This window comes from Streptomyces sp. NPDC057694, from assembly GCF_042799415.1.
Taxonomy (GTDB): domain Bacteria; phylum Actinomycetota; class Actinomycetes; order Streptomycetales; family Streptomycetaceae; genus Streptomyces.
This window is the reverse complement of record NZ_JBHVIX010000005.1, coordinates 153,384-268,726: the sequence shown is the minus strand read 5'-3', so window position 1 is coordinate 268,726 and position 115,343 is coordinate 153,384. Positions and strand designations below refer to the sequence as shown.

Genomic DNA, 115,343 nt, shown 5'->3' with positions numbered 1-115,343 from the left:
GGACCCGCTTGAGGTCCTTGGAGGCGGACTCGGCGACGGCCATGCCGGCGCGCACGGAGCCGGTGATGGACGCCATCGCCGGGGTCGGGTGCTCGACCATGAGGCGGCCCGTGTCGCGGTCGCCGCACACGACGTTGAAGACGCCCTTGGGCACGATGGAGCCGATGATCTCGGCGAACAGGACGGTCGAGGCCGGGGTGGTGTCCGACGGCTTCAGCACGACCGTGTTGCCCGCGGCGAGGGCCGGGGCGAACTTCCACACGGCCATCATCATCGGGTAGTTCCACGGCGCGACCTGGGCGCAGACGCCGATCGGCTCGCGGCGGATGATGGAGGTGAGCCCCTCCATGTACTCGCCCGCGGAGCGGCCCTCCAGCATGCGCGCCGCGCCCGCGAAGAAGCGGATCTGGTCGACCATGGGCGGGATCTCTTCGGAGCGGGTGAGCCCGATCGGCTTGCCCGTGTTCTCCACCTCGGCGGCGATGAGGTCCTCGGCCCGCTCCTCGAACGCGTCGGCGATCTTGAGGAGATAGCGCTGGCGCTCGCCCGGGGTCAGGTCGCGCCAGGCCGGGAAGGCGGCCTCGGCGGCGGCCATGGCGGCGTCGATGTCGTCCTGCCCGGACAGCGGCGCGGTCGCGTACGCCTCGCCCGTCGCGGGGTTGACCACCTCGGTGGTCCGTCCGTCGGCGGCGTCCCGGAACTCACCGTCGATGTAGTTCCGCAGACGACGCAGCTCACTGGTGCTCACTGCCGGCCCTCCTGAGTAGCTGTCCAAGGATTGAGACACCCACCCTAATCCGTCCACGGACGTTTTCGACACCCCCCGGCACCCCCGACCTACGAAATCCGTGAGTATCGAAGACGTAAACAACGAATTTCATTGATCCAGGGTTGCGAAACCGACGACTCCTCATGCACAGTGAGGTCGTGGCCAGTCGCAGTGCAGACCCCAAGGGATCCAGTTCGAAGAACGGCAGCGGCGCCCCGTCGCTGGACACCGTCTCCCTCGCGATCATCGAACAGCTCCAGGAGGACGGCAGGCGTCCCTACGCGGCCATCGGCAAGGCCGTGGGCCTGTCCGAGGCGGCCGTGCGCCAGCGCGTGCAGAAGCTGCTCGACCAGGGCGTGATGCAGATCGTCGCCGTCACCGACCCGCTCACCGTGGGATTCCGGCGGCAGGCGATGGTCGGGATCAACGTCGAGGGCGACCTGGACCCCGTGGCGGACGCCCTGACGGCCATGCCGGAATGCGAGTACGTCGTGATGACGGCAGGCTCGTTCGACCTGATGGTGGAGGTCGTCTGCGAGGACGACGACCACCTTCTGGGAGTGATCAACAAACGCATCCGGGCCCTGCCCGGCGTGCGCTCCACCGAGAGCTTCGTCTACCTCAAGCTCAAGAAGCAGACCTATATGTGGGGAACCCGATAGCCGTGAGCAAGGACCTCAGCCAGAGCGCGTACGACCACCTGTGGATGCACTTCACCCGCATGTCGTCGTACGAGAACGCACCCGTTCCCACCATCGTGCGTGGCGAGGGAACCTACATCTACGACGACAAGGGCAAGAAGTACCTCGACGGCCTCGCCGGCCTGTTCGTGGTCCAGGCCGGCCACGGCCGCCGCGAGCTCGCCGAGGTCGCCGCCAAGCAGGCGGCCGAGCTGGCCTTCTTCCCGATCTGGTCGTACGCCCACCCCAAGGCCGTGGAGCTGGCCGAGCGCCTGGCCCACTACGCTCCGGGCGACCTCAACAAGGTCTTCTTCACCACCGGTGGCGGCGAGGCCGTCGAGACCGCGTGGAAGCTGGCGAAGCAGTACCACAAGCTCACCGGCAACCACCAGAAGTACAAGGTCATCTCGCGCGCGGTCGCCTACCACGGCACCCCGCAGGGCGCCCTGTCCATCACCGGTCTGCCGGCCCTCAAGGCCCCCTTCGAGCCGCTCGTCCCGGGCGCGCACAAGGTGCCGAACACGAACATCTACCGCGCGCCGATCCACGGCGACGACCCCGAGGCCTTCGGCCGCTGGGCCGCCGACCAGATCGAGCAGGAGATCCTCTTCGAGGGCCCGGAGACGGTCGCGGCCGTCTTCCTGGAGCCGGTGCAGAACGCGGGCGGCTGCTTCCCGCCGCCGCCCGGCTACTTCCAGCGCGTGCGCGAGATCTGCGACCAGTACGGCGTGCTGCTCGTCTCGGACGAGGTCATCTGCGCCTTCGGCCGTCTCGGCACGATGTTCGCCTGTGACAAGTTCGGCTACGTCCCGGACATCATCACCTGCGCCAAGGGCATGACGTCCGGCTACTCGCCGATCGGCGCGGCCATCGTGTCGGACCGGATCGCGGAGCCGTTCTACAAGGGCGACAACACGTTCCTGCACGGCTACACGTTCGGCGGCCACCCGGTCTCCGCGGCCGTGGGTCTCGCCAACCTCGACATCTTCGAGCGCGAGGGCCTCAACCAGCACGTGCTGGACAACGAGGCGAACTTCCTCAACACGCTCCAGAAGCTCAACGACCTGCCGATCGTCGGCGACGTCCGCGGCAACGGCTTCTTCTACGGCATCGAGCTGGTGAAGGACAAGGCCACCAAGGAGTCCTTCACCGACGAGGAGTCGGAGCGGATCCTCTACGGCTACGTGTCGAAGAAGCTCTTCGAGTACGGCCTGTACTGCCGCGCCGACGACCGTGGCGACCCGGTCATCCAGCTCTCGCCGCCGCTGATCTCGGACCAGTCCACGTTCGACGAGATCGAGGGGATCATCCGCCAGGTCCTCACGGAGGCCTGGACGAAGATCTGATCCGGCTTCGGGCGACGGCCCGGCTGCCCCATCCGAGTGAGATGGGAGCGGCCGGGCCGCGTCCTTTTCCCGGCTTCTCCACGGACATATCTAGCGTGCCCAGTGACCGATCGGCCCCGCCTTCGTTCCCCCGTACGGGGGAAGGCAACTGATCTGAACCGAGGTGTACGCCATGGTGGCCCCACCGGACAACGACGTGCTCTGGGCGCGTGCCCTGCACTTCTCCCACAGCGGCTCGCCCGCGCTCACCGGGGTCTCCCTCGGTGTCCGCGGGGGCGAGATCCTCGCCGTCACCGGCCCGCGCGGCGCCGGCAAGACGACGCTCCTGCAGTGCCTGTCGGGCCAGTTGCTGCCCGACAAGGGCGGGGAGGTGTGGTTCAACAGCACCCCCGTGCACACCATGGGGGCGCTCGTACGCGAACGCCTGCGGCGGGACCGGTTCGGCTGGATCGACCCGGAGCCGGTCCTCGTCCCGGAGCTGAACGTCTGGGAGAACACCGCGCTGCCGCTGATGCTGCGCGGCACCGGACGCCGGCCCGCCAAGACCGCCGCCCACGAGTGGCTGGACCGGCTCGACGTCGGCCAGCTCGCCCGCAAGCGCCCGCACACCCTGGCCATGGCCGAGCGCCAGCGCGTCGCCATCGCCCGCGCCCTGGTGCACCAGCCCGACGTGGTCTTCGCCGACGAGCCGACGGCGACCCTGCACCGCGCCGAGCGCGCGCACGTCCTGCGCACCCTGACGGCGGCGGCCCGCTCGCACGCCATCACCGTCGTCCTGGCCACGCACGACAGTGAGGTCAGCGCGCTCGCCGACCGCACGGTGTCGCTGCTCGACGGACGCCGGGTCACCACCGTGCACCTGCCGGCCGGGCCCGCGGACCCCAAGAACCCCGAAGACACGGAGGGCCGGGCCGCGTGCTCAGTCTCCGTCTAGCCCGCGGCGCCCATCCCCTGGTCCAGCTGCGCAGACTGCTGGTGGCCGCCGCGTCGGGCGGCACCGGCTTCCTGCTGCTGTGCACGCTCGGCTACGCGATGGGCCACCCCGACGCCTCCGGCGGCTCCCTGCTGCGGCTCGCCTGGTGCGCGATCCCGCTGGCCGCCACCGTGTACTTCGCGGTCGCCGTGGCCCGCTCCGACCCGGGTACGAAGCCGCGCACGGGCCTGTCGGCGGTCGGCCTCGGCCCGGCCCGGCTCACCCTGCTCTCGGCGATCTCCACGGCGATCGCCTGCACGCTGGGCTCGATGCTGGCCCTGCTGTTCTTCCTGCACCTGCGGGGCGATCTGTCGGGGCTGCCGTTCGACGGCGCGGCCCGCGACCTGCTCGCCGCGGGCAAGCCGCTGCCGCTGGCCGCCGCGCTCACCCTGCTCACCTTCGTGCCGGTCGCGGCGTCGGCCGCCTCCGCCGTCGTGCTGCGCCCGCGGGCCAGGAAGGCGGGCGAGGCCGAGGAGGAGCCGCGCGAGCCGTCCCCGGCGCCCACCGGGCTGCCCTGGGGCATCGCGCTGCTCGCCGCGGGGCTCGCCGTGGAGACGTACGCCTCGCACGCGCGGGGCGACCGCGGCTTTCCCATGCCGGGCGGCCTCGGCGGCTCCTCCTCCGGGGTGCTGGCCGGCTGGGCGCTGACCGCCCTCGGGCTCGCCCTCGCCGGACCCGCCCTCACGTACCACTGCGGGCGTGCGCTCCAGGCGGTGCGGCCCGGCGCGGTGCGGCTGCTCGCCGGGCGCGTGCTCCAGGAGGAGGCGCGGCGCGTCGGGACCCCGATCGGCGTCGTGTGCGCCGTCGCCTCGGGGACGTACGCGGCGATCGCCCTGTACGCGGGCGCGGGCCCCGACCTCGGTCCGCTGTCCACGCTGGGCTCGGTGCTGGTCGTCGGCTGCGCCGTCGCCACGCTGGCCACGGCGGCCGTCGAGGCCCGTCAGGCCCGCAGCGACACGAACGCGGCGCTGCTGCGGCTCGGCGCTCCCGCGACGATGCTGCGCGGCGCCGTGGCCCTGCGGGCGGGCGCGCTGTTCGCCGTGTTCGCACCTCTGACCTGGGCCGTCGCGGAACTTTCGGCGATTCCGCTGATTCCGCGATGAGTTTTGCCCCGGGGACACGTCTAACCCTGCGAACGGCATGAAACCGACCGACACAGAAGGCGACGGACACCCCATGTACCAGCAGATGATCTTCGTGAACCTGGCCGTGAGCGACCTGGACGCCGCCAAGAAGTTCTTCACGGAGCTGGGCTTCACCATCAACCCGCAGTTCACCGACGAGACGGCCTCCGCCGTGGTCGTCAGCGACACCATCATCCTCATGCCGATGACCAAGGAGAAGTACGCGGGCTTCACCAAGAAGTCCATCATCGACTCGACCACCAGCAGCGAGGTGCTGCTGTGTCTGAGCGCCGAGAGCCGCGCGAAGGTCGACGAGATGGTCGAGAAGGCGATCGCCGCGGGCGGCACCGAGACCGGCGAACCGCAGGACCACGGGTTCATGTACGGCCGGGCCTTCGACGACCTCGACGGCCACACCTTCGAGATCGCGTGGATGGACCCGTCGGTCGTCGAGGGCTGACCAACTCGCCCGTGGGCAGGGGTGCTTAAGCTGAGCGGATGCCGACACCCAGCGACGCCGCCCCGCCCAGCACCACCGCCGACCGCGAGATCGAGACGCTCGCCGAGTTCGACCGGACCGTCGGGGACGGCGGCAGCCTCACCGGACACCGCGTACAGGCCGTCGACCTGACGGCCCGTACACAGGCCCTGCTCACCACCGATGTCCAGGGCGCCATATTCCTCGGCTGCCCCATGGAGCCGGAGGCCGCCGCGCGCGTCAGAGCGCGCGGCGCCCTCGTCTTCCCGCCCGTCCCCGGGCTCCCCTTCGATCCGTACCGCGGTCATGTCTACGCGCCCGACGAACTCTTCGCGGGCCTGGCCACGGACGACGGGTACGAGGCGACGCCGGACGCCCGCGCCTACGACTGGTTCCAGCGGACCAAGGCCGACGGCGACGTCTTCGCCTCGATGCTGCGCGCCGTGCACGACGACTCGGTCTCCGACGCACTCGACGAACTGCTCACCGGTGCCCGGGTGGTGGGCGTCATGGGCGGTCACGCCATGGCGCGCGGCACGGACGCCTACGCGGGCGCGGCCCACCTCGGCCGTACGCTCGCCCGCTCCGGGTTCACCGTGGCGACCGGTGGCGGTCCGGGCGCGATGGAGGCGGCGAACCTGGGCGCGTACGCGGCGCCGTTCGACGACACGATGCTCGCCGAGGCCCTCCGACTCCTCGCGAAATCGCCGTCGTTCACCCCGTCGGTGACCCAGTGGGCGCGGGCGGCCTTCGAGGTCCGTACCCGCTGGCCGGACGGCGGCTCCTCGGTCGGCATCCCCACCTGGTTCTACGGCCACGAGCCGCCCAACCCGTTCGCCTCGCACCTCGCCAAGTACTTCGCGAACGCCACCCGCGAGGACGGGCTGCTCGCCCGCTCCAACGCCGGCGTGATCTTCCTGCCGGGCGCGGCCGGAACCGTGCAGGAGATCTTCGACAACGCCACCCCGAACTACTACGAGTCGCGCGGGGAACCCACGCCGATGGTCCTCGTCGGCCGTACGCACTGGACGGAGGAGCTGCCGGCGTGGCCGCTGCTCCGGTCGCTCGCGCGGGGCCGCTCCATGGAGTCGCGGATCGCGCTCGTGGACTCCGTGGAGGAGGCCGGCGAGGCGTTGAAACGGATCGCAGGGTCAAGCGCAGGTCAAGACTGACTGCTGTGCCCTGTTTGTGCATTGACGTTGCGTCACGTGCACTTGTAAACGTGAGGTGACCGTGGGGGTTCCGTGGTGATAGCCGCGTGCGGTCCCACAGCGCCCCCGTCATCTCGACAAGATCCCGTGAAGGACAACAGTGTCCGTACCCCCCTCCCTTTCCTCCCGTATATCCGGCCGTGCCGGGCGCCTCACCGGTGTCGCGTGCGCCGCGACCGTGCTGGCCCTCGGCGCCGCGGGCACCGCGTCGGCGTGCAACATCTCCGAGTTCTCCGCTGCGGCGAGCTGCAACGGCGACAAGGGCGTCATCACCGTCACCGACAAGGACAGCTCGGGCACCCCGGCGACCGTCACCGTCTACCTCCAGTCGAACGGCTCGGAGAAGGAGGTCGGTTCGCAGGTCGTGAAGGGCACCCGTGAGGGCGCCACCGTCACGTTCGAAGAGAACTGGGCGCCGAACGCGACGTACCGCATCCACGTCAAGACGGACAAGTACAACGTCGACGAGGACGTCAAGGGCGGCGTCACCACGCCGGCCACCGCGTGCGCCACGGAGAAGCCGACCGAGAAGCCGACCCCGAGCGCGACGCCGTCGTCCTCGGCGCCGAGCACCCCGGCCGAGTCGGCCACGCCGAGCGCTTCGGCGTCCACCTCGGAGGCCGCCCCGGCCCCCGCCAACTCGGCCTCCCCGGCGGGTGACTCGAACCTGGCGGAGACCGGAGCCAGCTCCAACACCGGTCTGTTCGCCAGCATCGCGGCGGCGCTGGTCCTCGCGGGCGGCGGCGTGGTGTTCGCCCTGCGCAAGCGTGGCGCGAAGGCCTGACCCACTTGAGCGGTCGTACGACGCACCGGTGAAGCATCACCGCCGGCGCCTCGTACGGCCGCTTTTGCGTGCCCGGGCCGGTCGGCTCTTGTACGTCCGGACCGCTCAGCCGTCCAGGACCACGATGTCGTCCGCGTCGAAGGCGACGCCCACCTCGTCCCCCACCTCGGGGGCCTCCCGCAGCGCGCACGCCGCCTCCAGCCGGGGCGCGGGCGTGTCCATGGGGTGCAGGTGCAGCGCGACGTGCGTGCCCCGGAAGGTGCGGGCGGCGACGGTGCACGTCACCTGTGCCTCGTCGGCGGGCACCAGACGCACTCCGGCCGGCCGTACGAGGATGTGCGCGGCCCCCTGCGCCGTCCCGGCGGGCACAGGCACCTTGCCCCAGGGGGTGACGGCGACCTCGCCGGAGACGGCCGCCTCCACGACGTTGTCGAAGCCCAGGAAGCGCGCCACGAACTCGTCGGCCGGCCGCTGCCACACCTCAAGGGGCGTACCGGACTGGGCGATCCGCCCGTCCCGCATCACCACGACCCGGTCGGCCAGCGCGAAGGCCTCCCCCTGGTCGTGGGTGACGGCGAGGACGGTGGTCCCCAACTCGCCGAACAGCTCGCGGAGTTCGACGACGAGCCGCTCCCGCAGGGACCGGTCGAGCTGCCCGAGCGGCTCGTCCAGCATCAGCAGCCGGGGCCGCGGCGCCAGCGCCCTGGCCAGGGCGACGCGCTGCTGCTCACCGCCGGAGAGCGCGGCGACGGCCCGCCGCTCGGCGCCGGGCAGTCCGACGAGGGCGAGCAATTCACTTACGCGGTCGGCCTGTTCGCTCTTCGAGGCGCCGTGCATGCGCAGTCCGAAGGCGACGTTGCCGCCGACGTCGCGCTGCGGGAACAGCTGGTGGTCCTGGAACATCAGGCCCACGCCCCGCTTGTGCGCGGGCACTCCGCGCTGGTCGCGCCCGCCGAGCAGCACCCGCCCCGAGTCGAGGTCCTGGAGCCCCGCGACGGCCCGCAGCAGCGTCGACTTCCCGCTGCCGCTGGGCCCGAGGACGCACACGATCTCGTGCTCGGCGACCTCCAGGCCGACCGTGTCGAGCACGGCCCGCCCGCCGAACCGCACGGTGGCGTCGCCCAGTTCCAGCAGGGGCGGCGGTTCCAGTGGAGACGGCATCAGAACTCCCCGGTCGTGGCCTTCGCAGGCCGGATGCGTTCGAGCAGCAGCAGGCAGACGGCGCAGACGAGCATCAGGATCGTCGAGAGGGCCATCGCCTGACCGTAGTTGAGGTCGCCTGCGCGGCCGAGGAGACGGGCCACGGCGACGGGCAGGGTCGGGCTGTCGGGCCGCGCGATGAACACGGTCGCCCCGAACTCGCCCAGCGAGACGGCGAAGGCGAAGCCCGCGGCGACCAGCAGCGCCCGCCGCACCATCGGCAGATCGACCTCCCGCCAGGCCCGCAGCGGTGAGGCGCCGAGCACGGCGGCGGCCTCCCGCAGCCGTCCGTCGACGGCGCGCAGCACCGGCAGCATGGTCCGTACGACGAAGGGCACGCCCACGAGCGCCTGCGCGAGCGGCACCAGGATCCAGGAGGCCCGCAGATCGAGCGGGGGCTTGTCGAGGGTGATGAGGAACCCGAATCCGACGGTCACCGCGGACACGCCCAGCGGCAGCATCAGCAGCGCGTCGAAGCCGCGCACGAGCCGCCCGGCCCGGCGGGTCAGCGCCGCCGCCGCGAGGCCGCCGATCAGCAGCGCGATGGCGGTGGCGGCGACCGCGTACTCCAGCGAGTTCGCGATGGCGTTGATGGGCGGTACGAGGAAGGTCCCGCCGTCGGACGACAGCAGCGCCCGGTAGTAGCCGAGCCCGAACCCGTCCGCCGTGTCGAACGAGCGCAGCACCAGCACGCCGAGCGGCAGCAGGATCAGTACGACGACGCTTGCGAGCACCCCGCCCAGCAGGGCCCACTGCCCGGCGCCGCGCGGCCTGCGGGCGGTCTGCGAGGCGTCGACGAGCCGCAGGGCGCTCTCCCGGCGGCGCACGGTCCAGGCGTGCAGAGCGAGGATCAGGCCGACGGCGGCGAACTGCACCAGGGTGAGCACGGCGGCGGTCGGCAGGTCGAAGATCTGCGCGGTCTGCCGGTAGATCTCGACCTCCAGCGTCGAGAACCCGGGCCCGCCGAGGATCTGCACGACGCCGAACGAGGTGAAGGTGAACAGGAAGACCATCAGCGCGGCGGCGGCCACGGCGGGCCCGAGCGCGGGCAGCGTGACCCTCCGCCAGGCGGCGAGGCGCGAGGCGCCGAGCATCCGCGCGGCCTCCTCCTGACGCGGGTCGAGCTGCGCCCACAGGCCGCCCACGGTGCGTACGACGACCGCGTAGTTGAAGAAGACGTGCGCGAGCAGGATCGCCCACACCGTGGTGTCGAGCCGCACCCCCCACAGCTCGTCGAGCAGGCCGCCCTGCCCGAGGAGGGCGAGGAAGGCGGTGCCGACGACCACGGTCGGCAGCACGAACGGCACGGTCACCACCGCCCGCAGCAGCTGCTTGCCGGGGAAGTCGAGGCGCGCGAAGACATAGGCTCCCGGCAGCGCGATCAGCAGCGTGAGCGCGGTCGACGCGAGCGCCTGCCACACGGTGAACCACAGCACGTGCCGGATGTCGGACTGCCCGAGCACCTCGGTGATCCGCCCGAACTGCCAGCCGCCGTCGACGTGCAGCCCGCGCTGGACGATCGCGACGACGGGCCAGGCGAAGAAGACCGCGAAGAACACGACGGGCAGGACCATCAGGCCCAGCCGCGCCGCGTTCCCGTGGGACGCCTTCCGGCCGCCTCCTACTTCAGTACGAGCGAGGTCCACGCCTTGACCCAGTCGTCACGGTTTTCGGCGATCTTGCGCGGCGCCATCGTCTCGGCGTCGTCGACCGGGACCGCGTACTTGGTGTACGCGGCGGGCGCGGTGGCGTTCTTCGTCACCGGGTCGACGAACATGTTGAGCGGCATGTCCTCCTGGAACTTCTTGGAGATCAGGAAGTCGATGAGCGCCTGCCCGCCTTTCTCGTTCTTCGCGCCGTCGAGCAGCCCGGCGAACTCGATCTGCTGGAAGCAGGTCCCCTTCGCCACCCCGACCGGCGAGGTCTTCGGCTGCGGGTCGGAGTAGATGGCCTCGACCGGCGGCGACGACGCGTAACTCACGACGAGCGGCCGCTCACCGCCCGCCTTCTTGCCGCCGGCGCTCCCGCTGAACTCCTCGTTGTAGGCCTGCTCCCAGCCGTCGACGACCTTCACGCCGTTGGCCTTGAGCTTCTTCCAGTAGCCCTGCCAGCCGTCGTCGCCGTAACTCGCGGCGGAGCCGAGCAGGAAGCCGAGGCCGGGCGACGAGGTGGACGCGTTCTCGGTGACGAGCAGGTCCTTGTACTCGGGCTTCGTCAGGTCGGCGAAGGACGACGGCGGCGTCAGGTGGTGCTGCTCGAAGTACTTCTTGTCGTAGTTGACGCAGATGTCGCCGGTGTCGATCGGCGTGACCCGGTTCTTCTGGGCGTCGAGCTGGTACTGCTCCTTCACCTCGCTCAGGCCCTTGGCCTTGTAGGAGGCGAAGACGCCGTTGTCGAGGGCGCGCGAGAGCAGGGTGTTGTCGACGCCGAAGAAGACGTCGCCCTGCGGATTGCCCTTGGACAGGATGGCCTTGTTGACGGCCTCTCCGGCGTCGCCGTCCTTGAGGACCTTCACCTGGTACCCGGACGACTTCTCGAAGTCGGCGAGCACGCTCTTGGAGACGGCCCACGAGTCGTGGCTGACGAGCGTGACGGTCTTGGAGTCGCCGCCCGAGCCCGCGGTGTCCGAGGACGACCCGCACGCGGACAGCGTGACCAGGCCGAGCCCCACGGCCACGGCGACGGCCGCGAGCGGATAGGTCTTCTTGCTCACTAGATTTCCTCCTGGGGGTGTCCAGGAAGAGACGCGGCCCTGCCCCGGGACCTCGACGGTCCCAGGGCAGGGCGCAACAGCTTGAGTGGTGACCGAACTTCCTACCCAGAATGACCTGGGCAAGGTTCAGAGGGTCTGCGGTCATTACCGCACTCTCAGCGCTGTGGCGCTCCCCTGTCGGAATATGAAGATGTTTCGACGAGTGTACGTACGACGTACGGCTGCCAGGCTACCGCTCGGTCGCCGCGAGCTGACCACACGCCCCGTCGATCTCCTGGCCACGGGTGTCGCGCACGGTCACGGGCACGCCGTGGGCGGCGATCGCCTCGACGAACGCCTTCTCGTCCTCGGGCCGCGACGCCGTCCACTTCGACCCGGGTGTCGGGTTCAGCGGAATGAGGTTGACGTGCACCGGCTTGCCACGGAGCAGCCGGCCGAGCCGGTCACCGCGCCACGCCTGGTCGTTGATGTCCCGGATGAGCGCGTACTCGATGGACAGCCGGCGCCCGGACTTGGCGGCGTACTCCCACCCGGCGTCGAGCACCTCGCGGACCTTCCACCGGGTGTTGACCGGTACGAGGGTGTCGCGCAGCTCGTCGTCAGGCGCGTGCAGCGAGATGGCGAGGCGGCACTTGAAGCCCTCGTCGGAGAAGCGGTGGATGGCGGGCACGAGTCCCACGGTCGACACGGTGATGCCGCGCTGGCTCAGCCCGAGCCCGTCCGGCTCGGGATCGGTGAGCGCGCGAATGGACTGGACGACCCGCTTGTAATTGGCGAGCGGCTCCCCCATCCCCATGAACACGATGTTGCTGAGCCGGGCCGGCCCACCGGGGATCTCCCCGTCCCTGAGCGCCCGCATCCCGTCCACGATCTGGTGCACGATCTCACCGGTCGACAGGTTCCGGTCGAGACCGGCCTGCCCGGTGGCACAGAACGGACAGTTCATCCCGCACCCGGCCTGCGACGAGATACACATCGTCACCCGGTCCGGATACCGCATGAGGACCGACTCGACGAGCGTCCCGTCGAACAGCCGCCACAGCGTCTTGCGCGTGGTGTCCTGGTCGGTCGACAGATGCCGCACGACGGACATCAGCTCGGGCAGCAGCGCTTCCCGCAGCTTCTCCCGCGACGCGGCGGGAATGTCGGTCCACTGCTCGGGGTCGTGCGCGTACCGCGCGAAGTAGTGCGCCGACAGCTGCTTGGCACGGAACGGCTTCTCGCCAACAGCAGCGACAGCCTCCTTCCGCTCCGCAGGAGTCATATCGGCGAGGTGCCGCGGCGGCTTCTTGGCTCCGCGGGGGGCGACAAAGGTGAGTTCTCCGGGCTTAGGCATGGCTGTACCAGTGTCGCAGATGGATGGGCGTGACCTGGGGTCGTCGCGCTGGGCGCCTGTCACTGTCGGTAGCGTCTGATCACTGCTGAGCGGCCACGGGCGGCCCGGTGGCGGCCCGAAACCCTCGGCTTCCCCATGTCTGACCAGCTAGCTTCGCGGCCCGAGCACAGCCACGCCTCGTCGCCTCGACTCGCCAGGTGATCGGCCGACCATCTGATCAAGAAGCCTAGATCAGTGGAGTGAAGCGGCCATTGCTGGAGGCGGAGAGCTGTCCCTCCGATCGACACCCAGCATCCGAAAGCCCTTGACCTCAAGCGCAGTTGAGATTCCAGCATGATTCACATGGATACCAAGAGCGCCGACACCAAGGCCATCGAACAGATCATTGCCACCGTCGAGCAGACGCAGCGCGCCAAAGATGCCACGGGCTTCCTCGCGCTCTTCCACTCTGATGCCGTCTGGACGACCGCTCACGGCAAAGTCCTCATCGGCCTCGACGCCATCGCCGAGTTCACCCGCGCCGTGCTGCCCAACGCCACCTGGGACGGTGATGTCACGTACGAGGCAGTGCACATCCAGTTCCTGCGACCCGACGTGGCGGCTGTCAAGATTCGGCAGGTCTACCACTCGGCAGACGGCGACACGGAAGGCTCCCCGCTCTACATCATGACCAAGCAGAGTGACGGCGACTGGCTGCTGCATGTCGGCCAGAACACCGAGGTCCGGGCTGGTTAGAAACTGGGCGAGTGAACTACGCCCCGACCCACCACTCACGCCAGCTCCCATCCCGTCCGCCTTACGAGCTCGGGCTCGATGACGCCTCAAAGGCAGCGAGGATCTCCTGGGCATACCGGTCCCGTGGGGCGAGCTCGTCGATCGTTTCGGTTCAGCCGCCGGGCATGGACGTCCGTGTGCGCCAGGTCCATGCCTGGCGCTGCGGATGTACGCACACTTGATGCCGTCGAGCCAGGTGCACACGAGAATGCCAGGGACCGGGGCGCCGGCCGCGCTCCTTCGACGGCGGTCTGTCGCAGAGGCGTCGCAAGCGGGCCTGGCGTCCGCGGGGTCACGAGCCGCACGATGTCCGGGCAGCCTCCGACCGAAGGGAACGCGGTGAGTGACATGCGCCGAGGCGCGACGGCGTCAGCCGGTGTTCTTCCACCCCGAGCGGCATGGACCGTGCGGTGGTCCCCATGGCTGTTCTGGCCACTGCTCGTCGTGTCCGGCGCTCTCCTGGTCCGGAGGATCGCGGACGGCGCCCCAGTGGGACAGATCCTGGCCTCCGCAGCCCAAGTACTGGTCTGGGCTGTGTTGCTGGTCAATCGACGGATCGTATGGCGCCGCCACCTGAAGGCGAGCGAATAGCGCCCGACACCGGCTGCCGCAACGCAGAAGGGGCGGGCACCCAATAGGTGCCCGCCCCTTCTCCGTCAGCTCGCGTCAGGTCAGGCGGACCCGACGAACAGCACCAGCAGCAGCCACACCACAGGCGCCGTCGGCAGCAGGGAGTCCAGGCGGTCCATGATGCCGCCGTGGCCCGGGAGCAGGGTTCCCATGTCCTTGATGCCGAGGTCCCGCTTGATCATGGATTCGCCGAGGTCACCCAGGGTCGCGCTGGCCGCGACGCAGGCGCCGACGACCAGGCCCTGCCACCAGGTCCCGTCGTCGATCAGGAACTGCATGCACAGGACGCCCGCCACCATCGCGAAGAGCACCGCACCGAAGAGGCCCTCGCGGGTCTTTCCGGGGCTGATGCGCGGCGCGAGCTTGTGCTTGCCGAAGCGCCAGCCGATCGCGTACGCGCCGGTGTCGCTGACCACGGTCAGGATCAGGAAGGTCAGAACCCGCCAGGCCCCGTCGTCCGCGGTGAGCATCATCGCCACGAACGTCGCGAGGAAGGGAACGTAGAAGGCGGCGAAGACCCCGGCCGTCACGTCCTTCAGATAGCCCTCGGGCGGCTCGGTCATCCGCCACACCAGGACCGCGAGCGCGGTCAGCGCCATCGCCACCCACGCGCCCTCGGGCCCACGGACGTAACCGGCGACGACCATCGCCGCGCCACCGACGGCGAGCGGCACGAGCGGCGCCTTGATGCCCTTGCGCTCCTCGAGCCGCGAGGTGAGCTCCCACAGGCCCACCACGACGGCGACCGCTATCACGCCGATGAACACCGCCTTGACGATGAACAGCGACGCGATGATCACGGCACCGAGCCCGACGCCGACCCCTATGGCCGCACCGAGATCCCGCCCCGCGCTCTTCTTCTGCTGAGGCTGCGGCTGGGGCTCGGGCTGCTGGGGCTGAGGCGCTGCGCCGGTCATGGGCTCCTGTGGGCCGGTCTGCGGCTCGGGCGGAGCCAGCGGAGCGGCCGCCTCGTCGCGGAACAGGGGACCGCTCAGCCGAGCAGCCCCCCGGTCGTCCTGGTCGTCACCGCCACCGGCGGGCACGTCGGGCATATCGGGCACGATGGGCATGGGCCGAGTCTCCTCAACCGCGTGCCGTTCGTACGCGGGACCCGCCGGAGCGCGTCCCTGGTCGTACGAGGGGCCCTGACCGTAGGCGGGACCTGCCGGGGCCCGGTCCTGATCAGCGGGCCCCCAGTACCCGGGCCCGGTCTGCGGCGCCCCCCAGGAAGAGTCGTTCACAGATTCCTCGAACCTCGATGTTCCGCGCTGCCTCAGACTTCGAGCAGCTCGGCTTCCTTGTGCTTGAGCAGCTCGTCGACCTGGGCCACGTACTTGGCGGTGGTGTCGTCGAGTTCCTTCTCGCCGCGACGGCCCTCGTCCTCGCCGATGTCGCCGTCCTTGATCGCCTTGTCGATGGCTTCCTTGGCCTTGCGACGGACGGAACGGATGGACACCTTGCTGTCCTCCGCCTTGCTCTTGGCGACCTTGATGTAGTCGCGGCGGCGCTCCTCGGTGAGCTCGGGGAACGTCACACGAATGATGTTGCCGTCGTTGCTCGGGTTGACGCCCAGGTCCGAGTCACGGATCGCCTGCTCGATGTTGCGCAGCGCGCTCTTGTCGAACGGGGTCACCACGGCCATCCGCGGCTCGGGCACCGAGAACGAGGCCAGCTGGTTGATCGGCGTCAGCGCACCGTAGTAGTCAGCCACGATCTTGTTGAACATCGCCGGGTGCGCACGGCCGGTGCGGATCGCGGCGAAGTCCTCCTTGGCGACCACGACGGCCTTCTCCATCTTCTCCTCGGCCTCGAGGAGGGTCTCTTCGATCACCACTTGCTCCTGCGTGTCTTGAGTGGGGCCCGGCATGCACGGGGCGGCCGGCTGCGTCGCGTCTGTTGCTTCCCGCGCGGTGTACTCGCGCGGCTTCCTGCGGTGTCCTGCGGTGTCCTTGCACGGTGTCCGACCGGCAGGACATTGTCCATCCCTCGCGGGGTGTCACGGACCTGAGGGTCAGGCGCGGGTGCCCTGCTCGCCCACCAGCGTCCCGATCTTCTCACCCTTGACGGCGCGCGCGATATTGCCCGACGTGAGGAGCTCGAAGACGAGGATCGGCAGCTTGTTGTCACGGCACAGGGTGATCGCGGTCATGTCGGCGACCTTCAGGTCGCGCGTGATGACCTCGCCGTAGCCGAGCGCGTCGAACTTCACGGCTTCGGGGTTGGTCTTCGGGTCCGAGTCGTAGACACCGTCGACACCGTTCTTACCCATGAGCAGCGCCTCGGCGTCGATCTCCAGGGCGCGCTGCGCGGCGGTGGTGTCGGTGGAGAAGTACGGCATGCCCATGCCGGCGCCGAAGATGACGACGCGGCCCTTCTCCAGGTGGCGCACGGCGCGCAGCGGGATGTACGGCTCGGCGACCTGGCCCATCGTGATGGCGGTCTGGACGCGGCTGTCGATGCCCTCCTTCTCCAGGAAGTCCTGGAGGGCCAGGCAGTTCATGACCGTACCGAGCATGCCCATGTAGTCCGAGCGGGCCCGGTCCATGCCGCGCTGCTGGAGCTCGGCACCGCGGAAGAAGTTGCCGCCGCCGATGACGACGGCGATCTGCCACCCGTCACGGACCACGGCCGCGATCTCCCGGGCGATGGCGTGCACCACATCGGGGTCGACACCCAGACCCCCGCCCCCGGCGAACGCCTCACCGGAGAGCTTCAGCAGAAAGCGCCCCGCGCCTTTGCCGTCGTCGCTCTTGTCGCCCTTGTCTGCAGCCTGGGTGCTGGTCATGGATTCTCGCCTCTTCTTGCTTGGCACACATACGAAGAAGGCCATTGCCGATGGGGTGTTTCGCAACCCATGCGCGGCAATGGCCTCCTCGTCACATCTGCGGTCGTCCAGTGCGTACCCGGACGACTGCTGTCGACCCTAGCGGGGTCTCGCGTCGGACGCGGTACGGACTCAGATGCCGACCTTGATGCGCGAGAAGCGCTTCAGGGTGACACCAGCCTCCTGGAGGACCTTCTCGACCGACTTCTTGTTGTCGAGCGCGTACGGCTGGCCGAGGAGCGTGGCCTCCTTGAAGAAGCCGTTGACGCGACCCTCGACGATCTTCGGGAGCGCGGCCTCGGGCTTGCCCTCGGCGCGGGTGGTCTCCTCGGCGACGCGACGCTCGGACTCGACGACCTCGGCCGGGACGTCGCCCTTGGTGAGGTACTTCGGCGCGAAGGCGGCGATGTGCTGCGCGACACCCTTGGCGAGGTCGGCGTCGGCCTTGTCCAGCTCGACCAGAACACCGATCTGCGGGGGCAGGTCGGGCATGGTGCGGTGCATGTAGGCCGTGACGTACGCGCCGGAGAACTGGGCGAAGCGCTCCAGGACGATCTTCTCGCCCAGCGTGGCGTTGGCCTCGTCGACGTACGCCTGGACGGTCTTGCCGGCCTCGATCTCCGAGGCGAGCAGGGCGTCGATGTCGGCGGGCGACGTCTTGGCGATGTGCGCGGCCAGCTCGTTGGCGACGGCCTGGAACTTCTCGCCCTTGGCGACGAAGTCCGTCTCGCACTTCAGCTCGACGATGACGCCGGTCGAGTTGTCGTCGGCGATGAGGGAGACGACCGCGCCGTTCTCGGCGGAGCGGCCCTCGCGCTTGGCGACGCCCTTCTGGCCCTTGATGCGGAGCGCCTCGACGGCCTTGTCGACCTGACCGTCGGCCTCGTCGAGCGCCTTCTTGCAGTCCATCATGCCGGCGCCCGTGAGCTCGCGGAGCTTCTTGACGTCAGCGGCGGTGTAGTTCGCCATGATCCTGGTTTTCTCTCTACGAAGTCTGAAGTGTCTGACGACGAAAGGTCGTACGGAGGATGGTCACGGGTGAACGGCGGGGGCCTTGTGGGGCCCCCGCCGTCACCTCATGAAACCGAAATCCCGTACGAGTCAGGCCTGCTCGGCCTCAGCGGCCGGAGCCTCGGCGACCGGGGCCTCAGCGGCGGGAGCCTCGGCGGCGGGGGCCTCAGCGGCCGGCGCCTCCGCGGCGGGAGCCTCGGCAGCAGCCGGGGCCTCCTCAGCCTTCTCGTCGGCCTTCTTCTCACCCTCGAGCAGGTCGCGCTCCCACTCGGCGAGGGGCTCGCCGGCGGCCTTCTCGCCCGGCTTCTGGTCGCCCGTGGCCACGCCGGAACGGGCGATGAGGCCCTCGGCGACGGCGTCGGCGATCACGCGGGTGAGCAGGGTGACGGAGCGGATCGCGTCGTCGTTGCCCGGGATCTTGTAGTCGACCTCGTCGGGGTCACAGTTCGTGTCGAGGATCGCGACGACCGGAATGTTGAGCTTCCGGGCCTCGCCGACAGCGATGTGCTCCTTCTTGGTGTCCACGATCCAGACGGCGCTGGGAACCTTGGACATCTCGCGGATACCGCCGAGGGTCTTCTCCAGCTTGGCCTTCTCGCGCGAGAGCACGAGAAGCTCCTTCTTGGTGAGACCGGACGCGGCGACGTCCTCGAAGTCGATCTGCTCGAGCTCCTTGAGGCGCTGCAGACGCTTGTAGACGGTCGAGAAGTTGGTGAGCATGCCGCCCAGCCAGCGCTGGTTCACGTAGGGCATGCCGACGCGGGTCGCCTGCTCGGCGATGGCCTCCTGCGCCTGCTTCTTCGTACCGACGAACATGACCGTGCCGCCGTGGGCGACGGTCTCCTTGACGAACTCGTAGGCGCGGTCGATGTACGACAGCGACTGGAGCAGGTCGATGATGTAGATGCCGTTGCGCTCCGTGAAGATGAAGCGCTTCATCTTCGGGTTCCAACGACGGGTCTGGTGACCGAAGTGGACGCCGCTCTCCAGCAGCTCCCGCATCGTGACGACGGCCATGGCCGTACTCCTCTGAGTGTTCTCGGTTGTTTCCTGACGCCCCGATGCGCGCCTGCCTCGTGCGTGAGCACGGGACCGAAAGGCGCTGACACGAACCCGAAAGGGCCCGGTGTCGGGGCGTGCGAAGTCGATCCGGTGGGCCGGATCGCCACATGAAGTGTACGGGACCCTGGAGGTACCGGGTGACGTCGCTGTCCACAACCGCCGGGTAGTCCACGTTTCCCGGCCAAGATCCCCCGGAACGTGCCGGTTCGCGGATCATTTCCGCCATGCGACGACTACTGAGCGTGACTATTTTTCTGGCGGTGCTGAGCGTCGGGGCCGCCGGTGCAGCGGTGCACGCGGCCGGTCTCTGGCCGGTGGGCGACCGCCCTGCAGTGGTACGCGCCTGGTCCCCGCCTGCGACGCCCTACGGCCCGGGCCACCGCGGCGTGGACCTCGCGGCCCCGATCGGCGCCCCGGTAAGGGCGCAGGCCGCCGGCCGGGTCTCCTTCGCGGGCCGGGTGGCGGGACGAGGCGTGGTGTCCATGGAGCTGACGGGCACCGGGGACCCGCCCCTTCGCACGACGTACGAGCCGGTGACGCCCACCGTGGCGAAGGGCGACGAGGTCGCGCCGGGCCAGGTGCTCGGCACCTTGGAACTCCCGACGGGCCACTGCCCGCCCACGGCTCCGTCGTGCCTGCACTGGGGCCTACTGAGAGGCGACACGTACCTGGACCCGCTGTCACTGCTGGACCCATCGCTGCTGCGGCACAGGCCCGCACGCCTACTGCCCGTATGGGACATCGCCCCCACCGCCTCGGGCAATCTGCCGCCGCTCGCCTACCCCGCCTCGGGCAATCTGCCGCCCGCCGCTTCCCGCCCCGCCGCCTTGGGCAATCTGCCACCATGGGCGGCAGGGTGGGCAAGGCGGCGCCCCGGCGCGGGGTGAGCGCTCCGCCGGCCCCAGCCGCAGCACCGCCGAAACCGACCTCAGCCCTGAACGCCCCGCAGCACCATGCCCACGGCGGCATCCACGATCACACCCGGCTCCTCGGCGGCCCCGAGCTCGATCCGCCGCACCGCCGCATCGACAACCCCCTGAACCAGCATCGCCGCGAGCCGGGGCTGCCCATGCCCCATCTCCCCCAGCGCCTCGACGATCATCGCGACGAGCCCACCGTGCGCGGCCCGGATCTTCTCCCGGGCCCCCGCGTCCAGCTCACTCGCGGAGATGGCGACGACAGCCCGGTGCCGCCGGTCCCCGACCAGTGCCAGCTGCTCCCGCACATACGCCTCGACCTTGCCCTGAGGCGTCGCGGCCCGCGCCATCCCGGCCTCGACCTCGGCGGCCCACACGGGAAAGTCGACCGCGCACAGCTCCTCGACGACGGCAGCGCGGGATTTGAAGTACTCGTACACGGACGACCGCGCGAGCCCCGTCCGCTCCGCGAGAGCGGGGAACGACAGCGCCTCCGTCCCACCCTCGGACAGCAGGGAACGCGCGGCATCCAGAAGGGCCGCGCGCTGCATAGACCGGTGCTCGGCCACAGAGGCCGCTCGAATCCTTGGCACACATCCACTGTACGGACGCGCCGCCCGCTACGGGAGCCTCAGCGGACTCGGCCGCCCGGCACCCACCCACTCACGGGCCACCGATCACGGGTCGCCGATCATGGCAGGGACGATTCGCCACCGCCGGTCACCGATGCGCCGTCAGCGTCCGAAACTCGCCAGCTTCGCACGCAGCTGCAACACCGACTTCGTGTGGATCTGGCTGACCCGGCTCTCCGTCACGCCCAGCACATTGCCGATCTCGGCGAGGGTCAGCCCCTCGTAGTAGTAGAGCGTGACGACGGTCTTCTCCCGCTCGGGCAGCGTATTGATCGCCCGCGCCAGGAACTGCCGCAGCTCCCGGTCCTCGGCGACCTCCACCGGATTGTCGGCGGCCTGGTCCTCGAGGGTGTCCATGAGGCTGAGCCGGTCGCCACCCTCACCCCCGACGTGCAACAGCTCCTCCAGCGCCACCACGTTCGCCAGGGACAACTGGCTGAAAACGGCGTGCAGTTCCTCCAGCGCCACGCCCATCTCCTCGGCCACCTCACTCTCCGAGGGAGAGCGCCGCAGCTTGGCCTCCAGCGTGGCGTAGGCCCGCTCCACATTGCGCGCCTTCTGCCGCACGGACCGGGGGATCCAGTCCAGGGCCCGCAGTTCGTCGATCATCGCGCCGCGGATCCGGGTGATCGCGTACGTCTCGAACTTGATCTCCCGCTCGATGTCGAACTTCTCGATCGCGTCGATCAGCCCGAAGACCCCGGACGAGACGAAGTCGGCCTGCTCGACATTGGGCGGCAGCCCGACGCTCACCCGGCCGGCGACGTACTTCACCAGCGGCGAGTAGTGCAGGATCAACTGCTCCCGCAGCCGCTCGTCGCCCGTCGCCTTGTACGACCTCCACAGCTCCTCGAGAGAGGAGGGGGCCGGAGGCCGCACGCTGGAGCCGCGGGCTGCGGGGGGAACCGCCGCCCGGTCGGATCCGGAGGTGTGCTGTGGCATGCGCCGCCTTGTGCCGTTCTGCTGCGTACCGAGTGAGTCGGAGAGGGTGCCCCGGGTCGGGGCCTGAGCCTGGGCCTGAGTGCTGCCCGTGGTCCTGGTCGTGGAAGCCGCTGGGATCTTTTTGCTGGTGAAGATGCCGTGTTGCCCGTCTAGTGATGACTGGTACCGAGCTGCCTGCCTGATTACGGATTGAGGTGACGAACCCGAATCCTGGTGAGCGTAGCGTGACTGCAGCGTCGCAGTGTGCGAAGGGTAAGGGATCGTACGCGCGCAGATACGTTCCCTTGGGCGACTTGCGCAGACGCTTCCGGTACCGAACGCGATCGGGACGGAGCGTCAACTGCCGGAATTGCCAAGGTCATCGAGGGGTCATCCGGACGGCGCAACACCGTGGGTCAGCAGGCGCCTCCGTCCGGAAAGACCGACTGGATCGCCTGGCGTGTCAACTTCCAGCCGTCGCCGTGTCGTTCGACGAACCCCAACGAGCGCAGTTCGTACAACCGACCGGTCGTGTCGTCGTCGGTCGCACCGGCCTCCCGGCCGACCTCGGCGAGTGTCCGCGTCCCGCGCGCCGGCAGTGCCGCGAGCACGCGTGCGGTGGCCGGGCCCAACAGGTCGCGCGGCACCACGGGGCCGCGCCGCTCCGGCGCGAGCTCCCCCATCTCACCGACCAGCTCGACGACTTCCTCGGCGTCCGTCACCAGCACCCCCTCCTTGCGCAGCAGTTCGTGGACCCCGGCGGAGACAGCACTGGTCGCCGGTCCCGGCACGCCCATCACGTGCCGCCCCAGTCGCAGCGCCCAGCGGGCCGTGCCCAGCGCCCCGCTGCGGTAGGCCGCCTCGACCACGACCGTGCCTCGGGTGAGTGCGGCGATCACCCGGTTCCGCAGAATGAAGCGGCTGGGCGTGGGATGGGCGCCCGGTGGCAACTCGCCGACCACAAGACCCTGTTCCGCGACCCGGTCGATCAACTGCTCGTGCCCTCGCGGATAGGTGCGATCGATGCCGCAGGCGAGGACGGCCACCGTGGCCCCGGTGGCGCCGAGCGCCCCGCGATGGGCCGCGGCGTCGATGCCGTACGCGCCGCCGGAGACGACCACCCAGCCGCGCTCGGCGAGCCCGGCGCCGAGGCTCGCGCCCATCCGTACCCCGTAGTCCGTGCAGGCCCGCGCTCCCACCACGGCCACCGAGCGCAGCGCCCACATCCGCAGGGAGGCGCCGCCCCGCACCCACAGCCCGAGGGGGCGTGCGTCCCCCAGGTCGTCCAGCTGTCCCGGCCACTCGGGGTCCCCCGGGCACACGAAGCGCGCCCCGAGCCGGCCGGTCCGCGTCAGGTCGAGGTCCGCGGGCGGCGCTTCACGGGCCCGCGCCACCAGGCCCGCCCAGCGCGCCTCGCGCACCCCGGGCAGCGCCGGGTCCGTCGCTCCCTCGTCGGCCTCATCGATACGCCGCACCGTCTCCACCGCCCCGAACTCCCGCAACCACCGGCCGGCCGGCTCCCACCCGGGCTCCACGATCCGGGTCAGCCGTGCCCGTGCCAGCCGCACCTCGTTCGGGACGCTCCGCCCGGTCATGTGCCGGACCCGATCGTCATGGGCGCCCCGCGCGAGATGCCGGTCCGCAGTTGCAGCGCGAGCGCCACGTCCTGGGCGCAGGGCCGGTCGCGCCCGGCGAGGTCAGCCACGGTCCAGGCCACCCGCAGCACCCGGTCGAGCCCTCGGGCGGTCAGGAAGCCGCGCTCCAGGTCCAGTTCGGCCTCGTCCAGGGCGCCCGGGGCCACGGGCCACCGGGTGCGCAGGGCGTGGCCCGGCACCTCGGCGTTGGTCCGCCACGGGGACTCCGCGAACCGGGCCGCCGCCCGCTCCCTGGCCTGGCGCACCCGGTCGGCGACGAGCCGGGTGGAGTCGCCCCGGGGGCCGTACCCCGCCAGTTCGTTGCGCGTGACGGGGTCCACCTCGACCCGCAGGTCGACGCGGTCGAGCAGCGGTCCGGAGAGTCGGCTCTGATAGCGCCGGACCGCGGCGGGCGGGCAGTCGCACTCGCCTCCGTGCACCCGGAACTGCCCGCAGGGGCAGGGGTTCGCGGCGAGTGCCATCAGGAAGCGGGCGGGCAACCGGACCACTCCCGCGCTCCGGGCGATGACGACATGCCCCGCCTCCAGCGGCTGCCGCAGGGCGTCGAGGGCCCGGCCGCTGAACTCCGGCGCCTCGTCGAGGAAGAGCACCCCGCGGTGGGACAGCGAGACGGCTCCCGGCCGTGCCATCCCCGGTCCGCCGCCGACGAGGGACTGCATGGTCGCCGAGTGGTGCGGCGCGCAGTACGGCGCGATGTCGATCATCGACTTGCCCGGTGGCAGCATGCCCGCCACCGAGTGGATCGCCGTGACCTCCAGCGACTCCTCGCGGGTGAGCGGGGGCAGGATCGCGGGCAGCCGCTCGGCGAGCATGGTCTTGCCCGCTCCCGGCGGACCCGACAGCATCACGTGGTGGCCGCCCGCCGCGGCGACCTCGATCGCGGTGCGGGCCGACAGCTGGCCGACGACATCGGCGAGATCGAGGCCCTGTCCGTCGTGCAGCGGGCCGCCGATTCCGGCGCCCGCCCCGCTGCCGGGCATGCTCAGTCCGGCGAGCATCGGGTCGGGGCGGCCGTGCGTCTCCGGTTCCTCGTCCGGCACCGGCTCGTCCGCCAGGACCGCGATGAGCTGGCGCAGGCTGCGCACGCCGAGGACGGAGATGCCCGGCACGAGCGCTGCCTCGCCCGCCGTGGACTCCGGGACCACCACCTGCTCGTAGCCCGCGTCGGCCGCGGCGAGCACGGCCGGGAGCACCCCGCGCACGGGCCGCACCCGGCCGTCGAGCCCCAGCTCCCCGATCATCACGATGTCGGCGAGGATCCGCGGATCGATCCGCTCGGCGGCGCCGAGCACGGCGCAGGCGACAGCCAGATCAAAACCCGACCCGCCCTTGGGCACGGAGGCCGGACTGAGCCCCACGGTGAGCTTCTTCTGCGGCCAGTCCGCCCCCGAGTTGACCACGGCGGCCCTGACCCGGTCCCGGCTCTCCACCAGGCTCTTGTCGGGCAGCCCCACGAGCGTGAACGCGGCGACCCCCGGCTCCAGGTCGGCCTGCACCTCGACGACGACGCCCTCGACACCCACCAGGGCTACGGAACACGTACGCGCGAATCCCATCAGGACACCCCCCGCACATGCTCGACGCGGGGCGCGCCACGCTCCGGCAGCAGGACGCCGACGAGGTCGATGCGCACGCCGCCGGGTGGCGCCCCGCCGTGCTCCTGCACCCATCGCTCGGCGAGATCCCGCAGTCGCCGCGCCTTGACCGCGGTGATCGAGGCCATCGGGTCCTCGAAAGCCCTGCCACGGCCCGCGCCGCCCACTGCTCGGCGGGTCTTGACCTCGCACACCACGATCGCGTCGCCGTCCCGCGCCACGATGTCGATCTCGCCCGACCGGCCCGCGCGCCAATTGCGCGCGAGCACCGTCATCCCGGCCTCGGCCAGCCGCCTCGCGGCCAGGTCCTCGCCGTACTTCCCCAGTGCTCCCTGTGCGTTCACGTCGGCACCACCTCCGACGCCCACGCTGACGCAGCGGCGAAAAGGAAGTGGATCTTGGTGAACTACCGGCAGGTTGTGGAGAACCCCGTCACCCGCCCGAGGGACAGCGTGCCGAACTCAGCTTCCCGGAAGCTCCAGGTCGCTCTTGTTCAGCTCTTCGATATTCACGTCCTTGAACGTGAGAACGCGAACCTGCTTCACGAACCTGGCAGGCCGGTACATGTCCCACACCCAGGCATCCGCCATCGACACCTCGAAGAACACCTCACCCTGAACCGAGTGCACCTGCATCTCATAGTCGTTGGTGAGGTAAAAACGCCGCTCGGTCTCGATCACATATTTGAACAGACCGACGACGTCGCGGTACTCCCGGTAGAGCTTCAGCTCCATCTCGGTCTCGTACTTCTCGAGGTCCTCGGCGCTCATGGCATGTTCCCCTTCAGCCGTGCGTCCCCCTATTGTGCGCCAGTCTCCGGGGCCTCTAGACGATTTCCGTGTCGAGGACCAGCGGCCGGCTCGGGGGACCTTCGCCGAACAGCCGATTCAGCAGCTCGGCGAGTCTGGTCGGATACACCGTCTCATGCGCTTCGGCCAGTTCCTGGTACGTCCACCAGCGTGCTCCGGCGACGCTGCGGCGTTCCAGGTCGGTCAGGCCCGATTCATTGATCATCGACTCCGCTTCCAAGGCCACCGGATGCCGGGTACGGGCCAGGAAGTACCACTCGTCCTGGTCCCAGCGCCGCCCGTCGAACGGGAAGGAACACACTCGCTCCCACAGCACAGGGCCCAGCTCGACGTCCGTCACGCCGGTCTCTTCGGCGAGCTCGCGCAGGGCGGCCTGCTCACGGGTCTCGTCGCCCTCCAGGCCGCCGCCCGGGGTGAACCACCAGTCGTTCGACGCGTCGTCCGGTTCGTGCCCGTGCAGCAGCAGGACGCGGTCCTGCGGATCGAGCAGCACGACCCGGGCCACCTTGCGGAGCCCGTCTTCCGGCTCAGACACGGACCGGCTCCGCGGTCCGTGTCCGCGAGCGCCGGCTGCGCTTCGCGGTGGGGCCGTACGCGGCCCCACCGAGCACCAGCACCGCTCCGGCCACCACCGCGTACACCATCCACTTCAGCGGCCCGGGCTGCGAGATCCCGCCGGGCAGCTCCTCGAACCCGGTGGGCTTCGCCAGCATGCCGTTCAGGGGCCAGGCCACGGCGTCCACCCGGGCCTGTACCGCGCCGCGCTCCACCGAGCCCTTCTCCGAGTCGCCGAGGTGGACGCTGGAGTCCAGGGAACCGCTGCGCTCGTCACCGAGCAGGAAGAGACGCCCCTGGGGCACCGTCGTGGACTTGATGCCGGACAGCGAGGCGTTCTTACCGGCCGGCAGATACGGTTCGTCAATCTTCTTGCCGTTGACGGTCAGCTTGCCGTCGGTGCAGCAGGCGATCTTGTCGCCGCCGATGCCGACGACCCGCTTCACCATCGGCATGTCGCCCCAGGTCGCCTCCTGGAAGACGACGACGTCGCCGCGCTTGACCACACTGCCGTCGATGCGCTGCGCGAGGACCCGGTCGCCCGCGCCGATCGTCGGCGTCATCGAGTCGGTGGGCACCGTGTACGGCTGGTACACGAAGGCACCCCACACGAATCCGCCGAGGAACAGCACACAGCCGAGGGCCACGGCTATGCCTGACAGCACGCTGCCGGCCTTGCCGTGGCCCTCGTCCGTACGACGTGTCCTGCTCATCCCAGTTGCTCCCCCGCGTCGGAGAAATCGATCTCGCGGCCCGGCCCCGAAATGGCACGGACCACGGAAGATCGGCGATCTGGGACGGCACCCTACCCGGCGGTACCGGTCCCAGAAACCCTGGTGTTCCCGTCGGTAAGGCCCTTGGTGATCTTGCGCCTGCGCCAGATCACCAGCGGCACCGCACCCGCGAGGCCGAGCGCGCCCGGAGCCGCGCTCGCCGCCGCGGCGATCCCGGACTGGTCGAAGGTGTCCGGCACGGGCAGCGTGGACCAGTGCGTGGGCGGCCAGGCGACGACGATCGCGCGGCCCACGACGTTGTCCACCGGGACGAAGCCGTCGTTCTTGTCGTTCTGGTGGTAGCGGGAGTCCATCGAGTCCTGGCGGTGGTCACCCATGACCCAAACTTTGCCCGCGGGTACCTTCACCTTGAAGGTCCCGCCCGCGTTGTCCGCGCTGCACGGGGTGTTGCCGTCGTAGACGTACGACGTCTCGTTGAGCGCCTTGCCGTTCACCTTGAGCGGGCCCGTGCCCGAGCACTCGACGGTGTCGCCCGCGACGCCGATGACGCGCTTGATGAGGTCCTTCTCGTCGGCGGACGGCATCAGGCCGACCCAGCTCAGCACCTGCTGGATCGCGTTCGGGTCCGCGGTGGGCTCGCCCTCCAGCCAGTCGGCCGGGTCGTGGAAGACGATGACCTCGCCACGGTCCGGCTTCGAGCCGAACCACGGCGTGAGCTTGTCGACGAGCACCCGGTCGCCGATTCTCAGCGTGTTCTCCATCGACGCCGACGGGATCGAGAACGCCTGGACCAGGAACGTCTTGATCAGCAGGGCCAGGACCAGCGCGATTCCGATGAGGAGCGGCAGCTCCTTCCAGAAGGAGCGGGGCTTCTTCGGCTGCCTGCCGGTGTCGTCACCGCCTCCGGTACCCGGGTCCACACCCTCACCGGCTGCGGGACCCTGGTCCGTCACGGCCGGACTCGCCGCGTCGTCGGATCGCCCGGGCTGTTCTTCGGGCCCCTGCCCTGACCGTGCGCCGACCGCCAAGTCCCCCACATCCACTCCTCACTCCGTGCCGCTGCCTGATCCCTACGCGATGCAGGCCCACCACTCCCATAACGAGCGGGAGTTCCGCAGGGGTCGGGAGGGGGATCATTCCGTCCGAATCCGATGCGTTCGAACTCATGACGGCGCTGTTCGTGGTGGCCACCTTATGCGACGCGCCGGACGCGGCGGTCGATCCGTCGCCTTGCGCGTCGGCCACGGCCGAGAACGTTTCAGGCTCGCCCAGAGTGGCCCAGTCGCCGATCGGCCACACGATGGCACGGGCCCGTCCCACAACCGACTCCTCGGAGACCGTGCCGTGGTACGCCTCGGTGAGGTGGTAGCGGGAGTCCGCCGAGTTGGCACGGTGGTCGCCCATCACGAACAGACGGCCTTCGGGAACCTTCACCGAAAAATCGAACTTGGAGGGGGTGTTGCCGGGGTGGATGTACGAAGTCTCGTTCAGCGGCGTCCCGTTCACGGTGACGCGGCCCTGCTTGTCGCAGCACTTCACGGTGTCCCCGCCGACACCGACGACCCGCTTGATCAGATCGCGGTCGTTGTCGGAGGGCAGCAGACCGATCCAGGTCAGGCCCTCCTTGATCTGCTTGACGCCGACCGGCGGGTCCTTCTTCTGGCCCGTCTCCGCCGTCAGCCACTTGCCGGGGTCCTTGAAGACGACGACGTCCCCGCGGTGCACGTCGGCGCCGAACCAGGGGGTGAGCTTGTCCACCACGACCCGGTCGCCGATCTTGATCGTCTGCTCCATGGAGCCGGACGGGATCACGAAGGCCTGGACGAGGAACGTCTTCAGGACGAGGGCTATGAGCAGGGCCACGCCTATGAGGAGGGGTATCTCCTTGAGCGCCGAGCGCCTGCGCTTGCGCTTCACCTTGCGCGCGAGCTTGCGCCGCTCCGCCCGCCCGGGGTGCGCCGGCCCGCTGGTGGGCCGGCTCCCGGTGGGCAGCCGCTCGTCGCTCTCGCCGCCGGGCGCCCTGCCCCGCCTACCCATGGGAGCCGCCGGGGGCGGGCACGCGCGCGTAGACGTCCGCCCGGGACAGGGAGCGCCAGTGTCCGGTCGGCCAGGCGACCCATTCGGCCTTGCCGATCACATGGTCGAGGGGGAGGAAACCGCCGCCGGGTGCGCCCAGGAGTTCCCGGGAGTCCCGGGAGTCGCTGCGGTGGTCGCCGAGCAGAAAGAGGGTCCCGTCGGGAACCTTGATGTCGAACGACACCTCAGAGGGCGCGTCTCCGGCATACAGGAGGGACCGCTCGTCCACGGACTGCCCGTTCACCTCGATCCTCCCCCTGCTGTCGCAGCAGACCACATGGTCTCCCCCCACACCCACGACGCGCTTGATGTAGTCGGCCTCACCGAAGTACCCGTCGCCGTCGAAGACGACCACGTCTCCCCGCTTCGGTTCGGCACCGAAACGGTACGCCAACTTATTTACGAGAACGCGGTCCCCGACCCTCAATGTGCTCTCCATGGAGCCGCTGGGAATCTGGAACGGCTGCATCACCAGGACGCTGAAGGCGAGCAGGAACGCCAGGCAGCTGAGCAGCGCGAGCGTCACGCGGCCACCGGGCAGCCAGGCGGCGACCGCGTCGATCCCCCGGGACAGACCCCGCCTCAGCGGGTGGGGAGAACGCAAAGAGGAGCGCGACCGGTCCTCCTCGCCCTCCGGGGTGTGTTCCGCGGGCTGGGAGGAGCGGTCGCGCTCCACAGGCTGTGCTTCGGTGTCCATCGAAGCCAGATGCTATCCGGCGACGTGCTGACCCCGAACGCGAGATCAGTTCTCGCGCTTCTCCTTGATCTTCGCGGCCTTGCCGCGCAGCTCGCGCAGGTAGTACAGCTTGGCGCGACGGACGTCACCCTTGGTGACGAGCTCGATCTTCTCGACGATCGGCGTGTGCACCGGGAAGGTGCGCTCGACGCCGACGGAGAAGGAGACCTTGCGGACCGTGAAGGTCTCGCGGACACCGGCGCCCTGGCGGCGGATGACTACGCCCTTGAACTGCTGCACACGCGAGCGGTTGCCCTCGATGACGCGGACGTGGACGTTGACGGTGTCACCCGGGCGGAAGGCCGGGATGTCGCTGCGCAGCGACGCGGAGTCGACGGAGTCGAGCAGGTGAGACATGATCGTCTGCTTTCTTCGCCCGATGCCACAGGTCATCGGCGGGAGGTATGCGATGAGATTCGGTAGCTGATCGCGTCGGGCCTTGCGTCATTCCCCCTGTGGCAGGGGCGCAGGCTGGACGTACAGCAGCGGCCTATTCTTCCACGGCCCCCGGCGTCGGCCCAAATCGGCCGTCGGGGCCGGGCCCCCAGCCCAGGATCGAGAGCATTTCGCGGTCCTTCTTGTCGAAGGCCTTGGGGTCGGTGCGCTCGATGAGGTCGGGGCGGTTGCGCGTGGTGCGGCGCAGCGCCTCGTCGCGCCGCCAGCGGGCGATCTTGCCGTGATGGCCGCTGAGCAGCACGTCGGGGATGTCCCGGCCGCGCCACTCGGGCGGCTTGGTGTACACGGGTCCTTCGAGGAGGTTCGCCATGTCGCCCGGCGCGAAGGAGTCGTCCTGGTGCGAGGCGGCGTTGCCGAGGACACCGGGCAGCAGGCGCGCCACGGCCTCCGTGACGACCAGGACGGCCGCTTCCCCGCCCGCGAGGACGTAGTCGCCGATGGAGACCTCGTAGACCGGCATGCGGGTCGCGTACTCGTCGATGACGCGGCGGTCGATGCCCTCGTAGCGCGCGGGCGTGAAGACCAGCCAGGGGCGCTCGGAGAGCTCGACGGCGAGCTCCTGGGTGAAGGGGCGCCCGGAGGGCGTGGGGACGACCAGGACGGGCCCGTGCGCCCCGTTCTCGTACCCGTCGGCGAGCACCTCGTCGAGGCAGTCGCCCCACGGCTCGGTCTTCATGACCATGCCGGGGCCGCCGCCGTAGGGGGTGTCGTCGACCGTGTTGTGGCGGTCGTGGGTCCACTGCCGCAGGTCGTGCGCGTGGACATCGAGCTGGCCCCGCGCGCGTGCCTTGCCGACGAGGGAGACGTTCAGCGGTTCCAGGTACTCGGGGAAGATCGTGACGACGTCGAGCCTCATGCGGACGCGCCCTCGTCGGGCTCGGCGTCCCGGCTGGAGGCGATCTCGGCGCGGTCGTCGATCAGGCCGGGCGGCGGATCGATGACCGCCTTCTGCTCCTCGAGGTCGATCTCGGTGACGATCTCCTCGACGAACGGGATCATGACCTCGGTGCCGTCGGGCCGCTCCACGATGAACAGGTCCTGCGAGGGCAGGTGCGAGATCTCGGTGATCCGGCCGACCTCGGTGCCGTCGGTCGTGACGACGTCGAGGTCCATGAGCTGGTGGTCGTAGAACTCGTCCTCGTCCTCCGGCAGCTCCTCCGGGTCGACCTCGGCGATCAGGAGGGTGTTGCGCAGCGCCTCGGCCGCGGTCCGGTCCCCTACGCCCGCGAAGCGCAGCAGGAGACGGCCGGAGTGCACCCGGCCGGACTCGATGGTGAGCGGCCCGGTGGAGGCGGGGTCGGTGGCGAGCACCGCACCGGGGCCGAGCCGCAGCTCCGGCTCGTCGGTGCGCACCTCGACGGTGACGTCACCCTTGATGCCGTGGGCGCGGCCGATGCGCCCGACTACCAACTGCACGTCGGAAACTCTCCTGTGTCATACGGCTAGGCCGGGTCAAACGACTCGGGCCGGGGACGGCTCGTAAGCCCTCCCCGGCCCGAGCCGGTGTTCAACTTTGTCAGCGGGCCTGGTCCACGTCGACGAGGTCGACGCGGATGCCACGGCCGCCGATGGCGCCCACGACGGTACGCAGAGCGCGCGCGGTGCGGCCGTTGCGGCCGATCACCTTGCCGAGGTCGTCGGGGTGGACCCGGACCTCCAGCACGCGCCCACGGCGCAGGTTGCGCGAGGCGACCTGCACGTCGTCGGGGTTGTCGACGATGCCCTTCACGAGGTGCTCAAGAGCCTCCTCGAGCATGCTCAGGCCTCGGTCGACTCGGACGCAGCCTCAGCAGCCTCGTCCTTCTTCTCAGCCTTCTTCTTCTGGGTGATGGCCTCACCCTTGGGCTCGTCGGCCGTGGCCAGCGCCTCGAAGGAGGGACGGGCCTTCTTGGGCTCGGCGACCTTCAGCGGCTCGGGGGCCGGCAGACCCTTGTGCTTCTGCCAGTCACCGGTGAGCTTCAGGATGGCCATGACCGGCTCGGTCGGCTGCGCGCCGACACCCAGCCAGTACTGCGCGCGCTCCGAGTCGACCTCGATGCGCGAGGGGTTCTGCACCGGGTGGTACAGGCCGATCTCCTCGATGGCCCGGCCGTCACGGCGGGTACGGGAGTCGGCGACGACGATGCGGTAGTGAGGCGAACGGATCTTGCCCAGACGCTTCAGCTTGATCTTGACTGCCACGGGAGTGGTGTCTCCTGGTCTTGACGTGGGTGGGCACGGCGAGATTGCCGCGTGGGGTTGCGGTACCCGAGTGCCCGATGGACGCGTCAGCCGGAGGAGAGAGGGGTCCTGTTCGACTGCGAGTACAGCTAGCCATTGTGCCATATGCCGAGTGGGCGACCGAACCGGAGTACGGCCGCCCCACGTCGCCCCACCAGGAGCGAGGACCCGCCGGTCACCCGGCGGCCGCGCCCACCACTTCCGGGATACGGAACGGCTTGCCGCAGCCGCCGCACACGATCGGCGCCTGGGCGAGCACCGACGGCACGACGCGGACGTTGCGGCCGCAGTCGCAGACGGCCTTGACGCGGACACCGCCGCCGGAGGAGCCGTGCCGTGCGGCCGGCCCCCGGAAGCTGCGCTTGGTGTCCGCGGCCGTGGCCACCGTGTGGGCCTTCAGCGCGCGCTGGAGCCGCTCGATCGTCTGCCGGTAACGCTGCTTCGCCTCCGGGTTGAGTGTGACCAGCGAGAAACCACTGCTCGGGTGCGGTTCCTCGGGGTGGTCGAGGCCCAGCTCCTCGGCGATGGCCAGGAATCTGCGGTTGTGGTACCGGCCGGCGCGTGAGGTGTCGCGGATTCCGCGCGCGGCTGCGATGCCATGGACTGCCTCGTGAAGCAGTCGCTCGAAGGAGAGTTCGTGTCCGCAGGCGGACGACGACTCCCCGATCAGGGATTCGGGCGCGGCAAGATCCGGCAGTTCGGGGTGGTGCCGCTGAATGTCGGCCCACGCCCCTGCCAGCTCTGCGGCGAGAACAGGTGGTGTCGTGCTCACGTCGTGACAACGAGCCGGGGTGCCTCCGTGTTCCTATTCCGGGGCATCCCAAATAATTTGCACGTACCAGTCAGTTGCCGCTCATGCGTCCTGACGAGGGCGGGTGCGCTGATCTGCGGAGAAGAAGCACAGCCCGCACCAAGGTGGTGCGTAGTGTCACGTACGCCCCGGCGCGTAGTCGGAGCTACGCGCCGGGCGCCGGATGCGCAAGAGGTGGTTTCGGCCTCAACAGGCCTCAGTCGGCCCGCGCCTCAGGCCTCAGTAGGCCCGCGCCACGACAGCGACGTTACCGGGTGCGTCGTCCGCGTCCGGCACCGCCCCGTCCGCGGTGAGCAGGCACCGTACGGACACCCCGTGCTCGGCGAGTTTCGCCTCGCCCGCCTCGCCGAGCGTGGCCCATGGGATGCGGGCCCAGCCGCCGGCCGTCGCCGCCTCGACGGCCTCGTCGACCGTGGCGACGTCGCTCGTACGGGATTCACGGCGCTCGCGCGACTGCCTCAGCAGGAGCGCCTGGTCCTCCTCGAGGATGCCGGGCAGGAGTGCGGCGAGCCCGTCGAGCGCGACCGGCGTCTTGCCGCCGGGGATGCGGCGGGCCAGCATCGCGGTCCCGTTCTCCAGGTCGCGCGGGCCCACCTCGACGCGGACCGGCACGCCCTTCAGCTCCCAGTCGACGGCGCGTCGCCCGAAGGGGGTGTCCGTGCGGTCGTCGACGTGGACGCGGATTCCGGCCGCCTTGAGCGACGTACCGATCTCGCGCACCTTGGCGAGCACCGCGGCGTCGTCCTTGATGGCGAGGACGACCACCTGGGTGGGCGCGAGGCGCGGCGGGACGCGCAGGCCGTGGTCGTCGCCGTGCATCATCACCAGGGCGCCGATCATGCGGGTCGTCGAGCCCCAGGAGGTCTGCCAGACGAGTTCCTGCTTGCCTTCTTTGGAGAGGTACTGCGTGTGGAACGCCTTGGCGAAGTTCTGGCCGAGTTCGTGGCTGGTGCCCATCTGGAGAGCCTTGCCGTCGCCCATCATCCCTTCGAGGGTGAGGGTGTTGACGGCGCCCGCGAAGCGTTCCTTCGGGGTCTTGCGGCCCAGGACGACGTCCATGGCGAGCACGGTCTCCATGAAGTCGGCGTACACGTGCCGGTGGATGCGCGCCGCGAAGTCGCGCGCCTCCTCATAGGTCGCGTGGGCCGTGTGGCCCTCCTGCCAGAGGAATTCCGTCGTCCTCAGGAAGAGACGGGGACGCAGTTCCCAGCGCACCACATTGGCCCACTGGTTGATGAGCAGGGGCAGGTCGCGGTAGCTCTGGATCCACTTGGCGAAGTAGTCGTTGACGATCATCTCGGAGGTGGGGCGGACGACGGCCGGTTCCTCCAGTTCCTTGCCGCCGCCGTGTGTGACCACGGCCAGTTCGGGCGCGAAACCCTCGACGTGGTCGGCCTCTTTGGTGAGGTAGGACTGCGGGATCAGGAGGGGGAAGTACGCGTTCTGCGTGCCGGTCTCCTTGATGCGCGCGTCCATGTCCTGCTGCATCCGCTCCCACAGGCCGTAGCCGTACGGTCGGATGACCATCGTGCCGCGCACCGGTCCGTTGTCCGCCAGTTCGGCTTTGGCTACGAGGTCCTGGTACCAGCGCGGGAAGTCTTCCGCCTGGGGCGTGAGAACGGGGGCTTTGGCCATGGCGCGCATGCTACGGCGCGGACTGCGGAGCACGGGAATCCTTTTCGCCCGTATGCCCGGCGTGCACCCGTCATATGACCGCCAGGGGGCGCACGACCGAGTACGCGCGCATTGCGCGTACGCCTGCCCGACACCCCCTAGACGCGGGGGACGATGCGGAGTTCTCTGGCATACGGGGGGAGTGCGAGCAGCGCGCGAAAACGGACCGTACGCATCGGCGACAACTCTCGGCATCTCTCGGCGAATTGGGGAATTTCCATGACACCTACGCTCGTGCAGCGGCACCTTTCCCACGCGGCATCCGTGCCGCGCGCGGACCTGTGCGCACGCGCGCGTGACTGGGCGGAGATTCAGGAACGCATGCTGGTCCCGCTCTACGAAGCGGTGTACGAGCGGCTTGAGGTCGGCTCCGGCACCCGTCTCCTGGGTCTCGGCTGCGGTTCCGGTCTCGCCCTCCTCATGGCTGCGTCCCGCGGCGCGGCCGTGACCGGCGTGGAGTCCGCCGAACCCGAGCGGCTCGCGCTCGCCCGCGAGCGGCTGCTGCCCGAGGTCTGGGCGGGACGGGGCAGGCCGAAGACCCGGCTCACGGACGGCGGCGACGACACCGCCGTGGCCGGGCCCGACGACAAGCCGTACGACATCGTCACCGCCTTCGAACCGATCGGCTGCACGGCCGGCGACTCGGAGGGGCTCTCGGCGCTCCTGGAGAGCGTGGCGCCACTCGCCGCGCGGGGCTCCGCCGTCGTGCTGGTCGGCTGGGGTCCCCCGGAGCGCTGCACCGCGTCGTCCGTGCTGCGGGTGGCGACGAAGCTGGCCGACCCCCTGCGCAGCACGGTCAGCTGGCGCCCCGCCCTCCGTGACGACCTGGAAGAGGTCGCCCAGCGGGCCGGGCTGCGGCCCGACGGCTCGGGCCGGGTGGCGTGCCCCTTCGGCTACGCGGACACGGAGAGCGCGCTCAAGGGGCTGCTGTCCACCGGTCTGTTCGACGCGGCGGTCGGAGCGACGGACTCGGCTCAGGTCGACAAGGAGGTGACGGAGGCGCTCCAGCCGTATGTGCGCAGGGACGGCACGGTGTGGATGCCCAATGTCTTCCGGTATCTGATCGCCCGTACTACCTGAGGCGCGCGGGCGCTCAGTCCTTGGTGAACCGGGTGACGCCGGCGACCCGGTAGGCGTCGGCCTCCTCCAGGGTCTCGTTCTCAAGGAGCGCCGCCGCCAGGGCGTCCAACTGGTCGCGGTGGTCGCGCAGTTTGCGGCACGCCTCCTCGTAGCACTCGTCCACGATGCGACGCATCTCGCCGTCGATCGTGTCCAGGGTGTCGGGGGCGGCGGCGAGCCCGTACGCCTGCTGGGCGTCGTTCGGCAGCGCGGAGAGGCGGCCGACCTTCTCGCTCATGCCCCAGCGGGCGACCATGCCGCGGGCGATGTTGGTGACCTGCTCCAGGTCGTTCTCCGCACCGGTCGTGACGACCCCGTAGACGACCTGCTCGGCGGCCATACCGCCGAGCGCGCCGATGATGCGGCCCCGCAGGTACTCCTCCGTGTACGCGTATTTGTCGGAGTCCGGGGTGGACAGCGTGACGCCGAGGGCGCGGCCGCGCGGCACGATCGTGATCTTGCGGACCGGGTCGGCGCCGGGCTGCAGCATGCCGAGCAGGGCGTGGCCGCTCTCGTGGTAGGCGGTGCGGCGGCGCTCCTCGTCGGGCATCACCAGCGGCCGTTCGGCGCCCAGCTGGACCTTCTCCAACGCCTCTGAGAGGTCGGTCTGGGTGACCTCCTGCTGCTTGCGCTTGACCGCGAGGAGGGCCGCTTCGTTGGCGAGGTTGGAGAGTTCGGCGCCGGTCATGCCCGGGGTCGTACGGGCCACCTGGGCGAGATTCACGTCGTCGGCGAGCGGGATCTGCCGCGTGTGGATCTTGAGGATGGCCTCGCGGCCGCCGCGGTCGGGCGGCGAGACGGTGACGATGCGGTCGAAGCGGCCGGGCCGGGTCAGGGCCGGGTCCAGGACGTCGGCGCGGTTGGTGGCGGCGATGACGATGACGCCCTCGGAGCCGGAGAAGCCGTCCATCTCGGTCAGGATCTGGTTCAGGGTCTGCTCGCGCTCGTCGTGGCCGCCCATGCCGCTGCCGCCGCCCCGCGCGCGGCCGATGGTGTCGATCTCGTCGATGAAGATGATCGAGGGCGCGACCTTGCGGGCCTCGGCGAAGAGTTCCCGGACGCGGGAGGCGCCGACGCCGACGATCATCTCGATGAACTCGGAGGCCGAGGCGGAGAAGAACGGGACGCCCGCCTCCCCCGCGACCGCTCGCGCGAGCAGCGTCTTACCGGTTCCGGGCGGGCCCGCGAGGAGCACGCCGCGCGGCATCTTGGCGCCCATGGCGCGATACGCGTCGGGGTTCTTCAGGAAGTCGACGACGTCGTTGAGCTCGCCCTCGACCTCGTCGATGCCGGCGACGTCGTCGAAGGTGGTGCGCTTCTTTCCGGGTTCCAACTCGACCGGTTTCGGCGGCTGTTTGCGGCCGAGCATGCCGCCCGCGCCGCCGCCCATGCCCTGGCTCATCCTGCGCGCGATGAAGATCCACAGGACGACGAGGAGCAGCATCGGGGCGAGCGAGATGAGCAGGTTGGACAGGAAGCTGCGTTCCTGGACGACCGGTTCGGCGGTCACCGTGACGTCGTGCTTCTCCAGGTTCGCCCAGAGGTCGTCGTCCGCGAAGGAGGGCCGCTGCGTCGTGAACTTCGTGTAGTTCTTGGCCCGGCTGTCGCTGTCGTCCGGGGTGGGCTGCTCCTTCTTGAGCTGGCCCTGGATCGCGTCGCCCTTCGCGTAGATCTTGGTGACGTTGTCGTCGGCGACCTGCTTGCTGAACTCGGTGTACGAGATGGTCGGCTCGTCGCCCTGGTTGAAGAAGGACAGGACCAGGTTGGCGATGAGGTAGACGATCAGGGCCGTCAGGATGAGGCCGCCCCAGCCGCCGGGCATCTTGCGCTTGGGCGGCTGCTGCGGAGGCGGTGGCGGTGCGCCCTCGGAACGCCAGGGCTGATCGGTGCGGTCGCGCGGGGGTACGGGGTTCGCCACGCCTGGTCCCTCCTGCCGACTGCCCTGGTCCTTGATCCTTGGTTCTTGGGCCCATCAGCGCACAGATCAGGACCGGCCGCCACCGGGGAGGAGGCGCGCGAAGGGCCCGGAACCGATGCGGTTCCGGGCCCTTCGCGCGCGTATTCGGGCAGGTCAGCCCATGAACTTCTTGAACTCGTCGGGAAGCTCGAAGTCCTTGCCGCCCTGCTGGTCCGCGCCGGGCAGACCGAGCGCGCCGCCGGACTCGGCGGCGGCCGCGCGGCGGGCGGCCTCCTCCTGCTCCTGCTGCTGGCGCTTCATCGGGTTGCCCGAGCGCTGCTTGCCCTTGGCCTTCTTCGGCTGCTTCTTCGTGCGGCCGGCACCGCCGCCCATGCCCGGCATCCCGGGCATCCCCGGCATGCCGCCGCCCTGGGCCATGCGCGACATCATCTTGCGGGCCTCGAAGAACCGCTCGACCAGGTTCTTGACCGCGCTGACCTCGACACCGGAACCCCGGGCGATACGGGCGCGGCGCGAGCCGTTGATGATCGCGGCGTCGGCGCGCTCGGCCGGGGTCATCGACTTGATGATGGCGGCGGTGCGGTCGACGTCGCGCTCGTCGAGGTTGTTGATCTGGTCCTTCATCTGCGCCATGCCGGGCAGCATGCCGAGCAGCTTGGAGATGGAGCCCATCTTCCTGACCTGCTCCATCTGCGCCAGGAAGTCGTCGAGCGTGAAGTCCTGGCCCTTCTTGGAGGCCAGCTTGGAGGCCATCTTCTCGGCCTCTTGCTGCGAGAAGGTCTGCTCGGCCTTCTCGATCAGCGTGAGCATGTCGCCCATGCCGAGGATGCGGGACGCCATGCGGTCCGGGTGGAACGCGTCGAACTCGTCCAGCTTCTCGCCGTTCGAGGCGAACATGATCTGGCGGCCGGTGACGTGCGCGATGGAGAGCGCCGCACCACCGCGGGCGTCACCGTCGAGCTTGGAGAGCACCACGCCGTCGAAGCCGACGCCGTCGCGGAACGCCTCGGCCGTGTTGACCGCGTCCTGACCGATCATGGCGTCGACGACGAAGAGGATCTCGTCGGGGCTGACGGCGTCGCGGATGTCCGCTGCCTGCTGCATCAGCTCCTGGTCGATGCCGAGGCGACCGGCGGTGTCGACGACGACCACGTCGTACACCTTGGTCTTGGCGTACTCGACGGAGTCCTTGGCGACCTGGACGGGGTCGCCCACGCCGTTGCCCGGCTGCGGGGCGTAGATGCCGACGCCGGCGCGCTCGGCGACGACGCTCAGCTGGTTCACGGCGTTCGGCCGCTGGAGGTCACAGGCGACGAGCAGCGGCGAGTGGCCCTGGGACTTCAGCCAGAGGCCCAGCTTGCCCGCGAGCGTCGTCTTACCGGCACCCTGCAGACCCGCGAGCATGATCACGGTCGGGCCGGTCTTGGCGAAGCGCAGGCGGCGCGTCTCGCCACCGAGGATGCCGACGAGCTCCTCGTTGACGATCTTGATGACCTGCTGCGCGGGGTTCAGCGCCTGGGAGACCTCGGCGCCGGCCGCACGCTCCTTGACCTGCTTGATGAAGGCACGGACGACGGGAAGGGCGACGTCGGCCTCGAGCAGCGCGATGCGGATCTCGCGGGCCGTGGCGTCGATGTCCGCTTCGCTCAGCCGGCCTTTGCCGCGGAGGTTCTTGAATGTCGCTGCGAGGCGATCGGAAAGAGTGTCGAACACGGCGGTCGCGAATCCTCGGGTCGGTGGGCTGTACGGACAGGTCGCCCTCCAGGGTATCGGGCCGCGGCTGCTTGGTCTGCGGCCCGGTCACGCGAGTGCGCCGCGCAGCACGGGGCTCCGCCCCGGACCCCGCTCCTCAATCACCGGAGGGGCTTGATTTCGGCGCCCTAGGGCCTGTCTTCAAACTCCTCTCGTCGCCCGGAGGGCGGCCGCGCGGCGTCTGGTGCGTGCTCTCGGCGTGCCGGGTGCAAGGCCTCGTACTGGACGTACTCGGCGTTGTGCCCGGTGCGGCGAAGGGGGTACCTCCCGCCCGAGCCGTGCGAAGCCGGTTCGAGGGTGGGGGCGCGTGCCAGGCGTCGCGCGGCAGAGAGGAGTTTGAAGACAGACCCTAGGCCCGCAGCGCCCCCTCCAACCCCTTGGCCACAGAAGCCGCCTCCTCGGCAGGCAGCGGCGCCCCCTCGGCCCCGGTGACATAGAACGCGTCCACCGCATTGGCTCCCAGTGTCGACACGTGGGCGGAGCGCACCTGGACGCCGGATGTCTCCAGTGCCCGTCCGATCCGGTAGAGGAGCCCCGGCGCGTCCTGGGCCCGTACCTCGATCACGGTCGCGAGCCGGGATCCGGCCGATGCCACGGCGACCCGGGCCGGTGGCGCCACCACGCCGCGGCGCCGCGGATAGGCGGCGTCCCGCTCGGCGAGCCGGGACGCGACGTCCAGAGATCCGTCGAGGGCCCGTACGAGGTCGGCGCGCAGCCGTGCGGCCTGCGGCAGGGAGCCGTACTCGGCGGCGACCCGCCAGTTCAGCAGCAGCACGGCCCCCTCGACGCCCTCCGGCAGCGTCAGGGACCGCAGTTCGGCCGTCCGCACGGTCAGCCGGTGCACGGCGAGCACTCCGGCCACTGCGGGCAGCACGCCCGGCTGGTCGGGTACGGCGATCAGGAGTTCCACGCCCAGCGGCTCGGGTCCGTCGGACGGGTCGGGCGCCGCCTCGGTCTGCGCGCGCAGGGAGAGCACGGGCCCGCGAGTGCGGTGTGCCTCCACGGCGAGCCGTTCCTGCTCGGCCGTGGGCTCCGCCGCGTCCGGATCGCGGGGCTCGTCCCCGGCGAGCACCGCCGAGACCCGCTTGACCAGGTCGGCGACGAGGGATCCGCGCCAGGTCGACCAGGCGGCCGGGCCGGTCGCGAGCGCGTCCGCCTCGGTCAGTGCGTGCAGCAGTTCGAGGGTGCCGACCGAACCGACCGCGTCGGCCACGGCCCGTACCGTCGCCGGATCCTCCAGGTCCCTGCGGGTCGCGGTCTCGATGAGCAGCAAGTGGTGGCGGACCACGGAGGCCAGCACGGCCACGTCGGCCCGGTCGAAGCCGATCCGCGCGGCCACGTCCCGGGTGATGATCTCGCCCGCGACCGAGTGGTCGCCGGGCCACCCCTTGCCGATGTCGTGCAGCAGCGCCGCCACCAGGAGCAGGTCGGGGCGGCCGACCCGGCGGGTCAGCTCGCTCGCGCGGACCGCCGTTTCGACCAGGTGCCGGTCGACGGTCCAGGTGTGCACGGCGTTGCGCTGCGGCCGGCACCGCACCCGCTCCCAGTCCGGGAGCAGCCGGGTGATGAGCCCTTCGGCCTCCAGCGCCTCCCACACGTCGACGGTGGAGCGTCCGGCGCCGAGCAGCGTCACGAGCTGTTCGCGGGCCTCTGCGGGCCAGGGGGTGGGCAGCGGCCGGGCCGCGGCGGCCATCCGGCGCACCGCGTGCAGCGACAGCGGCAGTCCCGCCTGGGCCGCGGCGGCGGCCGCCCGCAGTGGCAGGACCGGGTCGCGCTCGGGCTTGGCGGCCCGCGCGAGCACGGCCTCGCCGTCCATCTCGACGACGCCCTCGGCGAGCGGCGAGCGCTCCACCGGCGCGGCCTTACCGCCGCCGAGCATGGCGCGCAGCCGGGGCCGTACGGCACGCGACTGGAGGACCCGGCCGACCTCGCGCCAGGTGACGTCACTGGCGTACGAGATGGTGCGCGCGGCCTCGTACACCTGTCGCAGCAGGGTGTCGGCGTCCAACAGGCCGAGTTCGGCGGCGACCTGGTCCTGCTCCTGCAGAGCGAGTCGGTCGGTCGCGCGTCCGGTGGTCAGGTGCAGCGCGTCCCGTACGTCGAGCAGTCTGCGCCGCGCGTCGGCGAGCCCCTCGCGCGGGGCGTCCGCGAGCCAGGACGCGGCGACGGCCCGCAGCGCCGTCGCGTCGCGCAGGCCGCCGCGCGCCTCCTTCAGATCGGGTTCGAGCAAGTACTGCAGTTCGCCCTGGCGTTCGGCGCGCTCCTCGCACATCTCGCGCAGCTCAGGGAGCCGCTTGGGCGCCTGGTTGCGCCAGTCGGCGAGGATGGCGGTGCGCAGCCCGGCCGTCAGACCGAGGTCACCGGCGATGTGCCGGGCGTCGAGCAGACCCAGGTGCACCTTGAGGTCGTCGCCCGCGGTCTTGCGGGCCTCGGCGGGGGTGCGCACCGAGTGGTCGAGGGCGAGGCCGAGGTCCCACACCGGGTACCAGACGCGGTCGGCGAGGGCCGCGATCTCGCCGGGGTCGGCGGTGCCGTCGTGCAGCAACAGCAGGTCGAGGTCGCTGCGCGGGGAGAGTTCTCCGCGTCCGTAGCCGCCGACGGCCACCAGCGACATCCCCTGCGCGCCCTGGCCGAACAGTTCGGTCAGCCAGTCGTCGGTGAGCTCGGCGAGGGCAGAACGGCGCGGCGGCCCGGACTGCGCCTCTCCTTGGAGAAGACGCAGCCGGGCCGCCGCATAGCCGCTGGGTCGGTCGTCCGAGCTTTCGGTCCGTACGTCGTTCACACTCGTCACCCAGCGACTCCCGTTCCGTCCGTCGAATCGGTTACAGCGCGTCCGGTCCGCGCTCACCGGTCCTGACCCTCACGGCCGTCTCGACGGGGACCGCCCAGACCTTGCCGTCACCGATCTTGCCGGTCCGTGCCGCCTTCACGACGACATCGATCAACTGGTCCGCGTCGTCGTCCTCGACGAGGACCTCGATCCGGATCTTGGGTACCAGGTCGACGGTGTACTCGGCTCCACGGTAGACCTCGGTGTGGCCGCGCTGACGGCCGTAGCCGCTGGCCTCGGTCACGGTCAGCCCCTGGACGCCGAAGGCCTGGAGGGCTTCCTTGATCTCGTCGAGCCGGTGCGGCTTGACGACCGCGGTGATGAGCTTCATGCGTCCACCTTCTTGGAGTCCTGGGCGACCGGGGCGGGAACGGCCGTGCGGGCGATGGAGCCGCCGCCCGCTCCGCTGAAGTCGTACGCGGTCTCGGCGTGCTCGACCTGGTCGATACCGGCGACCTCGTCGTCCTCACTGACCCGCATACCGATGGTCTTGTCGATGAGGAAGGCGAGGATCGCGGAGGCGATCAGCGAGTAGGCGAGGACACCGCCGACACCGGCGCACTGCTTCCAGAACTGGGTGAGGCCGCCGCCGTAGAACAGGCCGGCCGCGTCGGACTGGCCGCCGCCGGTGGCGAAGAAGCCGATCAGGAGCGAGCCGACGATGCCGCCGACGAGGTGGACGCCGACGACGTCGAGCGAGTCGTCGTAGCCGAACTTGTACTTGAGGCCCACGGCCATGGCGCACAGGACACCGGCGATGGCGCCGACGGCGATCGCGCCGAGCGGCGAGATGGAACCACCGGAAGGAGTGACCGCGACAAGGCCGGCGACGGCACCGGAGGCGGCGCCGAGGGAGGTGAACGCGCCGTGGCGGATCTTCTCGTAGATCAGCCAGGCGAGCATCGCGGCGGCGGTGGCGACCTGCGTGTTGACGAACATGAGCGCGCCGACGCCGTCGTCGTTGCCGAGCCACGAGCCGGCGTTGAATCCGAACCAGCCGAACCACAGCAGACCGGCGCCGAGCATCGTCCACGGCAGCGAGTGCGGCCGCATCGGGTCCTTCTTGAAGCCGACGCGCTTGCCGATGACCAGGATCACGCCGAGCGCGGCGGCACCGGCGTTGATGTGCACGGCCGTACCGCCGGCGAAGTCGATCACGCCGAGGTCGAAGGCCCAGCCGCCGGTCCCCCACACCCAGTGCGCGACCGGGAAGTAGACGATCGTGGCCCACAGGGCGATGAACAGCGACCAGGCGGTGAACTTGACGCGGTCGGCCAGGGCGCCGCTTATCAGGGCGGGCGTGATGATGGCGAACATCAGCTGGAAGACGGCGAAGACGTAGACCGGGATGGTGTAGCCGTCCCAGAGCTGGGTCAGCCCGATCCCGCTGAGCCCGACGTAGTCGCCGTCCCAGCCGAAGAGCGAGCCCTTGTCCGTGCCGAACGCGACGGAGAAGCCGTACAGCACCCACAGGATCGTGATGATCCCGAGGCTGATGAAGCTCATCATCAGCATGTTCAGGGTGCTCTTGACCCGGACCATGCCTCCGTAGAAGAAGGCCAGGCCCGGCGTCATGAGCATCACCAGGGCGGAACAGATCAGCATGAAGCCTGTGTTCGCGGCAGAGAGCTTGGGCGCTTCTGCGGCGAGCGTGATGGCGGCTGGTGCCATCGGCGTCTCCTCGTCGTTGGTACGGCCCCGTGCGGGCGAAGCCTGAGCGGTCACATGAGGGGTGGGCCGGTTATGAGCCATGAGATTGGCGCAGCGCGGTTTCCGTGGGTGCCCCTCGATGTTTCGCCGCAGTGACGAAGAGGTCGTGGGTGTTACGCGTCCATGAACTGCCGGATGACGGGTTTGCCGATCGTTATCGTGGCGCAACCGAGCGACGGTCGCGGCGTGCACGTGGACCGGCCGCGGCCGCCGTCCTCGATGACCTGGCGCGGGGGAGCCGAGTCGGGCTGTTTCGGGACGGGCCGGTCGCGGCCGGGGTTCTGGAGGTGCTCAGACCGCCGCTTCGGCGGTCTCGGGCAGCTGTGCGGCGAGCAGTTCGGTGAGATCGATGACTTCGGCGAGGTCGCCGAAGTCGCGGACCGCGGTGTCCACGGTCTTGCGGATCCGGGTGTTGACCCGCTCCGAGCGCACCTTCCGGGCGATGCCGAGAGCCTGCCTGGCCATCACGGTCGCCTGCTCCGGCTCCTTCTGGAGGAGGTGCACGGTGGCCATCCCGATCAGGTTCAGCGCATAGGAACGCTGGTGCTCGGCGTCCTGGCCGAACAGTTCGACGGCGCGCTGCATCAGGGGCTCGGACATCGACGCATACGCGGGGCTGCGCCCGGCGACATAGGCGAGGTCGCGGAACGAGTGGCTGTTCTCGCCGTGCAGTTCGGCCGCGGAGAAGAAGCGGATCCAGTCGGGATCCGGCTCGTCCCAGTCGTCGGCGTCGGTGAAGGTGTCCTCGGCCATCCGCACGGCACGCTTGCACTTGCCGGGCTGCCCCATGTTCGCGTAGGCGCGGGCCTCCATCGCATACAGCATGGCCTGGGTACGCGGACTGGCGCAGTCGCGGCTGCCGTACTGGGCGAGATGGACGAGTTCCAACGCGTCGTCGGGGCGGCCGAGATGGATCATCTGGCGGCTCATGCTGCTGAGAATGTACGAGCCCAGCGGCTTGTCGCCCGCTTCCTTTGCGGCGTGCAGGGCGAGCACGAAGTACTTCTGGGCTGTGGGCTGCAGACCCACGTCATAGCTCATCCATCCGGCCAGCTCCGCCAGTTCGGCGGCGACCTTGAACAGGCGCTTGGTGGTGGCCTCGGGCTGCGGCTCCTGGAGGAGGTCGGTGACCTCGTGCAACTGGCCGACGACCGCCTTGCGGCGCAGTCCGCCGCCGCACTGGGCGTCCCACTGGCGGAACATGACGGTGGTGGACTCCAGGAGGTCCAGCTCCGGCGTCGAGAGCCGGTTCCCACGGCGGGGGGCGGCGGTGGCGCTTCCCTGGTCCGGCCGGCTCGCTCCGGCGCCCAGGGTGGGCACCAGCCAGCGCTGCATCGGCTCGATGAGGGCGGGTCCCGCGGCGAGCGCGAGCGAGCTGCCGAGGAAGCCGCGGCGGGCGAGCATCAGGTCGCTGCGCGAGAACTCACCGATGAGCGCGACGGTCTGCGGCCCGGTCCACGGCAGGTCTACGCCGGACACGGAGGGTGCCTGGTGTGCGGCGCGCAGGCCCAGGTCCTCGACCGCGACGACACAGCCGAACCGCTCGGAGAACAGCTCGCTGAGGATCCTGGGGATCGGCTCGCGCGGGTTCTCCCCGTCGAGCCAGCGCCGGACCCGCGAGGTGTCGGTCGAGATGTGGTTCGCGCCCAACTGCCGCGCCCGCCGGTTCACTTGACGTGCCAGCTCGCCCTTCGACCAGCCACTGCGCAGGAACCACGAGTTGAGCAGTTCGTTCGGGCGCTTCTCCGCGTTCGCCACGCTGCCGCCGCTGCCGCTGCCGCTGCCGCCCACTGGAACGCCCCCATTCCCTGAAGCCATCTACGCGATCTCCGCCGCCGAGCGATCTGTGCCGTCCGAGACGCCAAACGCCGAAGCCCTGTCGAGCCCTGTCGGCCACTCATTGTCAGCAAGCACTACCAGGATGCCGTCAACCACGGCCCCCCGTCCGGCAGTTGTCACTCCTCGAACAGGAATCCGGCTTGCCTCCGGCATACCCACGAGTGCATGTACCCCGAGGGTTCGTGCACTGAAAGTAATCCTACGATCACCCCTCTCGCGAGGGCGAACCCCGAAACGCCACCATTCGCCACCCCCTCGAATGAACTCAGTTGCGCCCACACACGATTCACTTGACATAGGACAGCCGGAGATGGGCGGAGCGTAGTGCGCCGGGGCGCGTGACCCCACGGCGCACCACCCCGGATGCGGCTCGGCGCCGCCTTGACCAAGTGGCGAGTGCATCGGGTCACGATCCGTATCCGTCGCGTAACCACCGGCGCGCGGGACCTGTTGGAGGGGGCATGGGCTTCACGATCGGCGGAATTCGCGAGATGCGTTCCGGCACACGACGCCGGGGCCGCGCGGCCGGCCGCGCTTCGGACTGCACCACGGTGGCGGAGTTCACCGGACTGTGGGGCTGGGACGTGATTCCCGGCGCCCGCGCCGCGGGCGGAGTCTGCTCGTGCGGCAAGACGGACTGCCCGGCCCCGGGCGCCCACCCGCTCGACCCGACCGCCCTGGTACCGGCCGGCGCCACTCTCGACGAGGTGACGGCGGCCTGGGGGCAGTTCCCCGGCGCCGCGGTGCTGCTCCCCGTCGGCCGCGCCTTCGACATCCTGGACGTCCCCGAGGCGGCGGGCCGCCGCGCCCTGATCCGCCTGGAGCGCATGGGACTCCCCCTCGGCCCGGTCGTCGCCACCCCGGAGGGCCGCGCGCACTTCTTCGTCGCCCCGGGTGCCGCGGCCGAACTGCCGACCCTGCTCTACCGCACGGGCTGGGACGGCGCCTCGCTCGACCTGCACGCGCTCGGCGCCGGTGAGTACATCACCGCTCCGCCGTCCGACCGTGCGGGCCTCGGACCCGCGACGTGGCTGCGCGCCCCGTCCCTGGACACGGCGACGCAGCCGCCGCAGGCGCGACTGCTGCTGGGCGCACTGGCGTACGTGGCTCACAGGTCGCCCTGCGCGTAGGCCCACCCGCCCTGCGCACGGCCGCCCCCGCGCGCAGTCACCCCGCAAGAGAAGAGCCGCGTAAAGAAGGCCGCACAAAGAAGGGTGCGGGGAACTGCGTCTCCGCAGTTCCCCGCACCCTTGCGTCCGGCGGCGCCGAATCGATTACTCGCCGATCAGCGCGTCCACGAACGCCTCGGCCTCGAACGGCGCGAGGTCGTCCGGGCCCTCGCCCAGGCCGATCAGCTTGACCGGCACGCCCAGCTCGCGCTGGACCGCGATGACGATGCCGCCCTTGGCCGTGCCGTCCAGCTTGGTCAGCACGATGCCGCTGATGTCGACGACCTCGGCGAAGACGCGGGCCTGGACCAGCCCGTTCTGCCCCGTCGTCGCGTCGAGCACGAGCAGCACCTCGTCGAGCGGCGCGTGCTTCTCCACGACGCGCTTGACCTTGCCCAGCTCGTCCATGAGGCCGGTCTTGGTGTGCAGCCGGCCCGCGGTGTCGATGAGGACGACGTCCGCGCCCTCCTCGATGCCCTCCTTCACGGCGTCGAAGGCGATGGACGCCGGGTCGCCGCCCTCGGGGCCGCGCACGGTGCGGGCACCGACGCGCTCGCCCCAGGTCTGGAGCTGGTCGGCGGCGGCGGCGCGGAACGTATCTGCGGCGCCGAGCACGACGTTCTTGCCGTCGGCGACCAGCACACGCGCGAGCTTGCCGGTGGTGGTGGTCTTGCCGGTGCCGTTGACCCCGACGACCATCACGATGCCCGGGGTGTCGAGGTTCGAGTCCGTCTTCACGGCCCGGTCGAACTCGGGAACGAGCAGCTTGAGGAGCTCTTCGCGCAGCAGGCCGCGCAGCTCGTCCGGGGTGCGGGTGCCGAGGACCCGCACGCGCTCGCGCAGGCTCTCGACCAGCTCCTGGGTGGGCTGCACACCGACGTCGGCGGTGAGCAGGGTGTCCTCGATCTCCTCCCAGGTGTCCTCGTCGAGGTGCTCACGCGACAGGAGCGTGAGCAGCCCCTTGCCGAGCGCGTTCTGCGAGCGGGAGAGACGGGCGCGCAGCCGCACCAGGCGGCCCGCGGTCGGCTCCGGTACCTCGACCTCGGGAGCTGCGGGTTCCTCGACCACCACAGGAGCCGCGGGCTCCTCGGTGACCGGAAGGTCCACCTCCTCGATCGTGCGCCGCGCTTCGTCGCGCGGCGTCTCGGCCTCGTCGCCGACGTGCGGCTCGGCGGGCGGGGCGGCGGTGATGTCGGGTGCCGACGGGGGAGGAGGCGGCAGCTGCTTCTTCTTGCGACCGCTGACCACCAGCCCGCTGACCGCGACGATCGCGACCACCGCGATGACTACAGCAAGGATGACGATTTCCATAACTCGTCCAGTATCAGTCATGGGCCCCGGGCGGGGCTGTTCTCGTTGCTTCCTCCAAAGGACAAAGGGGCCTGGAGGGTATGACTCGGACTAAAGTACGATGGAAGAGGTCGCGTCAACGCGCGTAGAGTCCATCGAGAGCGACACGCCCGGCACCACCGGGCCGGCCCTGGCCCGACAGGCACCCACCCCCACCGGCTCTCCCGTCCCCCACGTCTGAGCCGAGCGAGAGGCACGGAACCCCACCGCTATGAGCAAGACCGCCGCATCCGAAGGCGCACTCGAAACGCGCGGCCTCGAGCCCGTCCCCGATTCCGAGCGCACCGCCAAGACCCGCGACCTCTTCCCCACCTGGGTCGGCGCCAACATCAGCGTGCTGCTGCTCACGATGGGCGCGAGCCTCGTCGTGGCCTACAAGCTGAACTTCTGGCAGGCCCTCGTCGTCGCGATCGCGGCGCCCATCGTGTCGTACGGCCTGGTCGGTCTGATCGGCATCGCGGGCAAGCGCGGCGGCGCCCCCGGCATGGCGCTGTCCCGGGCGGTCTTCGGCCAGCGCGGCAATCTGCTGCCCGGATCACTGATCTGGGTCGCACGCTGGGGCTGGGAGACGATCAACGCGGTGACGGGTGCCTACGCCGTCCTGACGATCCTCAGCATTCTGTTCGACATCAAGAAGAACAACGTCCTGGTGATCGTCACCCTGCTCGCCTTCGTGGTCGCCACGTTCGTGATCTCGGGGCTCGGCATCAACGCCGTACAGAAGTGCAACAAGTACGCGACGTACCTCTTCGGACTCTTCTCGGTACTGGTACTGGTCTACCTGATCATCAACACCGACTGGTCCGCGGTCTTCGGCCGCCCCGCCGGGCAGACCTCGCTGATGGTCGCGGGCATCGGCATGATCGCGGCCGGTGGCGTCAGCTGGATCCCGTCCTCCCCGGACTTCACCCGGTACCTGCCGCGCACCGCCTCCTCCCGGGCGATCGTCGGCACCTCCATCGGCGGCGCGGGCATCGTCGTGCTCCCCATGGTCCTGATGGGCGCCGTCATGGCGGTCTCCACGCCCGACCTGGCCTCGGCGTCCGACCCGGTCTCCTTCCTCGGTGAGCTGCTGCCGACCTGGATCGCGGTGCCGTACCTGCTGATCTCCCTGGTCGGCATGCTGCTGATCAACGCCATGTCGATGTACTCGGCCGGCTTCACCGCGCAGACCCTCGGCTTCAAGGTCCCGCGCCACTGGGCGGTCTCGGTCAACGCGGTCATCTCGCTGATCTTCGGCGGCATCCTGATGCTGGTCGCCACCAGCTTCATGGGCTCGTTCATCGCCTTCCTGTCGCTGCTCGCGGTGGCCTTCTCCGCCTGGGTCGGCGTCTTCGGCGCGGACATGTTCAAGCGCAAGCACTACGACGCCGCGGCCATGCTCGACACCACCCGCACCAGCGCCTACTGGTACAAGGGCGGCTTCTCCCCCGCCGCCGTCGCCTCCTGGGCAGCGGGCCTCGGCGCGGGGCTGCTCTTCACCTCGTCGGACTGGTTCTCCGGCCCGCTCGCCGGCAACAACTTCATCGGTGAGTACGGCCTCGGCTGGATCGTCACGATCGTCGTCTCCGGCCTGCTCTACCTGGCGCTGCCGAAGCCGGTGGACACCACCAGGGACCCGGACGCCGCCGACGAGGCGCCCCGGGAGCCCGAGGCCATGGCTATCTGACGCACTGTCAGCTACCGTCCCCCTTCACCCGAGCCCCGAGCCCGCTGAAGGGGGACTTTTCCATGCCCGTCTCCGTCGTACGGTTCAATCTGGTCGATCCCGCCGGTACGCCGGAGTCGCTCAGCGCCCGCTACCAGGCGGCCGTGGAGATGGCGGTGTACGCCGACGAGCACGGCATCGACACCGTGCAGACCGAGGAGCACCACGGCGTCGCCAACAACTGGCTGTCCTCGCCGTTCACCTTCGCCGGCGCGGTCCTCGGCGCCACCCGGCGGATCGCGGTCACGGTCTCCGCGATCATCGGCCCGCTGCACGACCCGCTGCGCCTCGCCGAGGACATCGCCGTTCTGGACCTGCTCAGTGGCGGACGCCTGGTGACGGTCGCCGGGATCGGCTACCGGCCCGAGGAGTACGCCCAGTTCGACGTGGAGTGGAAGCGGCGCGGCAAGCTCCAGGACGAGCTCCTGGAGACGCTGCTGAAGGCCTGGTCCGGCGAGGAGTTCACCTTCCGGGGACGCCGGGTCCGGGTCACTCCCCGGCCGTTCACCCAGCCCCATCCCCTGCTCCTGGTCGGCGGCTCCTCGCAGGCGGCCGCGCGCCGGGCGGCCCGGCTCGGGCTGCCGCTCTTCCCCAGTGCGCATCTGCCGGAGCTGGAGACGTACTACAAGGAGAAGCTCGTCGAGTACGGGACCGAGGGCTGGACCATGATGCCCACCGAGACCACCCCGCTGCTTCACCTCTCCGAGGACCCGGACCGCAGCTGGGCCGAGCACGGCGAGCACTTCCTGCACGAGGCGCGCACGTACGCGTCCTGGCAGTCCGGGGACATCAAGTCGGCGGTGAAGTCGGGAGCCTCGACGGTCGAGGAGCTGCGCGCCGAGGGCGTCTACCGGATCCTCACGCCCGAGGAGTGCGTGGCGCAGGGCCTCGACAACTACGTACTGCACCCGCTGTCGGGCGGTATGCCCCTGGAGGAGGGCTGGCGCAGCCTGCGGCTGTTCGCGGAGGAGGTCATTCCGGCGATATCCGGTGGCTGAGCGGCGGCCGCCGGTGATGCACTGCGGGCATGAGCCTGCTCGTGGAGGTCTTCGTCCGTGACCCGGACGGCGAGATGCGCATCCTCGACGTACCGGACGACGTGTATCAGTCCGGGGGCTTCGAGTCGTGGCGCAAGACGGTGTGGGGTTCGCCCACGGCACGTTCGCTCGGCGCCCGGCTGCTGCCGCTGCTCGCCATCGACGATCTGTACGTCGAAGCGCCCGACGTCCCCGCTCTGCTCGCGGAGGTGGATCTGCTGCGCACCCACGCGGCGGAGCTCGCCCGGGCCACCGCGAGGGTCTGCACGTCGGAGCAGCAGCGGCGCGGGATCGAGCAGCGGCTGCGGATCATCGAGGAGAGCTGCCGCAAGGCGCTGGAGATCGGCGGCGGCGTCCTGATCTGGTGACCCCCCTCGACGACTGCGCCGCCACCGGAGACCGGTGGCGGCGCAGTCGTACGGGGAGACGGCGGCGGGGGAACAAGAGCCGCCTCCCCGGGTCGTACGAGGAGTGGGCGGGTCAGCCCATCTCCTCCAGGGACTTGCCCTTGGTCTCCTTCACGAACTTGAGCACGAACGGGATGGAGAGCGCGGCGAAGACCGTGTAGATGATGTACGTCACGGAGAGGTTCCAGTCGGCCAGCGACGGGAAGCTCGCGGTGATCGCCCAGTTGGCGATCCACTGGGCCGAGGCGGCCACACCGAGGGCCGCGGCGCGGATCTTGTTCGGGAACATCTCGCCGAGGAAGACCCAGACGACGACACCCCACGACAGGGCGAAGAAGAGCACGAACACGTGGGCCGCGACGAGGGCCACCCAGCCCTGCGTGGCCGGCAGCTTGCCGTCCACCAGGTCGTAGGAGAACGCCCAGGCCTCCAGCGCGAGGCCGATGACCATACCGACGGAACCGATCAGGGCCAGCGGCTTGCGGCCGATCCGGTCCACGAAGATCATCGCGATGACCGTACCGACGATGTTGATGATCGACGTCGTGAACGAGTAGAAGAACGAGTCCGACGGGTCGACACCGACCGACTGCCACAGCGTCGAGGAGTAGTAGAACGCGACGTTGATGCCGACGAACTGCTGGAAGACGGAGAGGCCGATACCGACCCAGACGATCGGCTTGAAGAAGAAGCTGCCGCCGAGCAGGTCCTTGAAGGTGGACTTGTGCTCGCTGCGCATGGCGTTCTCGATCTCGCCCACGCGCGCGTCCAGGTCGATCTTGTCGCCCTCGACCTCTTCGAGGACCTTCTTGGCCCGCTCGGTCTTGCCGACGGAGATCAGGAAGCGCGGCGACTCGGGGATCGCGAAGGAGAGCAGGCCGTAGAGGATGGCCGGGATGACCATGACGCCGAGCATGACCTGCCAGGCCTCGAGGCCCATCAGCTTGCCGCGCTGGTCGCCGTCCGCGGCGTTCAGCAGACCCCAGTTGACGAGCTGGGAGATGGCGATGCCGATGACGATCGCCGCCTGCTGGAAGGAACCGAGCCGGCCGCGGTAGGCGGGCGGGGCGACCTCGGCGATGTACGCCGGGCCGATGACCGAGGCCATACCGATGGCGAAGCCACCGACGATCCGCCAGAACGCCAGGTCCCACAGGGCGAAGGGCAGCGCCGAACCGACGGCGCTGATGGTGAACATGACCGCCGCGATCTGCATGCAGCGGATGCGTCCGATGCGGTCGGCGATCCGGCCCGCGGTGGCGGCGCCGATGGCACAGCCGATCAGGGCGATGGCGATCACCTGCGCGAGTGCGGCAGAGCCGATGTCGTACCGGTCGCGGATGGCTTCGACGGCACCGTTGATCACGGAACTGTCGTAGCCGAACAGGAAGCCGCCCATCGCGGCCGCGGCCGCGATGAAGATGACATGGCCCAGATGCTCGGGATGAGCGTCCCGGGCTCCGGACGAAGGTGCCGCTGTGTCGGTCACGTGTACTCCTCGGGCCACCGGCTTCGCTGCCGGGGGTGGGGGCGAGCTCTTCAAAGTGGCGCACAGCATCACGCGGCCCACCACCTGAAGGTAAAAGCAACGTTGCAGAGACTATGTGTTCAAGTTTCGAAGTCAATACTTGGGGTGCTGTGAATTTTTGAGCACAGGAGAGGCGCACAGTGTTCAAGTCTTGAAGACTGATGAGGGCCGGTGGAAGCCGGTCAGGACCTCAAAAGGTCGCCGGGAACGGCGGGCTCGCCGCCCCGCCCCGGCCTACCGCAGGCGCTGGCTGATCACCTTCGACACCCCGTCACCCTGCATGGAGACGCCGTACAACGCGTCGGCGACCTCCATCGTGCGCTTCTGGTGCGTGATCACGATGAGCTGCGAGGCCTCCTGCAGCTCCTGCATGATGCGGATCAGGCGCTGCAGATTGGTGTCGTCGAGAGCGGCCTCGACCTCGTCCATCACGTAGAACGGGCTGGGCCGCGCCTTGAAGATGGAGACCAGCATCGCCACGGCGGTCAGCGAGCGCTCACCACCCGAGAGCAGGCTCAGCCGCTTGACCTTCTTGCCCGGCGGGCGGGCCTCGACGTCCACGCCCGTGGTGAGCATGTTGTCGGGGTCGGTCAGGATCAGCCGCCCCTCGCCGCCCGGGAACAGCCGGCTGAAGACGCCCTCGAACTCCCGGGCCGTGTCCCGGAACGCCTCGGTGAAGACCTGCTCGACCCGCTCATCCACCTCCTTCACCACTTGAAGGAGGTCGGTACGGGTCTTCTTCAGGTCCTCCAGCTGCTCACTGAGGAACTTGTGGCGCTCTTCGAGTGCCGCGAACTCCTCCAGAGCAAGGGGATTGACCTTGCCCAGCTGCTGATAGGCGCGCTCTGCGGACTTGAGCCGTTTCTCCTGCTCCGAACGGACGAACGGCCGCGGCTTGTTGCGCGGATGCTCCGGATCCTCCGGCAACTCCTCGCCCTCGGCGGGGAGCGAGGGCGGCACGAGCCGGCCGGGACCGTAGTCCGCGACGAGTCCGGCCGGTTCGACACCCAGTTCCTCCAGCGCCTTGGTCTCCAGCTGCTCGATCCGCAGCCGCTTCTCCGCTCCCAGTACCTCGCCCCGGTGGACTGAATCAGTGAGTTTGTCGAGTTCCGCCTTGAGATCCCGGCCGCGGCCCCGCTCGGCGACCAGTTCCTGCTCGCGTGCGGCCTTGGCCCGCTCGGCGAGGGTGCGCTCCGCGTCGGCCCGCGCGATGGACACCTCGACGTGCGCGAGCAGCTGCCGGGCGCCGGACGCGACGGCCTCGGCGACGGCGGCCTCGTACTGGAGCCGGGCCCGCTGCCGCTCGGCACGCGCGCGTGCCTCGCGTTCGGCGCGGGCGGCCCGGTCGAGCGAGTCGGCGCGCCCCGCGAGCCCCTTGACCCGCTCCTCGTGCGTACGCACCTGAAGGCGGGCCTCCATCTCCGTCTGCCGGGCGTTGGCACCGTCGGCGGAGAGCCGGTCGCGCATGGACGTGTCCGGCTCCTCGTCCCCGTCGCCGTACGCGGACTGCTCCTCGGCCACGGCGAGCCGCTCGGCCAGCTCCTCCGCGTCCATGGCGGCCTTCTCCAGCGCGTCCTGCGCCTTGGCCGCCGCGGCGGCGCTGCGCTCGGCCTCGCCCGCGGCGCCCCGCGCCTGTCCGGCGAGCCTCCCGAGCTGCTGCGCCCGGCCGGAGCGCTCCCGCTCTATGGCGCGCTGCCGCTGCCCCAGCTCCTCGACGAGCGCGGCGCACTCCCGGCGCCGCTCCCCCGCCGCGTGCTGGACCTCGGCCAGCTCCTCGCACTGCGCGGCCAGCCGCTCCAGCTCGGCGGCGGCCTCGTCGACGGAGGCCTGGACCTCCAGAAGGCTGGGCGCCCCGGCGGACCCGCCCTGCGCGAAATGCGCCCCGAGCAGATCGCCCTCGGCGGTCACCGCGGTCAGCTCGGGCCGGGCGTAGACCAGGTCCTCGGCGTCCTCCAACGTCCCCACGACAACGATGCCGCGCAGCAACCGGCGCACCGCGGGCAGCAGCTCGGCCGGTCCCCGGACGAGTTCGGCGGCGTACGGCGGGCTGTCCGGCCCGTGATCCTGGCTGTCCTGCTGATCAGTGGAAGCGTCCCCGGCGAGCAGCAGGGCGGCCCGTCCCGCGTCCTGCTTGCGCAGCAGGCGAATCGCTTCGGCAGCGGCGGTCGGGGACGTCACGGCGATGGCGTCGGCCGCCGCCCCGAACGCCGCCGCCACGGGCACCTCGAATCCCGGTTCGACGGAGAGCAGTTCGGCAGCCGGTCCGAGCAGCCCGCTCAGCCGTTCCTTGGCGCCGAGCAGCGCCCCCGTACCGTCTTTCCTGCGCAGCCCCAGCGCGAGCGCCTCGTGCCGGGCGGCGACGGCGGCCCGCTTGCGCTCGGCGGAGGTGGCGGCCTCGCGGGCCGCGGACAGCGCGGACTCGGCCCCGGCGAGCCCGGTCTTCGCCTCCTCAAGACGCGCTCCCAGCTCCTCGTCGCCCGCGTCGAGCCCGTCGACCTCGGCCTTGAGCTGCTCGTACTCCTCCTGCGCCGTGACGGCCCGCTGCTCCGCCTCGTCCCGTGCGGCGGCGAGCCGGTCGATCTCGGCCTGGGCGGAGGCGGCCCGCGAGCGCGCCGCGTTGACCTGCCCCTGCAACCGGGCGAGGCCCTCCCGGCGATCGGCGATGGCCCGGGCGACGTCCCTGAGCCGGCGCTCCTCGACCGCCAGTTCACGCTCCAGGTCGGCGCGGTGGGACACCGTCTCGTCGAGCGCGGTCTGCGCCGCTTCCAGGGCGGCGGCCAGCTCGGCCTCCTGCTCGCGCACCCGGGCGGCCTCGCGCTCCAGGTCCTCGGGGTCACGGCCGCGCCGTTCCTCGGCGGGCGCGGACCGTGCGCTCTTCACGCGCGCGTCCGCCAGCGAGACGGTGCCGCGCACCCGCTCGGCCAGCTGCGACAGATCGACCCAGGTCTGCTGCGCCCGCTGGAGCCGCGGGGTCAGCTGCCGCACCTCGTCCTCCAGGTGCCCCTCGCGCAGCAGGGCTTTCTTCAGCTCGCCCTCCGCGGCCTCCTTGCGCCGCTTCAGCTCGGCCTCGTCGGCGACCTCGGCGCTGAGCGCCTCCCGCAGCCGTACGAGGTCGTCGGCGAGCAGCCGCAGCCGCGCGTCGCGCAGATCGGCCTGGATGACAGCGGCCCGCCGGGCGACGGCCGCCTGCCGGCCGAGCGGCTTGAGCTGTCGCCGCAGTTCGTCGGTGAGGTCCTGTACGCGGGAGAGGTTGGCCTGCATCGCGTCCAGCTTCCGCAGCGCCTTCTCCTTGCGCTTGCGGTGCTTGAGGACGCCGGCGGCCTCCTCGATGAAGGCGCGGCGGCCCATGGGGTCGGCGTGCAGCACGGAGTCGAGCTGGCCCTGCCCGACGATGACGTGCATCTCGCGGCCGATGCCGGAGTCGGACAGCAGATCCTGGATGTCGAGGAGGCGGCACGTGTCGCCGTTGATCTGGTACTCGCTGCCGCCGTTGCGGAACATGATCCGCGTGATGGTGACCTCGGCGTACTCGATGGGCAGCGCCCCGTCGGAGTTGTCGATGGTCAGCGACACCTCGGCGCGGCCGAGCGGCGGCCGGCCGGTGGTGCCGGCGAAGATGACGTCCTCCATCTTGCCGCCGCGCAGCGACTTGGCGCCCTGCTCGCCCATGACCCAGCTCAGGGCGTCCACGACATTGGACTTGCCCGAACCATTGGGGCCCACGACACAGGTGATGCCCGGCTCGAACCGCAGCGTGGTGGCCGAGGCGAACGATTTGAACCCGCGCAGGGTCAGAACCTTGAGGTGCACGCCGTCGGACTCTACCGGGCGCCCCTGTCTCACTCCATGAACCCACGGTTTCACCGATGAAGGTGCAGGGCACATCAGACGTTAAGAAAGCGCTTCGGTGCGCGGGGGTCGGAGACCGGAGCAGGCGGGAAGGAAAGAAAGAAGGGACGCCGAAGCGTCCCTTGCATATCTCGTGCTTATCCGATGCGTTGCTCTGCCAAGCGATGGTTCCGAGCAGCCGGACCGCGAGCGCCGATGCCTCTGCGCCCGTTGAATGCGGTCAGGTGAGCGCGGGCTCCGCCTGGGGTACGTCGACCTCGATGAGAGCGTCGTGAGAAGCGGCAGCCGCGAGCGCGTCGTTCTCGGCCTGGATCCGGCCGAGCTCGGATTCCAGATCCTGGACACGCTGCTGGAGCCGTCGCATCTCGGCGAGAAGTCGCGGGTCGCTGCCGCCGACGTAACCGAGAAGCGCCTTTGCCATGATGGATGGTCCTCCACACTGAGTGACCGACCGAAGCGATGGTGGGTCGTGAGGTTGAGAGGGAAAACGCACCCGCGGTGCTTGGCACTTCTTGTCTTGCTGGCCGTTCCCACATGCCAAACAGCTAAGGTGCGCGGGGATTCCAGAGTCTCACCAAAAAGTTTGACGGTCAACACGATCACGCCCCGTATTGGTGGGCATCCCGGGGGCTCTGCGCCTTCGATCGTGCGGCGCGGCCGGACCGTCGGGGCCCTGGGGGCGTGGAGATCATCCGTACCTCCGGAGCCTGCCACGACTCCCCCGTATTGGCAACCACCAGGGCGTTTCTGCCCGGAGCAGTTGCCCACGGCACCTCTGCGCCCCCACCGCGCGGGCCATCGGCGCCGCCGCTTCAGCGAATGGCGAATCCGTCGTAGCCGCCACGCGGTGTGTCCCAGATCTCGGTGACACCGTCGACGCGGCCGGGTGTGTCGTCGCCGTGCAGCCAGTCGAGCAGTTGCTGACACGCCTCGCGCGGCCCTTCGGCGACCACTTGCACACGGCCGTCGTCCAAATTGAGAGCAAAACCACTCAGGCCGCCGATCTCCAGGGCCCGCGCCCGCGTGAACCAGCGAAAACCCACACGTTGGACGCGTCCTCGCACCCACGCGACCAGGCGCACATCTTCATTCATGGCTGCACGCTAACCGGCCAATTGCTCACTGAGCACTTCGTCCCCTTGCGTTCTGGGGTACCGTCGCGGACCGGTGAGCCTCACCCGTACGGGTGAGTCACATCGACGACCGCGAGGATCGAGGAAGGCCACAATCATGGGACGCCACCGACGCTCCGACGCCGGCCGCGCCGCCACGGGCCGCGCCGCGGGCACTCCGGAGGAGCAGCACTCCGAGGGCTGGTACACCGAACAATACGGCGAGCCGTACGGCGTTGATCACGCTGGGGCGCACGAGGAGCAGACCTTCTCGTACCCCTCACATTCCGCGCACTCCGCGTACGCCTCCGCCCCCTCCTACGCACCGGCGCCCGCTCCGGTGGCGCCGACGTCTTCGTACGCCCCCACGTCGCCCTACGCGCCGCAGGACGAGACCGTGACGGCCGTGTACGGCTCCGTGTCCGCGGCCGGGGGATCCGACGACCCGCCGCGCGGGCACGCACACCGTCGCCGCAAGAAGCGCGACGGTGTCCCGCTGCGCACCGGGCTCCTCGGCGCCTCCGCGTGCGTGGCCATGGGCGCGGTCGCGGTGGCCTCGGGGCTGATCCCGGGCGGCGACACCTTCAAGCTCGGCGGCGACCACGGCGGCAACAAGGTGCAGGCCGCGGACTCCCCCAGCGTCGAGGCGCAGGGCGGAACCGACGGCACGGTCGAGGACCGCGCCTCGCAGTCCGCCGCGAGCCGCGACGACCAGCGCTCGGCCTCCCCGTCCGCCTCGCCCTCGAAGTCGACCGAGTCGGCCGAGCCGTCCGCGAAGCCGTCCAAGACGCCGGCCGAGTCCAAGACCTCGGCTCCCGACAGCGGCACGAAGACGAAGAGCGCGAGCCCGGCGACGACCGCCCCGGTGAAGAAGACCTCGGCGCCCGCCGCCGGCGGCTCGGCCACGACCACCTCCGACGAGGCGGCGGCCGCGGCCCAGGTGCTCACGCTCGTCAACCAGGAGCGCGCCAAGGTCGGCTGCTCCCCGGTGACCGCCGACAGCGACCTCGCCTCGCTGGCGAGCGCCTTCAGCGAGGACATGGCCGCGCGGAACTTCTTCGACCACACGGACCCGGACGGCGCGACGCCGTGGGACCGCGCCAAGAAGGTCGGCATCACCAACCTCGGCGGCGAGAACATCGCCCGCGGCCAGGCCAACGCCCAGTCCGTCATGGACGCCTGGATGAACAGCGAGGGCCACAAGGCGAACATCCTCAACTGCGACTTCAAGACCCTCGGCGTCGGAGTGCACTTCGGCTCCGGCGGCCCGTGGTGGACGCAGGACTTCGGGTACTAGCACCCAGGAGCTCGACACTTACTCCCAGTTAGCGCACCCCTTGGGCGAGCGCTAACCGGGAGTATTCTGCATCTATGACCTCGACCGACACCGCCAGCGCCACCGCCGCCGACAGCACCACGGACGGCGTCACGGACAGCGCCTACGACGTGTTCGCCAGGGCCTGCCCGTCGCGCGGCACGCTGGAGCACGTGACGGGCCGCTGGGGCGCGCTCACGCTCGGGGCGCTGCACGACGGCTCGTTCCGCTTCAACGAGCTGCGCCGACGGGTCGACGGCGTGAGCGAGAAGATGCTGTCCCAGACCTTGCAGGCACTGGAGCGCGACGGCCTGGTGCACCGCGAGGCCCAGCCGACGAACCCGCCGCGCGTCGACTACGAACTCACCCCGCTGGGCCACGAGGTGGCCGGCCGGCTGCTGGCCCTCATCCAGTTCGTGGAGGGCCGCATGGACGACGTACTGGTGGCGCGTGAGCGCTACGACGCGACGCGCGGCGGCCGCTGACAGCGCGGGCAGAAGTAGCTGGACCGGTTCATCCACGGGCGGCGCAGCATCGGTGTGGCACACCGTCGGCAGGGCAGTCCTTCCCTCCCGTAGGCGTCGAGGGACCGGTCGAAGTACCCCGATTCCCCGTTCACATTGACGTAGAGGGAGTCGAAGCTGGTCCCGCCGACGGAGAGCGCCGCGTTCATCACGTCCCTGATGTGGCCGAGGAGTTCGGCCGTGCGCGGGCGCGTGAACGTGGCGGTGGGGCGCTCGTAGTGCAGCTTCGCGCGCCAGAGCGCCTCGTCCGCGTAGATGTTGCCGACACCGCTGATGAGCGACTGGTCGAGCAGGGCGCGCTTGATGGTGGTGCGCTTGCGGCGCAGGGCGTCGTGGAACGCGGCGTCGTCGAAGAGCGGGTCGAGCGGATCGCGGGCGATGTGCGCGATGACGTCGGGCAGCCCGTCGGGGATGGTGTCGTGCAACGACAGTCCGCCGAAGGTGCGTTGGTCGACGAAGCGCAGTTCGGTGCCGAGGTCGTCGTCGAACCGGACGCGGATGCGCAAGTGCTTCTCGTCGGGGGTGTCGTGCGGCTGCACGAGCAGCTGGCCGCTCATGCCGAGGTGCGCGAGGACGGCCGTGTGCGTGGTGTCGAGAGGGATCCAGAGATACTTGCCGCGGCGGCTCGGCTCGCCGACCCGCTGCCCCTTGAGGCGGTGCGCGAAGTCGTCCCCGCCCGCGATGTGCCGCCGCACGGCACGCGGATGCAGCACCTCGACCTCGTCGACGGTCCGCCGCGCCACCCACCGCGCGAGCCCTCGCCGCACGACTTCGACCTCGGGAAGTTCCGGCACAAATCCTCCATGGCGTACTGCGCCCCGAAGGGGCGCGGGGAACTGCGCGACCAGCCCCCACCGGCCCGCAGACGACAACGATAGAAAAAGCGCCCGCCCCCACCGGCGGAAACCGGCGAGAACGGGCGCTTCAGAAAACGAAGACCTACACCCCGGGGGCGCTGTCGGCGCCCTCGGACGACGCGGCGGCCTCGGCCCGCTCATCCGCGGCGGCGCGAATGGCGCGCCACGCGGACTCCGCGGCCTGCTGCTCCGCTTCCTTCTTGCTGCGGCCGGTGCCGGTGCCGTACGAGACGCCTCCGACGCGGGCGGCAGCAGTGAAGGTCTTCTCGTGATCAGGACCGGTCTCGGAGACCAGGTACTCGGGAACACCGAGCCCCTCGGTCGCCGTGAGTTCCTGGAGACTGGTCTTCCAGTCCAGGCCGGCACCCAGATTCGAGGACTTCTCGATCAGCGGGTCGAAGAGCCGGTGCACCAGCTCACCCGCTGCGTCCAGACCTTGATCCAGATAGACGGCGCCGATCACCGCTTCAAGGGTGTCGGCGAGGATGGACGCCTTGTCCCGGCCGCCTGTGCCTTCTTCACCCCGGCCGAGCCGGATGAAGGAGCCCAGGTCGAGCCCGCGACTGACCTCCGCAAGCGCACGCGAATTGACCACCGCGGCCCGCAGCTTGGCCAGCTGGCCCTCGGGCAGGTCGGGGTGGGTTCGGTAAAGGGTGTCCGTGACGACGAGACCGAGCACCGAGTCCCCGAGGAACTCGAGCCGCTCATTGGTCGGCAGGCCACCGTTCTCGTACGCGTACGAGCGATGCGTCAGCGCACGCACCAGAAGGGCGGACTCGAGTTTGTACCCGAGCCGCCCTTCCAGAAGCGTGTGGGACGAGGCTGTGGTGTCCGCCTTTTTCTTGGCGTCATCCGCCGATTTATGGCTAGCCACTGTGCCTCTCACCAGCCGCTCAGACCTCGAGGACCTGGCGCTTGTTATAGGTGCCACAAGCGGGGCACGCGATGTGCTGCAGCTTGGGCTCCTGGCAACGCTCACACGAAACCAGGGTGGGGACCGCAGCCTTCCACTGCGACCGGCGGTGGCGCGTGTTGCTGCGCGACATCTTCCGCTTCGGAACAGCCACGGCTACTTCTCCTGCTTCTCGTCGACGCCCGCTTGTGCTTCGGCGCCGCTCATCTCGTCCTTCTCGCCGTCCTGGATGGTGCCAGCGAGTCCCTGCAGTGCCGCCCAACGGATGTCGACGGCGTCGTGGTGGTGGCCCGGCTCGTCCGAAAGCCGTACTCCGCACTCGGAGCACAGACCCTCGCAGTCTTCCTGGCACACCGGCTGCATCGGCAGTGCGAGCACCACCGCATCACGCAGCACAGGCTCGAGGTCGAACAGGCCGTCCTCGAGAAAGAGCCTGTCCTCGTCGTCCTCGGCGTCGTCGCCCGGTTCCGCCTTTACGCGGCCCCGGTCGTCGGCGTCAGGGTACGAGAACATCTCCTGGAAGTCCGCGTCGACCTCGAGGTCGAGCGGCTCCAGACACCTTACGCACTCCCCCTTGGCCGATGCACGGGCGGTGCCTGTGACAAGCGCACCTTCCATGACCGACTCCAGGCGGAGATCAAGCTCCACCGGGGCGCCTTCCGGCACCTCGATGACTCCCTGGATACCGAAGTCCTTGGGAGCGTCGATCGTGCGGGACAGCCGCTGCATGGCACCAGGACGCCGACCCAGCTCGTGTGTGTCGAACACGAGAGGGTTGCGGTGGTCGAGGTGGGTATTCAGGGCTGGTCCTGCTTTCGTTCTACGAGGCTTGTGAAGAGCTCCGGGGACTGGCTGCCCCGGTACTCCGGGGAACCATTCCGGGCAGCTCGGAACGCACGTGTACGCGCGACCGAACAGCCAGGATACTGGACCATTCGCTCACGGCCCAATCCGGTCCCGGCCACCTTGGCACGACCGGGTTCAGCGGCCCTGGTCGTACTGCCGCTCGTACTCCCGCACCTGATCCATGCTGATCATGCTGGTGTCGAAGAGACTGGTCTCGTCGAGGGCGGCGGCCTGGGGCTGCTGGGCGTCCTGCTGGTAGCCGTACTGGTACTGGTCCTGCTGGACCTGAGCCGCGTACGGATCCTGCTGCTGGTATCCGTACGGATCCTGCTGCTGGTACACGGCATAGGGGTCCTGCTGCCCGTAGGCCTGGGGCTGCTGCTGGTACCCGTACTGGTCCTGCTGCTGTACGTCCTGCGCGTACGCGGGCTGCTGGGCCGGGATCTGCGGGGCCATCGGCGCCTGCTGCTCCTGCGCGACGGGCTGGGCGACCTGGCCGCCGATCTCCGCGAGGCCCGCGAGGTAGTCGGCGTCGCTGGTGTGCGCCTGCGCGCCGCCCTCGCCGTCCGTGTGCAGCGCGCCCAGGTCGTCGCTGGCGAGCCGGCCGTGCAGCTTCTGGCGGCCCTTGCCGACGGCCTCCAGGGTCTTGGCGAGCACCGCCTCGAAGGCGCCGAGCTTGACGTCCACATAGGCGTCGGCATCACGGCGCAGGGTCTCGGGGTCGTGGCTGCGCTCGGGAGCGTCCTCGTCCTCGTAGCCCTGCTCGTCGATACCGGGGCCCGTGCCGAGCAGCTTCTCACGGCCGCGGCCGACCGAACCGAGGGTCTTGGTGAGGACGACCTCGAAGTTGGCCAGCTTGGAGTCGACGTAGTCGTCGGCCTCCGCGCGCACCTCCTCGGCCTCCTGCCGGGCCTCGGTGAGGATCCGGTCCGCCTCGTTCTGCGAGCGGCGGGCGATCTCGGTGTCCGAGATCAGGGTGCCGCGCTCGGCGTGCGCGGTCTCGATGATCCGCTCGGCCTCGGAGCGGGCCTGCTCGACCATCTGCTCGCGGCCGCCGATGAGCTCCTGGGCCTGCGCCAGGGAGCCGGGCAGCGCCTGGCGCACTTCTTCGAGCATCGAGAGAAGGTCGGCGCGGTTGACCACGCACGAGGCCGACATGGGCATGGACCGGGCGTTGCCGACCGCGGCGACGATCTCGTCGAGCTTCTGTTGCACGTCCACCGTGTGCTCGCCACTCTCTCGTCTGCTCACAGGAATGTGAGGGGTGTTGGAGACGGACGGGACGACTGTATGCCCAACTGGTGTGTGCGTGTCACTTCTTGGGGAGGCGCTCGGTCAGCGACGCGTGCACCACCGGCGGGACCAGGTGCGACACGTCGCCGCCCCAGGCCGCGACCTCCTTGACGAGCGAGGAGGACAGGAAGCTGTAGGTGGGGTTGGTGGGGACGAAGAGCGTCTCCACACCCGACAGGCCGTTGTTCATCTGGGCCATCTGCAGCTCGTAGTCGAAGTCGCTGACGGCGCGCAGGCCCTTCACGATGGCCGGGATGTCGCGCTGCTTGCAGAAGTCGACGAGGAGGCCGTGGAAGGCCTCGACCTCCACGTTGCCGAACTCGGCGGTGACCTCGCGGATCAGCTCGATGCGCTCGTCGACGGTGAAAAGGCCCTGCTTGGACTTGTTGATCATCACCGCGACATGCACCACGTCGTACAGCTTCGAGGCGCGGGCGATGATGTCGAGGTGGCCGTTGGTGATGGGGTCGAACGACCCGGGACAGACTGCGCGGCGCACGGGAAGTCCCTCGCTCTCCGGTCCGGTCATCGTGCGTCGTCGCACGTGAGGGTGGTGTTCAAGGCGGCGCGACCGTACCAAAACGTGCCCTCGCCATATCGACGGGACCTCAGTCCATCGAACCCGTCCGGCCACCGGAATTCGCCGCCTCTTGTACTGCGTTCAACGGTGACGAGCGCTTCGTCCGCGAGCCAGCCCTGGGCCCGGAGTGTGAGCAGGATCTCCCGAAGATCGTCGTCCGAGACGGCGTACGGGGGGTCGAGAAAGACCAGGTCGTAGGGTGTGGCCGGCGGCGGACCCGCGACGACTTGTTCCGCTTTTCCGGTACGTGCCTCTGCCCCCGGCAGGCCGAGAGCCTTGATGTTCTCGCGGATGGTGCGGGCGGCCCGGGCGTCGGCCTCGACGAGCAGCGCGTGCGCGGCGCCGCGGGAGACGGCCTCCAGGCCGACGGCCCCCGACCCCGCGTAGAGGTCGGCGATGCGGGTGCCGTCGAGGGTGCCGAGCAGGGCCTGCCAGGTGGAGAAGAGGCCCTCGCGCGCCCGGTCGGAGGTGGGGCGGGTGCCGTTCCCCGGCGGCACGGCCAGGCGGCGTCCGCCGGCGCGCCCGGCAATCACGCGGGTCATCTCGGTTCCCGGTCCTTATTGATCGTCGTGCTGGTCACAGTGGGTCCAGTGTGTCAGGGCATGGCGGGCCCCCGCTTCCCGGCCGCCCCCCGCCTTGGGCAATCTGCCGCCAGGGGCGGCAGGGTGGGCAAGGCGGCACCCCGGCGCGGGGCGAGCGCCCCATCAGGCCCCAGCCCCGACACCGCCGCACTCTGGGCTCGGCGTCACCCCTTGTCCAGGTACTGCTCCCGCTCGGCATCCAGCAGCGCGTCCAGCGCCGTCCGCAGCCCCGGCAACCCCTCCAGCTCCGGATCGGCGGCGACGACCCTGGTCGCCTCCTCCCGCGCCTCGGCGATGATCTCCTCGTCCTCGATGACGGTGAGCATCCGCAACGACGACCGCACGCCGGACTGGGCCTGCCCGAGCACATCGCCCTCGCGCCGCTGCTCCAGGTCGATCCGGGACAGCTCGAACCCGTCCAGCGTCGAGGCGACGGCGCCCAGCCGGGCCCGCGCGGGACTCGCCTCGGGCATCTCCGTGACCAGAAGGCACAGCCCCGCCGCCGAGCCGCGCCCGACCCGGCCGCGCAGCTGATGGAGTTGAGAGACACCGAACCGGTCGGCGTCCATGATCACCATCGCTGTGGCGTTCGGCACGTTCACCCCGACCTCGATGACCGTCGTGGCGACCAGCACATCGGTCTCCCCGGCGGCGAACCGCCGCATCACCGCGTCCTTGTCGTCGGGGTGCATCCGCCCGTGCAGCACCTCGACCTTGAGGCCCTGGAGCGGCCCGCGCGCCAGCTCCTCGGCGACGTCGAGCACCGCGAGCGGCGGCCGCTTCTCCGCCTCGTCCTCGGCGGACTTCTTCTTGCCCTTCTTGGGCTTGTCGTCCTCGTCGTCGCCGATGCGGGGGCAGACGACGTACGCCTGATGGCCGTTGCCCACCTCCTCTCGCACGCGCTCCCACGCGCGGGCCAGGAAGTGCGGCTTGTCGGCGGCGGGCACGACATGGCTGGCGATCGGCGAGCGCCCGGCGGGCAGCTGGTCGAGGACCGAGGTCTCCAGGTCGCCGAAGACCGTCATGGCGACCGTGCGCGGGATCGGGGTCGCCGTCATGACGAGCAGGTGCGGGGGCTGCTTGCCCTTGGAGCGCAGGGCGTCGCGCTGCTCCACGCCGAACCGGTGCTGCTCGTCCACCACGACCAGGCCCAGGTCGAGGAACTGCACCTTGTCCTCGATCAGCGCGTGCGTGCCGATGACGAGCCCGGCCTCACCGGTGACCAGGTCGAGCAGTGCCTGCTTGCGTGCGGCGGTGCCCATGGAGCCGGTGAGCAGCACCACCTTGGTGGAGTGCTCGGCGCCGCCGAGCATGCCGCCCTGGGCCAGCTCGCCCATCATCTCGGTGATCGAGCGGTGGTGCTGCTGGGCGAGGACTTCCGTGGGCGCGAGCATGGCGGCCTGGCCGCCCGCGTCGACGACCGTGAGCATGGCGCGCAGGGCGACCATCGTCTTGCCGGAGCCGACTTCGCCCTGGAGCAGCCGGTGCATCGGATGCTCGGTGGCCAGGTCGTCGAAGATCTCCTTGGAGACCTTCTGCTGGCCGTCGGTGAGCGTGAACGGCAGCTTGGCGTCGAAGGCGGTCAGCAGTCCGTCCGGCTTCGGCTCGCGGGCGACGGCGGTCAGCTGGGTGTCCGCGAACCGGCGTCTGGCGAGGGCGACCTGGAGGACGAACGCCTCGTCCCACTTGAGGCGGGCGCGGGCGTCGGCGATGTCCGCCTTCGTGTGCGGCCGGTGGATCTTGAGCAGCGCCTCGGGGAGCGGCACCAGGCCGCGGCCCTCGCGCAGCGACTCCGGGAGCGGGTCGACCGCCTCCGGTGCGCTGGGCAGCACCAGGTCGACGGCCTTGGCGATCTTCCAGGACTCCAGCTTGGCGGTGGCCGGGTAGATCGGAAGGAGGGCGCCGGCCCAGGAACCGACGGCCTCGGCCGCTTCGGCGGCGTCTTCAGCGGTTTCGGCGCCCAGCAACTGGTACGCGGGATGCGCCAGTTGCATCTTGCGGTTGAACACCGAGACCTTGCCGGCGAACATCGCGCGCGTGCCCGGCAGCAGTTCCTTGTGCGGCTTGTGGATGCCCTTGCCGAAGAAGACGAGCTGGATCTGGCCGCTGCCGTCGGTGATGGTGACTTCGAGGCGCTGCCCGCTGCCGCCGTTGAACCTCAGGACGCGGGCGGTCGCGACCTGGGCGACGACCGTGACGTGCTCGTCCAGCGGCAGCTCCGCGAGACGCGTCAGCTCACCGCGCTCGGCGTATCTGCGCGGGTAGTGGTGGAGCAGATCACCGACGGTGTGCAGGTCCAGGTGCTCGGCCATCACCTTCGCGGTGGCGGGGCCGAGCACTTTCTTCAGCGGTTCTTCGAGCACAGGCACGAGATCCATTGCACACCACGCCACTGACAATCCTCGGCAGGTCCCCGGAATCAGCGTCCCGGAATCCCTGAAAACCGCTGGTCGGAAGCGGCTTTCCGGCCCTAGGATGACCGCCTTCCGCCTCTTTTCGCGGTCACCTCACGCAGGGCCGCCCGACCCGCGCCGTCGCCTGTCCCCCCACCGGCGCAGCGACGATGGATTCCCAGACTTCTCACGATGCCCAGCGCGCCCAGGCGCCGCACACCTTCCAGGTCGACCTGCGCGGTCTCGTCGATCTGCTCTCCCACCACCTGTACTCCAGTCCGAAGGTCTACCTGCGCGAGCTGCTGCAGAACGCCGTGGACGCCATCACCGCCCGCCGCGCCGAGCAGCCCGACTCCCCTGCCACCGTTCGGCTGTTCGCCGAGGGCGGCTCGCTGCGGGTCGAGGACTCCGGCATCGGCCTGACCGAGTCCGATGTGCACAGCCTGCTCGCGACGATCGGCCGCAGCTCCAAGCGCGGCGACGGCCTGGAGTCGGCCCGTGCCGATTTCCTCGGCCAGTTCGGCATCGGGCTGCTCGCGTGCTTCGTGGTCGCCGAGCGGATCCGCGTGGTCAGCCGCAGCGCCCGCACCCCGGACGCGCCGCCCGTCGAGTGGACGGCCCGCGACGACGGCTCGTACACGGTCCGTACGCTCCCGGACGCGGCCCGCACCGAGCCGGGTACGACCGTGCATCTGGAAGCTCGCGCGGGCGCCGCCGACTGGCTGTCCGAGGAGCGGGTGCTGTCGCTCGCGCGGGACTTCGGTTCGCTGCTGCCGTACGACGTGCGGGTGGGCGGGACGCCGGTGACCGATCTGCCGGCCGTCTGGAACCGCGCGTATCCGACGCCGGCCGGCCGCCGGGTGGCGCTGGCCCGGCACTGCCACGACCTGTTCGGCTTCACACCGCTGGACTCGATCGAACTGGATGTGCCGCTCGCGGGCATCCGGGGCGTCGCGCACGTACTTCCGCAGACGGTCAGCCCGGCGCAGCGAGCGGGCCACCGGGTGCACCTGAAGGGCATGCTGCTGACGGACCGGGCCGAGCAGCTCCTGCCCGACTGGGCCTTCTTCGTGCGCTGTGTGATCGACACGGACAGCCTGCGACCCACCGCCTCGCGCGAGTCCCTGTACGAGGACGAGACCCTGGCCGCCGTCCGGGAGGCCCTGGGCGAGCGCATCCGGGAGTGGCTGACCGCGCTCGCCGCGGGCGATCCGGAGCGCCTCGCCGCCTTCTTGTCGGTGCACCACCTAGGGGTGAAGTCCCTTGCGCGGCACGACAAGGAGATGCTGCGCACGATGCTTCCTTGGCTGCCGTTCGAGACGACGGACGGGCGGGTCTCCCTGGAGGAGTTCGCGCAGCGCCACCCCGTCGTGCACTTCACCCGGACCGTGGAGGAGTTCCGGCAGGTCGCGCCGATCGCGTCGGCGCAGGGCATCGGGGTCGTCAACGGCGGCTACACGTACGACGCCGATCTGGTCGCGGCCCTGCCCTCGGTCCGCCCGGGCACTCCCGTGGCGGAGCTGGACGCGGACACCGTGACCGCGCACCTGGACTCGGTCGACCCGGCCGAGGAGCTGGCCCTGTCGGCGTTCCTCGCGGCGGCCCGCACCCGGCTCGACCCGCTGGGCTGCGACGTCGTCCTGCGGGCCTTCCATCCGCTGACGGTGCCCGCGCTGCATCTGGACGACCGGGCGGCCCGCCACGAGCAGGCGCGCGCGGAGGCCGAGGCGCAGGCCGACGATCTGTGGGCGGGCATCCTGGGCTCGCTGCGCGGCAGCGCTCCACGCGCGCGTCTCGTTCTCAACCACCTCAACCCGCTGATCCGCAGGGTGAGTTCCCTGGCCGACGCGGATCTGATCGGAACGGCCGCCGAGGCCCTCTACGGGCAGGCCCTGCTGATGGCTCAGCGCCCGCTGCGCCCCGCCGACTCGGCGCTCCTCAACCGCTCGTTCATCGGCCTCCTGGAGTGGGCCACACACCCCGGCACCGGAAAGGACGACACCCGATGAACGGGACCGACGAGATCACCGACCTGGACGCCCTGCGGCGCGCGATGGCGGAGAACGCCGCACAGCCCGAGGGCCCGGCCCGCGGCGCCCGCGCGGAGCAACTGCTCGCCGGGGCGGAGAAGCTGGCCGAACCCCTCGCGGTCATCGAGGCGCTCGGCCACCAGCTGCAGATGTACAACTACAGCTCCGAGAAGGACAAGATGTTCGTCCCCTTCGCGCGTCTGCTGCGCATGTGGGACGAGCACCCCGAGGAGTTCGACGCCTACGAGACGCACTCGCTGCACTGGGTCTTCAAGTGGATGTCGGGCGGCATGCTCAACCAGCCGCACATCCCGCTCGCCTCCATGGAGAAGTGGCTCGGCGAGATGGAGCACCGCTACCGGCTGGCGGGGCACTCCGAGCGGGCCGTGCGCATGAGCGAGTTCTACGTCGCCGACCACATAGGCGACGAGGAGCGGGCCACGCGCGCGTACGAGGCATGGCTGGCCGCCGACCGCGACGACATGGCGGACTGCCACGCCTGTGAGCTGAACGGCCAGGGCGTCCGTCAGGCGGACCTGCGGGACGACGAGCGGGCCCTGGAGCTGTGGCGGCCCGTCCTGGAGGGCGAGCACACGTGCGCCCACGAGCCGCACGCCGCGCTCGCGGCCTCGCTGCTGCCCCTGCTGCGTCTCGGCCGTCCGGAGGAGGCCCGCGCGAACCATCTGCGCGGCTACCGCCTGGTCCGGCAGATGGAGTCCATGCGGGGCGCGTTCGCCTCGCACGTGGAGTTCTGCGCCCTGACCGGCAACGAGGCCCGTGCCATCGAACTGCTCGCCGAGCGGCCCGCGTACTTCACCGACACCGGAAACCCGGACGGCCTGATGGACTTCCTGTCCGTGACGGCTCTGGTGATGGACCGGCTGGTCGAACTGCGCCTGGGCGAGCAGAGCGTTCCGGGACCCTCGGGGCGGACCTGGACGGCGGCCGATCTCTCCGTCCACGCGCGTGTGGAGGCGCTGTCCCTCGCGTCCCGGTTCGACGGGCGCAACGGCACCGACCGGGTGAGCCGGCGAGTGCGTGAGCGCATGGATCAGCGGCCGCTGCTCGACCGTCTCCCGCTGGGCGTACGCGTCGTACGACCGGCATCCGCGCGACCCGTGCCCGTGGTGGCCGCGCCTGCCGAGCAGCCCGCCGACGCGTCGACGCTGGTCGCCGAGGCCCGGCGGCTCTCCGCCGAGGAGGGCGGCCCGGAAGCGGGCCTCGCCTGGGAGCGGGCCTCGCGCGCCGCGGAGGCGGAGGGGCTGGAGCTCACCGTCCACGACCGGGCCGAGATGGCCGACTACAGCGCGATGGGCTCGGACGACGACGGCATCGAACTGTTCGCCCGCGCGGCCGAGTTGTACGAGGCCGGCGGCGATCCGGAGGAGGCCCGGGCGGCCCGCGCGCGCGGCGCGTACGCACTGTCGCGCGCGGGCCGGACGGACGAGGCGCTGGCCGCAATCCGGGAACCGTACGAACAGGTGCTCGAGGTCCTTCCCGGTCTGGACGCCGCGACGGCCCGCCCGGCGGCGGCCGTCCTGGTGTGCCGTGCGCGCATCCTGCTCCAGGCGCACTCCGGGGACGCGGAGATCGACGAGGCGGAGGCGTGCGTACGTCAGCTGCTCGCGCTCGTCGAACCGTTCACGGACGTGCCGCGGCTCGCCTCTCAGGCCGCCTCGGCACGGTCGATGCTCGGGGACATCGCGCTGCACCGGGGTGACACGGCAGCCGCGGCGGCGCTGTACGCGCAGGCAGCAGCCGACCACGTCGCGGCCGGACGGCCCTGGCTGGCCGTCGACTGCGAGGTGCGCCTCGCGGGGCTCGCCCGTGACCGGGAGGACGCCCAGGGCGCCGAGCGGGCGCTGCGGGCCGCTCTGGAGCACGGGACCGGATATCTGGAGCCGATGGGAGCGGCCCAGCTCCACCTCCAGCTGGCCGACGTCCTCGCCGCGAGCGGGCAGTCCGCAGCCGCGTCCGACCACGCCCTGGAGGCCACGCACTGGGCCGACGAAGCCGGTGAGAGCGCGGGGCTCGGCGCCTGGGCACGCTTCCAGTTGGGTGGTCATCTACTGCGTGCGGAGCGCATGGCCGAGGCCGCGGAGGTCCTGGAGTCGGCGCTGCTCGACCTGTCCGCCGACGACCACGGCGACGGAACGATCGTGCAGGCCCGCTGGTGGCTCGGCGACTGTGCCCGCGCGCTCGGCGAACACCTGCAGTCCGCGCAGGCGTGGCTTAAGGCGGCGGAGATCGCCCAGCACTGGCCCGAGCAGCGCGACCACGCGATGCTCGCGAACCTGGCGGCGGACGCCCTGGACCGGGCGGGCCGCCCGGAGGAGGCGGACCGGGCCTACGCACGCGCGGGTGAGCTGTGGGCCTCCCTCGGACAGGTGCCCGCCGTGGTGCGGTGCCTACGCGCGCGTGCCTGGCTGGACTCCGCGTCCGAGGACGACGAGCGGGAGCTGATGGGCGCGGCGATCCGCACGTGCGAGGAGGCGCTTCCGTCCGACGACGCGGTCCGGCCCGCGCTGCTGTCCGACCTGGGTCATACGCACCGCCAGTTCGCGGAGCTCCTGGAGCGGCGCGGCGCGGCCGTGGACACCGCGGCGCACCTGGAGTCCGCCGCCGCGGCGTTCGGCGAGGCCGGCGACGAGAAGCGCCGTGCCGAGGCGGAGGAGGCTCTGGCCGCGCTGCGGGCGCGCTGAGCGACCGCCGCCGCCCAGGGGCCTACTCGACCCCGATCAGCAACAGCGCCGACTGCCGCCCACCCCGGTAGACCACGGTGTCGACGGCCAGATGAGCCTCGCGGACGTGCCGCTCCAGGGCGTTCGCGACCTCATCGGGCACGTCGTCGCCCAGGACGAGCGTGACGAGTTCGCCGCCTGCGGCGAGCATCCGGTCGAGCACCGTGCGGGCGGTCGTCGGGACTTCGTGGCCGATGACCGCCACGTCTCCGTCGATGAGACCGAGCACGTCCCCGGCCTGGCAGATGCCGGCCATGGTCCAGGACTGCCGCTCGGCGACGGCCAGTTCGGCATAGCGGGTGGCGCCCGCGGCCGAGGTCATGGCGACGACGTCCTCGTCGAAGCGCCGGTCGGGCTCGTGCACGGCCAGCGCGGCGATGCCCTGGACCGCGGACCGGGTGGGGATCAGCGCGACCCGTACGCCTTCGGAGCGGGCCTGCTCGGCGGCCGCCGCGGCGGTGTGGCGCAGCTCGGCGTCGTTGGGCAGCAGCACCACCTCGCGGGCGTGCGCGCGCCGGATCGCGTCGACCAGCTCACCGCTGGCGGGCGGCTCGCCGGGCCGGTCGGGCACGGTGGTCGCGCCGGCCTCCGCGTACAGCCCCGCGAGCCGCTCCCCCGGTACGACGGCGACCACAGCGCGCTGCGCCCGCTCGCGAGGCGGCGCGGAGGCACGGTCGGCGTGTACGTCACCGAGGCCGAAGTGTGTGATGCGGATGCGGTACGGCCGCCCGGCCTCGACGCCCGCTTCCACGGCCGCGCCCGCGTCGTCGACGTGCACATGCACGTTCCACAGCCCCTCCCCGCCGACGACGACCAGGGAGTCGCCCAAGGCGTCGAGCCGGGTCCGCAGCCGGGCCACGGCCCGATCGTCGGCTTCCAGGAGGAAGATGACCTCGAAGGCGGGCCCGGCGGCACCGTGGTCGTCGGGGCACTCGAGGTCGGCACCGGCGGAAACGGCATCCACGCGCGCGTGCCCGTCCGTCGGCCGCTGGCGCCACACAGGTACGGCGTTGCCGGAGACGGCTTGGCTCAGCGCCCCCAGCACGGCGACGAGTCCCCTCCCGCCGGCGTCCACGACTCCGGCGCTGCCGAGGGCCGCGAGCTGCCCCGGTGTCGCGTCGAGTGCCGCGCACGCGCCGTCGTAGGCGGCCCGCGCCACGGCCCCGCAATCGCCGTCCGTGCCGGTCGCGGCGTCCGCGGCCGCCGTCGCGACCGTGAGGACCGTGCCTTCCACGGGGTGGGCGACGGCCTCGCGCGCGGACTCGGCGGCCCGTCGCAGGGCCACCCGCAGCGCCTCCCCGTCGGCCGGACCTCCGTGATCCCCGTCACCGGGGTGTCCGTCGGCGAGCACCTGGGACATGCCGCGCAGCAGCTGGGCGAGGATGGTCCCCGAGTTGCCGCGGGCGCCGATGAGAGCGCCGTGCGCCATGGCGCGCATCACGTCGGGCAGCGCGGGAGTGGCGGGTTCGAGTCCGGTGAAGACCGCTTCGACCGCCTGATGGGCGGACTCGACGGTCAGATACAGGTTGGTCCCCGTGTCCCCGTCCGCGACGGGGTACACATTGATCGCGTCGATCTCCGCGCGCTCTCTGCCGAGCGCCTCCAGGGCGAGTGAGCACCAGGCGCGTACCGCGGCTACGTCGAGTACGTGTCGCACCTGCGGCACCTGCGGCACCTACGCCTCCTTCGAGCGGCGGGACTGGCACGCAGAGTAGACCCCGGCGCGGAGCCGCCCGGGAAGAGGGCCTGGTCCGAGGCCCGGGGACGGCGGCCCGGGCAACCATGGTAGTTTCGTTGTATCGGAGCAGCCGTTGTATGCTGCTCCGGTTGCCCGATATCCATCGGGCCATCCCCCTGGCACCGCCACTCAGATCCTTTTCGATCTCGATCCCGGCATGCCGGGATTAACCGTAAGTGCATCTGAAGTCTTTGGAGTGACCCGTGGCTGCCAACTGCGACGTCTGCGGCAAGGGGCCGGGCTTCGGCAATAACATTTCGCACTCGCACCGCCGTACGTCTCGCCGCTGGAACCCGAACATCCAGCGTGTGCGTGCAGTGGTCGGGCGGACGCCGAAGCGGCTCAACGTCTGCACCTCGTGCATCAAGGCCGGCAAGGTCTCGCGCTGACGTTACGCGTAGCGCGGCCACCTAGCTGGTTGCTTGAAGAAGCCGGTCCCCTCGGGGACCGGCTTCTTCGTTTTCCGGACGCCGTCCGGGGCCCGCCCCCTGCGGGTCCGTCGGTCCCGTCCAAGATCCGCAGTACCGGCCACGACTGTCAGTGGCGACTGCCAGACTCTGCGCATGCGGTTCGGCATCCTCGGCCCTCTGGACGTGAGGGCCCCTGACGGCAGCCCCCTGGACCCCGGCGGGCCACGGCCGCGCGCCCTGCTGACCCTGCTGCTCCTGGACGCGGGCCGCACCGTCTCGGCGGAGCGGCTGATCGACGGCCTGTACGGCGAGGATCCCCCGGCGGGGGCGGCGAACGCCCTGCAGTCGCAGATCTCCCGGCTGCGCAAGCGCCTCGACCTGGACATCGGGTCGGGGCCGGCCGGGTACCGCCTCGCGGTGGCCCCGGACGCCGTGGACCTGCATCGCTTCGAGCGCCTCGCAGGCGAGGGCAGGCAGGCGCTGACCACCGGGGATCCCGCGCGCGCCGCGGCGCTGCTGCGCGAGGGCCTCGGCCTGTGGCGGGGTCCGGCCCCGGCCGATCTGCCGCGCCTGGACGAGCTGCGGCTCGGCGCGACGCAGGACCGGATCGAGGCGGACCTCGCGCTGGGCGGTGGCGCCGACCTGGTCGCCGAGGTGCGGGAACTGCTCGCCCTGCATCCCCTCAGCGAGCGCCTGTACGGGCTGCTGATGCGGACGCTGCACACGGCGGGCCGTTCCGCAGAGGCACTACAGGTCTACGAGGAGGCGCGGCGCACCCTCGCCGACGAGCTGGGGGCCGACCCGTCCGCGGATCTCGCGGCGCTCCACCTGGAGCTGTTGCAGGGGCAGGAGCCTGTACGCGTGCGCGGGGTGCCCGCGCAGCTGACGCGGTTCGTGGGGCGGACGGACGAGCTGTCCAGGATCGACGAGCTGCTCGCCGGGGCGCGCCTGGTGACGGTGACGGGCCCCGGTGGCGCGGGCAAGACCCGTCTCGCCTGTGAGGCGGCCCGCTCCCGCACGGATGTCTGTTACGTGGAACTCGCACCGCTTACGGAAGGCACCCGGATCCCGTACGCGATCCTCACCGCACTCGGGGTGCGCGAAGGGCTGCGCGGGCGGCAGGGCACGGATGCCATGGACCGCCTCACGGCCGCCCTGGAGGACCGGGAGCTGCTGCTGGTGCTCGACAACTGTGAGCATGTGATCGCGGACGCGGCCAGGGTGACGGGCCTCCTTCTGGGAGCCTGCCCGGGGCTGCGCGTCCTGGCGACGAGCCGGGAGGGGCTCGGCCTCACCGGTGAGGCCCTGTGTCCGGTGCCGCCGCTGGCCTCGGGCCCGGCGGCCCAGCTGTTCCGGGACCGGGCCGCGGCGGTACGGCCCGACTTCGCGGCGCACGGCCACGCACGCGTGGCCGTGATCGACGACATCTGCGCCGCCTTGGACGGGTTGCCTCTCGCGATCGAGCTGGCCGCGGCCCGATTGCGCACGCTCACGGTGGACGAACTCGCGGAGCGGCTGGGCGACCGGTTCCGTGTCCTGTCCCGGGGTGACCGCACCAAGGCGCCGCGGCACCGCACGCTGCGGGCCGTCGTGGAGTGGAGCTGGGAACTGCTCGACAGGGAGGAGCGGGACCTGGCGTGCCGGCTGACCGTGTTCGCCGGCAGTGGTCTGTCCGGGGGCGCGACGCTGGACGCGGTGGAAGAGGTGTGCGGCATCCCGTACCCGGAGGATCTCCTCGCTTCCCTTGCCGAGAAGTCGTTCCTGGAGGCGGCCGACGGTCGCTATCGGATGCTGGAGACGATCCGTGCCTTCTGTGCCGAGCAGCTTCAGGACGGCGTGCTCGGTGAGCTGCGGGACGCGCACGCCGCGTACTTCCTGCACCTCGCGGAGGAGGCCGAGCCGCAGCTGCGCGGGCACGGTCAGCTTCCCTGGCTGGCCAGGCTCTCCGCCGAGCAGGGCAATCTGGACGCGGCCCTGCGCCACCTCGTGGGGGCGGCTCCCCATGACGGGTTGCGTCTCATGGCGGCCCTGTCGTGGTTCTGGCGGCTGCACGGCCTGGCGGGGGGGGGGGGGGGGGGTCGGGGTGCGGTGTTCCCCGACCCCACCGCGATCGTCAGCGTGTCCCGGTCAGCAGGCGCACGGCCTCACCGGCGTCGCCGCCCACCGCGTCCAGCGCGGCGGCGAACCGCTCGGGGCGGGCCAGCAGCCGTCGTGTCCGGGGTTCCGCCTCGGCCTGTGCGAGCAGCAGTCCGGACAGGGCGTGCGCGTCGCCCGGAGTGTCGTGCAGCCGGGCCGCGTACAGGTCGCGGGCGCGGGCCGGGTCACCCGTGGTCAGGCAGGCGTCGGCGTCGGGCCCCGGGCGCGGCGACAGGTACAGCGCGGTCCGGGTGTCCTCCCAGTGTGCGGCGGATCCGCTCGGCGCGAGCTCCGGCTCGAACGCGGACGGCGGTGTGCCGCCGTCCTGCCGGGCCCGGGCCAGCGCCGCGCGTTCGGCCGGTCCGCAGCGCAGGTTGCGCAGCCGCCACTCGACCCGGTGGCTGACGGCCGCGGCGCGGGCGCGGGCGGCCACCTCGGGGTCGACCGGCTCGCGCAGCCATCGGTCGAGCGTCGCCGCGAGTCCGTCGAGCAGCCGGCGGCCGGTCGGCGTGAGGTCGGCGCACGTCGCGAGGGTGCGCACCACCAGGCGGGTCTGCAGGCGACGCAGCGCGAAGTGGAAGGGGGCGGCGCCCTCGGGGTCGGCCTCGCGGTCCCCCATCCGGGCCCGCCAGAAGCCGGCGACGCCGGTGAACGCGTAGGCGCCGTGCAGCAGTCCGGGCAGATGGCGGGGGTCGGCGCGCCAAGGCGCGTAGAAGCGCTCGCTGCGGTCGTCGGCGAGGAGCGGGAAGAGGTGGAGGAGCGCGCCCAGTTTGCTGTGCTGGAACTCGTGGACGAGGGTTTCGGCGAGGTCGAGGGCGCCGTCCGGGCGGGAGGCGATCATCGAGCCGAAGGCGTCACCGGTGGAGGCGCTGAGCCGGATCGCGGAGCGTTCTTCGGTGATCCAGGGGACGATACGGGTGATGTCGCCGGGACGGATCGCGCCGACGGCGTCGGGGTCGTGGGTGCGGGCGAGCAGGGCGTGGGCCTCGTCGAGCGTCTTCTCCCAGTAGGCGAATTCGTCGGCCGGCAGCCGGGCCGGCTCCACGGGCTGGTCCAGGTCGCGGTACGGGTCGAGGTCGTCGAGGGTCGCGCCGCTGGGACTCAGCGAGCGCAGCGGCAGCCAGCCGGGGAGGTCGGTGTCCTGGTCGAGAGGCCGCACCGAGACCGTCCCGGCGGTCAGCAGCCCCGCCCGCACGGTCACCCGTACGGTCGCGAAGTCGACTTCCGGGTTGGCCAGTTGGAGGAGTCCGAGGGTCGGCAGGGTCAGTGCCCCGGCCCGTACGGGCGCGGTCAGGTCGGCGTCGGTGCCGGCGACGATGCTCGCGGTGGCGGCGAGGCAGCCCAGGTGTCCGGCGTCGGCCCACAGCGGCGGGCCGGACGCGACGCTGTGCAGGCGGCGCAGCATGTGCGCGATCCAGGCACCGCACTGCGGGCTCATGAGCAGGCCGTCCACCGCAGCCGGGGCGCGCCGGGCGGCCGTCTCCAGCACCCCCCACACCTGCTCGACGTCGCCCGCCGGGCCGAGGATCCGGGGCATGTCGTCGAGACGGTCGAGCAGTTCACGCAGCAGGAGCAGCCGACGGGTGCGCTCGCCCTTCAGCAGGAACGCGACGGCCTCCTCGGAGCCGCCACCCGCGGCCAGTTCGTCGAAGAGGCGCCCCGGCATGCGCAGGGCCGACGGAACCGGGGAGGAGGGTATGCCGGACGATGACGACGCAGCCACCCTTTTCTACTCGGCCCGGCCGGGATTGCTGCCGCCCGAGATCGCGCCCGGGCGGGGGCGACGGGTCTCGTCGAGGAGTCTGCGGCTGGGCCCGATGCCGGGATACCGGCGCAGCTCAGCCAGGCCGACCTCGGCGAGATCCGCCAGGTCCGACTCCACATGGTCCGCCGGACGGTCGGCGCGCACCGGCTCTTTCAAGGTGTTCTCCCCCTTCACCCACGACGGCACTCAATGCCGCCTTGGTCCTGTACCCATCATGACGAAGCTTGCCCGGTCCCGGAACCCGTAGGCCCCGTGGAAGATCGGGAACCGTCTGTTGGCCGATTCCCGTCGGGTCAGCCGGGTTCAGCTGTCGATCAACTCCGTTATGGATGCGGCGAGTTCGGTGGCCCGTTCGGGATCGTCGTCGAGGGAGGTCACCGCCTCGTACAGGGTCCACAGGGCGTCGGCCCGGCGGCCGTGGGCACTCACGATGGCGACCAGGTCGGGGCGAGGTGCCGGGTTGCGGCGCATCCGGGCGGTCAGCCGCGGATCGAGCAGCAGCACCAGGGTCTGCCGCTCGTCGGAGCTGTGGGTGAACGGGTAGTCGAGCAGCGCGTCGGCGACGCGGCCGAGTGCGCTGAGGGCCCCGGGGCCCTGCCGTCGCGCGGCCGGTGGGCCCAACGTCCGCTCCTGGCCTGGTCGTTTGATGATCAGGGTGGGCAGTTGGCCGGATCGGCCGGGCGCCCAGATCTCCTGCTCCACCCGGGTCAGTACGGCGGCGAAGAGCCGCTCCGGGTCGAGGGCGACACCGGTGCCGGCCCGGTCGAGTTCGTCCTGGACGAGGCGGGAGAAGACGCCGCTGCGCAGCACCGGATCGTTGGCGGCGCGCTCGCCGCGGGAGGCTGCCAGCAGCAGCGCCTGTTCGTGGACGGTGGTGCGTGCGCCCGCGCCCAGCTTCTCGGTGTCCAGCGTGCGCGGGAAGCCGTGCCGTTCGTCGAAGGTCTGACAGGCGTCGACGATCCAGCTCTGCCGCTCGAATCCGGTGACGGCGTCACTGGCCAGAAGGCGGCAGGCGGAGTCCAGGTCGAGGTTGCGTCGCCCCTGCGCGGTGGCGTCGGCGTAGTAGAGGCGGATCCGCTCGTCCTGGTCGAGGACGCCGTGACCGCCCCACCACACCCAGAGGAAGTCGCCTTCCAGGGAGGGTATTTCGTCGGTGAGGGTGTGGTGGAGTGCGGCCTGGTCGGCGGGCCGGTGCGCCATCGCGGGCCGGTGCCCTTCGGCGGGGGCGAGGTGCAGCAGGATGTTGGCCTCGGGCACCCCGCGCTCGCGCAGCCAGCCGTGGAACCGGACGGCGTCGTCGGCGGGCCCGGGCAGCCGCCAGCTCTCCCCGGCCGCGTACTCCTCGATGCCGACGACGAGCGCGGTGACCCGGCGCGGATCGATCTCGGGGTACGTCACGGCAGGCGGGCCGCGATGGCCCGGTAGACGGCGGGGTCGTCCCAGTAGGCACTGTGCGCTACGGGGAAGGGCTGACGGCTGTCGGTGGCGACGTCGGTGACCCGGCCGGGGAAGAGGTGGGCGCCGATGTAGCCCAGCAGATCCCGGCGGTCGTACAGGTTCAGCCAGTCGGGCACGTGCGGGGGCAGGGACTGGGGGTGGGTGAGGGAGGGCAGGGCGCCCGTCTCGTACAGGAGCGGTCCCTGCGAGCCGACCGTGACGAGGAGCGCGACGGAGGGCTGCGGGTCCAGGATCAGGGTGTCGAGGGCGATGATCCCGCCGAGGCTGTGCCCGAGCAGTACCACCGGCGCTTCTTGACGGCCTATCAGCTCTCGCAGCCCGTGGCGGGCGTCCGCGCCGCGGGCGAGATAGCGCAGGATGTCGCCCGCAGCCGGATGGACGGCTTCGGTGAGGGCGCGGCGGCGACGCACCGCCGTACGTGAACCGGCCCTCAGCAGCGGCCCCTTGGCGACGCGCAGCAGCAGGCCGCGTCCGGTGCCCTCGGGGGTGGCACCCAGTGCTTCCGCGATCCGGCCGACGGCCGCGTCCCGGACGTCGCCGGTGCACAGGACGGGCGCGTCGGCGTCCAGGGCGGCGCCGATGACGGCGGCGGCGACCGCGCGGGCGAGCAGCCGCGCCAGCTGGTCCGGATCGAGGGCGGCTGCCGCGGGAGCCAGCAGCGGGGAGCGGGCGAGTTCGGCGGCACGCGCAGGGAGGTCGCCGCCCAACTCCGGTGCGATGTCACCGAGTCGGCGGAGCAGGCGACGGGGACGCTCGTCGGGGAACTCCGCTCCGGGCGCCGTCACGGCGGTGCCCGCACCGGCCGCGGCGAGGGCGAGTTCGACCTCGGGATCCGCGTACAGCAGCGCCCAGGGATCCGTGTCGTCCACGTCGTCGAGGCCGCGGCTCATGCCGCCCGGCGGCTCCGGAATGCTGGCGCCCCGGGCGGCGAGTACGGCGCCGTGCGCCTCGCCCCAGTAGTAGGGGACGACGCGGGCGTGCGGCGCCGTCGCGCCGAGCCCCTCGATCACCCGGGCGTGCAGTGCGCTGAAGCGGGGCTCTCTGACCCCCGTACCGTGAATGAAGACGACCGTGGTCACAAGCCCAGCCCCCGTGCCGGTCCGATGAACTGCTTCCTGCATCGCGCAGGGTCATCTTAAGTGCAGGCAAGGGCAGTTGGGGCTGATGCGCGGCGCGGGAACAGGTCCGCACCACACATCACGCCGGGCTTTCGGTCAGTGCGGGATCACAGCGGCATCGGGGCGATGTCGCACTCGATGCGCTGGTGCAGCTGGGCCGCCGTGCGCCAGGGGTGGTCGGCGCCGAGGACCCGGGTGAAGCCCTCGACCGCCTGCGCGTTCAGCCGGTCGGCCACGGCGGATTCGCCGAGGCCGCGCAGGTCGAGCGCCAGGTGGGCGGTGCAGGTCAGGGTCACCGGGTGATCGGGGCCCAGGACGTCGTCGAGCAGCGGCAGCACGGCCTCGTCCACCGCACGGGCCGCCGCGAAGTCGAGGCGCGCGTAGTGGTCGTTGGCCCGGCTGATGCGGGCGGTGAGCGTGTTCGGGTGCCGCTCGCCCAGGGTGGCGGTGAACCGCTCGACGGCCTCGACGTCGCAGCGCTCCGCGCCGCCGACGTCGCCGATCGCGCGCAGCGTGGCCGCCAGGTTGACCAGCGCGCTCACCGTGGCGGAGTGGTTCTCGCCCAGCGCGTTGCGGTAGCGGAGCACGACCTTCTCGCCCAGGTCGCGCGACTGTGCCAGCTCGCCGGTGATGCGGCGGTCCACCACCACGTTCATGGCGGCGGCCAGGGTGTCCGTGTACTCGGTGCCGTAGCGCTCGGTGAACCGGACGAAGGTGTCCTCGATGAGTTCCCGCGCCTCGGCGGTGGCGCCGACCCGACGGCGGCAGACGGCGAGTTCCCGCGCGGCCATGATCGTGGAGGCGTTGTCGACACCGAAGTTGCCGAGGTACGCCTCGTACGTGGACTCCATGAGGAGGTGGGCGGAGCGGTAGTCGCCGGTCTCGCGGAGGTCGACGGCGAGGCCGCCCAGCGAGTTGAGGGTGAAGCCGTTCGTGGGTCCGTAGAGCACGTCGAACTGTCGGGCGGTCTCCTCGTCGAGCGAGCGGGCCTCGGCGAACGCGCCGCACCAGCGCAGCGACACTCCGAAACTGTGCGCGGCCTGCAGAGTGACCGGATCGTCCGGGCCGAACAGCCGGCGGGCCATGGACAGCGCCTCGTCGTCCAGTGCGCGGGCGGCCTGGAACTCGCCCTGATAGCGCTGCGAGAACGCCATCTGCGACATGGAGTTGACGAGCTCCTCGTCCGGCACCTCTCCGGTCCTGGACTGGTCGAGAGCCTTCTCGCTGAGCCGCAGCGCCTCGTCGCGGCTGCCGAACTTGCCCAGCATGAACGCCAGGATCTTGGCCATCCGGATGACCATGATGTCGTCGTCGCCGGACTGCGCCTGCCAGATCGTCCAGGCCTGGCGGGCCATGTTCATCGCGGTGTCGTGCGCGCCCCAGTAGTAGAGGAAGAACACGACGTCGTAGACGAGGTCGCGCACCCAGGGGTCGGAGCTGCGCACCGCCCCCGACGCCTGCACGTGCGGCAGCAGCGCCTGGTAGGCGGGCCACAGTTCCGGGGAGGCGCCCTCGCCGGGCTTCGCGGTGGCCAGGAGCTGGTGGACGGCGCGCCGCAGTTGCGCCTCGGCGGTCTTGTCCAGTCCGGTCGCCAGCACGCTCTGCATCAGACGGTGCATCTGGAGGGTGCCGCGTTTGTGGTCGAGGCGGATCAGCGAGAACTTGCTGAGCTCGCGGGTGGCCCTGGCCAGCAGGACCGGGTCGCGCAGCACCGGGTCGAGTTCGGGGCTGACCTCCACGTTCCGCCCGCCGCGCAGCAGGCTGAGCGGGATCGGTTCCGGCGCCATCAGCGCGCAGACCTCGAGGAGTTGGCGGGCCGCTGGGTGTTCCTGCGCCAGCCGGTCGAGGGAGAGGTTCCAGGCCGCGGCGACCGGCACCGGGTAGTCCGGGTTCGGGTCGAGGTCGAGGATCTCGACGCGGCGCTGGGCGAGGAGTTCGAGGTGTTCGGTCACGGGCATGCCGGTGGCGGCGTGCCAGGCTCCGGCCTGCTCGATCGCGAGCGGCAGATCGCCGAGGGCGCCGGCGAGCAGGTCGGCGTCGGCGGTCGCGAGGTCGGGTGCGCGCCGCTGGAGCAGGGCGATGGACTCCTCGCGCTCGAAGACGTCGACGCTGAGCGGGGTGGCGACGCGCTCCCAGTCGCGGTTGCGGGACGTGACGATGATCTTGCCGGGGCCGCCGCTCGGGAAGTAGGCACGGACCGCGTCGATGTCCTCGGCGTTGTCGAACACCAGCAGCCAGTTGTCGTACGGCTTTCCGGAGCGCAGCGCCTCCTGCACGGCGGGCACCGCGGTGTTGGCCTGCGGTCCGGTGTCGAGACCGAGGAAGGAGGCCAGCTCGGCGAGGGAGGCGAGGATCAGCGACTCACGCTCGGACGGCACCCACCAGATCACGTTGTACTCGGGACTGTGCCGGTACACGTACTCGATGGCGATCTGCGATTTGCCGACCCCGCCCATGCCGTGCAGGGCGTGCGGCAGGACGGCGGCGGTCTCCTTCTGCCGCAACTGCTCGTCGACGGCTTCCAGCAGGATCTCGCGTCCTGTGAAGTTGGGGTTCTTGGGCGGGACGTTCCCCATGATCTTCGGCTGACCGCTGCGGACGAAGCGGTGTTCGGGAGCCTTGAGGTCCATGGTTGAGTCAGCCTTCCCAGCTTCGGTGTGTTCGGTTGTCTCGGTTCCGGCCGGTGACGCCAAGGGGACTCCTGGTTCGCTGGTGATCTCCGCCACCAGCCCTTCCCCGTCGAGCCCGTCACCAGACCCGTCACCATCTCTGATCACTCCCGTACGACCCCCGTTCGAGAGGGATGCGCCCCCGGAGAGCCCCGCGACGATCCGGGCCGCGCGCCGGGCGTGCGGCCCGGACAGGGCGCGCAGGACCGCGAGTTCGATCCGCAGCCAGGGGCGGCCGGGGGTGGTGGTGTCGGGCAGCGGGGTGTCCTCCGGGTTGCGCACGGCGGCCCGCAGCGGGGCCGTGGCGCCACGGCCCCTGCGCAGTTCGGCGAGGACGTCGATGATGCGCGCCAGCTGGGTCCGGGTGCCCGTGGCGAGCAGTGCCTCGCGCACCCCGTCGGCGAACTCGGGGCCGCTCCCCTCCCCCTCGTGTCCGTGTTCCCAGTCGATGAGCCCGCCCATCATGACCTCGGCGACATGGTCGGGGCCCGCCTCGGGGACGGCGCGCTCGCGCAACTCCTCGATGAGGTCGAAGTCCAGCGGGATCACGGCGAGCAGCAGTGCCAGGTGGCGGGCCAGCGGGCTGGCGAGGCCGGCGAAGCGGGCCACGGCGGCGGCCGCCGCGCGGGGTCCGTCGATCCTGGGGGTGCGCAGACCGGGCGCCGGGGCGCCCTTGGCGAGCGCGCCCGCGGGCAGCATCGGCAGGGCGCGGTGCACGCCCGGCTCGCCGGTGACGAGGTCGGCCCAGGCGGTGAACGAGGCCGGGTGGGTGCTGAGCACGGGCACCGGGACCGTGCCGTCGTCGGGTTCGGGGAGCGGGCGCAGCGGGTCGGCGACGTCGTGCGGCGGACGGCAGTCCAGGGCCGTGTTGGCCGCGCCGAAACCGGCGGCGCCGAACTGCGCGCGGAACGGGTACAGCGAGGAGCGGTGACGCAGGTACGGAGGTAACAGATGGACCAGCGCCGTGGGACCGCCGCGGGCCAGCGCCGTGAGCAGGCCGTCGGCGCCCGGTGCGGCCCAGCCCGCGCCGAGTCCGTCGGTGACGACGAGGAACAGCCGCTTGCCGCTGCCGTCGAGGAGTTCGCGCGGGTCGCCCGCCCGTCCGTCGGCGGTGCACACGACGGCGGGCCCCTCGGCGGGGACCCGGATCCGCACGGTGCGTACGTCGCGGAAGGCGCCGCTGCGGGCCGCCTCGTCGGCGATCCGGCGGACGGTGCCGCGCCAGGCCCGCATGGTGAGCGTGTCGTCGACGAGCAGCACGACGTCCAGGGCGCGCTGGTACGCGGGCAGCAGATACGGCATCCACAGCCCGTCGCTCAGCCCGTGCTGCGCGGTGGCGTCCTCGTCCAGCGGGCCCGGTGCGTTCGTGGGCACGCGGCGGCCCAGGGCGCGCAGCACCCGCGCCAGACGCAGCGGGTGGGCCGGCGGTGACGCGGGGGCGGGTGGCAGCTGGAAGACGGGCTCGCCGCCGGTCTCTGTCGAGGTCAGGTCGGGTCCGGGGGTCTGGAACGCGTACGCGTACGGGATCGCCGTGCTGCCGCCCGCCGGTCCGCTGTCAGGGGGCAGGCCGGAGCCGGGAACGCCGGCGGTGTCCGGGGCCACAGGTGGCTCCGCCGAGTCATCCGGATGATCGCCTTCCGGCCGCCGCGAAGAGCCGGGCGCGCGCCGTCCTGAAGCGAGCCACGCGGCCGCGAGCCAGGTGGCTTCCGCGAGGTCGCGCCAGTCCGGCCCGTCCTCCGAGGAGCCGGTCGGCGCGCCGCTTCCGCCGCCGCTCGGGTCGGGGGCGCGCTCCCTGGGCAAGCCGGTCATCAGCGGCCTTTCGCGAGGTCGCGCAGCAGCATCTCGACGAGCTTACGCCCGTCGGCGTCGGCCTGAAAACCACCCGTTGTGACCAGCAGGACCGCGTTGAGTAGTTGGTCCACCGAGTGCGTTCCGCCGTCCTGCACCCGTCGTTGGAAGTCGTCCACCAGCTCCCCGACGACGTCCTCGCTGCCGCTCAAATGGCTCGCCACGATCGACAGCAGCCGCTCCCGCGAGGGCAGTCGCAGCTCCAGCGGCAGGCAGCGGCGCCGGAACGCGAGCGGGAACTCGCGCTCGCCGTTGCTGGTGATCACCACGACGGGGAACGCGCGGCACTCGACCAGTCCGCGCTCGACGGTCGTGCGGGCGCCCGGGTCGTCGGTGAAGACGCTGATCTCGTCCTCGGGACTCCGCTTCAGCTCGGGTATGTCGTAGGAGCCGTCCTCCAGGACGTGCAGCAGGTCGTTCGGCAGGTCGATGTCGCTCTTGTCCAGCTCGTCGATGAGCAGCACGCGCGGCTGCTCGTACGGGAGCAGGGCGGTGCCGAGGGGGCCCAGAGTGACGAAGTCGCCCATCCGCGGCGCCTGTTCACCGGCGTCCGGGTCGGCCCCGGCGCGCCAGGCGGCGATGGCCTGTGCGCGGCCTATGGCGTCATAGGCGTACAGCCCCTCTTTGAGCGCGGTGCGCGAGACGATGCCCCACTGCAGGACGCGGCCGAGGCCCAGTTCGCGGGCGATGAGATAGGCGAGCGAGGACTTGCCGACGCCGGGCGGTCCGGTGACCAGGAGGGGGCGGCGCAACAGCAGCGCCGCGTTCACGATGTCGATGTCCTCCTGGCGCAGATGGACCAGGTCCTGGTCGTCGCCGAGCCGCCGCCGGGTGGCCCGCGAGTCGTCGCAGTCGGGCAGCGGTTGCGCCGGGCCGCCCGCGAACGTCCGCCAGGGCGGTGCTGCGGGCAGGCTGGGCCCGGTACCCACCGGGGCACTGCCCACGCCGTGGAACACACGCCACGCGGTGCCGTGCTGCTCGGTCATGCCGGCATCTCCTCACAGTCGACGAGGCGGTTCGGGTCGTCCCACAGGAACGCGATATATCTGCCCACCAGAAGCCGGCCCACTTCTTCCGTCTCGGCCCGGACTCTCAACTGGTGGACTTTGAAGGGAAGTTGACCGGGACTGTGGCCGAGCAGGAGCTGGAGCAGTTCGACCGACTGGGGCATGTCGGGGCGCCGGTCCCAGACGACGAGCCCCACGCCCTCGGTGAGCGCCACCTTCAGCGCCTCCAGGCCTCGCCCGCGCTCCGCGGGGTGCTGCAGGATGACGCCGGTCGCCCGGGGGTTGTCGCGGAGCCTTTCCTTCCATGACGTGAGGGGATCCGCCACCCCGTCCCAGCGGTACGTCTCCGCGGCCGGGGCCTCCTGGAAGGTGCGCCAGCGCTTGCGCCACAGCTCCCGCTGCCTGGCGTCCCGGGCGCGCATCCGGTCGAGGCTGCGCAGATGGATGTAGTAGCGCAGGTCGAGCGGGAGCGGTTCGAGGGCGTCCGCCGCGACCTTCAGGCGTGCCACGTCGTGGTTGAGCAGGGCGTGGGGCAGGACGAACTCCACATGGACGGGGCTGTCGTCGGTCCCCCCGGCCCACTGCGCCTCCCCGTGCCGCACCGCGCGCAGCACGGCCGGGCCCAGCCCGTCGAGCGTGGTCTCCTCGGGCGCGAAGGCGCGCGGCTGCCAGAACCCGGCCGCCGCGTTCACCCAGTGGCGTACATAGATCCGGTCGGTGCGGTCGTACGCCGGGTCGACCATGACGACCAGGGCGCGCGGCACCGTGCCGTCGGGCTCCGCGTGGCACGCGATGTGGGCGCGACGCTCGCGCAGCGCGTCGGCGAGACCCGCGACCTTGGCCCACTCGTCGGACCAGGCCCGCAGAGCGACGGCCTGGGACGAGCCGAGGGCGGCGACCACCTCGACGAGGACCAGGGCGGGCGGCAGTCCGTCCGACTGCGCGTTCTGCTCGACCAAGTGGACGAACAGGCCGAGGGCGCTCTCCCCGTCCGGCAGAGCGATCCGCAGTTCACCGGCGAGGACGCTGTAGAGGACGGGCTGGGGGACGGATCCGTGCAGCAGCAGATCCCAGGCCTTGCGCTGCATGTCGGCGTCGAACACCCCGGGCAGTTCCAGGACCGGGCGGCTCTCCACGGCATACACCTCGCGGCGCACCTGCCGGTCGAGCCGGTCGGCCGTCTCGCGTCCTTCCAGGACCGCGACCGCCTCGGTCAGCGCCCCGTACCCTCGTCCGCCACTGTGCCGCAGGACCTGTCTGACGAACTCGGCGATCTCCCCCCGCACCGGCATCCCCCGCTCCAGCCACTGCATCCCGATGCCTTCGCAGACCAGTGTGGTGTACACGGATCGCTGCGGAGCCTCGCGCACGCATTGCAGTGCGCACAGCCCATCGGTGAGGGCCGAGACCAAGCGTAAGAACACGCCGCCCGGCTCCTGTGGCGTGCTCATGTTCACCGACCAACCCCCGTAAGCCGGTCCCGCCCTGGGAACTGCCGGTGAAGCTACCACGCCAACTCTCGTGCTACCAGGGCCGATTACAGGTTCGGCCGAGTTCCTCGGGTCACCGGAGACGCATGGCGCGCATGCTGTCGCCGGGCGTCACGAACGTCGTACTCCACCCACGCCGTTCCGCGTGGCCGGGCATGGTGGCACCTACCGTCGGGGCATGAACAAACGCGCCCAAATCACTCTCCTCCTGCTGACCGGGGCCTCCGGCGCCGTGGACGCACTCGCCTTCACAGCACTGGGCAGCGTGTTCGCCGGGGTGATGACCGGGAACCTCGTCCTGCTCGGGATCTCCGCGGGGCGCGGGGACGGGGCGGAGGTGACCGGGCCGCTGGTCGCCCTCGGGGGCTACGTCGTCGGGGCCGCCTGCGCCGCGCTCGCATGCCGGGGCTCGCGTCGGCGGGCCGCGGGGCAGTTGTGGCCGGGGGCCGTCGTCGCCTGCCTCGCGGCGCAGTGCGTCCTGCTCGCCGCCGTGGCCGTCGCGGCCGGGGTGCTCGGCGGGCGGCCCGGCGAGGGCTGGCGGATCGCGCTGCTCGCGGGCGGCGCCGTGGCGATGGGCGGGCAGTCCGCGGCCATGGTCGCCGCCGGCGCCGGGGGCGCGCCCACCACCTACTTCACCGGCACGCTCACCACGCTGGTGACCGGCGCGGTGGACGGGACCGGGCGCGGCGCCGGGCAACTGTGGACGGCCGCGCGCCTGGTGGCGGTGGTCGGCGGGGCCGCCTGCGCCGTCGCCGTGCACACGGCCGCGCCGCCCTGGGGGTTCGTTCCGCCCGTCGTGCTCACGGCGTGCGCGGTGGCGTGCCAGAAACCTGCACACCGATTGCGCAGAGCAGTCACGCAAGGCGCCGGATATTCAATGCACGGTGCACACGATGAAACCCATTGATGCGCGGGTGTCCCCTTTGGTGAATGCGCGAACCGGACGTGCGCAATTCACTCCATGAAGAATGTGGAGACGTTGCCACCGGCCTGTGAACGGGCCTGCACGTCTTGGCAATTGACCTCGCACATCCGCTCTGACCGGCGATCTTCCGATTGGCTGTGCGACGCGTCAACGTGCTTTGATCCTCCGCATCGCGGAACGGCGACGGATTCGGCGCCACCGGATCACGGCACCTTCCGCGTTTTGCGAAATACCCTCTGACACCAATGCGAAGGGCGGCTCTCCTCATGAGCAACACCCCCAAGGTCGAGACCCTCGAGATTTCCGACGCCGAGCTGGACAACGTCTCCGGCGGTCTCGTCGGCGGCCTCGTCGGCCAGGTCACCGGCACCGTCGACGGCATCGTCCCGGTCTCCGGCACCATCGCCGGTGTCACCAACACGGTCGAGGGCCTCACCGGCCTGAACACCGGTGCTGTCACGGGTCTGGTCGCCGGCCTCTGAGCCGATCCACCGGATCATCGCGCCGCCCACCTGACGGGCCGCGCGCCCAAGGCCTCGGGACCCCGTGTCCCGGGGCCTTCGGGCACGTCCGGGCGACGATGTCGCTCGCCCGGACCTGAAGCCGAGTAAGGGAAGACCCGCGTGCAGTTCCGCCAACAGGCCCTGTCCAAACTGCAGTCACCCGACAGCCTCGAACTCCCGGTGCGGCTCGCCCGGCCGCAGGGGCTGCTCGCGCTCGCCGTCACCGTCGTCGTGATGGCGGCGGCGTCCGTGTGGGCGGTGACCGGGTCGGTGTCGTCGACGCTCAGGGCGAGCGGCATCCTCACCTACGGGCAGGGCAGCTACGTGCTCCAGACGCCGGTCACGGGACAGGTCACCGGCGTGTACGTGAAGGAGGGGCAGCGGGTCGCCGCGGACACCGTCCTGTTCAAGATACGTACGGAGCAGGGGAACCGGGCCGTCCGCGCCATCGACGCCGGGCGCGTGACCGCGCTGGTCGCGCGGATCGGGTCCGTGGTGCGCACCGGGGCCGACGTGGCGACCGTGGAGAAGACCGGCTCCGCCCGCGATCCGCTCGTGGCCATGGTCTACGTGCCCGCCACCGGCGCGGCGAACATCCCGGCCGGGGCGTCCGTCGACCTGACCGTGCCCGCCGCGCAGAGTTACGGGGTGCTGCGCGGCACCGTGAAGGCCGTCGGCCGTGCTCCGCAGACGCGTCGGCAGGTCGCGGACTTCCTCGGCGACAGCGAGCTGGCGGGGCAGTTCACGAAGGGCGGCACCCGGGTGCCGGTCCTCGTCCAGCTCACCAAGTCGGCCTCCACCAGGTCGGGTTACGCCTGGTCGACCGAGGACGGGCCGCCCTACGCACTCACCTCCATGACCCTCACCTCCGGCGCCGTGCATCTCGCCACGCAGCGCCCGATCGACTGGCTGCTGCCGTGACGACGACCTCGCTCCCGCCCGCCGGACACGGCCGCCGCCGCGCCCGCCCCGCTCCCCCGCCGCGCAAGCGACGCCGCACGGTGCGCACCCCGACCGTCCTTCAGATGGAGGCCGTCGAGTGCGGCGCCGCCGCCCTGGCGATGGTGCTCGCGCACCATCGCCGGCACGTCCCGCTGGAGGAGTTGCGCATCGCGTGCGGCGTCTCGCGGGACGGCTCCCGCGCCAGCAACCTCCTGAAAGCGGCCCGCAGTTACGGGATGACCGCCAAGGGCATGCAGATGGAGCCCGCCGCGCTGGCCGAGGTGCAGGGTCCGGCGATCCTGTTCTGGGAGTTCAACCATTACGTCGTGTACGAGGGCGTGACGCGACGGTTCGGCCGGCGCGGAGTGTCCATCAACGACCCCGACAAGGGGCGCCGGTTCGTACCGATGGAGGACTTCGACTCCAGCTTCACCGGTGTCGTGCTCGTCCTGGAGCCGGGTGAGGGGTTCACGGCCGGCGGGCGGCGGCCTGGTGTGCTGAAGGCGCTGCCCGGGCGGCTGCGCGGCACGACGGGCACGATGCTCGCCGCGCTGCTCGCGAGCCTGCTGCTGGTGGCGGTGGGCGCGGCGGTGCCCGCGCTCAGCAAGACGTACATCGATCTCTTCCTGATCGGTGATCAGACGTCTTTGCTGGGCGCGCTGTTCGCGTCGATGGGCGCCATGGTGGCGCTGACGGCCGCGCTGACCTGGCTGCAACAGGCGAACCTGCTGCGCGGCCGCATCATCTCCTCCACCTTGAGCAGCGCGCGGTTCTTCGGGCATCTGCTCCGGCTGCCCGTGACGTTCTTCGCGCAGCGCAGCCCGGCCGACCTGGTGCAGCGGCTCCAGTCGAACGACGCGGTCGCCGAGACGCTGGCCCGCGATCTGACGGCGGCCGGTGTCGACGGCATCGTGGTGCTGCTGTACGCGGCGCTGCTGTGGACGTACGACCCGCAGCTGACGATGGTCGGCGTCGGGATCGCGCTGCTGAACGTGGTGGCGATGCGGATCGTGGTGCGGCTGCGGGCGACGGGCACGCAGAAGCTGCGGGCGGACTCGGCGCGGCTCACCAACACCTCGTACACCGGCTTGCAGTTGATCGAGACGATGAAGGCCACCGGCGGTGAGGACGGCTACTTCCGCAAGTGGGCCGGACAGCACGCGACCACCCTTGAGGAGCAGCAGCGGCTCGGGGTGCCGAGCGCCTGGCTGGGGATCGTCGCGCCGACGCTCGCGACGCTCAACAGCGCGCTGATCCTGTGGATCGGCGGGCTGCGGGCGATCGAGGGGCATCTGTCGGTGGGCCTGCTCGTCGCCTTCCAGGCGCTGGTCACCCGGTTCACCGCGCCGATCACCCGGCTGAACGGGGTCGCGGGCCGCATCCAGGACTTCGCCGCGGACGTGGCACGCCTCAAGGACGTGGAGAACTTCCCCGTCGACACGCTGTACGCGCGCCCCGAGCAGGTGCGCAGCACGCGGCGGCTGCGCGGGCAGGTGGAGCTGGACGGCATCACGTTCGGCTACAGCCCGCTCGACAAGCCGCTGCTCACCGGGTTCTCGCTGACCGTCGGGCCCGGCCAGCAGGTCGCGCTCGTCGGCGGTTCGGGCAGCGGCAAGTCGACGGTGTCCCGGCTGATCTCGGGCCTGTACGCGCCGTGGGAGGGCGTCATCCGGATCGACGACCGGCGGCTGGACGACATCCCGCGCGGCGCGCTCGCCGCGTCCGTGTCCTTCGTCGACCAGGACGTCTTCCTTTTCGAGGGGACGGTCCGGGACAACGTGGCGCTGTGGGATCCGTCGATCACCGACGAGGCCGTCATGGAGGCGCTGCGCGACGCGTGCCTGTACGACGTGGTGGCGCGGCGGCCCGGCGGGATCCACGGCCGGGTCGAGCAGGACGGCCGCAACTTCTCCGGCGGGCAGCGCCAGCGTCTGGAGATCGCGCGGGCGCTGGTGCGCCGCCCCAGCATCCTCGTCCTCGACGAGGTGACGAGCGCCCTCGACGCCGAGACCGAACAGATGGTGATGGACAACATCCGGCGGCGCGGCTGTGCCTGCGTCGTCATCGCCCACCGGCTGTCCACCGTCCGCGACAGCGACGAGATCGTGGTCCTCGACCACGGGCAGATCGTCGAGCGCGGCCGCCACGAGCAGTTGGTGGCGGCGGGCGGACCCTATGCCGAGCTGGTCAGGGAGCACTGAAGTGACGTACACGGAACCGGAGTTCACGACGTCCGACCAGGTCGTCGCCGCGTTCGGCGGGCTCGGCGCGCCGGTCGACTGCACGGGTCTGCGCAGTCTGCCGCTGGAGGGTCCGCAGGTGCTGTGGCTCGTCGCGGGCGGGGCGCTCGACCTGTTCGCGGTGGACGTCCTGGCGCAGGGCCACTGGCACTTCCTGGGCCGCCTGGAGCCGGGCACCCTGCTGCTCGGCCCGGTCGAGGGCACCCAGCACACCCTGGTGGGACGCCCGCTCGCGGGCTGCGCGGTGCGCCGCGTGCCGCTGCGGGAGCTCCCCTACAGCGCTGACGCCTCGCAGGGGTCGTACGACATGGCGTGGAGCCTGCTGGAGGAGGCGTTCGCGCTCGGGGTGGGGCGTGGGCAGCGGGTCCTGTTCGAAGCACCGCTCGACGGGAGGGACGGCCGCGCCGCCGAGGACTCCGTCACCGACGACGACGTGCTGTGGCCGCAGCTCTCCCCCGGCAGTGTGCAGTACGGATCGGCGTACGCGGCCGACGCCGCCGCCGATCTGCTGGTGGACGGCGGTCTGTGGCAGCGCATGGTGAACCAGCAGTACCGGCTCCTGTCGACGCTCGACCGCTGGATCGAGCGGATGGAGAGCGCCCACGAGGACCGGGCCGCCGCCGGGATCAGGGCGGGCGAGGCCGTCCGTGAGCAGGCCGACCGCACCCTGCTCGCCTCCATCGGCAAGCAGCGGCGCCGGGCTCGCGGCTCGGAGGCCGGGGTCGACGCGACGTACGCGGCGTGCAAGGTGGTGGCCCGTGCGGCGGGCATCACGCTCGTCGACCCGGGGCGCGGCGGCGCGGTCAGCGACCGGATCGACCCGGTCGAGCAGATCGCGCTGGCGTCCCGGATCAGGACCCGTCCGGTGCGGCTGACCGGTGACTGGTGGCGGCAGGACTCGGGCCCCCTGGTGGGTTTCCGGGCCGCGTCCGGGGCGCCCGTCGCGCTGCTGTGGCGGCGGGGCGGCTACGAGGCGGTGCACCCGGCGGGCGAGCGCCGCACCCGGATCGACGAGGACAACGCGGAGGACTTCGACGAGCGGGCCACGCTGCTCTACCGGCCGCTGCCCGAAGGGGAGTTGAGCCCGTGGCGGCTGGCCCGGTTCAGCATGCGCGCGATGGGCGGCGACGTGCGCCGGCTGCTGCTCGCGGGCCTGGTGACGGTCGCCCTCGGCGCGCTCGTGCCGCTCGCGACGGGCCAGGTCCTCGGCACCTACGTCCCGAACGCGCAGACCGACCTCGTCACCCAGGTCTCCCTCGCGGTCGTGGTCGCCGGCATCGTGTCGGCGGCGTTCACGCTGGTGCAGAACCTGACGGTGCTCCGGGTCGAGGGCCGGGTGGAGAGCGTCCTCCAGCCGGCCGTCTGGGACCGCCTGCTGAGACTGCCGACGCGGTTCTTCGCGTCGCGCTCCACGGGTGAGCTGGCGAGTGCGGCGATGGGCATCAGCGCGATCCGGCGACTCCTTTCGGGGGTGGGCCCGGTGGTGGTGCAGGCGTCGACGATCGGCGCGATGAACCTCGTCCTGCTCCTGGTCTTCAGCGTGCCGCTCGCACTGGCCGCGCTCGCCATGCTGGCCGTGGTCGCGGGGCTCTTCCTCACCCTCGGCCTGTGGGAACTGCGCTGGCAGCGCCGTCTGGTGAAGCTCGGCAACCGTCTCAACAACCAGGCCTTCCAGACGCTGCGCGGGCTGCCGAAGCTGCGGGTGGCGGGCGCGGAGAGCTTCGCGTACGCGGCGTGGGCCGAGCAGTTCGCGCGCAGCCGGGAGCTGCAACGGCGCGCGGGCCGCATCAAGAACGTGACGACGGTGCTCAACTCCGTCTATCTGCCGCTGTGTTCGCTGGTGATGTTCATGCTGCTCGCGGGCCCCGCGCGCGGTTCGCTGTCGGCGGCGGCGTTCCTCACCTTCAACACGTCGGTGACGATGCTGCTGACGTCGGTGACCCAGCTGACCGGCGCGCTCATCTCGGCGGCGGCCGTGCTGCCGATGTACGAGCAGATCAAGCCGGTGCTCGACGCGGAGCCCGAGGTGCGCGAGGCGGCGGGCCGGCCGGGCGAGCTGACCGGGGCCCTGGAGGCGCGCGGCCTCTCCTTCCGGTACACCGACGACGGCCCGCTGGTCCTCGACGACGTGTCGCTGTCGGTGCGGCCGGGCGAGTTCGTGGCGGTGGTCGGCGAGAGCGGCTGCGGCAAGTCGACGCTGCTGCGCCTGCTGATCGGCTTCGACGCGCCCACGCACGGCAGCGTCCTGTACGACGGCCAGGACCTGACCGCGCTCGACCAGTCGGCGGTGCGGCGCCAGTGCGGGGTCGTGCTGCAGAACGCGCAGCCGCTGACCGGCTCGATCCTCGACTGCATCTGCGGCGCCGAGTCGTTCACGCAGGAGGAGGCGTGGGAGGCGGCGGCGATGGCGGGGCTCGCCGAGGACATCAAGCGGATGCCGATGGGGCTGCACACGCTGATCGCGGGCAGCGGGGCGGTCTCCGGCGGGCAGCGCCAGCGCCTGATGATCGCGCAGGCGCTGATCCGGCGCCCGCGCATCCTCTTCTTCGACGAGGCGACGAGCGCGCTGGACAACGAGACGCAGCGCACCGTGATCGACAGCACCCGGAAGCTGAACGCGACCCGCATCGTCATCGCGCACCGGCTGTCGACCGTGCTGGACGCGGACCGGGTGGTCGTGATGTCCGAGGGCCGTGTCGTGCAGCAGGGCGCGCCGCAGGAACTGTTGCGGGACGCGGGCGGGCGCCTGCACGAGCTGGTGCGGCGGCAGTTGGCGTGAGCCGGTCCACGATCCACCCGTGACGATTGTCGGGGCCGGGGATCAGGGACGGCGCCGACCGGCCATCGGCGGCGCCGTCGGGTGAGGCGGGTGTGGGCCGGGCGGCGCGGGGTGGGCCGTATCGGTCCCGGCCATCGGACGGCCACCCGGGCAGCCGCTCCTGACGAGCCCGAATCCCCGTACGGAAGCAGGAGTTCGCCTCGTCGGCCGACGCCGCGACATGGCGGGAACGGACGCTGCGGGGCGCGAGACGGCGCCGATAGCGTCGCTGACCCCTCCCCGTGCGCGTACAGGCACGTACAGACACCACGCGCAGGACCTCCGGACGTCCGCACCACACGACAGGGACGGCAACCGATGGCCGACACCGAACGGTACGCACAGTACGAGCGGTACGAGGGCGGCAGCCCCGAGGCCGAGCGCCTCGTCTTCCAGCGCCTCGCCCGCGAGATCATGCGGATCCAGGTCGCGAACCGCCGGGCGAGCGGCGCGCCGGGCTTCGAGCGCGCCTTCCATGCGAAAGCGGCACTCGGCGTGGAGAACGCCCGCCTGCGGTTCAACGACGATCTTCCGGCCGCGCTCAGCAGCGGCTTCGCCCGCCCCGGCGCCGACTATCCGGCGACGGTGCGGCTCTCCAACGCGAGCGGCATGCGCGGCCCGGACGGCGCTCCCGATCTGCGCGGTGTCGCCGTACGCGTCCAGGTCACCGGCGAGGAGAGCCACGACCTGCTGGCGACGAACTTCCCCGTGTCGCACGCCCGTGACGCCCGCGAGTTCGTGGCGTTCGCCAAGGCGATGGCCGGGGCGGACACCCCGCTGCGCAAGGCGTACGGGCTGTTCGTGAAGCTGCCGCTCGCCGTGGGTCTGGGGACGGCGGCCCGCATGCGGCGCAATGTGCAGGCGGCGACCCGGCGCACCGTCAACAGCCTTGCCCGGGAGACGTACTGGAGCCGTGGCGCGATCCTGTGGAGCGAGGCGGGGCCCGTCCGCTATCTGCTGCGCCCCTCCGTCGGCGGCGCCACCGAACCGCGCCCCGACCGCAAGGACCCGGACTTCCTGCACAAGGAACTCGCGCGGCGGCTGGCCCGCGACGACGTCTCCTTCGACCTGTGCGTGCAGCGTTACGTCGATGAGCGCAGGACCCCGGTCGAGGACGGGTCGGTGGAGTGGAAGGAGGCCGTCGCGCCGCCCGTCCCGGTGGCGCGGCTGACGATTCCGCGGCAGGACATCACGACGGCCGAGGCGCGGTCGGCGGCCCGGCGGATCGAGGAGCTGGCCTTCAACCCCTGGTTCACCACGGAGGAGTTCCGGCCGCTCGGCAATCTGAACCGGGCCCGCAAGGCCGCCTACGAGGCGAGCGCGGCGCAGCGCGGCGGCACCCGCTTCACGACCGAGGAGCCGCTGCGCAACCAGGTCCTCGACGTGCCCGTCGGGCTCGCCTTCCGGATCCTGAACCGGGTGGTGCCGTGGCACAAACTCCCGCTGGACGCGAGCCTGTTGAACCTGGTGTTCCTGCGCAAGGCGCTGCGCCGGTTCAACCTCATCGACACCGACGCTCCGCAGGCTCCGCCGAGGGCGCGGCCGGTACCGGCGCCGGTCGACGAGCGGCTGCGGACGGCACGCTCGTACGACGGCACGTACAACGATCTCTCGGCGCCGGCGATGGGCGCGGTCGGCGCGGCGTTCGGCCGCAATCTGAAGCCCGTGTACCGGCCCGATCTCTTCGACACCCCGAACCCGGTGACGGTCAGCCGTCAGCTCCTCGCGCGGGACAGCTTCGTCCCGGCGACGGGCCTCAACATCATCGCCGCGGCCTGGATCCAGTTCCAGGTGCACGACTGGGTGAACCACCGGCGGTACAAGGAGGGCGGCCGGACGGTCGAGGTTCCACTGCCGCCGGGCGGCGGCACCTGGGTGAACCAGCCGAACGGGCCGCAGGAGAACGTGATGCGGTTCGCCGAGAACGAGGGCATCGAGCTGCCCGGCGACCAGCCGCCGGTCCTCTTCGGAAACACGGCCTCGCACTGGTGGGACGGCTCCGAGGTGTACGGCGGCGACGAGCACACGGCACGCTCGCTGCGCGAACCCGACGGCGGAGCGCGGCTGTTGCTCGAAGGCGGGCACATCCCGATCGACCGCACCGGCATCCCGCTCGCCGGGTTCAAGGACAACTGGTGGATGGGGCTCAGCGCGATGCACACGCTGTTCGCGCGCGAGCACAACACGGTGTGCGACGCGCTGCGCGCCGAGTATCCGTCGATGAACGAGGAGCGGATCTACCACACGGCGCGGCTCGTCGTGTCCGCGCTCATCGCGAAGATCCACACGGTGGAGTGGACGCCGGCGATGCTCGCGACGAAAACGATCGACGTCGGTCTGCACACGAACTGGCAGGGCCCGCCCCGCACCTGGATCAACCAGCTCGGCCTGTGGCTGCTCGAATCGCACGCGCTGACCGGCATCCCGAAGACGTTGCCGGACCACCACGGAGCGCCGTACGCGCTCACCGAGGACTTCGTCACGGTCTACCGGATGCATCCGCTGATCCCCGACGACTACGAACTGCGCGAGTACCACTTCGGGCAGCGCCTGGAGACCCTCGATTTCTCCGACATCCAGGGAGCGGCGGCCGAGAGCCAGATCCGCAAGACGGGCCTGGCGAACACGCTGTACTCGTTCGGCATCGCGCATCCGGGCGCGATCACGCTCCACAACTACCCGGAATCGCTACGGCACTTCCACCGCGAGGGCGAGATCATCGACCTGTCGGTGGTCGACCTCGTGCGCACCCGGCGCCGCGGGGTGCCCCGCTACAACGACTTCCGCGCGGGGCTGCACAAGGAGCGCATCCGCCGCTTCGAGGACCTGACGCGGGAGCCGGAGACGCTGGCCCGCCTCAAGGACGTGTACCGCGACGTCGACGAGATCGACACGGTCGTCGGCCTCTTCGCGGAGAACCCGCCGACCGGGTTCGGCTTCTCCGACACCGCCTTCCGGGTCTTCCTCCTGATGGCGACGCGCCGCCTGCAGAGCGACCGCTTCCTCACCGTGGACTACCGCCCGGAGATCTATACGCCGCTCGGCATCGACTGGGTGGAGAAGGGCGGCATGAAGTCGGTCGTACTGCGACACTGCCCGGAGCTGGCGGGACTGCTGCCGCGGGAGGCGAGCGCGTTCGCCCCCTGGCGGCCGGTGCCGCCGGTCGAGAACGGGGCGGCGCACGACGACACCCGCTCCTGAAGGGAGCCCGACCGATGAGTTGAGGGCGGTTTCGGAGTCACCCTGGTAGTACGTACGCGTCCGACGTACGAACGTACGAATCCGAGAAGGGTGACCGACGATGACCGACACCAGTGGGCTGGCCGGCGTACTCGCACCGCATGTCACGAAGGGTCCGGTGCCGGGCGCCGTGGGCCTGGTGGCCAGGGGGGACGAGGTCGAGGTGGCGGTCGTCGGCCACGCCGACGCCGAGGGCACGACTCCGCTCGCGCGGGACTCGATCTTCCGGATCGCCTCGATCACCAAGCCGCTCGTGGCGGCCGCCGTCCTGACCCTGATCGAGGACGGGCGGCTCGCACTGGACTCGCCGGTCGCCCACTGGCTCCCGGAGCTGGCAGCGCCGACCGTGGTCCGCGACCCCGCGGGCCCGGTCGACGACGTCGTCCCGGCGGCCCGCCCGATCACGGTCGAGGACCTGCTGACGTTCCGCGCGGGATGGGGCTTCTCCTCGGACTTCTCGCTGCCCGCGATGCAGTTCCTCTTCCCGCTCATGGACCCCCACCACCCGATGCGGATGCCCGAGCCGGACACCTGGCTCGCGGCGCTCGCCCGGGTCCCGCTGCTGCACCAGCCCGGCACGGCCTGGCTCTACAACACGTGCTCGGACATCCAGGGCGTCCTGATCGCGCGGGTCACCGGCACCTCCCTGCCCGACTACCTGGCCGAGCGGATCTTCACGCCCCTCGGGATGAAGGACACCGGCTTCGAGGTGCCGGCCGCCGAGCGCGCCCGCTTCACCAGCCAGTACGTCCCCACGCCCGACGGCGGCCGCGAACCGGTCGACACACCGGACGGCCAGTGGAGCGGCCTGCCCGCGTTCCCCTCCGGCGCGGGCGGGCTCGTCTCCACGGCCGACGACTGGTGGGCGTTCGCGCGGATGCTCCTCGCCGGCGGCGGTCCGGTGCTCTCCGCCGAGTCGGTGCGCCTGATGACGACGAACCATCTGACGGACGGGCAGCGCGCGGCGAGCGAGCTGTTCACCGAGGGCCAGGGCTGGGGCTACGGCGGCTCCGTGGACGTGGAGCCGCGCGAGAAGTGGCAGGTCCCGGGGCGCTACGGCTGGGTGGGCGGCACCGGCACCGCCGCGCATCTGACCCCGTCGACCGGGGCGGTGACGATCCTGCTGACCCAGCTGGCGATGAGCGGGCCGACGCCGCCGCAGATCATGCGGGACTTCTGGGCGTACGCCGCATAGGCCTTGTCGGCCTTGTCGGCCTTGTCGGGCAGGTCGGGTCGGGGGCGCCGCGAACGGCAGGGCGGCGTGGACACAAGTACGGGGTGAGACCGCCGAGCGGCGGTCGCCAGGGAGGTTCCGTGTCCACGGAAGTGGAGAACGGGCAGGACGATGCCGCGCTGCTGGGCGCAGCGGCGCGGGACACGAGTGGGTTCGAGCACCTCGTGGAGCGCCATTCGGCGGCGCTCCACGGGTACTTCGCGCGCCGGGCGCCGCATGCGGCCGACGACCTGCTGGCCGAGACGTGGCTGCGGGCCTACACAGGCCGGCACGGCTACGACGCGGCACGCGGGTCGGCCAGGGCCTGGCTGTTCGGGGTCGCAAGGAACGTGCTGTCGGCGCACTGGCGCGGTGTCGCGCAGGAGTCGCGCGGCACGCCGGGCGAGGGGGCCCACGGCGATCCGTGGGAGGCGGTGGACGACCGTCTGGACGCCTCCGCGCTCGCGCCCGCACTGCGTCGTGTCATCACCGAACTGCCACCGGTGGAGCGCGAGTTGCTGCTCCTTGTGGCGTGGGAGCAGCTCACGCCGGCCGAGGCGGCGCAGGTGCTCGGGATACCCGCGGGTACCGCGCGCTCACGGCTGCACCGCGCCCGTGCCCGACTGCGGGAGAGCGGGGCGCTCGGCCCGGCCGCGCCCGCGGGCCGCGCCCCTCGACCCCAGCCCGTACGCCCGACAGGAGAACACGCATGAGCCGCACCGACGACCGTCACGAGGGCCCGGCCGAGGCGCTCACCCTCGACAGGGACGACGTACTGGACTTCGCGGGCGCCGACGACCTCGTCGCGGCGGGCCGGGTGACACCGCCCGGAGCGGAGGCGGTGCGGGCGGCGCGGCTCGCCGTGGCGCAGGCCGCACTGATGGACCGGCCCGATCTGCGGGACCTCGCCGCGCCGGTCGCCCCGAAGCCCGTACGCAGGCGCCGGCGGCTGCTGGTCGCGGCCGCCGCGGTGGCGGCGCTCGCCGTGGGCGGGGCGGTCTACCCCGTCGTCGGCCTCGGCGGCGATCCGGCCGCCAGCGCGTCGGCGGCGTCCTTCCTCACGTCCGTCGCCGACGTCGCGTCGGAGGGGACCGCGACGCAGGCCCCGTACTGGAAGGTCCACAAGGAGGTCGTCAACGAGGACGACGGGCAGCGCACCGACACCGTCTACTTCGACCGGGCGGGCCGGATCTGGTGGATGGAGCCGGACGGTTCGGTGACGAAGCAGGGGCCGAAGCTGAAGCGCTGGCCGGTGGGCAAGGACTTGCTGACGTGGCGTCAGCTGTCGTCGCTGCCCGCCGACGCGGACGCGCTGGCCGCCCGGCTCGGCGACGGCGCGTTCGCCCAGGCTTCGATCCTGCTGGAGGACGCGCCGGTGCGGCCCGCGGTGCGGGCCGCACTGTTCGAGATCCTCGCCGCGCAGGACGGCGTGCGGCTGGTCGGCACGGTCAAGGACAGCCAGGGCCGCTCGGGCACGGCGGTCGAATACACCACCGCGCCTTCGGAGTTCACCGGAAAGCGCAGCACGATCCGTCTCGTGATCGCGCCGGACTCCGGGAAGCTCCTGGAGTCCTCCAGCAGGACGGCGGGCCGCCCGGCCGAACGCGCCACCTTCCTGGAGGTGGGGCCCGCGAACCACTTCGACTGAGGGTCGGTTCCGGTGCGCCCCCGTCCGTTCCGTCCGGGCGGGGGCGCACCGGGATCAGTCGGGATCAGTCCACCCGCTCCGACTCGTGCCAGCCCGCGTGCAGGGCCCGGTACTCCTCGGCGGTGGCCTTCGGCACATAGGTTCCGGGTCCGTACATCGCTTTGGCGAGGCGGGCCCGGACCCGCTGGCGCACCGTGAACCTGCGCGCCACCCCGTTGCCGTCGACGCTCGGCCCCAACTCGTAGGCGGGGGGCTGCTCGTGGGCGTTCAGCGTGTACAGCTCGGCGCGGGTGAGCGGCTCGTGGACCTCGATGTACTCGCCGTGCGGCAGCCGCTTGACGATGCCGGACTCGCGGCCGTGCAGTGCCTTCTCGCGGTCGCGGATCTGCAGTCCGTTGCAGATCCGCCGGGTGATGACGAACGCGAGGACGGGCGCGACGAAGAAGCCGATCCGGACGGTCCAGGTGATGGCGTTGATGGACAGTCGCAGATGGGTCGCCACGATGTCGTTGCCGCCGCCGATCAGCAGCACCGCGTACAGCACCAGCCAGGCCACGCCGAGGCCGGTCCTGACCGGGTGGTTGCGCGGCCGCTGGCTGATGTGGTGCTCGCGCCGGTCGCCGGTGACCCAGGCCTCCAGGAACGGGTACACCGCGATCAGCATCATGATCAGCGGGAACAGCGAGAACGGGATGATCACGCCGAGGGCGAGGGTGTGGCCCCAGGCGTTGATCTCCCATCCCGGCATCACCCGGATCAGTCCCTCGGAGAAGCCCAGGTACCAGTCGGGCTGGGCGCCGGTGGTGACGAGGTCCGTGCGGTACGGCCCGAAGGCCCACACCGGGTTGATGGTGGCGACCGCGCCCATGAGCGCGAGGACGCCGAAGACGACGAAGAAGAAGCCGCCCGCCTTCGCCATGTAGATCGGCATGAAGGGAGCCCCGACGACGTTCTTCTCGCTGCGTCCGGGGCCCGCGAACTGGGTGTGCTTGTGGTAGAAGACCAGGATCAGATGGGCCGCGACCAGGCCCAGCATGATGCCCGGCAGCAGCAGGATGTGGACGGGGTAGAGCCGGGCGATGAAGTCGTCGCCGGGGAAGGCGCCGCCGAACAGGAAGTACGCCAGGTACGTTCCCACGACCGGCACCGACAGGATCGCGCCGTGCGCGAACTTCAGGCCGGTTCCGGAGAGCAGGTCGTCGGGCAGCGAGTAGCCGGTCAGGCCCGTGACGATGCCGAGCATCAGCAGGGTCCAGCCGAACAGCCAGTTGACCTCGCGCGGCTTGCGGAACGCGCCCGTGAAGAACACCCGCATCATGTGCGCGAGCATCGCGGCGACGAAGATGAGCGCGGCCCAGTGGTGGATCTGCCGGATCAGCAGGCCGCCCCGCACCTCCATGCTGATGTGCAGGGTCGAGGCGTACGCCTCGGAGACGAGGACGCCCTTGAGTGGTTCGTAGCTGCCGTTGTAGACGACCTCGGCGGCGGTGGGATGGAAGAAGAACGTCAGGTACGTGCCGGTGAGTATGAGGATGATGAAGCTGTACAGGCAGATCTCGCCGAACATGTAGGACCAGTGGTCGGGAAACACCTTCCGCATCTGGGACTTGGCCAGCTGATAGATGCCGAGCCGGCCGTCCGCCCAGTCCGCGAGCCGTTCACCGCTCTTCGGCGGTGGTTCCCGTCGCGCGCTGCTCTCGCTCATGCGACCCCCCTCAAGACCGTTGAGGCACAGCCAGAGTAGAGCCGGGCAGGGGGCCTTCGACAGTGGTCAGCGCGGGGTCGCGTTGTGCAGCCTGATACCGCTGAAACCCAGGGTGCTGGTGGTGACCGTGTCCCAGTATGTCCAGAGGTTGTTGACGAATCTGAGCTGGATGTCGGCTTCTTGATGGAGCGTCAGGAGGCAGCCGACGGGTTCGGCGGGTGCGAGCGGCAGCACGGTGTCCGTGGCGACCCAGGCGTGCGGCACGGGCTCGCCGAAGGGCGCGAATCGGTCGGCGGGCAGCCGGTAGGCGTAGAGGCGCGCGGTGCGCAGCCGCTCGGCCCAGCCGTACTCGATCACGTGCACCCGCTCCTCGGGTGCGGCCCCGAACACGGCGCGCCGGTCGGCCTCCGTGGTGCCTTCGGTGACCCAGGCCAGGGCGCGGGGGCACTGCCGCGGGAACCAGTAGGCGGGCGCCTGGCCGGCGTCGACCGCCCAGACGTAGGGCTCGGCCTGTCGCGCGGTGGCGGCGACGTGCGGGCGGAACTCGGTGATCGACGGATCCTCGGAGAAGTGCAGCACCTCGCCGGGCCCCGGCCTCATGTCCGCTCCCCCATCCGCTCCATGGCGGCCTCCACGGTCTGCGTGTGTGCCCAGGCGGCCTTGGTCGCGGCGTCCGGGTCGCGGCGGGCGATCGCGTCGGCGAGGTCCTCGTGGGCGCAGGCGCCGGGGAGTTCCGGGGTCCAGGTCGGGCGCAGCGAGGCGATGCTGTCGCGCACGGCTTCGACGAGGGATTCGTACAGCTCGGTCATCAACGGGTTGCCGCCGGCGGCGACGATGGCGCGGTGGAACTCCAGGTCGCTGTCGACGTAGGCGGCCGCGTCGCCGCCCTCCTGGGCGCGGCGCCGGGCGAGGAAGGCGGACAGGATGCGGGCCAGGTCGTCCTCGCCGCGGTGCACGGCGGCGGCCGGTGCCGCCTCCCGCTCGATGGCCAGACGCACCTGGAGTACGTGCTTCAACTCGGCCCGGCGCAGGCGTCGTTGGAGCGCGGCGTTGAGGTCGCTGGCCGCGCGTACGTACGTCCCGTCGCCGCGCCGGGCCGCCAGCAGACCGGTGTGGCACAGTGCGCGCACCGCCTCGCGCACGGTGTTGCGCCCCACTCCGAGCGTCTCGACGAGCTGCCCCTCGGCCGGGATGCGGTCGCCCACGGCCCATTCGCCGCTTTCGATGGCGCGCTCGATGCGGCCGATGGTCCGCTGGACCAGCGTCGGCTGTGCTGCTTCGGACAAGGTGGCGGCCTCTCTCGCGCTTTCCCGTGGTCGCAGGTTCTCACCTGACGCGCCTCAGCCAAATATCCCATATCTAGGACGGGCCCCGAGATCGCTTTGCCCCTGCTTTGGGCTCTTTGCCGCTTGTTGGCATCGAAACATGGGATGTTACGTTGGTGCGCATGCCGCAGACTGCCGATCAATCCAGTACCACCGCATCCGAGACCCGGGGCGCCGGGACCCCCGCACCGCCCGTCGCCGGTCTGCTCGCCGCGGGCATCCTGCTGATCGCCATGAACCTGCGGCCGGGCGTCGTCTCGGTCTCCCCCGAGCTGGACGCGATACGCGACTCCACGGGCCTGAGCGGATCCATGGCGGGCCTGCTCACCACGCTGCCGATCCTGTGCTTCGGGCTGCTCGCCCCGTTCGCCGCGAAGCTCTCCCGCCGGATCGGTATGACCCGGGCGCTCGGCGCGATGATGCTGCTGCTCACGGCGGGCATCGCGCTGCGGCTCGCCCCCGGGCTGCCCGCCCTGTTCGCCGGAACGGCCCTGATCGGCGCGGCGATCTCCCTCTCCAACGTCCTGGTGCCGAGCATCATCAAGCGCCACTTCCACCGGCACACCGGCCTGATGATGGGGCTCTACTCGGTGGCCCTGTTCTGCGGCGCCGCCCTCGCCGCCGGGGTCACGGTGCCGCTGGGCGACGCGCTCGGGCTCGGCTGGCGCGGCGCGATCGGCGTCTGGGCCGTCCTCTCCGCCCTCGCCCTGCTGGTGTGGGTGCCACAGCTGCGCCGCCCCGACCTCCCGACCGTGACGTCGGCCACGGAGTCCGCGCCCCGGACGCCCCTGCGGCGTTCGCCACTGGCCTGGCAGATCACGCTCGCCATGGGGCTGCAGTCCCTCCAGTACTACGCGTGCGCGGCCTGGATCCCCGCGATGCTCACCAGCGAGGGGATGTCCAGCACCGAGGCGGGCTGGATGCTGTCCCTGATGAGCCTCGTCGGGATCGTCGGCTCCCTCGTCTTCACCGCGCTCGTCGGCCGGTTGCGCAACCAGGTCCCGTTCGCCCTCATCGGCACCCTCCTCTTCCTCGGCTCCCTCATCGGCCTGATCGTGGCGCCCGTCGGCGGCGCGTACGCCTGGATGCTGATGCAGGGCTTCGGCTCGGGCCTGCTGATCAGCACGGCACTCGCGGTGATCGTGCTGCGCTCCCCCGACGCCACGCGCGCCGCGGAGATGTCCGGCATGGCGCAGGGGGTCGGCTATCTGCTCGCCGCCGCGGGGCCGTTCCTGCTGGGCGCGCTGCACGACGCGACGGGCGGCTGGACGGTGCCGCTGGCGCTGCTCGCGGTGCTGTGCGTGCCGATGGGCATCGCCGGTGTGGGCGCGGGACGGGTCCGCCTGCTCGACGCCTGACCGCCGGTACGGGGGGCTTTGCCACTGCGATCACCGGGCGGGGGATAGGATTTGCGGCCAGTGTTCCACAGGGGCCGTGCGCGAGCAGGTGTGGCCGGTGAGGCTCGATTTCGGGGGTGCGCCGATGGAGTTCGACGTGAGGACCGGTCCCGTGGGGCCCGCCCGGCCCCTGCGGCAGGACATCGCGGGTCATGAGCCCGGTGCCGCCGTGACGCCGGTGGAGGGGTCCGCCCCGGGCGGCGCCCCGGCGCCGGCCACCGCCAAGGTCCCGCTCCCGGTCCGCCACCCGGACGCGTCCCGCGCCCACCCGGGCCGCCGCAGGCCCGCCGCGGCCGCGCGCCCGAAGACCGCCGAGACACCGGCGCCGGCGCCGACTCCCGCACCGGAGACCGGCGACGCGCCCGCTGGCCCGTTCGACGCGGCACCGGAACCGGAACCGCCCAGCCCTTTCGACGCGCCGCCCGCGCGCGCTGATGCCGCGTCACCAGCCGGGCAGGCACGTCCGGATACGGGCACGACCGCGATCCCGGCACCGGCACCAGCAGTCCCGGCTGACGCAGTCCCCACGCCCGTACCGGCGGACGCAGTCCCCACGCCCGTACCGGCGCCCGTACCGGCGCCCGCCCCCACGCCCATACCTCCGCCCGCCGACACCGCTGCCCTCCCTTCCCCTCCCCCTCTCAATCCCCCGCCTCCCGCGCAGCCCCCGGCGCCCGTGCCCTCGCCGAGCGCGGTGCCTCCGAGTGCGGTGCCCGTGGTGCGTCCGCGCACGGCCGCTCCGGCGATCCCCTTCCCGGCGCCCGAGTCCGTGCCGACCGTCGATCCGCGGCTGACGCAGGCCGTCGGGCGGCCCGTGCACGGGGACTCGGTGGCGCGGCGGACCGGGCAGTCGATCCGGCGGCTCGCCGCGGCGAAGGCACAGCCGCGCGGCGCGGAGGCGCGCCTGACACGGGAGTTGCAGGTACCGGTCGGCTCGGGGCGGGTCGTCGCCGTGACGTCGATCCGGGGCGGTGTCGGCAAGACGACGACGGCCGCGCTGGTCGCGAGGACGCTGCAACGCGTACGGCAGGATCCGGTGCTCGCCCTGGAGGCGGACGCCGCGCTCGGCACGCTGGCCGTGCGGCTCGGCGCGCCGACCGTGCGCTGGTCCATCACCGAGCTGGCGCAGATCCTGACGCCGTCGATGCATCTGCTCGACATCACCGGGTATCTGGTGCCGCTGCCGGACGGCGGCTGGCTGCTGCCCGCGAGCCAGGGCCGGGTCGGGCCGCCGCTGGACATCCCCACGTACCGCACGGTCACGCTGAGCCTGCGCCGGCACTTCGCGGTGACGGTCGCGGACTGCGAGACGCTGCCGGGCGAGGTGGCGCGGACCGCGATGGACACCGCGCACGCCCGCATCGTCGTCGCGCCGATGACGGTCGAGGGCGTCGGCGGCACCCGCGTGGTGCTGGACTGGCTGTCCGGACTGCCGCACTCCGCGCTGTCCTCCACGGTCGTGGCCCTGACCTCGGGCACCCCCGACCAGAACCTCGATCTCAGCACCGCCATGGGCCACCTGCGCGAGACCGGCGTCGGGGTGGTCCACCTCCCCTACGACCGGCATCTCGCCGCGGGCGGTCCGATCCGCGAGGAACTGCTCTCCTCGGCGACCCACCGGGCGGCCGCACAGCTCGCCGCGGAGGCGCTCCAGCGGGCGGTACGGGCCCGATGACCGGCCCCCGGCCGCTGCCCCCGCGGAGCCGGTGAAAGCCGTCGCCTAGGCTGGGTCCGCACGGATCACGGGCGAGCGAGAGGACCAGCGGGGTGCCACTGAGCAGGGAGGATCCGCAGGCGATCGGCGACTACACGCTGGTCGACCGGATCGGCTCGGGCGGCATGGGGGTCGTCTACACGGCCACGTCCCCGACGGGCCGGCGGGTCGCGCTCAAGGTGGTGCACCAGCAGTTCGCGGACGACGAGGAGTTCCGGGGCCGCTTCCGTCAGGAGGTGGCCGCCGCGCGCCGGGTCAGCGGGGCGTTCACCGCGGCCGTGGTCGACGCGGACCCCGACGCCGTACGCCCCTGGATGGCGACCGCGTTCATCGAGGGGCCCACGCTCGCCGACCGGGTCCGTTCCCAAGGTGCTTTGTACGGGCGGGAGCTGCGGGATCTGGCGGTGGGTCTGGTGGAGGCGCTGCGGGACATCCATCGCGCCGGGCTCGTCCACCGTGACCTGAAGCCGGCCAACATCGTGCTGTCGCAGGACGGGCCGCGCGTCATCGACTTCGGCATCTCGCGCGCCGCCGACAACCAGACCCTGACGATGACGGGCCGGGTGCTCGGCACCCCGCCGTTCATGTCGCCGGAGCAGGTGCGCAGCCCGCGTGCGGCGGGCCCGGCGTCCGATGTCTTCTCGCTGGCGGCGGTGCTGGTGTTCGCGGCGACGGGGCGCGGCCCCTTCGACGGCGACAGCCCGTATCTGACCGCGTATCAGGTCGTGCACGAGCAGCCGGATCTGACGGGGGTCCCGGGCGCCCTGCGAGCCGCCGTCGAACCGTGCCTGGCCAAGGAGGAGACCGACCGGGCCTCCCTCGACAGCCTCCTGACGGAGCTGCTCCGCCTGCCCACGACCGGGTCCGCGCCGCTCCTGCCCGCGTCCGGATCCGCGGCGGCGGCCGACACCACCAGGACGTCCGACAACCCGTCGCCCGCTCCGGCTCCGGCTCCGGCTCCACCCACCAAGGCGTTCCCCAGCGCGACGTCCACGACGACGTCCGGCACCGCGTCGCCAGCCCGTCGCCGCCGCACGCTGCTCGGCTTGGTCGGCGGCGCGCTCGGGCTGGCCGTGGTGGTCGGCGGCGGTGCCGTGCTGCTGCACGCTCCCGAAGCCGCGTCGGGCAGCTCAGGCGCCGGGCCGTCCGCGTCCGCCTCGTCCGCCGCGCTGCCCGCCGGCTGGCACGCCTGGCAGACGGTGCTCGGCACCACCAGGGGCGGCGCGCACGCGGACGCCCAGGGCTGCGCGGTCCACGGACAGGAGCTGTACTGCGTCGACGGCAAGCACGCCGTCGCGCGCGTCGACGCCGCCGACGGGTCGGTGGCCTGGCGGACCGGCATCCCGCAGGACGTGATCCGGCCGCTCGGCGTCACCGACCGCACCGTGGTCACCCTGGAGAAGACCCCGGCCGGCGGTTTCGTCGTCGTGGGCCGCGCCCTCGACGACGGCGGGATCGTCTGGCAGCAGGGCATGGCGAGCGACCGCCGGTTCGCGGCGATGAGCGACGGCACCGTCTTCGCCGTCCGGCCCGACGACGGGCGGATCGTGGCGCTGCGGGCCACGGACGGCCAGGAGATGTGGCGGGCCGACCGGCCGGGCGGCTGCGACCTGGACGCGTACGAAGGCACGCTGTACGGCACGTGCGAGACCGGCGACGGGCCCCACAAGGTCCTGCGGTTCCGGCCCGACGACGGCGCGGTGCGGCAGCTCGCCTCCACACCCGACAGGATCCGGCCGATCGGGGTGGCCGACGGCGACATCGTGGCACTCGGCACCGGCGAGGCCGACGGCTCCGGCCGGGCGGACCCCGGCGCGTACACCCGTCTCGTCCGCATCGACACGACGACCGGCTCGCCGACCACGACACCGATCACCGGCCTCGGTCCGAGCGCGGACGCCACCCCTCATCTCGTGGGCGGCATCGTCTACTTCCTGCGGAACACCGGCAAGGTCGACGCCGTCGACGCGCTCACCGGCCGCCGCCTGTGGTCCCGCACCGGCGGCGCGGAGAGCCTCGGAGTCGCCGCGGCGCCCGTGCTGAACGCGCGGCGGGACGAGGCCTACTTCCTGTCCGCCGCCGACCGGCTGACCGCCGTCGAGCCGCGCACCGGCCTCGTCAAGTGGCGCGGCCCGGACCGCCCCGCGCCCAAGGCGGCCGGGGGCATGCGCTCGGCGCCGTCCCTGACCCTGGTCGACGACGCCCTGATCGTGGCCGCGCACGGCCGACTGCTGTCCGTGTCCCCCACGGCGCCTTCGGCGAAGGCGCACACCAACTCGCTGTAGGGGATGCGCCGGGGGCTCAACAGGGGGTGCGTCGGGAGCTCAACACCCCTGCGCCGTCGGCTCGATGGTCACCTTCGACCGCTGGTCGGCGATGCGCACGTCGCTGTACTCGGAGTGCGGCACCCGGAACCAGACGTCGTCCTTGCCGGACGTGACCTGCGCGCCGCGCACGTCGTCGAGCCGTACGCACCAGCGCTCGCGGCGCACGACGCTGGTGTGCTTCTCGGTGCCGCGGCGCACCTTGTGGCAGTCGCGGTCGGTCTCCGTGGTGTACCAGGTCTTGGTGCGGCCCTTGCTGCGCTTGGTGTGCTTGACCCGGTGGGTGTCGGTGTCGCACTTCTTGACGTAGTGCGGCCGGGTGGAGGTGGAGGTCTTCCGGGTGACGTGGCGTTCGATGTCGCGGACGCCCGTGACCTTCGTGCTCTTCGCCTTGCGGGGCGTCGTGTCCTGGTCGACCGTGACGCTGCCCGTCTTGCCGCTTCCCGAGGACGAGGCCGCCTTGCCGTTGTCACCGCCGCCGCACGCGGTGAGCGTGACGACGAGCGCCAGGGTGAGTCCGGCCAGTGCGGGGCGCCGCTTCACGGACGTAGCTCCTCTTGCTGTACATGTCAGGTCCGCGGAAGCGTATCCGATCATGGGCGGCGGCCCCGCACCAGGTCTGTCAGGCGTACGTCTCGAACTCGGCGACCTTCGGGGTCCCGGTGGCGCCGGTGATCTCGAAGGTGAGCTTCTTCAGGGCGGTGGCCGTGAAGGAGATCGTGCCCGCGCCGCTGCCGGTCTTCAGGACGGCCCCGGTGTCACCGTTGAGCAGCCGCCAGGAGCCGATGGCACCGGTGGCTCCGGCCGCCTCGCGGATCCGGGCGGAGGACACGGTGGTGGCCGAGCCCCACTTGACGGAGACCGCGCCGGTCGTGCCGGACGGCGACCAGTAGGTGTTCAGGTCCCCGTCCCGTACGTTGCCGTAGCTGGTGCCGGAGGCCTTGCTGGTGCCGTCGGCGCCCGCCGCGAGACTGAGGTTGGTGCCGGCGGGCTCGGTGGGCTCGGACGTGGTCGGGCTCGCCGTCGGGGTGGTGGTCGGGTCCGGGCTCTGCGGGGAGCAGTTGCCGTCCGACACCTTGAGGCCGGTGTCCGCGCCGGCCGTCCGCGTCACCACGTCCGGCACGCAGTTCGCGGCGTCGAGGGAGTACGCGTACGGGATGGAGACCGTGGTGTTGGACACCGGGTCCGGCCCGGCGGGGTTGGTGTCCTCGCCGGGCGACGACCAGGTCACGTTGTCGAAGATGTTGCCGCTGACCTGCCAGTATCCGGCCAGGTCGGTGTAGAAGGTGCCGAGGACGTCCTTGGAGTCCTTGAAGTAGTTGTTGTCGACCTTGGCCTTGGCGCCGACGCGGGAGTTGATGCCCGACTCGTTCAGGCTCACGTAGTAGTTGTTGTACATGTGGGCCGTGCCGCCGCGCAGCAGCGGTGCGCGCGAGTCGAGGTTCTCGTACAGGTTGTGGTGGAACGTGACGAAGCTGCTCTCGATGGCGCTGTCGCTGGAGTTGATCAGGCCGCCGCGGCCCGAGTTGCGCAGCGTGCTGTACGACAGGGTGACGTAGCGGGTGTTGGCCTTCAGGTCGAAGAGCCCGTCGTAGCCGTCCGACTCGCCGCCGGAGGCGAGGAGGTCCACGTGGTCGACCCAGACGTTGTGGACGTCGCTCTCCATGCCGATGGCGTCGCCGCCGTTGGAGGTGGGGCTGCCGGACTTCTTGACGTTCTGGACGGTCACGTTCTGGATGATGATGTTGCTGGACTCCCGTACATGGATGCCCAGTTGGTCGAAGACGGCGCCGCTGCCGACGCCGACGAGGGTGACGTTGCTGATCTGCTTCAGCTCGATCACGCCGGCGGCGGTGTTGCAGCTGTCGCCGGACACCTTGGCGGTGTTGGCGTGGTTGATGGTGCCTTCGACCTCGATGGTGATCGGGGTGTCGCTCGCGGCCCGGTTGCACAGGGCCTCGTGGATCTGGGTGCCGGTGGTGGCCTTCACCGTCGTGCCGCCGGCGCCGCCGGTGGTGCCGCCGTTCTGGGTGGCGTACCCGGAGGCGCTGCCGGCCGCGGCCGCCGATGCCGAGGGCATCGACAGGACCGCCCCGGTGGCGGCGGCCACGCCCATGGCCGCCGCCGCTGCGTAGATTCTCCGTGCGACTCGTCGTCTCATGCTGGTGTCCCTGTTCCTTCTCGGATTCCGGATGGTGCTCCTGGGTGCCGGGTCGGCACCGCGGGGGGTGTGGAGCAGCTGTGCCGGATCCGGAAGCGGCGGAGCGCTTCCACGGGACGGATCGTCACAGAAAACAAAGCGCGGAGAAAGCGCTTTCTGGCGTGGACAATAGGGGGCCCTCGCGGCGCCCGCAAGGGACATGACACACGGCGGTGAAATCCAACTCGCCTGATGCGCGCGTTACTTGGCGGCCGGAACTGTGCTCATCGGCCCGGAACGTCACGATGGCGCGAAAGCGCGTTCCGCCCGGCCGGTTGCGGGACAGATAGCCGTACGGGGCGGCGGCCCGCCCCGGCCGAGGATCCGAGAGAAGGCGAGCACCCATGACCGAACCCACGCCCGGTCTGCCGTCCGCGTTCCTGGACAGCAGCACCTCGTCGTTCACCCGCTTCGTCGAACGTGTCGCCCCGCACACCCTGCCGTGGAACCGCGGCACCGGTCCGGTGCGCGACGTGCCGCACGGCACCACCGTGCTCGCGCTGACCTTCGACGGCGGTGTCCTGATGGCAGGTGACCGGCGGGCCACCATGGGCAACGTCATCGCGCAGCGCGACCTGGAGAAGATCGGCCGGGCGGACGACCACACGGCGGTGGCGTTCGCCGGGACGGTGGGGCTCGCGAAGGAACTCGTCCGCCTGTACCAGCTGGAGCTCGCGCACTACGAGAAGCTGGAGCGCCGCCCGCTCACCCTCAACGGCAAGGCGCAGCGGCTGGCCGCGATGGTCCGCGACCACCTCGCGGAGGCGATGCAGGGCCTCGCCGTGATCCCGCTGCTCGCCGGGTACGACACGGCGCGGGGCGTGGGCCGCCTCTTCAGCTTCGATGTCACCGGCGGCCCGTACGAGGCGGTCGGCTTCCACTCGGACGGGTCCGGATCGCCTTATGCGCGCGGGGCGTTGAAGAAGCTGTACCGGCCGGGCCTGTCCGCGGCGGACGCCACGACGGTGGCGGTGCAGGCGCTGTACGACGCGGCCGACGACGACTCGGCGACCGGCGGTCCCGACCTGGCCCGACACATCTATCCGTCGGTCGCGCTGATCACCCGGGACGGCTACCGGCAGGTGCCGGAGGCGGAGGTGCGCGCCGTGGCCGCGTCGGTGGTGGCGGCCCGGTCGTCGGCGCCGGAGGGGCCGACGGCACCGCTGCTCTGAGCCGGCGCCATCCGCCCGGCACCCGTAACCCCACGGAAGCGATGGGGGGTTGAAGCACGGGACCGAACGGGGTGAGATCATCCCATGCAGCAACCGCTTTCTACGCATCCGCCGGCCCCCGACTTCGACCACCTCGACCACCGCTACCGCGGCGAGAACCCGATCCGCACCCTCGGGCACCTCTTCCGCCCCGACCGTGGCCGGCTCCTCGGCGCGGCCGGTCTGTTCGTCGTCAAGCACAGTCCGATCTGGCTGCTCCCGATGATCACCGCGGTGGTCCTGGACGTGGTGGTGCAGCACGGGCCGCAGGACCGGCTGTGGCAGGCCACCGGGGTGCTCATGTTCATCCTGGTGATCAACTATCCGCTGCACCAGTGGTACGTGCGGCTGCTGGCCGGCAGCATCCGCCGGATGGGCACCACGCTGCGCTCGGCCCTGTGCCGCCGGATGCAGCAACTGGACATCGGCTATCACTCCCGGGTCAGCTCCAGCGTCCTCCAGGCCAAGGTGGTCCGGGACGTCGAGTCGGTGGAGCAGATGGTGCAGCAGAGCGCCGACATGGGCCTGGGCGCCGTGGTCACGCTCGTCGGCGGCCTGGTGGTCATCGGGGTGCGGGTGCCCGCGTTCCTGCCGGTGTTCCTGATCGTCGTCCCGGTGGCGGGTCTGCTCGTGATGCGGCTGCGGATGCGGATGCGCACCCACAACGAGGAGTTCCGCCGCGAGGTGGAGCAACTCTCCTCGAAGGTCGGCGAGATGACCACGCTGATCCCCATCACCCGCGCACACGGCCTGGAGCGCACGGCGCTGGGCCGGGTCGACGGCTCGCTGCGCCAGGTGTTCGCCGCGGGCGTGCGGCTCGACACCGTCAACGGCCGCTTCAACTCGGCGGCCTGGGTGCTGCTCAACATCCTCGGGGTGGCCTGTCTGACGGGTTCGGCGCTGGTGGCGTACCACGGCTGGCTGCCGGTGTCGCCCGGTGACGTGGTGATGCTGAGCTCGTTCTTCACGATCCTCACGGGTTCGGTGACGACCCTGCTGGGCCTGGCTCCCGTGATCAGCAAGGGACTTGAGTCGGTGCGCTCGGCGGGCGAGGTGCTCCAGGCGCCGGACCTGGAGCGCAACGCGGGCAAGGCGGCCGTGGAGCGGGTCACCGGCCGGATCGACTTCGACGGGGTGGGGTTCGCCTACGAGGACAAGCCGGACGAGCCCGCCGTCGCCGGATTCACGCTCGCCGCGCGGCCCGGCGAGACAATCGCTCTGGTCGGCGCGTCCGGCGCGGGCAAGTCGACGGTGCTGAATCTGCTCATCGGGTTCATCCGGCCGACGTCGGGCCGGATCCTGCTCGACGGTACGGACATGGCGGGCCTGGACCTGCGCAGTTACCGGCGTTTCCTGTCGGTGGTCCCGCAGGAGTCGATCCTGTTCGAGGGCAGCATCCGCGACAACGTCACGTACGGTCTCGGCGACACCGACGAGGAGACGCTGCTCGCGGCGCTGCGCGACGCGAACGCGCTGGAGTTCGTGGGGCGGCTGCCGCACGGTCTGGACACGGTCGTCGGCGAGCGCGGGGCGCGGCTGTCCGGCGGACAGCGGCAGCGTCTGGCCATCGCGCGGGCGCTGATCCGCGATCCGCGTGTGCTGGTCCTCGACGAGGCGACGTCGGCGCTCGACAACCGATCCGAGGCGCTGGTCCAGGAGGCGCTGGCCCGTCTGGTGCACGGCCGCACCGTGTTCGTGGTCGCGCACCGGCTCTCCACGATCCGGGGCGCCGACCGCATCGTGGTGATGGAGGGCGGCCGGATCGCGGAGACCGGCACCCACGCCGAACTCCTGGCCAGAGGCGGGGTGTACGCCGGGCTCCAGCCGGCCGCCTGAGGGTTCCCGTCAGGGCGCGTACGTCCCCGCTCGCGCGGCGGCGACGACCGCGGCACCGTCGGCCGGGTCGAACCAGTCGCCGACGGTGTCGCGCACGTGCCCGCGGAAGACCTGCACCAGGCGCATCTCGTCGTAGCCGCGCCCGAAGTCCAGCATCAGTCGGCGCCTCTCGGCGAACACCCCCTCGCCTAAGGCGACTTCGTCCAGGGCGAAGGGAAGGACCGACGTCGTGGCCGCCGCGCGCGGGGGGGCGGCCACGCGGCCCAGGGAGAAAACGAACGTCGCCGCGCCGAAGGCGACAGGGCCCCAAAAAGGTCTCTTTGTTGGGACGGACGCCACGGAAAACCCCTCCTCCC

General features: G+C 71.1%; 94 protein-coding genes, 1 pseudogene and 1 riboswitch (1 of these 96 only partly in view). Of the genes and pseudogenes, 34 read left to right on the top strand and 61 right to left on the bottom strand.

Annotated elements, in window-relative coordinates; all coding sequences use genetic code 11:
- Positions 1-748, bottom strand: the 5' portion of a protein-coding gene (locus tag ACFVDP_RS15495; RefSeq protein WP_361549198.1) for a gamma-aminobutyraldehyde dehydrogenase. It extends 695 nt beyond the left edge of the window; the window shows 748 of its 1,443 coding nt (coding positions 1-748); it begins with the start codon at positions 746-748; its stop codon lies off the left edge, out of view.
- Positions 749-912: 164 nt separating this feature from the next.
- On the opposite strand from ACFVDP_RS15495, the gene ACFVDP_RS15490 reads away from it, so the two are divergent.
- From ACFVDP_RS15490 to ACFVDP_RS15460, 7 genes are all read left to right on the top strand, one after another.
- Positions 913-1,431 (top strand): Lrp/AsnC family transcriptional regulator, encoded by a 519-nt coding sequence (locus ACFVDP_RS15490; protein ID WP_383489136.1) that lies wholly within the window; start codon positions 913-915, stop codon positions 1,429-1,431.
- A complete protein-coding gene (locus tag ACFVDP_RS15485) occupies positions 1,416-2,795 on the top strand; it encodes an aspartate aminotransferase family protein (protein ID WP_383489132.1) in 1,380 nt (459 codons plus the stop codon). The genes ACFVDP_RS15490 and ACFVDP_RS15485 overlap by 16 nt, the downstream gene beginning before the upstream one ends.
- Before the next feature lie 172 nt (positions 2,796-2,967).
- Positions 2,968-3,729, top strand: coding sequence for an ABC transporter ATP-binding protein (locus tag ACFVDP_RS15480; protein ID WP_383489129.1), 762 nt, complete (start codon positions 2,968-2,970; stop codon positions 3,727-3,729).
- Positions 3,711-4,871 carry a hypothetical protein gene (locus ACFVDP_RS15475; protein ID WP_383489126.1) on the top strand — a complete coding sequence of 387 codons (1,161 nt, stop codon included), beginning with the start codon at positions 3,711-3,713 and terminating at the stop codon, positions 4,869-4,871. Before ACFVDP_RS15480 ends, ACFVDP_RS15475 begins: the two co-directional genes overlap by 19 nt.
- A 73-nt stretch (positions 4,872-4,944) precedes the next feature.
- Positions 4,945-5,352: a VOC family protein gene (locus ACFVDP_RS15470; protein WP_383489564.1), complete on the top strand. Its 408-nt coding sequence runs from the start codon at positions 4,945-4,947 to the stop codon at positions 5,350-5,352.
- A 38-nt stretch (positions 5,353-5,390) separates the two neighbouring features.
- Positions 5,391-6,542 carry an LOG family protein gene (locus tag ACFVDP_RS15465; protein WP_383489123.1) on the top strand — a complete coding sequence of 384 codons (1,152 nt, stop codon included), beginning with the start codon at positions 5,391-5,393 and terminating at the stop codon, positions 6,540-6,542.
- Between the two features lie 139 nt (positions 6,543-6,681).
- The gene (locus tag ACFVDP_RS15460; RefSeq protein WP_383489120.1) at positions 6,682-7,365 is read left to right on the top strand and encodes an LAETG motif-containing sortase-dependent surface protein; all 684 of its coding nucleotides are present in this window, start codon (positions 6,682-6,684) and stop codon (positions 7,363-7,365) included.
- A gap of 105 nt (positions 7,366-7,470) precedes the next feature.
- Here ACFVDP_RS15460 and ACFVDP_RS15455 read toward each other — a convergent pair whose 3' ends face one another.
- The 4 genes from ACFVDP_RS15455 to rlmN form a co-directional block, all read right to left on the bottom strand.
- Positions 7,471-8,526 (bottom strand): ABC transporter ATP-binding protein, encoded by a 1,056-nt coding sequence (locus tag ACFVDP_RS15455; RefSeq protein ID WP_383489117.1) that lies wholly within the window; start codon positions 8,524-8,526, stop codon positions 7,471-7,473.
- Entirely contained in the window at positions 8,526-10,211 is a 1,686-nt protein-coding gene (locus ACFVDP_RS15450) for an ABC transporter permease (protein WP_383489114.1), read from the bottom strand. Before ACFVDP_RS15450 ends, ACFVDP_RS15455 begins: the two co-directional genes overlap by 1 nt.
- Positions 10,187-11,278: a thiamine ABC transporter substrate binding subunit gene (locus ACFVDP_RS15445; protein ID WP_383489112.1), complete on the bottom strand. Its 1,092-nt coding sequence runs from the start codon at positions 11,276-11,278 to the stop codon at positions 10,187-10,189. Before ACFVDP_RS15445 ends, ACFVDP_RS15450 begins: the two co-directional genes overlap by 25 nt.
- Before the next feature lie 80 nt (positions 11,279-11,358).
- Positions 11,359-11,464: riboswitch (TPP riboswitch) on the bottom strand.
- 43 nt (positions 11,465-11,507) lie between these two features.
- Positions 11,508-12,614, bottom strand: coding sequence for a 23S rRNA (adenine(2503)-C(2))-methyltransferase RlmN (rlmN, locus tag ACFVDP_RS15440; protein ID WP_383489109.1), 1,107 nt, complete (start codon positions 12,612-12,614; stop codon positions 11,508-11,510).
- Positions 12,615-12,947: 333 nt separating this feature from the next.
- Between rlmN and ACFVDP_RS15435 the strand changes: the two genes are divergently transcribed.
- Positions 12,948-13,349 (top strand): SgcJ/EcaC family oxidoreductase, encoded by a 402-nt coding sequence (locus tag ACFVDP_RS15435; protein WP_383489106.1) that lies wholly within the window; start codon positions 12,948-12,950, stop codon positions 13,347-13,349.
- Positions 13,350-14,059: 710 nt separating this feature from the next.
- On the opposite strand, the gene ACFVDP_RS15430 is transcribed toward ACFVDP_RS15435, so the two are convergent.
- The 5 genes from ACFVDP_RS15430 to rpsB all read right to left on the bottom strand — a co-directional run bounded on the left by ACFVDP_RS15430 (position 14,060) and on the right by rpsB (position 18,870).
- Positions 14,060-15,259, bottom strand: a complete 1,200-nt coding sequence (locus tag ACFVDP_RS15430) for a phosphatidate cytidylyltransferase (RefSeq protein WP_383489103.1) — start codon at positions 15,257-15,259, stop codon at positions 14,060-14,062.
- A gap of 32 nt (positions 15,260-15,291) precedes the next feature.
- Entirely contained in the window at positions 15,292-15,849 is a 558-nt protein-coding gene (frr, locus tag ACFVDP_RS15425) for a ribosome recycling factor (RefSeq protein ID WP_353944974.1), read from the bottom strand.
- Between the two features lie 180 nt (positions 15,850-16,029).
- A complete protein-coding gene (gene pyrH, locus ACFVDP_RS15420; protein ID WP_383489100.1) occupies positions 16,030-16,803 on the bottom strand; it encodes a UMP kinase in 774 nt (257 codons plus the stop codon).
- Between the two features lie 171 nt (positions 16,804-16,974).
- Positions 16,975-17,811, bottom strand: coding sequence for a translation elongation factor Ts (tsf, locus tag ACFVDP_RS15415; protein ID WP_383489097.1), 837 nt, complete (start codon positions 17,809-17,811; stop codon positions 16,975-16,977).
- 132 nt (positions 17,812-17,943) lie between these two features.
- Entirely contained in the window at positions 17,944-18,870 is a 927-nt protein-coding gene (gene rpsB, locus ACFVDP_RS15410; protein WP_383489095.1) for a 30S ribosomal protein S2, read from the bottom strand.
- Between the two features lie 269 nt (positions 18,871-19,139).
- On the opposite strand from rpsB, the gene ACFVDP_RS15405 reads away from it, so the two are divergent.
- A complete protein-coding gene (locus ACFVDP_RS15405; protein ID WP_383489092.1) occupies positions 19,140-19,802 on the top strand; it encodes a peptidoglycan DD-metalloendopeptidase family protein in 663 nt (220 codons plus the stop codon).
- A 41-nt stretch (positions 19,803-19,843) separates the two neighbouring features.
- Here ACFVDP_RS15405 and ACFVDP_RS15400 read toward each other — a convergent pair whose 3' ends face one another.
- The 18 genes from ACFVDP_RS15400 to proS all read right to left on the bottom strand — a co-directional run bounded on the left by ACFVDP_RS15400 (position 19,844) and on the right by proS (position 34,667).
- A complete protein-coding gene (locus tag ACFVDP_RS15400; protein WP_383489561.1) occupies positions 19,844-20,401 on the bottom strand; it encodes a TetR/AcrR family transcriptional regulator in 558 nt (185 codons plus the stop codon).
- Positions 20,402-20,566: 165 nt separating this feature from the next.
- Positions 20,567-21,406, bottom strand: coding sequence for an RNA polymerase sigma factor WhiG (whiG, locus tag ACFVDP_RS15395; protein WP_383489089.1), 840 nt, complete (start codon positions 21,404-21,406; stop codon positions 20,567-20,569).
- 395 nt (positions 21,407-21,801) lie between these two features.
- Positions 21,802-22,980 (bottom strand): DNA-processing protein DprA, encoded by a 1,179-nt coding sequence (gene dprA / locus ACFVDP_RS15390; RefSeq protein ID WP_383489086.1) that lies wholly within the window; start codon positions 22,978-22,980, stop codon positions 21,802-21,804.
- A complete protein-coding gene (locus ACFVDP_RS15385; protein ID WP_383489083.1) occupies positions 22,977-24,596 on the bottom strand; it encodes a YifB family Mg chelatase-like AAA ATPase in 1,620 nt (539 codons plus the stop codon). Before ACFVDP_RS15385 ends, dprA begins: the two co-directional genes overlap by 4 nt.
- Positions 24,596-24,979: a YraN family protein gene (locus tag ACFVDP_RS15380; RefSeq protein WP_383489080.1), complete on the bottom strand. Its 384-nt coding sequence runs from the start codon at positions 24,977-24,979 to the stop codon at positions 24,596-24,598. The genes ACFVDP_RS15385 and ACFVDP_RS15380 overlap by 1 nt, the downstream gene beginning before the upstream one ends.
- A 117-nt stretch (positions 24,980-25,096) precedes the next feature.
- Complete coding sequence (locus ACFVDP_RS15375) at positions 25,097-25,405, bottom strand: DUF2469 domain-containing protein (RefSeq protein ID WP_005311352.1); 309 nt, start codon at positions 25,403-25,405, stop codon at positions 25,097-25,099.
- Positions 25,406-25,460: 55 nt separating this feature from the next.
- Positions 25,461-25,979, bottom strand: a complete 519-nt coding sequence (locus ACFVDP_RS15370) for an NUDIX hydrolase (protein WP_383489077.1) — start codon at positions 25,977-25,979, stop codon at positions 25,461-25,463.
- Entirely contained in the window at positions 25,972-26,712 is a 741-nt protein-coding gene (gene lepB, locus ACFVDP_RS15365; protein ID WP_383489074.1) for a signal peptidase I, read from the bottom strand. Before lepB (ACFVDP_RS15365) ends, ACFVDP_RS15370 begins: the two co-directional genes overlap by 8 nt.
- A gap of 92 nt (positions 26,713-26,804) precedes the next feature.
- The gene (gene lepB / locus ACFVDP_RS15360) at positions 26,805-27,770 is read right to left on the bottom strand and encodes a signal peptidase I (protein ID WP_383489071.1); all 966 of its coding nucleotides are present in this window, start codon (positions 27,768-27,770) and stop codon (positions 26,805-26,807) included.
- Positions 27,658-28,770, bottom strand: coding sequence for a signal peptidase I (lepB, locus tag ACFVDP_RS15355; protein ID WP_383489068.1), 1,113 nt, complete (start codon positions 28,768-28,770; stop codon positions 27,658-27,660). Before lepB (ACFVDP_RS15355) ends, lepB (ACFVDP_RS15360) begins: the two co-directional genes overlap by 113 nt.
- Entirely contained in the window at positions 28,763-29,506 is a 744-nt protein-coding gene (gene lepB / locus ACFVDP_RS15350; RefSeq protein WP_383489065.1) for a signal peptidase I, read from the bottom strand. Before lepB (ACFVDP_RS15350) ends, lepB (ACFVDP_RS15355) begins: the two co-directional genes overlap by 8 nt.
- 45 nt (positions 29,507-29,551) lie before the next feature.
- Positions 29,552-29,902: a 50S ribosomal protein L19 gene (gene rplS, locus ACFVDP_RS15345; protein WP_037886451.1), complete on the bottom strand. Its 351-nt coding sequence runs from the start codon at positions 29,900-29,902 to the stop codon at positions 29,552-29,554.
- A gap of 133 nt (positions 29,903-30,035) precedes the next feature.
- Positions 30,036-30,857 (bottom strand): tRNA (guanosine(37)-N1)-methyltransferase TrmD, encoded by an 822-nt coding sequence (gene trmD, locus ACFVDP_RS15340; RefSeq protein WP_383489062.1) that lies wholly within the window; start codon positions 30,855-30,857, stop codon positions 30,036-30,038.
- Complete coding sequence (gene rimM / locus ACFVDP_RS15335) at positions 30,854-31,417, bottom strand: ribosome maturation factor RimM (protein WP_383489059.1); 564 nt, start codon at positions 31,415-31,417, stop codon at positions 30,854-30,856. Before rimM ends, trmD begins: the two co-directional genes overlap by 4 nt.
- Positions 31,418-31,517: 100 nt before the next feature.
- The gene (locus ACFVDP_RS15330) at positions 31,518-31,757 is read right to left on the bottom strand and encodes an RNA-binding protein (protein WP_254369541.1); all 240 of its coding nucleotides are present in this window, start codon (positions 31,755-31,757) and stop codon (positions 31,518-31,520) included.
- 2 nt (positions 31,758-31,759) lie between these two features.
- The gene (gene rpsP / locus ACFVDP_RS15325) at positions 31,760-32,182 is read right to left on the bottom strand and encodes a 30S ribosomal protein S16 (RefSeq protein ID WP_164303140.1); all 423 of its coding nucleotides are present in this window, start codon (positions 32,180-32,182) and stop codon (positions 31,760-31,762) included.
- Between the two features lie 214 nt (positions 32,183-32,396).
- Positions 32,397-32,993, bottom strand: a complete 597-nt coding sequence (locus tag ACFVDP_RS15320; protein WP_351450286.1) for a hypothetical protein — start codon at positions 32,991-32,993, stop codon at positions 32,397-32,399.
- 258 nt (positions 32,994-33,251) lie between these two features.
- Positions 33,252-34,667 (bottom strand): proline--tRNA ligase, encoded by a 1,416-nt coding sequence (gene proS, locus ACFVDP_RS15315; protein ID WP_383489055.1) that lies wholly within the window; start codon positions 34,665-34,667, stop codon positions 33,252-33,254.
- Positions 34,668-34,925: 258 nt separating this feature from the next.
- Here proS and ACFVDP_RS15310 point away from each other — a divergent pair, with 258 nt between their 5' ends.
- Entirely contained in the window at positions 34,926-35,786 is an 861-nt protein-coding gene (locus ACFVDP_RS15310) for an SAM-dependent methyltransferase (protein ID WP_383489052.1), read from the top strand.
- 13 nt (positions 35,787-35,799) lie between these two features.
- On the opposite strand, the gene ftsH is transcribed toward ACFVDP_RS15310, so the two are convergent.
- The 6 genes from ftsH to ACFVDP_RS15280 form a co-directional block, all read right to left on the bottom strand.
- Positions 35,800-37,743: an ATP-dependent zinc metalloprotease FtsH gene (gene ftsH, locus ACFVDP_RS15305; RefSeq protein WP_383489049.1), complete on the bottom strand. Its 1,944-nt coding sequence runs from the start codon at positions 37,741-37,743 to the stop codon at positions 35,800-35,802.
- Between the two features lie 153 nt (positions 37,744-37,896).
- Positions 37,897-39,456, bottom strand: a complete 1,560-nt coding sequence (gene ffh, locus ACFVDP_RS15300) for a signal recognition particle protein (RefSeq protein ID WP_383489046.1) — start codon at positions 39,454-39,456, stop codon at positions 37,897-37,899.
- 388 nt (positions 39,457-39,844) lie between these two features.
- Positions 39,845-42,286, bottom strand: coding sequence for a [protein-PII] uridylyltransferase (locus tag ACFVDP_RS15295; RefSeq protein WP_383489043.1), 2,442 nt, complete (start codon positions 42,284-42,286; stop codon positions 39,845-39,847).
- Between the two features lie 31 nt (positions 42,287-42,317).
- Entirely contained in the window at positions 42,318-42,656 is a 339-nt protein-coding gene (locus ACFVDP_RS15290) for a P-II family nitrogen regulator (protein WP_111668198.1), read from the bottom strand.
- Entirely contained in the window at positions 42,653-43,996 is a 1,344-nt protein-coding gene (locus ACFVDP_RS15285; RefSeq protein WP_383489039.1) for an ammonium transporter, read from the bottom strand. The genes ACFVDP_RS15290 and ACFVDP_RS15285 overlap by 4 nt, the downstream gene beginning before the upstream one ends.
- Positions 43,997-44,326: 330 nt before the next feature.
- Positions 44,327-45,853, bottom strand: coding sequence for a hypothetical protein (locus ACFVDP_RS15280; RefSeq protein WP_383489037.1), 1,527 nt, complete (start codon positions 45,851-45,853; stop codon positions 44,327-44,329).
- A 482-nt stretch (positions 45,854-46,335) separates the two neighbouring features.
- Here ACFVDP_RS15280 and ACFVDP_RS15275 point away from each other — a divergent pair, with 482 nt between their 5' ends.
- On the top strand, positions 46,336-47,004 hold the full coding sequence (locus ACFVDP_RS15275; RefSeq protein ID WP_383489034.1) for a bifunctional DNA primase/polymerase: 669 nt from the start codon (positions 46,336-46,338) through the stop codon (positions 47,002-47,004).
- Between the two features lie 144 nt (positions 47,005-47,148).
- On the opposite strand, the gene ftsY is transcribed toward ACFVDP_RS15275, so the two are convergent.
- Entirely contained in the window at positions 47,149-48,354 is a 1,206-nt protein-coding gene (gene ftsY, locus ACFVDP_RS15270) for a signal recognition particle-docking protein FtsY (protein ID WP_383489031.1), read from the bottom strand.
- Between the two features lie 250 nt (positions 48,355-48,604).
- Here ftsY and ACFVDP_RS15265 point away from each other — a divergent pair, with 250 nt between their 5' ends.
- The 3 genes from ACFVDP_RS15265 to ACFVDP_RS15255 all read left to right on the top strand — a co-directional run bounded on the left by ACFVDP_RS15265 (position 48,605) and on the right by ACFVDP_RS15255 (position 51,506).
- Positions 48,605-50,062, top strand: a complete 1,458-nt coding sequence (locus ACFVDP_RS15265; RefSeq protein WP_383489028.1) for a cytosine permease — start codon at positions 48,605-48,607, stop codon at positions 50,060-50,062.
- A gap of 62 nt (positions 50,063-50,124) precedes the next feature.
- On the top strand, positions 50,125-51,099 hold the full coding sequence (locus ACFVDP_RS15260; RefSeq protein ID WP_383489025.1) for an LLM class flavin-dependent oxidoreductase: 975 nt from the start codon (positions 50,125-50,127) through the stop codon (positions 51,097-51,099).
- A gap of 29 nt (positions 51,100-51,128) precedes the next feature.
- Entirely contained in the window at positions 51,129-51,506 is a 378-nt protein-coding gene (locus ACFVDP_RS15255) for a hypothetical protein (protein WP_383489023.1), read from the top strand.
- 112 nt (positions 51,507-51,618) lie between these two features.
- On the opposite strand, the gene ACFVDP_RS15250 is transcribed toward ACFVDP_RS15255, so the two are convergent.
- The 4 genes from ACFVDP_RS15250 to ACFVDP_RS15235 all read right to left on the bottom strand — a co-directional run bounded on the left by ACFVDP_RS15250 (position 51,619) and on the right by ACFVDP_RS15235 (position 58,016).
- Positions 51,619-53,034 carry a sugar porter family MFS transporter gene (locus ACFVDP_RS15250; RefSeq protein WP_383489020.1) on the bottom strand — a complete coding sequence of 472 codons (1,416 nt, stop codon included), beginning with the start codon at positions 53,032-53,034 and terminating at the stop codon, positions 51,619-51,621.
- Between the two features lie 273 nt (positions 53,035-53,307).
- Positions 53,308-56,883 carry a chromosome segregation protein SMC gene (gene smc, locus ACFVDP_RS15245; protein ID WP_383489017.1) on the bottom strand — a complete coding sequence of 1,192 codons (3,576 nt, stop codon included), beginning with the start codon at positions 56,881-56,883 and terminating at the stop codon, positions 53,308-53,310.
- Positions 56,884-57,142: 259 nt separating this feature from the next.
- A complete protein-coding gene (locus ACFVDP_RS15240; protein ID WP_111668230.1) occupies positions 57,143-57,343 on the bottom strand; it encodes a hypothetical protein in 201 nt (66 codons plus the stop codon).
- A 391-nt stretch (positions 57,344-57,734) separates the two neighbouring features.
- A complete protein-coding gene (locus tag ACFVDP_RS15235; RefSeq protein ID WP_383489013.1) occupies positions 57,735-58,016 on the bottom strand; it encodes an acylphosphatase in 282 nt (93 codons plus the stop codon).
- Between the two features lie 136 nt (positions 58,017-58,152).
- Here ACFVDP_RS15235 and ACFVDP_RS15230 point away from each other — a divergent pair, with 136 nt between their 5' ends.
- Together ACFVDP_RS15230 and ACFVDP_RS15225 are read left to right on the top strand one after the other, a co-directional pair.
- The gene (locus ACFVDP_RS15230; RefSeq protein ID WP_383489010.1) at positions 58,153-59,331 is read left to right on the top strand and encodes a CAP domain-containing protein; all 1,179 of its coding nucleotides are present in this window, start codon (positions 58,153-58,155) and stop codon (positions 59,329-59,331) included.
- Positions 59,332-59,405: 74 nt separating this feature from the next.
- On the top strand, positions 59,406-59,834 hold the full coding sequence (locus ACFVDP_RS15225; RefSeq protein ID WP_383489007.1) for a winged helix-turn-helix transcriptional regulator: 429 nt from the start codon (positions 59,406-59,408) through the stop codon (positions 59,832-59,834).
- Here ACFVDP_RS15225 and mutM read toward each other — a convergent pair.
- From mutM to recG, 8 genes are all read right to left on the bottom strand, one after another.
- Positions 59,807-60,667, bottom strand: coding sequence for a bifunctional DNA-formamidopyrimidine glycosylase/DNA-(apurinic or apyrimidinic site) lyase (gene mutM / locus ACFVDP_RS15220; RefSeq protein ID WP_383489004.1), 861 nt, complete (start codon positions 60,665-60,667; stop codon positions 59,807-59,809). The two genes, ACFVDP_RS15225 and mutM, sit on opposite strands and share 28 nt — an antisense overlap.
- A gap of 145 nt (positions 60,668-60,812) precedes the next feature.
- On the bottom strand, positions 60,813-61,616 hold the full coding sequence (rnc, locus tag ACFVDP_RS15215; protein WP_383489002.1) for a ribonuclease III: 804 nt from the start codon (positions 61,614-61,616) through the stop codon (positions 60,813-60,815).
- A gap of 7 nt (positions 61,617-61,623) precedes the next feature.
- Positions 61,624-61,797: a 50S ribosomal protein L32 gene (rpmF, locus tag ACFVDP_RS15210; protein ID WP_030361955.1), complete on the bottom strand. Its 174-nt coding sequence runs from the start codon at positions 61,795-61,797 to the stop codon at positions 61,624-61,626.
- A 2-nt stretch (positions 61,798-61,799) separates the two neighbouring features.
- On the bottom strand, positions 61,800-62,444 hold the full coding sequence (locus ACFVDP_RS15205; protein WP_383489558.1) for a YceD family protein: 645 nt from the start codon (positions 62,442-62,444) through the stop codon (positions 61,800-61,802).
- A gap of 180 nt (positions 62,445-62,624) precedes the next feature.
- On the bottom strand, positions 62,625-63,710 hold the full coding sequence (locus tag ACFVDP_RS15200; RefSeq protein WP_383489555.1) for an ATP synthase F0 subunit B: 1,086 nt from the start codon (positions 63,708-63,710) through the stop codon (positions 62,625-62,627).
- Between the two features lie 91 nt (positions 63,711-63,801).
- Entirely contained in the window at positions 63,802-64,281 is a 480-nt protein-coding gene (coaD, locus tag ACFVDP_RS15195; protein WP_383488999.1) for a pantetheine-phosphate adenylyltransferase, read from the bottom strand.
- Between the two features lie 26 nt (positions 64,282-64,307).
- Positions 64,308-64,904 carry a 16S rRNA (guanine(966)-N(2))-methyltransferase RsmD gene (gene rsmD, locus ACFVDP_RS15190; RefSeq protein ID WP_383488996.1) on the bottom strand — a complete coding sequence of 199 codons (597 nt, stop codon included), beginning with the start codon at positions 64,902-64,904 and terminating at the stop codon, positions 64,308-64,310.
- A gap of 203 nt (positions 64,905-65,107) precedes the next feature.
- The gene (recG, locus tag ACFVDP_RS15185; RefSeq protein ID WP_383488993.1) at positions 65,108-67,321 is read right to left on the bottom strand and encodes an ATP-dependent DNA helicase RecG; all 2,214 of its coding nucleotides are present in this window, start codon (positions 67,319-67,321) and stop codon (positions 65,108-65,110) included.
- Positions 67,322-67,506: 185 nt separating this feature from the next.
- Here recG and ACFVDP_RS15180 point away from each other — a divergent pair, with 185 nt between their 5' ends.
- Together ACFVDP_RS15180 and ACFVDP_RS15175 are read left to right on the top strand one after the other, a co-directional pair.
- On the top strand, positions 67,507-69,345 hold the full coding sequence (locus ACFVDP_RS15180) for an HSP90 family protein (protein ID WP_383488990.1): 1,839 nt from the start codon (positions 67,507-67,509) through the stop codon (positions 69,343-69,345).
- Positions 69,342-72,068 (top strand): tetratricopeptide repeat protein, encoded by a 2,727-nt coding sequence (locus tag ACFVDP_RS15175; RefSeq protein WP_383488987.1) that lies wholly within the window; start codon positions 69,342-69,344, stop codon positions 72,066-72,068. The genes ACFVDP_RS15180 and ACFVDP_RS15175 overlap by 4 nt, the downstream gene beginning before the upstream one ends.
- 22 nt (positions 72,069-72,090) lie before the next feature.
- Here the strand turns inward: ACFVDP_RS15175 and ACFVDP_RS15170 are convergent, their stop codons facing one another.
- Positions 72,091-73,782, bottom strand: coding sequence for a DAK2 domain-containing protein (locus ACFVDP_RS15170; RefSeq protein WP_383488984.1), 1,692 nt, complete (start codon positions 73,780-73,782; stop codon positions 72,091-72,093).
- Between the two features lie 266 nt (positions 73,783-74,048).
- Here ACFVDP_RS15170 and rpmB point away from each other — a divergent pair, with 266 nt between their 5' ends.
- Together rpmB and ACFVDP_RS15160 are read left to right on the top strand one after the other, a co-directional pair.
- Complete coding sequence (gene rpmB / locus ACFVDP_RS15165) at positions 74,049-74,234, top strand: 50S ribosomal protein L28 (protein ID WP_003957616.1); 186 nt, start codon at positions 74,049-74,051, stop codon at positions 74,232-74,234.
- Positions 74,235-74,408: 174 nt separating this feature from the next.
- Positions 74,409-76,319: pseudogene (locus tag ACFVDP_RS15160) on the top strand (BTAD domain-containing putative transcriptional regulator); the annotation flags it as partial.
- Between the two features lie 49 nt (positions 76,320-76,368).
- Here ACFVDP_RS15160 and ACFVDP_RS15155 read toward each other — a convergent pair.
- From ACFVDP_RS15155 to ACFVDP_RS15125, 7 genes are all read right to left on the bottom strand, one after another.
- Entirely contained in the window at positions 76,369-78,057 is a 1,689-nt protein-coding gene (locus tag ACFVDP_RS15155; protein ID WP_383488981.1) for an HEXXH motif domain-containing protein, read from the bottom strand.
- Between the two features lie 63 nt (positions 78,058-78,120).
- Positions 78,121-78,312 (bottom strand): hypothetical protein, encoded by a 192-nt coding sequence (locus ACFVDP_RS15150; RefSeq protein WP_383488979.1) that lies wholly within the window; start codon positions 78,310-78,312, stop codon positions 78,121-78,123.
- A gap of 147 nt (positions 78,313-78,459) precedes the next feature.
- Positions 78,460-79,554 (bottom strand): caspase family protein, encoded by a 1,095-nt coding sequence (locus tag ACFVDP_RS15145; protein WP_383488976.1) that lies wholly within the window; start codon positions 79,552-79,554, stop codon positions 78,460-78,462.
- The gene (locus ACFVDP_RS15140) at positions 79,551-80,693 is read right to left on the bottom strand and encodes a hypothetical protein (RefSeq protein WP_383488973.1); all 1,143 of its coding nucleotides are present in this window, start codon (positions 80,691-80,693) and stop codon (positions 79,551-79,553) included. The genes ACFVDP_RS15145 and ACFVDP_RS15140 overlap by 4 nt, the downstream gene beginning before the upstream one ends.
- Positions 80,694-80,839: 146 nt before the next feature.
- Complete coding sequence (gene fxsT / locus ACFVDP_RS15135) at positions 80,840-85,210, bottom strand: FxSxx-COOH system tetratricopeptide repeat protein (RefSeq protein ID WP_383488971.1); 4,371 nt, start codon at positions 85,208-85,210, stop codon at positions 80,840-80,842.
- Positions 85,210-86,235, bottom strand: a complete 1,026-nt coding sequence (locus ACFVDP_RS15130; RefSeq protein WP_383488968.1) for an AAA family ATPase — start codon at positions 86,233-86,235, stop codon at positions 85,210-85,212. Before ACFVDP_RS15130 ends, fxsT begins: the two co-directional genes overlap by 1 nt.
- Positions 86,232-87,680: a hypothetical protein gene (locus tag ACFVDP_RS15125; protein ID WP_383488965.1), complete on the bottom strand. Its 1,449-nt coding sequence runs from the start codon at positions 87,678-87,680 to the stop codon at positions 86,232-86,234. The genes ACFVDP_RS15130 and ACFVDP_RS15125 overlap by 4 nt, the downstream gene beginning before the upstream one ends.
- Positions 87,681-87,924: 244 nt before the next feature.
- Between ACFVDP_RS15125 and ACFVDP_RS15120 the strand changes: the two genes are divergently transcribed.
- From ACFVDP_RS15120 to ACFVDP_RS15080, 9 genes are all read left to right on the top strand, one after another.
- Positions 87,925-88,653, top strand: coding sequence for a DUF1275 family protein (locus ACFVDP_RS15120; protein ID WP_383488962.1), 729 nt, complete (start codon positions 87,925-87,927; stop codon positions 88,651-88,653).
- Positions 88,654-88,937: 284 nt separating this feature from the next.
- Entirely contained in the window at positions 88,938-89,153 is a 216-nt protein-coding gene (locus ACFVDP_RS15115) for a type A2 lantipeptide (protein WP_383488959.1), read from the top strand.
- A gap of 141 nt (positions 89,154-89,294) precedes the next feature.
- The gene (locus ACFVDP_RS15110) at positions 89,295-90,095 is read left to right on the top strand and encodes an HlyD family efflux transporter periplasmic adaptor subunit (protein ID WP_383488956.1); all 801 of its coding nucleotides are present in this window, start codon (positions 89,295-89,297) and stop codon (positions 90,093-90,095) included.
- A complete protein-coding gene (locus ACFVDP_RS15105; RefSeq protein WP_383488953.1) occupies positions 90,092-92,317 on the top strand; it encodes an NHLP family bacteriocin export ABC transporter peptidase/permease/ATPase subunit in 2,226 nt (741 codons plus the stop codon). Before ACFVDP_RS15110 ends, ACFVDP_RS15105 begins: the two co-directional genes overlap by 4 nt.
- 1 nt (position 92,318) lies before the next feature.
- Positions 92,319-95,135 carry an NHLP bacteriocin export ABC transporter permease/ATPase subunit gene (locus ACFVDP_RS15100; protein WP_383488950.1) on the top strand — a complete coding sequence of 939 codons (2,817 nt, stop codon included), beginning with the start codon at positions 92,319-92,321 and terminating at the stop codon, positions 95,133-95,135.
- Between the two features lie 357 nt (positions 95,136-95,492).
- Positions 95,493-98,375, top strand: coding sequence for a peroxidase family protein (locus tag ACFVDP_RS15095; RefSeq protein WP_383488946.1), 2,883 nt, complete (start codon positions 95,493-95,495; stop codon positions 98,373-98,375).
- Between the two features lie 100 nt (positions 98,376-98,475).
- Positions 98,476-99,609: a serine hydrolase domain-containing protein gene (locus ACFVDP_RS15090; RefSeq protein ID WP_383488943.1), complete on the top strand. Its 1,134-nt coding sequence runs from the start codon at positions 98,476-98,478 to the stop codon at positions 99,607-99,609.
- A 119-nt stretch (positions 99,610-99,728) separates the two neighbouring features.
- Positions 99,729-100,340, top strand: coding sequence for an RNA polymerase sigma factor (locus ACFVDP_RS15085; RefSeq protein WP_383488940.1), 612 nt, complete (start codon positions 99,729-99,731; stop codon positions 100,338-100,340).
- The gene (locus tag ACFVDP_RS15080) at positions 100,337-101,275 is read left to right on the top strand and encodes a hypothetical protein (RefSeq protein WP_383488937.1); all 939 of its coding nucleotides are present in this window, start codon (positions 100,337-100,339) and stop codon (positions 101,273-101,275) included. Before ACFVDP_RS15085 ends, ACFVDP_RS15080 begins: the two co-directional genes overlap by 4 nt.
- Before the next feature lie 64 nt (positions 101,276-101,339).
- Here the strand turns inward: ACFVDP_RS15080 and ACFVDP_RS15075 are convergent, their stop codons facing one another.
- From ACFVDP_RS15075 to ACFVDP_RS15065, 3 genes are all read right to left on the bottom strand, one after another.
- Entirely contained in the window at positions 101,340-102,980 is a 1,641-nt protein-coding gene (locus ACFVDP_RS15075) for a cytochrome bc complex cytochrome b subunit (RefSeq protein ID WP_383488934.1), read from the bottom strand.
- Positions 102,981-103,046: 66 nt separating this feature from the next.
- The gene (locus ACFVDP_RS15070; protein ID WP_383488931.1) at positions 103,047-103,580 is read right to left on the bottom strand and encodes a DUF6886 family protein; all 534 of its coding nucleotides are present in this window, start codon (positions 103,578-103,580) and stop codon (positions 103,047-103,049) included.
- Positions 103,577-104,266 (bottom strand): FadR/GntR family transcriptional regulator, encoded by a 690-nt coding sequence (locus ACFVDP_RS15065; protein ID WP_383488928.1) that lies wholly within the window; start codon positions 104,264-104,266, stop codon positions 103,577-103,579. The genes ACFVDP_RS15070 and ACFVDP_RS15065 overlap by 4 nt, the downstream gene beginning before the upstream one ends.
- Positions 104,267-104,427: 161 nt before the next feature.
- Between ACFVDP_RS15065 and ACFVDP_RS15060 the strand changes: the two genes are divergently transcribed.
- The 3 genes from ACFVDP_RS15060 to ACFVDP_RS15050 all read left to right on the top strand — a co-directional run bounded on the left by ACFVDP_RS15060 (position 104,428) and on the right by ACFVDP_RS15050 (position 109,701).
- Positions 104,428-105,663: a CynX/NimT family MFS transporter gene (locus tag ACFVDP_RS15060; RefSeq protein ID WP_383488926.1), complete on the top strand. Its 1,236-nt coding sequence runs from the start codon at positions 104,428-104,430 to the stop codon at positions 105,661-105,663.
- 757 nt (positions 105,664-106,420) lie between these two features.
- A complete protein-coding gene (locus ACFVDP_RS15055; RefSeq protein WP_383488923.1) occupies positions 106,421-107,377 on the top strand; it encodes a type VII secretion protein in 957 nt (318 codons plus the stop codon).
- Positions 107,378-107,469: 92 nt separating this feature from the next.
- Positions 107,470-109,701 (top strand): PQQ-binding-like beta-propeller repeat protein, encoded by a 2,232-nt coding sequence (locus ACFVDP_RS15050; RefSeq protein WP_383488920.1) that lies wholly within the window; start codon positions 107,470-107,472, stop codon positions 109,699-109,701.
- A gap of 39 nt (positions 109,702-109,740) precedes the next feature.
- Here the strand turns inward: ACFVDP_RS15050 and ACFVDP_RS15045 are convergent, their stop codons facing one another.
- Positions 109,741-110,283 (bottom strand): hypothetical protein, encoded by a 543-nt coding sequence (locus ACFVDP_RS15045; RefSeq protein ID WP_383488917.1) that lies wholly within the window; start codon positions 110,281-110,283, stop codon positions 109,741-109,743.
- A gap of 79 nt (positions 110,284-110,362) precedes the next feature.
- Positions 110,363-111,901, bottom strand: a complete 1,539-nt coding sequence (locus ACFVDP_RS15040; protein WP_383488915.1) for a polysaccharide lyase family 1 protein — start codon at positions 111,899-111,901, stop codon at positions 110,363-110,365.
- A 383-nt stretch (positions 111,902-112,284) separates the two neighbouring features.
- Here ACFVDP_RS15040 and prcB point away from each other — a divergent pair, with 383 nt between their 5' ends.
- Positions 112,285-113,112: a proteasome subunit beta gene (gene prcB / locus ACFVDP_RS15035; protein ID WP_383488912.1), complete on the top strand. Its 828-nt coding sequence runs from the start codon at positions 112,285-112,287 to the stop codon at positions 113,110-113,112.
- An 84-nt stretch (positions 113,113-113,196) separates the two neighbouring features.
- Positions 113,197-114,987, top strand: a complete 1,791-nt coding sequence (locus tag ACFVDP_RS15030; protein WP_383488909.1) for an ABC transporter ATP-binding protein — start codon at positions 113,197-113,199, stop codon at positions 114,985-114,987.
- A 9-nt stretch (positions 114,988-114,996) separates the two neighbouring features.
- On the opposite strand, the gene ACFVDP_RS15025 is transcribed toward ACFVDP_RS15030, so the two are convergent.
- Entirely contained in the window at positions 114,997-115,245 is a 249-nt protein-coding gene (locus ACFVDP_RS15025) for a hypothetical protein (protein WP_383488906.1), read from the bottom strand.
- Positions 115,246-115,343 lie beyond the last annotated feature (98 nt).

What these genes read in the sequence shown, in the direction of transcription:
- ACFVDP_RS15490 (WP_383489136.1), top strand. Translation starts at nt 913, where the DNA reads ATGCACAGTGAGGTCGTGGCCAGTCGCAGTGCAGACCCCAAGGGATCC.
- ACFVDP_RS15480 (WP_383489129.1), top strand. Translation starts at nt 2,968, where the DNA reads ATGGTGGCCCCACCGGACAACGACGTGCTCTGGGCGCGTGCCCTGCAC.
- ACFVDP_RS15470 (WP_383489564.1), top strand. Translation starts at nt 4,945, where the DNA reads ATGTACCAGCAGATGATCTTCGTGAACCTGGCCGTGAGCGACCTGGAC.
- ACFVDP_RS15465 (WP_383489123.1), top strand. Translation starts at nt 5,391, where the DNA reads ATGCCGACACCCAGCGACGCCGCCCCGCCCAGCACCACCGCCGACCGC.
- ACFVDP_RS15455 (WP_383489117.1), bottom strand. Translation starts at nt 8,526, where the DNA reads ATGCCGTCTCCACTGGAACCGCCGCCCCTGCTGGAACTGGGCGACGCC.
- rlmN (WP_383489109.1), bottom strand. Translation starts at nt 12,614, where the DNA reads ATGCCTAAGCCCGGAGAACTCACCTTTGTCGCCCCCCGCGGAGCCAAG.
- ACFVDP_RS15435 (WP_383489106.1), top strand. Translation starts at nt 12,948, where the DNA reads ATGATTCACATGGATACCAAGAGCGCCGACACCAAGGCCATCGAACAG.
- pyrH (WP_383489100.1), bottom strand. Translation starts at nt 16,803, where the DNA reads ATGACCAGCACCCAGGCTGCAGACAAGGGCGACAAGAGCGACGACGGC.
- tsf (WP_383489097.1), bottom strand. Translation starts at nt 17,811, where the DNA reads ATGGCGAACTACACCGCCGCTGACGTCAAGAAGCTCCGCGAGCTCACG.
- rpsB (WP_383489095.1), bottom strand. Translation starts at nt 18,870, where the DNA reads ATGGCCGTCGTCACGATGCGGGAGCTGCTGGAGAGCGGCGTCCACTTC.
- ACFVDP_RS15405 (WP_383489092.1), top strand. Translation starts at nt 19,140, where the DNA reads ATGCGACGACTACTGAGCGTGACTATTTTTCTGGCGGTGCTGAGCGTC.
- whiG (WP_383489089.1), bottom strand. Translation starts at nt 21,406, where the DNA reads ATGCCACAGCACACCTCCGGATCCGACCGGGCGGCGGTTCCCCCCGCA.
- dprA (WP_383489086.1), bottom strand. Translation starts at nt 22,980, where the DNA reads ATGACCGGGCGGAGCGTCCCGAACGAGGTGCGGCTGGCACGGGCACGG.
- ACFVDP_RS15385 (WP_383489083.1), bottom strand. Translation starts at nt 24,596, where the DNA reads ATGGGATTCGCGCGTACGTGTTCCGTAGCCCTGGTGGGTGTCGAGGGC.
- ACFVDP_RS15375 (WP_005311352.1), bottom strand. Translation starts at nt 25,405, where the DNA reads ATGAGCGCCGAGGACCTCGAGAAGTACGAGACCGAGATGGAGCTGAAG.
- lepB (WP_383489074.1), bottom strand. Translation starts at nt 26,712, where the DNA reads ATGAGCAGGACACGTCGTACGGACGAGGGCCACGGCAAGGCCGGCAGC.
- lepB (WP_383489068.1), bottom strand. Translation starts at nt 28,770, where the DNA reads ATGGGTAGGCGGGGCAGGGCGCCCGGCGGCGAGAGCGACGAGCGGCTG.
- lepB (WP_383489065.1), bottom strand. Translation starts at nt 29,506, where the DNA reads ATGGACACCGAAGCACAGCCTGTGGAGCGCGACCGCTCCTCCCAGCCC.
- rplS (WP_037886451.1), bottom strand. Translation starts at nt 29,902, where the DNA reads ATGTCTCACCTGCTCGACTCCGTCGACTCCGCGTCGCTGCGCAGCGAC.
- trmD (WP_383489062.1), bottom strand. Translation starts at nt 30,857, where the DNA reads ATGAGGCTCGACGTCGTCACGATCTTCCCCGAGTACCTGGAACCGCTG.
- ACFVDP_RS15330 (WP_254369541.1), bottom strand. Translation starts at nt 31,757, where the DNA reads ATGCTCGAGGAGGCTCTTGAGCACCTCGTGAAGGGCATCGTCGACAAC.
- proS (WP_383489055.1), bottom strand. Translation starts at nt 34,667, where the DNA reads ATGGCCAAAGCCCCCGTTCTCACGCCCCAGGCGGAAGACTTCCCGCGC.
- ACFVDP_RS15310 (WP_383489052.1), top strand. Translation starts at nt 34,926, where the DNA reads ATGACACCTACGCTCGTGCAGCGGCACCTTTCCCACGCGGCATCCGTG.
- ACFVDP_RS15290 (WP_111668198.1), bottom strand. Translation starts at nt 42,656, where the DNA reads ATGAAGCTCATCACCGCGGTCGTCAAGCCGCACCGGCTCGACGAGATC.
- ACFVDP_RS15285 (WP_383489039.1), bottom strand. Translation starts at nt 43,996, where the DNA reads ATGGCACCAGCCGCCATCACGCTCGCCGCAGAAGCGCCCAAGCTCTCT.
- ACFVDP_RS15280 (WP_383489037.1), bottom strand. Translation starts at nt 45,853, where the DNA reads ATGGCTTCAGGGAATGGGGGCGTTCCAGTGGGCGGCAGCGGCAGCGGC.
- ACFVDP_RS15275 (WP_383489034.1), top strand. Translation starts at nt 46,336, where the DNA reads ATGGGCTTCACGATCGGCGGAATTCGCGAGATGCGTTCCGGCACACGA.
- ftsY (WP_383489031.1), bottom strand. Translation starts at nt 48,354, where the DNA reads ATGGAAATCGTCATCCTTGCTGTAGTCATCGCGGTGGTCGCGATCGTC.
- ACFVDP_RS15265 (WP_383489028.1), top strand. Translation starts at nt 48,605, where the DNA reads ATGAGCAAGACCGCCGCATCCGAAGGCGCACTCGAAACGCGCGGCCTC.
- ACFVDP_RS15260 (WP_383489025.1), top strand. Translation starts at nt 50,125, where the DNA reads ATGCCCGTCTCCGTCGTACGGTTCAATCTGGTCGATCCCGCCGGTACG.
- ACFVDP_RS15255 (WP_383489023.1), top strand. Translation starts at nt 51,129, where the DNA reads ATGAGCCTGCTCGTGGAGGTCTTCGTCCGTGACCCGGACGGCGAGATG.
- ACFVDP_RS15240 (WP_111668230.1), bottom strand. Translation starts at nt 57,343, where the DNA reads ATGGCAAAGGCGCTTCTCGGTTACGTCGGCGGCAGCGACCCGCGACTT.
- ACFVDP_RS15235 (WP_383489013.1), bottom strand. Translation starts at nt 58,016, where the DNA reads ATGAATGAAGATGTGCGCCTGGTCGCGTGGGTGCGAGGACGCGTCCAA.
- ACFVDP_RS15230 (WP_383489010.1), top strand. Translation starts at nt 58,153, where the DNA reads ATGGGACGCCACCGACGCTCCGACGCCGGCCGCGCCGCCACGGGCCGC.
- ACFVDP_RS15225 (WP_383489007.1), top strand. Translation starts at nt 59,406, where the DNA reads ATGACCTCGACCGACACCGCCAGCGCCACCGCCGCCGACAGCACCACG.
- rsmD (WP_383488996.1), bottom strand. Translation starts at nt 64,904, where the DNA reads ATGACCCGCGTGATTGCCGGGCGCGCCGGCGGACGCCGCCTGGCCGTG.
- recG (WP_383488993.1), bottom strand. Translation starts at nt 67,321, where the DNA reads ATGGATCTCGTGCCTGTGCTCGAAGAACCGCTGAAGAAAGTGCTCGGC.
- ACFVDP_RS15180 (WP_383488990.1), top strand. Translation starts at nt 67,507, where the DNA reads ATGGATTCCCAGACTTCTCACGATGCCCAGCGCGCCCAGGCGCCGCAC.
- ACFVDP_RS15175 (WP_383488987.1), top strand. Translation starts at nt 69,342, where the DNA reads ATGAACGGGACCGACGAGATCACCGACCTGGACGCCCTGCGGCGCGCG.
- ACFVDP_RS15155 (WP_383488981.1), bottom strand. Translation starts at nt 78,057, where the DNA reads ATGCCGGGGCGCCTCTTCGACGAACTGGCCGCGGGTGGCGGCTCCGAG.
- fxsT (WP_383488971.1), bottom strand. Translation starts at nt 85,210, where the DNA reads ATGACCGGCTTGCCCAGGGAGCGCGCCCCCGACCCGAGCGGCGGCGGA.
- ACFVDP_RS15130 (WP_383488968.1), bottom strand. Translation starts at nt 86,235, where the DNA reads ATGACCGAGCAGCACGGCACCGCGTGGCGTGTGTTCCACGGCGTGGGC.
- ACFVDP_RS15120 (WP_383488962.1), top strand. Translation starts at nt 87,925, where the DNA reads ATGAACAAACGCGCCCAAATCACTCTCCTCCTGCTGACCGGGGCCTCC.
- ACFVDP_RS15115 (WP_383488959.1), top strand. Translation starts at nt 88,938, where the DNA reads ATGAGCAACACCCCCAAGGTCGAGACCCTCGAGATTTCCGACGCCGAG.
- ACFVDP_RS15095 (WP_383488946.1), top strand. Translation starts at nt 95,493, where the DNA reads ATGGCCGACACCGAACGGTACGCACAGTACGAGCGGTACGAGGGCGGC.
- ACFVDP_RS15090 (WP_383488943.1), top strand. Translation starts at nt 98,476, where the DNA reads ATGACCGACACCAGTGGGCTGGCCGGCGTACTCGCACCGCATGTCACG.
- ACFVDP_RS15080 (WP_383488937.1), top strand. Translation starts at nt 100,337, where the DNA reads ATGAGCCGCACCGACGACCGTCACGAGGGCCCGGCCGAGGCGCTCACC.
- ACFVDP_RS15075 (WP_383488934.1), bottom strand. Translation starts at nt 102,980, where the DNA reads ATGAGCGAGAGCAGCGCGCGACGGGAACCACCGCCGAAGAGCGGTGAA.
- ACFVDP_RS15070 (WP_383488931.1), bottom strand. Translation starts at nt 103,580, where the DNA reads ATGAGGCCGGGGCCCGGCGAGGTGCTGCACTTCTCCGAGGATCCGTCG.
- ACFVDP_RS15060 (WP_383488926.1), top strand. Translation starts at nt 104,428, where the DNA reads ATGCCGCAGACTGCCGATCAATCCAGTACCACCGCATCCGAGACCCGG.
- ACFVDP_RS15040 (WP_383488915.1), bottom strand. Translation starts at nt 111,901, where the DNA reads ATGAGACGACGAGTCGCACGGAGAATCTACGCAGCGGCGGCGGCCATG.
- prcB (WP_383488912.1), top strand. Translation starts at nt 112,285, where the DNA reads ATGACCGAACCCACGCCCGGTCTGCCGTCCGCGTTCCTGGACAGCAGC.
- ACFVDP_RS15030 (WP_383488909.1), top strand. Translation starts at nt 113,197, where the DNA reads ATGCAGCAACCGCTTTCTACGCATCCGCCGGCCCCCGACTTCGACCAC.